Origin of the sequence: Actinokineospora cianjurensis (genome assembly GCF_003663795.1) — a bacterium.
GTDB lineage: Bacteria > Actinomycetota > Actinomycetes > Mycobacteriales > Pseudonocardiaceae > Actinokineospora > Actinokineospora terrae.
In genome coordinates this window covers 171,929-287,271 of the sequence record NZ_RCDD01000005.1, presented here as the reverse complement: position 1 = coordinate 287,271, position 115,343 = coordinate 171,929, and the positions used below count along the sequence as shown (strand labels likewise).

The 115,343-nt window shown below is 71.0% G+C and carries 98 protein-coding genes and 2 pseudogenes (2 of these 100 running past the window's edge); 60 read left to right on the top strand and 40 right to left on the bottom strand.

Going from position 1 to position 115,343, the window contains the following annotated elements:
• The 4 genes in view from CLV68_RS26610 to CLV68_RS26595 are tightly spaced (at most 31 nt apart) and all read left to right on the top strand, a layout consistent with a single transcriptional unit that may run on beyond the window.
• Positions 1–509: the 3' portion of a methyltransferase gene (locus CLV68_RS26610; RefSeq protein ID WP_121393627.1), read on the top strand. It extends 508 nt beyond the left edge of the window; 509 of the gene's 1,017 nt are visible here — the last part of the coding sequence; the start codon falls outside the window, past its left edge; it ends in the stop codon at positions 507–509.
• Positions 510–536: 27 nt separating this feature from the next.
• A complete protein-coding gene (locus CLV68_RS26605) occupies positions 537–1,565 on the top strand; it encodes a methyltransferase (protein WP_121393626.1) in 1,029 nt (342 codons plus the stop codon).
• Positions 1,566–1,596: 31 nt separating this feature from the next.
• Entirely contained in the window at positions 1,597–2,790 is a 1,194-nt protein-coding gene (metK, locus tag CLV68_RS26600) for a methionine adenosyltransferase (RefSeq protein WP_170224597.1), read from the top strand.
• Between the two features lie 4 nt (positions 2,791–2,794).
• The gene (locus CLV68_RS26595) at positions 2,795–3,679 is read left to right on the top strand and encodes a methylenetetrahydrofolate reductase (protein WP_121393625.1); all 885 of its coding nucleotides are present in this window, start codon (positions 2,795–2,797) and stop codon (positions 3,677–3,679) included.
• Positions 3,680–4,284: 605 nt separating this feature from the next.
• Here the strand turns inward: CLV68_RS26595 and CLV68_RS26590 are convergent.
• From CLV68_RS26590 to CLV68_RS26580, 3 genes are all read right to left on the bottom strand, one after another.
• Complete coding sequence (locus CLV68_RS26590) at positions 4,285–5,688, bottom strand: FAD-binding oxidoreductase (protein ID WP_211346775.1); 1,404 nt, start codon at positions 5,686–5,688, stop codon at positions 4,285–4,287.
• An 87-nt stretch (positions 5,689–5,775) separates the two neighbouring features.
• On the bottom strand, positions 5,776–6,306 hold the full coding sequence (locus CLV68_RS26585) for a flavin reductase family protein (RefSeq protein WP_211346774.1): 531 nt from the start codon (positions 6,304–6,306) through the stop codon (positions 5,776–5,778).
• A 9-nt stretch (positions 6,307–6,315) separates the two neighbouring features.
• A complete protein-coding gene (locus CLV68_RS26580; RefSeq protein ID WP_121393624.1) occupies positions 6,316–7,542 on the bottom strand; it encodes a styrene monooxygenase/indole monooxygenase family protein in 1,227 nt (408 codons plus the stop codon).
• A 235-nt stretch (positions 7,543–7,777) separates the two neighbouring features.
• Here CLV68_RS26580 and CLV68_RS26575 point away from each other — a divergent pair, with 235 nt between their 5' ends.
• Entirely contained in the window at positions 7,778–8,413 is a 636-nt protein-coding gene (locus tag CLV68_RS26575) for a TetR/AcrR family transcriptional regulator (protein ID WP_121393749.1), read from the top strand.
• A gap of 50 nt (positions 8,414–8,463) precedes the next feature.
• Here the strand turns inward: CLV68_RS26575 and CLV68_RS26570 are convergent, their stop codons facing one another.
• Both CLV68_RS26570 and CLV68_RS26565 read right to left on the bottom strand, forming a co-directional pair.
• Entirely contained in the window at positions 8,464–8,724 is a 261-nt protein-coding gene (locus CLV68_RS26570; protein WP_147460177.1) for a hypothetical protein, read from the bottom strand.
• A gap of 671 nt (positions 8,725–9,395) precedes the next feature.
• Positions 9,396–10,337 carry a hypothetical protein gene (locus CLV68_RS26565; RefSeq protein WP_121393622.1) on the bottom strand — a complete coding sequence of 314 codons (942 nt, stop codon included), beginning with the start codon at positions 10,335–10,337 and terminating at the stop codon, positions 9,396–9,398.
• 212 nt (positions 10,338–10,549) lie between these two features.
• On the opposite strand from CLV68_RS26565, the gene CLV68_RS26560 reads away from it, so the two are divergent.
• From CLV68_RS26560 to CLV68_RS26545, 4 genes are all read left to right on the top strand, one after another.
• Entirely contained in the window at positions 10,550–11,524 is a 975-nt protein-coding gene (locus CLV68_RS26560; protein ID WP_425454882.1) for an aldo/keto reductase, read from the top strand.
• Between the two features lie 512 nt (positions 11,525–12,036).
• Positions 12,037–14,535 (top strand): FtsX-like permease family protein, encoded by a 2,499-nt coding sequence (locus CLV68_RS26555; RefSeq protein ID WP_121393748.1) that lies wholly within the window; start codon positions 12,037–12,039, stop codon positions 14,533–14,535.
• 41 nt (positions 14,536–14,576) lie between these two features.
• Positions 14,577–14,939, top strand: coding sequence for an RNA-binding S4 domain-containing protein (locus tag CLV68_RS26550; protein WP_211346773.1), 363 nt, complete (start codon positions 14,577–14,579; stop codon positions 14,937–14,939).
• 167 nt (positions 14,940–15,106) lie between these two features.
• Complete coding sequence (locus tag CLV68_RS26545) at positions 15,107–15,832, top strand: dienelactone hydrolase family protein (protein WP_121393619.1); 726 nt, start codon at positions 15,107–15,109, stop codon at positions 15,830–15,832.
• A 105-nt stretch (positions 15,833–15,937) separates the two neighbouring features.
• Here the strand turns inward: CLV68_RS26545 and CLV68_RS26540 are convergent, their stop codons facing one another.
• From CLV68_RS26540 to CLV68_RS26530, 3 genes are all read right to left on the bottom strand, one after another.
• The gene (locus CLV68_RS26540) at positions 15,938–16,384 is read right to left on the bottom strand and encodes a GNAT family N-acetyltransferase (protein WP_121393747.1); all 447 of its coding nucleotides are present in this window, start codon (positions 16,382–16,384) and stop codon (positions 15,938–15,940) included.
• Positions 16,385–16,529: 145 nt separating this feature from the next.
• Complete coding sequence (locus tag CLV68_RS26535; protein WP_121393618.1) at positions 16,530–17,282, bottom strand: SDR family oxidoreductase; 753 nt, start codon at positions 17,280–17,282, stop codon at positions 16,530–16,532.
• 25 nt (positions 17,283–17,307) lie between these two features.
• Positions 17,308–18,198 carry a helix-turn-helix transcriptional regulator gene (locus CLV68_RS26530; protein ID WP_121393617.1) on the bottom strand — a complete coding sequence of 297 codons (891 nt, stop codon included), beginning with the start codon at positions 18,196–18,198 and terminating at the stop codon, positions 17,308–17,310.
• A gap of 322 nt (positions 18,199–18,520) precedes the next feature.
• On the opposite strand from CLV68_RS26530, the gene CLV68_RS26525 reads away from it, so the two are divergent.
• Both CLV68_RS26525 and CLV68_RS26520 read left to right on the top strand, forming a co-directional pair.
• On the top strand, positions 18,521–19,243 hold the full coding sequence (locus CLV68_RS26525; protein ID WP_121393616.1) for a S1 family peptidase: 723 nt from the start codon (positions 18,521–18,523) through the stop codon (positions 19,241–19,243).
• A 77-nt stretch (positions 19,244–19,320) separates the two neighbouring features.
• Entirely contained in the window at positions 19,321–22,179 is a 2,859-nt protein-coding gene (locus CLV68_RS26520) for a helix-turn-helix transcriptional regulator (protein WP_121393615.1), read from the top strand.
• Between the two features lie 46 nt (positions 22,180–22,225).
• Here CLV68_RS26520 and CLV68_RS26515 read toward each other — a convergent pair whose 3' ends face one another.
• The 4 genes from CLV68_RS26515 to CLV68_RS26500 all read right to left on the bottom strand — a co-directional run bounded on the left by CLV68_RS26515 (position 22,226) and on the right by CLV68_RS26500 (position 31,129).
• Complete coding sequence (locus tag CLV68_RS26515) at positions 22,226–23,806, bottom strand: M20/M25/M40 family metallo-hydrolase (protein WP_246010123.1); 1,581 nt, start codon at positions 23,804–23,806, stop codon at positions 22,226–22,228.
• A gap of 253 nt (positions 23,807–24,059) precedes the next feature.
• Positions 24,060–26,444 (bottom strand): Xaa-Pro dipeptidyl-peptidase, encoded by a 2,385-nt coding sequence (locus CLV68_RS26510; RefSeq protein WP_170224596.1) that lies wholly within the window; start codon positions 26,442–26,444, stop codon positions 24,060–24,062.
• A 168-nt stretch (positions 26,445–26,612) separates the two neighbouring features.
• Positions 26,613–29,447 (bottom strand): ATP-binding protein, encoded by a 2,835-nt coding sequence (locus CLV68_RS26505; protein WP_170224595.1) that lies wholly within the window; start codon positions 29,445–29,447, stop codon positions 26,613–26,615.
• Between the two features lie 203 nt (positions 29,448–29,650).
• On the bottom strand, positions 29,651–31,129 hold the full coding sequence (locus CLV68_RS26500) for a trypsin-like serine protease (RefSeq protein WP_121393613.1): 1,479 nt from the start codon (positions 31,127–31,129) through the stop codon (positions 29,651–29,653).
• Between the two features lie 246 nt (positions 31,130–31,375).
• Here CLV68_RS26500 and CLV68_RS26495 point away from each other — a divergent pair, with 246 nt between their 5' ends.
• Entirely contained in the window at positions 31,376–32,269 is an 894-nt protein-coding gene (locus CLV68_RS26495; RefSeq protein WP_121393612.1) for an XRE family transcriptional regulator, read from the top strand.
• Between the two features lie 238 nt (positions 32,270–32,507).
• Positions 32,508–34,670 carry a M6 family metallopeptidase gene (locus CLV68_RS26490; protein ID WP_121393611.1) on the top strand — a complete coding sequence of 721 codons (2,163 nt, stop codon included), beginning with the start codon at positions 32,508–32,510 and terminating at the stop codon, positions 34,668–34,670.
• A gap of 617 nt (positions 34,671–35,287) precedes the next feature.
• On the opposite strand, the gene CLV68_RS34825 is transcribed toward CLV68_RS26490, so the two are convergent.
• The 3 genes and pseudogenes from CLV68_RS34825 to CLV68_RS26480 form a co-directional block, all read right to left on the bottom strand.
• Positions 35,288–35,539: an RNA polymerase-binding protein RbpA gene (locus tag CLV68_RS34825; protein WP_211346772.1), complete on the bottom strand. Its 252-nt coding sequence runs from the start codon at positions 35,537–35,539 to the stop codon at positions 35,288–35,290.
• A 32-nt stretch (positions 35,540–35,571) separates the two neighbouring features.
• A pseudogene (locus CLV68_RS34820) lies at positions 35,572–35,736 on the bottom strand (FAD-dependent oxidoreductase); the annotation flags it as partial.
• Positions 35,736–36,269, bottom strand: a complete 534-nt coding sequence (locus CLV68_RS26480; RefSeq protein ID WP_121393609.1) for a TetR/AcrR family transcriptional regulator — start codon at positions 36,267–36,269, stop codon at positions 35,736–35,738. The gene CLV68_RS26480 and the pseudogene CLV68_RS34820, both read right to left, overlap by 1 nt.
• Before the next feature lie 155 nt (positions 36,270–36,424).
• Here CLV68_RS26480 and CLV68_RS26475 point away from each other — a divergent pair, with 155 nt between their 5' ends.
• The 3 genes from CLV68_RS26475 to CLV68_RS26465 all read left to right on the top strand — a co-directional run bounded on the left by CLV68_RS26475 (position 36,425) and on the right by CLV68_RS26465 (position 39,774).
• A complete protein-coding gene (locus CLV68_RS26475; protein WP_121393608.1) occupies positions 36,425–37,141 on the top strand; it encodes a type VII secretion target in 717 nt (238 codons plus the stop codon).
• Between the two features lie 181 nt (positions 37,142–37,322).
• Entirely contained in the window at positions 37,323–38,846 is a 1,524-nt protein-coding gene (locus CLV68_RS26470) for a sensor histidine kinase (RefSeq protein WP_121393607.1), read from the top strand.
• A 100-nt stretch (positions 38,847–38,946) separates the two neighbouring features.
• Positions 38,947–39,774: a GNAT family N-acetyltransferase gene (locus tag CLV68_RS26465; RefSeq protein WP_246010122.1), complete on the top strand. Its 828-nt coding sequence runs from the start codon at positions 38,947–38,949 to the stop codon at positions 39,772–39,774.
• On the opposite strand, the gene CLV68_RS26460 is transcribed toward CLV68_RS26465, so the two are convergent.
• Genes CLV68_RS26460 through CLV68_RS26445 form a run of 4 tightly spaced genes read right to left on the bottom strand, consistent with a single transcriptional unit; the run spans position 39,733 to position 45,602 of the window.
• The gene (locus CLV68_RS26460; RefSeq protein WP_121393606.1) at positions 39,733–42,804 is read right to left on the bottom strand and encodes an ATP-binding protein; all 3,072 of its coding nucleotides are present in this window, start codon (positions 42,802–42,804) and stop codon (positions 39,733–39,735) included. The two genes, CLV68_RS26465 and CLV68_RS26460, sit on opposite strands and share 42 nt — an antisense overlap.
• Entirely contained in the window at positions 42,801–43,427 is a 627-nt protein-coding gene (locus tag CLV68_RS26455) for a hypothetical protein (protein WP_246010121.1), read from the bottom strand. The genes CLV68_RS26460 and CLV68_RS26455 overlap by 4 nt, the downstream gene beginning before the upstream one ends.
• Positions 43,428–43,443: 16 nt before the next feature.
• Positions 43,444–45,027 carry a tyrosine-protein kinase family protein gene (locus CLV68_RS26450; protein WP_121393605.1) on the bottom strand — a complete coding sequence of 528 codons (1,584 nt, stop codon included), beginning with the start codon at positions 45,025–45,027 and terminating at the stop codon, positions 43,444–43,446.
• Positions 45,012–45,602, bottom strand: coding sequence for a toll/interleukin-1 receptor domain-containing protein (locus tag CLV68_RS26445; protein WP_121393604.1), 591 nt, complete (start codon positions 45,600–45,602; stop codon positions 45,012–45,014). The genes CLV68_RS26450 and CLV68_RS26445 overlap by 16 nt, the downstream gene beginning before the upstream one ends.
• Before the next feature lie 258 nt (positions 45,603–45,860).
• Between CLV68_RS26445 and CLV68_RS26440 the strand changes: the two genes are divergently transcribed.
• Entirely contained in the window at positions 45,861–46,811 is a 951-nt protein-coding gene (locus CLV68_RS26440; protein ID WP_170224594.1) for an SEFIR domain-containing protein, read from the top strand.
• A 3-nt stretch (positions 46,812–46,814) separates the two neighbouring features.
• Here the strand turns inward: CLV68_RS26440 and CLV68_RS26435 are convergent, their stop codons facing one another.
• Positions 46,815–47,411, bottom strand: a complete 597-nt coding sequence (locus CLV68_RS26435) for a dihydrofolate reductase family protein (protein ID WP_121393602.1) — start codon at positions 47,409–47,411, stop codon at positions 46,815–46,817.
• Positions 47,412–47,609: 198 nt separating this feature from the next.
• Here CLV68_RS26435 and CLV68_RS26430 point away from each other — a divergent pair, with 198 nt between their 5' ends.
• The gene (locus CLV68_RS26430) at positions 47,610–48,452 is read left to right on the top strand and encodes a DMT family protein (protein ID WP_121393601.1); all 843 of its coding nucleotides are present in this window, start codon (positions 47,610–47,612) and stop codon (positions 48,450–48,452) included.
• Here the strand turns inward: CLV68_RS26430 and CLV68_RS34815 are convergent.
• Positions 48,449–49,207, bottom strand: coding sequence for a tlde1 domain-containing protein (locus CLV68_RS34815; RefSeq protein ID WP_211346771.1), 759 nt, complete (start codon positions 49,205–49,207; stop codon positions 48,449–48,451). The genes CLV68_RS26430 and CLV68_RS34815 overlap by 4 nt on opposite strands.
• Before the next feature lie 361 nt (positions 49,208–49,568).
• On the opposite strand from CLV68_RS34815, the gene CLV68_RS26420 reads away from it, so the two are divergent.
• The 3 genes from CLV68_RS26420 (at position 49,569) to CLV68_RS26410 (ending at position 52,929) form a co-directional block, all read left to right on the top strand.
• Entirely contained in the window at positions 49,569–50,711 is a 1,143-nt protein-coding gene (locus CLV68_RS26420; RefSeq protein WP_170224593.1) for an ATP-grasp domain-containing protein, read from the top strand.
• Positions 50,708–51,997 (top strand): MDR family MFS transporter, encoded by a 1,290-nt coding sequence (locus CLV68_RS26415; protein WP_121393599.1) that lies wholly within the window; start codon positions 50,708–50,710, stop codon positions 51,995–51,997. The genes CLV68_RS26420 and CLV68_RS26415 overlap by 4 nt, the downstream gene beginning before the upstream one ends.
• A gap of 422 nt (positions 51,998–52,419) precedes the next feature.
• Positions 52,420–52,929, top strand: a complete 510-nt coding sequence (locus CLV68_RS26410) for a methylated-DNA--[protein]-cysteine S-methyltransferase (RefSeq protein ID WP_121393742.1) — start codon at positions 52,420–52,422, stop codon at positions 52,927–52,929.
• 3 nt (positions 52,930–52,932) lie between these two features.
• Here the strand turns inward: CLV68_RS26410 and CLV68_RS26405 are convergent, their stop codons facing one another.
• A complete protein-coding gene (locus CLV68_RS26405) occupies positions 52,933–53,730 on the bottom strand; it encodes a 2OG-Fe(II) oxygenase (protein WP_246010120.1) in 798 nt (265 codons plus the stop codon).
• A 371-nt stretch (positions 53,731–54,101) separates the two neighbouring features.
• On the opposite strand from CLV68_RS26405, the gene CLV68_RS26400 reads away from it, so the two are divergent.
• From CLV68_RS26400 to CLV68_RS26370, 7 genes are all read left to right on the top strand, one after another.
• Positions 54,102–55,235 carry a class I SAM-dependent methyltransferase gene (locus CLV68_RS26400; RefSeq protein ID WP_121393597.1) on the top strand — a complete coding sequence of 378 codons (1,134 nt, stop codon included), beginning with the start codon at positions 54,102–54,104 and terminating at the stop codon, positions 55,233–55,235.
• A complete protein-coding gene (locus CLV68_RS26395; RefSeq protein WP_121393596.1) occupies positions 55,236–56,654 on the top strand; it encodes an iron-containing redox enzyme family protein in 1,419 nt (472 codons plus the stop codon).
• Positions 56,642–56,989 carry a Rieske (2Fe-2S) protein gene (locus CLV68_RS26390; protein WP_121393595.1) on the top strand — a complete coding sequence of 116 codons (348 nt, stop codon included), beginning with the start codon at positions 56,642–56,644 and terminating at the stop codon, positions 56,987–56,989. The genes CLV68_RS26395 and CLV68_RS26390 overlap by 13 nt, the downstream gene beginning before the upstream one ends.
• 126 nt (positions 56,990–57,115) lie before the next feature.
• Complete coding sequence (locus tag CLV68_RS26385) at positions 57,116–58,102, top strand: alpha/beta hydrolase (protein ID WP_121393594.1); 987 nt, start codon at positions 57,116–57,118, stop codon at positions 58,100–58,102.
• The gene (locus tag CLV68_RS26380; RefSeq protein ID WP_121393593.1) at positions 58,095–59,366 is read left to right on the top strand and encodes an ATP-grasp domain-containing protein; all 1,272 of its coding nucleotides are present in this window, start codon (positions 58,095–58,097) and stop codon (positions 59,364–59,366) included. Before CLV68_RS26385 ends, CLV68_RS26380 begins: the two co-directional genes overlap by 8 nt.
• An 8-nt stretch (positions 59,367–59,374) precedes the next feature.
• Entirely contained in the window at positions 59,375–59,986 is a 612-nt protein-coding gene (locus CLV68_RS26375; protein WP_121393592.1) for a LysE family translocator, read from the top strand.
• 449 nt (positions 59,987–60,435) lie between these two features.
• Complete coding sequence (locus CLV68_RS26370; protein WP_121393591.1) at positions 60,436–60,894, top strand: carboxymuconolactone decarboxylase family protein; 459 nt, start codon at positions 60,436–60,438, stop codon at positions 60,892–60,894.
• 60 nt (positions 60,895–60,954) lie between these two features.
• On the opposite strand, the gene CLV68_RS26365 is transcribed toward CLV68_RS26370, so the two are convergent.
• Positions 60,955–61,584 (bottom strand): helix-turn-helix transcriptional regulator, encoded by a 630-nt coding sequence (locus CLV68_RS26365; protein ID WP_147460175.1) that lies wholly within the window; start codon positions 61,582–61,584, stop codon positions 60,955–60,957.
• A 451-nt stretch (positions 61,585–62,035) separates the two neighbouring features.
• Between CLV68_RS26365 and CLV68_RS26360 the strand changes: the two genes are divergently transcribed.
• Positions 62,036–62,650, top strand: coding sequence for a DUF4230 domain-containing protein (locus tag CLV68_RS26360; RefSeq protein ID WP_121393589.1), 615 nt, complete (start codon positions 62,036–62,038; stop codon positions 62,648–62,650).
• A 60-nt stretch (positions 62,651–62,710) separates the two neighbouring features.
• Here CLV68_RS26360 and CLV68_RS26355 read toward each other — a convergent pair whose 3' ends face one another.
• The gene (locus CLV68_RS26355; protein WP_121393588.1) at positions 62,711–63,910 is read right to left on the bottom strand and encodes an esterase-like activity of phytase family protein; all 1,200 of its coding nucleotides are present in this window, start codon (positions 63,908–63,910) and stop codon (positions 62,711–62,713) included.
• A gap of 98 nt (positions 63,911–64,008) precedes the next feature.
• A complete protein-coding gene (locus CLV68_RS26350; RefSeq protein ID WP_121393587.1) occupies positions 64,009–64,758 on the bottom strand; it encodes an SDR family NAD(P)-dependent oxidoreductase in 750 nt (249 codons plus the stop codon).
• Between the two features lie 102 nt (positions 64,759–64,860).
• Here CLV68_RS26350 and CLV68_RS26345 point away from each other — a divergent pair, with 102 nt between their 5' ends.
• The 10 genes from CLV68_RS26345 (at position 64,861) to CLV68_RS26300 (ending at position 76,196) form a co-directional block, all read left to right on the top strand.
• Positions 64,861–65,451 (top strand): TetR/AcrR family transcriptional regulator, encoded by a 591-nt coding sequence (locus CLV68_RS26345; protein WP_121393586.1) that lies wholly within the window; start codon positions 64,861–64,863, stop codon positions 65,449–65,451.
• A gap of 267 nt (positions 65,452–65,718) precedes the next feature.
• Positions 65,719–67,302 carry an ABC transporter substrate-binding protein gene (locus CLV68_RS26340; protein ID WP_121393741.1) on the top strand — a complete coding sequence of 528 codons (1,584 nt, stop codon included), beginning with the start codon at positions 65,719–65,721 and terminating at the stop codon, positions 67,300–67,302.
• Positions 67,299–68,261 carry an ABC transporter permease gene (locus tag CLV68_RS26335; protein ID WP_121393585.1) on the top strand — a complete coding sequence of 321 codons (963 nt, stop codon included), beginning with the start codon at positions 67,299–67,301 and terminating at the stop codon, positions 68,259–68,261. The genes CLV68_RS26340 and CLV68_RS26335 overlap by 4 nt, the downstream gene beginning before the upstream one ends.
• Entirely contained in the window at positions 68,254–69,102 is an 849-nt protein-coding gene (locus tag CLV68_RS26330) for an ABC transporter permease (RefSeq protein ID WP_170224592.1), read from the top strand. The genes CLV68_RS26335 and CLV68_RS26330 overlap by 8 nt, the downstream gene beginning before the upstream one ends.
• Entirely contained in the window at positions 69,099–70,694 is a 1,596-nt protein-coding gene (locus tag CLV68_RS26325; RefSeq protein WP_121393583.1) for a dipeptide ABC transporter ATP-binding protein, read from the top strand. Before CLV68_RS26330 ends, CLV68_RS26325 begins: the two co-directional genes overlap by 4 nt.
• Positions 70,695–70,749: 55 nt before the next feature.
• Positions 70,750–72,051 carry a hypothetical protein gene (locus CLV68_RS26320; protein ID WP_147460174.1) on the top strand — a complete coding sequence of 434 codons (1,302 nt, stop codon included), beginning with the start codon at positions 70,750–70,752 and terminating at the stop codon, positions 72,049–72,051.
• Positions 72,051–73,100, top strand: a complete 1,050-nt coding sequence (locus CLV68_RS26315; protein ID WP_121393581.1) for a transporter substrate-binding domain-containing protein — start codon at positions 72,051–72,053, stop codon at positions 73,098–73,100. Before CLV68_RS26320 ends, CLV68_RS26315 begins: the two co-directional genes overlap by 1 nt.
• A gap of 36 nt (positions 73,101–73,136) precedes the next feature.
• Positions 73,137–74,387, top strand: a complete 1,251-nt coding sequence (locus CLV68_RS26310) for a hypothetical protein (protein ID WP_121393580.1) — start codon at positions 73,137–73,139, stop codon at positions 74,385–74,387.
• A 245-nt stretch (positions 74,388–74,632) separates the two neighbouring features.
• A complete protein-coding gene (locus tag CLV68_RS26305) occupies positions 74,633–75,433 on the top strand; it encodes a transporter substrate-binding domain-containing protein (protein ID WP_170224591.1) in 801 nt (266 codons plus the stop codon).
• Positions 75,434–75,452: 19 nt separating this feature from the next.
• Positions 75,453–76,196, top strand: coding sequence for a GNAT family N-acetyltransferase (locus CLV68_RS26300; protein ID WP_211346770.1), 744 nt, complete (start codon positions 75,453–75,455; stop codon positions 76,194–76,196).
• A gap of 192 nt (positions 76,197–76,388) precedes the next feature.
• On the opposite strand, the gene CLV68_RS26295 is transcribed toward CLV68_RS26300, so the two are convergent.
• Complete coding sequence (locus tag CLV68_RS26295) at positions 76,389–77,369, bottom strand: AraC family transcriptional regulator (protein ID WP_121393578.1); 981 nt, start codon at positions 77,367–77,369, stop codon at positions 76,389–76,391.
• Between the two features lie 140 nt (positions 77,370–77,509).
• Between CLV68_RS26295 and CLV68_RS26290 the strand changes: the two genes are divergently transcribed.
• A complete protein-coding gene (locus tag CLV68_RS26290) occupies positions 77,510–78,313 on the top strand; it encodes an NmrA family NAD(P)-binding protein (RefSeq protein WP_121393577.1) in 804 nt (267 codons plus the stop codon).
• Entirely contained in the window at positions 78,310–78,693 is a 384-nt protein-coding gene (locus CLV68_RS26285; protein WP_170224590.1) for a DUF4345 family protein, read from the top strand. Before CLV68_RS26290 ends, CLV68_RS26285 begins: the two co-directional genes overlap by 4 nt.
• Before the next feature lie 77 nt (positions 78,694–78,770).
• Here CLV68_RS26285 and CLV68_RS26280 read toward each other — a convergent pair whose 3' ends face one another.
• Positions 78,771–80,402: a methyl-accepting chemotaxis protein gene (locus CLV68_RS26280; RefSeq protein ID WP_121393575.1), complete on the bottom strand. Its 1,632-nt coding sequence runs from the start codon at positions 80,400–80,402 to the stop codon at positions 78,771–78,773.
• Between the two features lie 288 nt (positions 80,403–80,690).
• On the opposite strand from CLV68_RS26280, the gene CLV68_RS26275 reads away from it, so the two are divergent.
• Positions 80,691–82,118, top strand: a complete 1,428-nt coding sequence (locus CLV68_RS26275) for a M20/M25/M40 family metallo-hydrolase (protein ID WP_121393574.1) — start codon at positions 80,691–80,693, stop codon at positions 82,116–82,118.
• On the opposite strand, the gene CLV68_RS26270 is transcribed toward CLV68_RS26275, so the two are convergent.
• The 3 genes from CLV68_RS26270 to CLV68_RS26260 form a co-directional block, all read right to left on the bottom strand.
• Positions 82,111–83,289 (bottom strand): MFS transporter, encoded by a 1,179-nt coding sequence (locus CLV68_RS26270; protein ID WP_121393573.1) that lies wholly within the window; start codon positions 83,287–83,289, stop codon positions 82,111–82,113. The genes CLV68_RS26275 and CLV68_RS26270 overlap by 8 nt on opposite strands.
• Before the next feature lie 156 nt (positions 83,290–83,445).
• The gene (locus tag CLV68_RS26265; RefSeq protein WP_121393739.1) at positions 83,446–83,709 is read right to left on the bottom strand and encodes a hypothetical protein; all 264 of its coding nucleotides are present in this window, start codon (positions 83,707–83,709) and stop codon (positions 83,446–83,448) included.
• Positions 83,710–83,847: 138 nt separating this feature from the next.
• Positions 83,848–84,633, bottom strand: a complete 786-nt coding sequence (locus CLV68_RS26260) for an META domain-containing protein (RefSeq protein WP_121393572.1) — start codon at positions 84,631–84,633, stop codon at positions 83,848–83,850.
• Positions 84,634–84,752: 119 nt separating this feature from the next.
• Here CLV68_RS26260 and CLV68_RS26255 point away from each other — a divergent pair, with 119 nt between their 5' ends.
• On the top strand, positions 84,753–85,388 hold the full coding sequence (locus CLV68_RS26255) for a DinB family protein (protein WP_121393571.1): 636 nt from the start codon (positions 84,753–84,755) through the stop codon (positions 85,386–85,388).
• 105 nt (positions 85,389–85,493) lie between these two features.
• The gene (locus CLV68_RS26250) at positions 85,494–86,492 is read left to right on the top strand and encodes an Acg family FMN-binding oxidoreductase (protein WP_246010118.1); all 999 of its coding nucleotides are present in this window, start codon (positions 85,494–85,496) and stop codon (positions 86,490–86,492) included.
• Between the two features lie 61 nt (positions 86,493–86,553).
• Here CLV68_RS26250 and CLV68_RS26245 read toward each other — a convergent pair whose 3' ends face one another.
• On the bottom strand, positions 86,554–87,417 hold the full coding sequence (locus tag CLV68_RS26245; protein WP_121393738.1) for a universal stress protein: 864 nt from the start codon (positions 87,415–87,417) through the stop codon (positions 86,554–86,556).
• A 185-nt stretch (positions 87,418–87,602) separates the two neighbouring features.
• On the opposite strand from CLV68_RS26245, the gene CLV68_RS26240 reads away from it, so the two are divergent.
• Complete coding sequence (locus CLV68_RS26240; protein WP_121393569.1) at positions 87,603–88,268, top strand: M15 family metallopeptidase; 666 nt, start codon at positions 87,603–87,605, stop codon at positions 88,266–88,268.
• 7 nt (positions 88,269–88,275) lie between these two features.
• On the opposite strand, the gene CLV68_RS26235 is transcribed toward CLV68_RS26240, so the two are convergent.
• The gene (locus tag CLV68_RS26235) at positions 88,276–88,572 is read right to left on the bottom strand and encodes a DUF6191 domain-containing protein (protein WP_211346769.1); all 297 of its coding nucleotides are present in this window, start codon (positions 88,570–88,572) and stop codon (positions 88,276–88,278) included.
• Between the two features lie 123 nt (positions 88,573–88,695).
• On the opposite strand from CLV68_RS26235, the pseudogene CLV68_RS36050 reads away from it, so the two are divergent.
• A pseudogene (locus tag CLV68_RS36050) lies at positions 88,696–88,956 on the top strand (helix-turn-helix domain-containing protein); the annotation flags it as partial.
• Positions 88,957–89,217: 261 nt separating this feature from the next.
• Here the strand turns inward: CLV68_RS36050 and CLV68_RS35440 are convergent.
• Both CLV68_RS35440 and CLV68_RS26220 read right to left on the bottom strand, forming a co-directional pair.
• A complete protein-coding gene (locus tag CLV68_RS35440) occupies positions 89,218–89,874 on the bottom strand; it encodes a hypothetical protein (protein WP_246010117.1) in 657 nt (218 codons plus the stop codon).
• A 177-nt stretch (positions 89,875–90,051) separates the two neighbouring features.
• Positions 90,052–91,698: an MFS transporter gene (locus CLV68_RS26220; protein ID WP_121393737.1), complete on the bottom strand. Its 1,647-nt coding sequence runs from the start codon at positions 91,696–91,698 to the stop codon at positions 90,052–90,054.
• Positions 91,699–92,141: 443 nt separating this feature from the next.
• Here CLV68_RS26220 and CLV68_RS26215 point away from each other — a divergent pair, with 443 nt between their 5' ends.
• Entirely contained in the window at positions 92,142–94,973 is a 2,832-nt protein-coding gene (locus tag CLV68_RS26215) for an ATP-binding protein (protein ID WP_170224588.1), read from the top strand.
• A gap of 959 nt (positions 94,974–95,932) precedes the next feature.
• On the opposite strand, the gene CLV68_RS26210 is transcribed toward CLV68_RS26215, so the two are convergent.
• Positions 95,933–96,436, bottom strand: coding sequence for a helix-turn-helix domain-containing protein (locus tag CLV68_RS26210; protein WP_246010116.1), 504 nt, complete (start codon positions 96,434–96,436; stop codon positions 95,933–95,935).
• 265 nt (positions 96,437–96,701) lie between these two features.
• Between CLV68_RS26210 and CLV68_RS26205 the strand changes: the two genes are divergently transcribed.
• The 3 genes from CLV68_RS26205 to CLV68_RS26195 are packed head-to-tail and all read left to right on the top strand — an operon-like array spanning position 96,702 to position 100,321.
• On the top strand, positions 96,702–98,390 hold the full coding sequence (locus CLV68_RS26205) for an NAD(P)/FAD-dependent oxidoreductase (protein WP_121393565.1): 1,689 nt from the start codon (positions 96,702–96,704) through the stop codon (positions 98,388–98,390).
• Complete coding sequence (locus CLV68_RS26200) at positions 98,387–99,793, top strand: ATP-binding protein (protein ID WP_121393564.1); 1,407 nt, start codon at positions 98,387–98,389, stop codon at positions 99,791–99,793. Before CLV68_RS26205 ends, CLV68_RS26200 begins: the two co-directional genes overlap by 4 nt.
• Before the next feature lie 39 nt (positions 99,794–99,832).
• Positions 99,833–100,321 (top strand): MarR family winged helix-turn-helix transcriptional regulator, encoded by a 489-nt coding sequence (locus CLV68_RS26195; RefSeq protein WP_121393563.1) that lies wholly within the window; start codon positions 99,833–99,835, stop codon positions 100,319–100,321.
• 107 nt (positions 100,322–100,428) lie between these two features.
• On the opposite strand, the gene CLV68_RS26190 is transcribed toward CLV68_RS26195, so the two are convergent.
• Both CLV68_RS26190 and CLV68_RS26185 read right to left on the bottom strand, forming a co-directional pair.
• Positions 100,429–101,427: an acetamidase/formamidase family protein gene (locus CLV68_RS26190; protein ID WP_121393562.1), complete on the bottom strand. Its 999-nt coding sequence runs from the start codon at positions 101,425–101,427 to the stop codon at positions 100,429–100,431.
• The gene (locus CLV68_RS26185; RefSeq protein WP_246010115.1) at positions 101,424–102,830 is read right to left on the bottom strand and encodes an APC family permease; all 1,407 of its coding nucleotides are present in this window, start codon (positions 102,828–102,830) and stop codon (positions 101,424–101,426) included. The genes CLV68_RS26190 and CLV68_RS26185 overlap by 4 nt, the downstream gene beginning before the upstream one ends.
• A 205-nt stretch (positions 102,831–103,035) precedes the next feature.
• On the opposite strand from CLV68_RS26185, the gene CLV68_RS35785 reads away from it, so the two are divergent.
• A complete protein-coding gene (locus CLV68_RS35785) occupies positions 103,036–103,158 on the top strand; it encodes a hypothetical protein (RefSeq protein WP_281245023.1) in 123 nt (40 codons plus the stop codon).
• A 44-nt stretch (positions 103,159–103,202) separates the two neighbouring features.
• On the opposite strand, the gene CLV68_RS26180 is transcribed toward CLV68_RS35785, so the two are convergent.
• Entirely contained in the window at positions 103,203–103,631 is a 429-nt protein-coding gene (locus CLV68_RS26180) for a MarR family winged helix-turn-helix transcriptional regulator (protein WP_121393560.1), read from the bottom strand.
• A 47-nt stretch (positions 103,632–103,678) separates the two neighbouring features.
• Between CLV68_RS26180 and CLV68_RS26175 the strand changes: the two genes are divergently transcribed.
• On the top strand, positions 103,679–104,800 hold the full coding sequence (locus tag CLV68_RS26175) for an ABC transporter substrate-binding protein (RefSeq protein ID WP_121393559.1): 1,122 nt from the start codon (positions 103,679–103,681) through the stop codon (positions 104,798–104,800).
• 929 nt (positions 104,801–105,729) lie between these two features.
• Here CLV68_RS26175 and CLV68_RS35780 read toward each other — a convergent pair.
• Complete coding sequence (locus CLV68_RS35780; protein WP_121393558.1) at positions 105,730–106,419, bottom strand: Clp protease N-terminal domain-containing protein; 690 nt, start codon at positions 106,417–106,419, stop codon at positions 105,730–105,732.
• 183 nt (positions 106,420–106,602) lie between these two features.
• Between CLV68_RS35780 and CLV68_RS26165 the strand changes: the two genes are divergently transcribed.
• The 8 genes from CLV68_RS26165 (at position 106,603) to CLV68_RS26130 (ending at position 113,669) form a co-directional block, all read left to right on the top strand.
• Positions 106,603–107,136 carry a DUF11 domain-containing protein gene (locus CLV68_RS26165; RefSeq protein WP_121393557.1) on the top strand — a complete coding sequence of 178 codons (534 nt, stop codon included), beginning with the start codon at positions 106,603–106,605 and terminating at the stop codon, positions 107,134–107,136.
• Positions 107,137–107,513: 377 nt separating this feature from the next.
• Positions 107,514–108,329: a glycosyltransferase family 2 protein gene (locus CLV68_RS26160; RefSeq protein ID WP_121393556.1), complete on the top strand. Its 816-nt coding sequence runs from the start codon at positions 107,514–107,516 to the stop codon at positions 108,327–108,329.
• A gap of 273 nt (positions 108,330–108,602) precedes the next feature.
• A complete protein-coding gene (locus CLV68_RS26155; protein ID WP_121393555.1) occupies positions 108,603–109,337 on the top strand; it encodes a hypothetical protein in 735 nt (244 codons plus the stop codon).
• Positions 109,338–109,946 carry a DUF4859 domain-containing protein gene (locus CLV68_RS26150; protein WP_147460173.1) on the top strand — a complete coding sequence of 203 codons (609 nt, stop codon included), beginning with the start codon at positions 109,338–109,340 and terminating at the stop codon, positions 109,944–109,946.
• A gap of 118 nt (positions 109,947–110,064) precedes the next feature.
• Complete coding sequence (locus CLV68_RS26145) at positions 110,065–110,877, top strand: ArsR/SmtB family transcription factor (RefSeq protein ID WP_246010114.1); 813 nt, start codon at positions 110,065–110,067, stop codon at positions 110,875–110,877.
• A 449-nt stretch (positions 110,878–111,326) separates the two neighbouring features.
• Positions 111,327–111,980: a hypothetical protein gene (locus tag CLV68_RS26140; RefSeq protein WP_121393552.1), complete on the top strand. Its 654-nt coding sequence runs from the start codon at positions 111,327–111,329 to the stop codon at positions 111,978–111,980.
• A gap of 4 nt (positions 111,981–111,984) precedes the next feature.
• Positions 111,985–112,839, top strand: coding sequence for a S24/S26 family peptidase (locus CLV68_RS26135; RefSeq protein ID WP_121393551.1), 855 nt, complete (start codon positions 111,985–111,987; stop codon positions 112,837–112,839).
• Complete coding sequence (locus tag CLV68_RS26130; RefSeq protein WP_121393550.1) at positions 112,836–113,669, top strand: LamG-like jellyroll fold domain-containing protein; 834 nt, start codon at positions 112,836–112,838, stop codon at positions 113,667–113,669. Before CLV68_RS26135 ends, CLV68_RS26130 begins: the two co-directional genes overlap by 4 nt.
• A gap of 608 nt (positions 113,670–114,277) precedes the next feature.
• Here the strand turns inward: CLV68_RS26130 and CLV68_RS26125 are convergent.
• Positions 114,278–115,343: the 3' portion of a dipeptide ABC transporter ATP-binding protein gene (locus CLV68_RS26125; protein ID WP_121393549.1), read on the bottom strand. Its footprint extends 518 nt past the window's final position; 1,066 of the gene's 1,584 nt are visible here — the last part of the coding sequence; the start codon falls outside the window, past its right edge — the gene reads right to left on this strand; the stop codon is at positions 114,278–114,280.

The window sequence follows — 115,343 nt, the reverse complement described above, 5'->3', positions numbered from 1 at the left end:
GCGGGGTCCGGCGGCTGGTCGACGTCGGCGGCGGCAAGGGGCACCTGGTCGCGTCGATCCTCACGCGGTACCCCGAGATGACCGCGGTGCTCTACGACCTGCCGCGCGTCGTCCCCGCCGCCGAGGAGGTGCTGCGCGAGGCCGGTGTCGCCGACCGGGCGCGGTGCGTCGGCGGTGACTTCCTGGAGTGGGTGCCCGAGGGCGGCGACCTCTACGTCGTGTCCTGGACGCTGCACGACTGGGACGACAAGGACTCCGTGGCGCTGCTGAGCAACATCCGCCGGGTGCTGCCCGCCGACGGCACGCTGATCGTCATCGACGAGGTCCCGCCGCCGGGGGACGCGCCGCACTTCGGCAAGTTCGAGGACATCGTGATGCTGGCGCTGCTGACCGGGCACATCCGCACCGAGGCCGAGCTGGTGCCGCTGTTCGAGGCGGCGGACCTGCGGATCACCGAGATCAGGGCGACGTCGTCGCCGACCAGCGTGATCGTGGCCGTTCCCGCCTGACCCACCCCGCGAAGGAAAGGACCACCGATGGCCACGACCGACTCCCCCTCGCCGTTGCCGCTGATGGCGCTGGCCACCAGCTTCTGGCAGTTCAAGACCCTCGCCTCGGCCTATGAGCTCGGCCTGTTCACCCTGCTGTCGGGCACCGAGGGCGTCACCGCGGCCGAACTCGCCGAGGAACTCGGTACCCAGGAGCGCCCTGCGGAGATCCTGCTGACCGGCTGCGCGGCGCTGGACCTGCTCGAGAAGCGCGACGGCCGCTACCGCAACAGCGCGCTGAGCGAGGAGTTCCTGGTGCCGGGCAAGGCATCGCACCTCGGCGGCCTGATCACCATGTTCGACCAGCGGCTCTACGCGGGCTGGGACAAGCTGACCACCGCGGTGCGCACCAACCGTCCGACCACTTGGGACCCGGACAAGGAGCGGTCGCTGTTCGAGAGCGCCGACCCCCGCATGCTGGAGGTCTTCTGGGAGGCGATGCACGCCATGTCCACCCAGACCGCGCGGACCCTCGGTGAGCACGTCGACCTGAGCCGCTACAAGGCATTGCTCGACGTGGGTGGCGGTTCGGCGGCGTTCGACATCGAGCTGACCCGGGTCTACCCGCAGCTGCGCGCGAACGTCTACGAGCTCGCCTTCGTCGCCGAGATCGCCGCGCACAACATCAAGGCGGCCGGGGCGGCCGAGCGCGTCGGCACGATCGACGGGGACTTCTTCACCGACCCGGCCTTCCCCGGCGGGCACGACCTGCACCTGTTCTCCATGGTGATGCACGACTGGGACGAGACCCGCAACCGGGTGCTGCTGCGCAAGTCGTTCGAGGCGCTGGAGCCGGGCGGGTCGGTCGTGCTGTGCGAACTGCTCGTCAACGACGAGAAGACCGGGCCGCTGCCCGCGGCGATGATGAGCCTGAACAAGCTGATCGAGACCGAGGGCCGCAACTACACCGTCGCCGAGTACGCGACCTGGCTGACCGACGCCGGGTTCGCCGACCCGGAGGTCATCGCCTTCGACGCGGTGGGCGCCAACGGGGTCGTCATCGCGCACAAGCGCTAGGGGCGGGCACACGAACTTCCAAGGGAGCGACATGTCGTCGAGGCTGTTTTCCAGCGAGTCGGTGACCGAGGGCCACCCGGACAAGCTCTGCGACGCGATCAGCGACTCGGTGCTCGACGCGCTGCTGCGCGTGGACCCGAGGTCGCGGGTGGCGGTGGAGACCCTGGTGACCACCGGGCAGGTGCACGTGGTCGGGGAGGTGACGACGCAGGCGTACGCCGACATCCCGGCCATCGTGCGCGAGGTGGTGCTCGACGTCGGCTACGACTCCTCGGCCAAGGGGTTCGACGGGAACTCGTGCGGGGTGAACGTGGCGATCGGCGCGCAGTCGCCGGACATCGCCCAGGGCGTCGACACCGCCTACGAGTCCAGAGTGGAGTCCGCGGACGACGAGATCGACCGGCAGGGCGCGGGCGACCAGGGCCTGATGTTCGGCTACGCCAGCACCGACACCCCCGAGCTGATGCCGCTGCCGATCGCGCTGGCGCACCGGCTTTCCCGGCGGCTGACCGCGGTGCGCAAGGACGGGACGCTGCCGTACCTGCGCCCGGACGGCAAGACCCAGGTGACCGTGGAGTACGCGGGCGACCAGCCGGTGCGGCTGGACACCGTGGTGGTCTCCAGCCAGCACGCCGACGGGGTGGACCTGGAACGGATGCTGGCCAAGGACATCCGCGAGCAGGTCGTGGCGCCGGAGGTGGCCGCGCTCGGGTTGGACGCCTCGGACACCCGGCTGCTGGTGAACCCGACCGGCCGGTTCGTCATCGGCGGCCCGATGGGTGACGCCGGGCTGACCGGCCGCAAGATCATCGTCGACACCTACGGCGGCATGGCCCGGCACGGTGGCGGCGCGTTCTCCGGCAAGGACCCGTCCAAAGTGGACCGCTCGGCGGCGTACGCGTTGCGCTGGGTGGCCAAGAACGTGGTGGCAGCGGGGTTGGCTTCGCGGGCTGAGGTACAGGTTGCTTACGCCATCGGCAAAGCAGCGCCGGTCGGGTTGTTCCTGGAGACCTTCGGCACCGAGACGCTGGATCCGCTGAAGATCCAGCAGGCCATCCGCGAGGTGTTCGACCTGCGGCCCGCGGCGATCATCCGCGACCTGGACCTGCTGCGCCCGATCTACGCGCAGACCGCGGCGTACGGCCACTTCGGACGGACTGACATCGACCTGCCGTGGGAGCGCACGGACCGGGTCGACGCGCTGCGCCAGGTCGTCGGGGCTTGAGGCCATGACCACGGTGCTGGAGCGGTTGCGCGGCGCCGACCCGGTGTTCTCGGTGGAGTTCTTCCCGCCCCGCAACGACGACGAGGAACGGTTGCTGTGGCGCACGATCCGCGAACTGGAGCCACTCGACCCGGCCTACGTGTCGGTGACCTACGGCGCGGGCGGCTCGCGGCGGGACCGCACGATCCGCACCACGGGCAGGGTGGCCACCGAGACCACCCTGCTCCCCGTGGCGCACCTGACCGCGGTCGACCACTCCATCGCCGAGCTGCGCAACGTCATCGGGTGGTACGCCTCGGTGGGGGTGCGCAACATCCTCGCCATCCGCGGAGATCCTCCCGGGGATGTCAATGGTGAGTGGGTTCCACACCCGCTAGGACTGTCCTATGCGGAGGAACTGGTCCGACTGGTTCGTGAATTGGGCGACTTTTGTGTTGGGGTGGCAGCTTCTCCTTACGGCCACCCTCGCTCTACGGATCTGGCAACCGACACCGAGCACTTGGTACGGAAGCTGCGCGCGGGGGCGGACTACGCCATCGCCCAACTCTTCTTCGACGCCGACGACTTCCTGCGGTTGCGCGATCGGGTGGCGGCGCGCGGGTGCGACGCGTTGCTGGTGCCGGGGGTGATGCCGCTGACGACGATCCGGACGTTCACCAAGGCGGTGGAACTCGCCGGTGTGCCCGCGCCCACCCGGGTGGTGTCCCGACTCCTGCGCTGGGAGCACGACGCGCCCTCGTTCCGCAAAGCGGGAATCGACCTGGCAACGGAGCTGTGCGCCGACCTGCTGGCCGAGTCCGTGCCCAGCCTGCACTTCTACACCCTGAACCGCTCGAAGGCGACCCGGGAGGTCGTGTCCAGACTGGGGTTGGTCCGCGCGAGGGTGTGAGACGGCCGTGGGCCCGCTTGTCGGGCTCACGGCCTCACCCTTTTCGAACGACTCGCCCGCTCTGCTGCTGCCGTCACCCGGTCCACTTCTCTGGCCTGGCCTTTCCCACTACGGACCGCCTGGGTGTTCACCCGGTTCAGGGACAGAAGTTGTCCACATGTGGATCTTCGGCGGCCTGTTTCAAGATCTTCTGTCGGGGGGTGCCGGTAGGCTGGGACCTGGGACGCCCCCCGGAGAGGGTGGGGGCTGGGGCAGGACTGGCGTGCGCGCGCGAAGCCGGTTGCGGTGGGGGTAGCGGCGGGCGGTAGAGGTGCCGAGACGCGGTGGGGATGCCAGGGCGCGGTGGGGGTAAGCGGCTAGCGATAGGGCAACCGGGGGGCGGTGAGGGCTACCGAGCACGGTAAGGCCCGGGTGGGCTGTGGCAGCGGCGGACGTGTGGTGAAGGCAAAGACGGTGAGGGTGAGTGGGGGTGCCAGAGCGGCGGGAGGGGTGAGGTTGCCGGCAGTAGGACGTTGGCGGGCTGCTGGTGTGGGTGCGGAAAGGCCCGTGGGCCGGGTGGGGGTCGCTCCCCGCCGGGCCCACGGGCCTTCATGTGAACATCCCCTCTAGGCGGGAGGGATGTTGTGGTTGACCCGGAAGAGGTTTGTGGGGTCGTACTGGCGCTTGACCTCGCGGAGGCGTTGGTACACCGCTGGTTCGTAGGCGGCGCGGACCGTGGCCTCGTCGGTCTCGTGGCTGCCGATGAAGCAGAGGTAGGGGCCGCCGGTGGTCCAAGGGGACATTGTGGACAGGACGGTGGTCTGGTAGTCGACCGCTTCCGTTACCTTGTCCGGGGTGGGGACGCTGGCGAGGAAGAGGCTGAAGGCGGCGTCGCGGAAGCTGATGGCGTTGGGGGTGGCTGGTTCGCGGGTGAAGGCGCCGCCGAGTTGGCGGACTTCCACGGCCAGCAGGGGGCTGTTGGCGTCCGGGCCGATCAGGTCGATCAGCGTGTCGAGCGCGGCGTCGTCGAGGGAGCGCAGCAGGGTCGAGCGCTCGTAGTACGGGCCGGGTTCGGTGGGGTCGTTGTTGATGGTGCCGATCTCGGTGTAGGGCAGGTCCGCCAGGGTGTCGATCAGGCGGGTGCCGATGGCGCGCAGTGGGGTGACCAGCCGCTCGCCGTCCTCGGCCGAGCCGAAGTAGAACACCCGGATGTGCGCGATGTACTTGCCGCGCAACGGTTCCGGGAACACGTCCAGGTCCGGGAAGCGGATGAAGGCGATGGACGACGCCAGCTCCTCCGGGGTGGTCGTGGTCCAGTCGCGGTAGGTCCGCAGGATCTCGGCGGCGTTGTCGCCCTCGAAGAACAGGCCGCCGCCGTAGAGGCGGGTGACCGGGAACAGGCCGATCTCCATGGCCGTGATCACGCCGAAGTTGCCCTTGCCGCCGCGCAGCGCCCAGAACAGGTCCGGTTCGGACGTCGCGGACGCGGTGAGCGCCACGCCATCGGCGGTGACCACGTCGAACGAGCGCACGTGGTCCGCGGCGTACCCGTTGGCCCTGCCCAACGGGCCGACGCCACCGCCGATGGCGTAGCCGATGGCGCCGACGAGCGGGGACGACCCGTTCGGCGGCGCCAAGCCCTCCTTGGCCGCCGCGGCGACGACCTTGCCCCACCGCGCCCCCGCCTCGACCCGCGCGGTCCGAGCGGCGGCGTCGATGGTGACGCCGTCGAGACCGCGGGTGACGATCAGCAGCCCGTCGTCCGCGGTGGTGGACGGGCCGTGCCCGGTGGCCTGCACGGCAACCGGCAGCGCGTGCGCCGCGGCGAACGCCACCGCGTCCCGCACGTCGCCCGCGTCAGCGGCCACGACGGCGACCGCGACCCGGTGCGGCGCGGTCTGGTTGTGCGCGGCGATCGCCTCGGCGTACCCAGGGGTGTCGGGCAACAGCACGTCACCGCGCAACCGGCTGTCGAGGTCGAACGCGGCCTCCCGGAGTGCCGGTGTGCCTGCCACGGACGAGGTGTTCACCAAGGGTCCTTTCTCGAGCGGGAATGTCTCCGGCGGGGACCGGTGGGAGCGCGGGGATTGCTCAGCGACTGACGACGTCGTCGACGTTCAGTAGCTGAAGAAGTCCTCGGTGATCGTCGTGTGCAACACCCGGTAGCCGCCCGTGTAGAAGACCAGGGGGTCGCCGTCCTGGTAGTCCAGGTGTTCCACCTCGCCGATGTGCAGGATGTGGTCGCCCGCCTCGTGCACGTCGACGACGCGGCAGGCGATGCGGGCCAGGGAGCCGACCAGCAGCGGGACCCCGGCGACCGTCTCGAACTCGGGTTCCAGGGCGGCGACGGGGCGGCCCGCGAAGTGTCGGGAGTGGACTTCCTGGTGGTCGGCCAGGATGCTGACGCCGTAGCGGCCGGACTGGGCGAGCAGTGGCCGCATCCTGGTCTTGCGGTCCAGCGACACCAGCACGAGCGGTGGGTCGAGCGAGACGGACAGGAAACCGTTGGCGGTCATGCCGTGCACCTCGCCCTCCCACTCGGTGGTGATCACGGTGATCCCGGTGGTGAACCGACCCATGGCCCGGCGGAACGTGGTCGAGTCGAAGCGGGCCCGGTCCTGGTCGCGCTGCGGCGTTCGCGCTGTCATCGCCGACGCCTAGGCCGCGAAGGAGGCCAGGTAGGCGCGGGTGCGCTCGGGGGTGGACATGATGTCCCACTGCCGCTCGGGGAAGTTGAAGTTGTCCACCACGTCGCGGCAGACGCGGTCGTCTTCGTTCATCCGCGCGAACAGCTCCAGCAGGTGCGGCGCGGGCTCGCGGCGGACCATGAAGTTCGCCCAGTCGGCGGCCGACATCAGGTGACCGGCGCGGCGATTGGCGATGCGCAGGCAGAGCCGCTCGTCGAAGCCCAGGTCCTCGACGATCGCGGCGCCGACGGTGAACGCCGAGAACGATGCCGTGTTGGCGCCCTGGCCGATCATCGGGTCGACGGTCATGTGCGCGTCGCCGAGGGCGATGGCGTACTTCCCGTTGGGCAGCCGGGTGTAGTCCTCCCGCACGACCGGCGTCACGCCGCCCTGCAGCACGTCCTGCGGCCGGGTGACGCCGAACAGGTTCGGGTCGACGCGCTCGAACACGCCGGGGAAGTGCTGCTGCAGCTTGGCGAGCACCAGTTTCTCGAACGCCGACGGGTCCTCGTCGTAGCGGGTGTCGCGCAGCTCGTTGAGGTCGCTGGCGCCCGGGATGGCCTCGAACAGCAGGCCGGTGACGTGGCCCTCGTGCGAGTACATCGGGATCTCCAGCAGCTCCCCGTGCCCCGGGGACACGCTCAGCGACAGGCCCTTGGGGTCGTTGTAGGTGACCCCGTGGTAGAGCCCGACGGCGAGGTTGCGCTGCGGGGAGTCGTAGGGCGACTTGTCCGCGCGGCGGCCGAACATCGCGCCGAGCCCGGCCCGGCCGGTGGAGATCACCATGACGTCGTGCTGCTCGGAGAGCTCGACGATGTTGTTCGGCGTCACCGGGCGCACCGCGAGGGTGCCGCCGCGCTCCTCGAAGTCCTCGGCGAGGCGCGGCAGGTAGACGCGGTAGTCCAGGGCGCGCGACGGGGTCGGGAAGTCGCCGCGGAAGTACATCGGGGCGGGGCCGCCGATGTAGTGGTGGTTGCAGAAGTAGCCGTACTCCTGCAGGTCCCAGTGGTCGACACCGAGCTCGGCCTCGCGGTCGAGGGTGGTGCGGTGGTGGGCGACGGTGTTGAGCAGCCGCCCCTCGGCGAGCTGCGCGGCGGTCTTGTCGCTGTAGATGGTGACCGGGATGTCGTGCTTGCGCAGGTAAAGACCGAGGTGCAGTCCTGCTATGCCACTGCCGACGATTCCGATGTTGGGCACGGTGGTGACTCCTTGGCGATCGGGGGCCGCGCGGTGCTGCCTGCGCGGGACTGGGCTGGGATCCGGTAAGCGGAACCGCCTCCTCTTAATCCGAGGCTATACGCGGCGCGGTCGATCCGCAACAGTAAGTGGAGGAAGTTCCGTTAATCTCGACCCGACGGTGCACGGGTCCGGCCCCGGCCGCGTAACCTGCGGTGTCTAACGCTGTCGTCGGCGAGTGCAGGAGGGATCCGAGGTGGCGAGCGAGCCTGTTGAGCTGCCGGTGAACGGCCTGGTCGGGCTGCCTGTGGTCGGCTTGCCCCCGACCGAGCGGGCCGACGCGGCGCGCAACCGCAGGAAGATCCTGGACGCCGCGGCGCACATCGTGGCCACGGCGGGCGTGGACGGCCTGTCGATGGAGGAGGTCGCCCAGCGCGCCGGGGTCGGCATCGGCACGGTGTACCGCCGCTTCGGCGACCGCGCGGGTCTGGCGTACGCGCTGCTCGACGAGCGGGAACGCGAGTTGCAGACGGCGTTCCTGAGCGGCCCTCCCCCGCTCGGCCCCGGCGCCGAGCCGGTCGAGCGGATCAAGGCGTTCCTGCACGCGCTGCACGACCGGGTGGAGGCCCAGCCGGACCTGCTGGTGGTGGCCGAGATGAACTCCACCCACGCCCGCTTCACCGGCGGCGCCTACGCCGTGCACCACACGCACCTGGTCACCCTGCTCAACCAGGCCCGCCCCGGCTGCGACGCGCACTACCTCGCCGACGCCCTGCTGGCCCCGCTGGCGGCCAGCACGATCACCTACCAGCGCCTGCGCGGGATGAGCGCCGAACGCATCAAGTCCGGTTTGGACGAACTGCTGGAAGGCATCACCAAACCCAGCACTTGAAGGGTCGTCCTGCGCGAACCGCTGGTGCGCAAACGCTTACGCAGGCGCCGTTAGCGGACCTGCACCAGCGAGACCCTGAACTCCTCCACCACGGCCAGGGTCGCCGTGCACGCCTGCACGCTCACCGCCGTGTCGAGCGCCGCGTCGCACTCGGCCGCGATCGATGCCGATCTGTCCTCCAGGTAGAAGAAGGTCAGGTTCGGCAGCTCGGCCTTCAGCCGGGCCGGTTCCCTTGCTACCGCAGGGTCGACGAGCACCCGGGCCGGGCCGCAGCGCGCGATGTCGCGCAGCAGCGGGAACGGGTCGGCCACTCCGCGAAGGTCCGCGCGTGGGCCGTTCTTGGCCGTGCCCAACCACGGGCCTGGCCAGGTCGAACCGCGACCGGTCGAGGTCGAGGTGCAGTGCGGCATAGCGCCTCGGCGGGAACGACGCCATGGACTCAAGATAGAGGGAGGTCAGCCGCAGCGCGTCGAAGTTGTCGTTGGCCTCGGTGTTCGCGTAGACCAGTCGCGGCTGGAATTGGTCTTTTCGGGCCGCGTCGATGCCGCGCAGGGCCTCGCCGAGCAACCACGGTTCCCAGTGGTCCACCTGACCGACGACGAAGAACTCGATCTCGCGGCTCGCGACCTTCCCGGTTCCCGGAGATCTGAGCCGGTCGAGCAGCACCGGGTCGACCGGCTTGAGGAGCTCCCACTCGTCGGCGGCGAGGACGGCGAAGCAGCCGCTCTTGTCCTCAAGGGACGGACGGGCCATCCGGGCGTCGACCGTGGGCCACCGGGTCGGCGAGCAGTCGTCGGGTTCGGCCGCGACAACGACACCTCCCGCCGCGATCAGCAGAATCGTGCCCACGCCCGCGAAAGCGAACCGAGTCGTTTTCCGTGCACGGCCTTCCGGGCGGTCGATCGCGGTGGCGATCAGGCGTTCCTGGAGGCGCACGTGCCCGAACTGGTAGTGGCCGCCTGTCCCCCTGAGCAGTCCGCGCTCACGGGCGTCGGCGAGGAACCGCACCGATCGCCACGGCAGCCGTCTGATCAGCGCCAAACCCGTTCGGACGACGAGGAAGCGCGGCCACATCCGCGTCGAGCCCGACGGTGAACGCCATCGCGGCGACCACGCCGAACAACCCGAACAGGCCGACGGTGGTGCCGAAGTCGGTCACGGGCGCGAGCACGGCGGTCACCACCGACGTCAGCACGAAGATCGCGCCCACGGTGCAGGCGAGCCCCATGCCGCGCCAGAAACCGATCGGCCGGACCCGTTGGCGCCCCGGCGTGGCCGCTGCCTGCTCCGGAGCCGCGCGGCCGAGTGCCAGCCACCCCGACACGGCACCCACCACCAGCAGGAACACGGCCTGGAGCGGCAGGTACGGGACCAGGTCCGCCAGCAGTCCGGAGGTCCGGAACGTGCGTCCCCAGTCGAAGGTCCCCGGTAGGGCCAGCACGAGCGCGCCGCCTGCGAGGAATCCCAGGACGGGGGCGACGAAGGCCGCCGCGTCCGACCGGTGCGCCAACTGGGCGGCGGACACCGACCGCTTCTGCTCGCGGTGGAGGTGTTCGGCGAGGTAAGTGAGCCAGCGGCGGGCCTGCCTGGTGTTCCAGCGGCGGGCGTACCAGGGGTCGTGCGAGGTGTCGGCGGGGTAGGCGGTGTCGGACAGGTAGGTGGCTATGTCGTCGACTGGGACGGGGAGGACTAGGTGGTTGGTGAGCAAGGTGGTGAGGGTGCGGGTGCGGTCGCCGTAGTAGAGGGCGGCCAGCTCGCGGACCAGCCTCTTACTGCCGGGAAGCTTGGTGAAGCCATCGGCCAGAGTCCTCGCTGCCTGGTCCGGGTTGCCGTCGACCCTGCCTTCGAGTTTGAGTCGGACGGCCACCACCGCGGCCACGGTGGCGGCCGCCGCACGCAGGCGTCTGCGCGAGTCGCGGGGCATGTGTGCCTGATCGACTCCGGTGCCGGAGTCGTTACCGTCAGTGGTCGGAAAATCGGGGGCGGTCGAGCCGGGGCGTCGTTATGCTCCGCGCGCCTGGTCCTGGCCCCGCCGTCCGGTGGTCGGCGTGGGGCCGGGGGTTGTCCGCGTCACCGCGGCGCGGGCGGGAGGAGATCCACGTGGTGTTCCGTGCCGCGAACGACAGGTACGACTCGATGGCATACCGGCGGTGCGGCCACAGTGGACTGCTGCTGCCCGCCGTCTCGCTCGGCCTGTGGCACAACTTCGGTGTCGGCGGTTCCTTCGACACCCAGCGCGCGATCCTGCACCGCGCGTTCGACCTCGGCGTCACGCACTTCGACCTGGCCAACAACTACGGTCGCCCCGAGTTCGGCTCCGCGGAGACCACGTTCGGGCGCGTGCTGGACACCAGCCTGCGCCCCTACCGCGACGAGCTGGTCATCTCCACGAAGGCGGGCTACGAGGCATGGCCGGGGCCGTACGGGAACCTCGGGTCGCGCAAGTATCTTTTGTCCTCTTTGGACCGTAGCCTGCGCAGGCTGAACACCGACCACGTCGACGTCTTCTACTCGCACCGCCCGGATCCCGACACGCCGATCAGCGAGACCATGGGAGCGCTGGCGAGCGCCGTCAAGCAGGGCAAGGCGTTGTACGCGGGCATCTCGAACTACGACCCGGAGCAGACCCGCGCCGCCGCGGCCGCCCTCGCCGAGCACGGCGTGCCGCTGCTGGTGCACCAGCAGGAGTACTCGATGTTCGAGCGCGGAGCCGAGGACGGCCTCCTCGACACCCTCACCGACTCCGGCACCGGCTGCGTCGCCTTCTCCCCCTTGGCCCAGGGCCTGCTCACCGACCGCTACCTCGACGGCACCGTTCCTGCGGACGCCCGCGCGGCCAACAGCATCTTCCTCAGCGCGGACAACATCACACCGGTCTACTTGGAACGCGCCCGCGCCCTCCGCGACATCGCCGCCGAGCGCGGGCAGACCCTTGCCCAGCTGGCCTTGTCCTGGGTCCTCCGCGACAGCCGGGTCGCCTCTGTGATCATCGGTGCGAGTTCGGTGGGCCAACTGGAGCAGAATGTCTTGGCCGCCCAGGCCGCACCGTTGACCGAGGCCGAACTGGCCGCCATCGAACCGCACGCCGTCCACGGGACTGGGTGGGACTAGCCACGGCTCGCCTTCGGCATTGCGGGTGGGAGACGGCTCGCCTGCGGCATTGCGGTGGGGCGCGAGAAAGCGAAGAGCTCGATGGGGCGAACTTGTTTTGCGCGGGGCCCCTACAACACCCGTGGCAGAACCGCAAAGCAGGGGCCGAAAAGCAGGCCCTGCCGCGTGAACGACGCTACGGCTGCTGTCCCCCCACACAAAACAAGTCCGCCCCATCGAGCCGGCTTGGCACCAGCGGATCCGAGGAGCGGCTGTCGGCCAACGTCTAGGAGGGGCACGTTGGGACAAGTGGCTGTGGCGGGCGGGCGTGGGCCAACGATCGTGAGGACCGGGTGGGGGCCACCGTTGTAGAGGGCACGTTCAGGGCCGGCGTCTGCACCTAGTCGAAGTGGAGTAGTGGTGGTAGTGCCTGCACTACCACCACTCCACCCGCGCACAGGATCGTGCGCCGCCCGCCTGCCGACCAGACTTTGCCCTGATCAGAAACATCTGGGGTGAGGGGCGTGGCGACGATGGTGGGACTGGCCTGGCAGACGATGCGGACCCGGTTGAGCGGGTTCGTCGGGGCGTTCTTGGCCGTCCTGTGTGGAACGGCGGTGGTGGCCGCGTGCGGGGTGTTGATCGAGTCGGGGTTGCGGGCGGGGGTGCCGCCGCAGCGGTATGCGGGTGCGGATGTGGTGGTCGGTGGTGAGCAGACCGTGCGGCCGGAGGGGGTTGATGTTCTCGGTGGGCTGCCTGTGGCGGAGCAGCCGACCATCGACGCGGGGGTGGTTGGTCGGATCGCCGCGATCGAGGGGGTGCGCGCCGCAGTAGCCGAAGTGGACTTCCCGGCGAGCGTGATCACCGATCGCGGGCCGGTGCCGTCGCGGGGGCACAACTGGGCGGCGGCGGTGTTGGCGCCGTTCACCCTCACCGCGGGCGAGGTGCCGGATGGGCCGGACGAGGTCGTGCTGGACGCCGGGTTGGCCCGGGGTGTGGCCGTCGGCGCGCTGGTGCGGGTCGAGACGCCCGCGAGCAGTCGGGAGTACCGGGTGGTCGGGGTGGCGTCGGCGCCCGGGGTGACCAGGCAGGCGGCCGTGTACTTCAGCGAGGAGCAGGCCACCGCGCTGTTCGGCAGGCCGGGACGGGTCCACGCCGTCGGGGTGCTGGGCGATGGCGGGCTCGGCGATGGCGTGGCCGAGCGGGTCGAGCAGGCGCTGGGTGCCGGCTTCGAGGTGACGACGGGGGCCGAGCGCGGCGCCGTGGAGTTCAGCGACGTCGGGCAGGCGCGGGCGTTGCTGACCGCCATCGCGGGGTCGTTCGGCGGGGTCGCGCTGCTGGTCATGGTGTTCGTGGTGAGCAGCACGTTGGCGTTGTCGGTGACGCAGCGGCGGCGGGAGTTCGCGTTGCTGCGGGCCGTCGCGGCGACCCCGAGGCAGGTCCGCGCGCTGATCGGCGGCGAGACGCTGGTGGTGGCCGGGGTGGCGGCGGTGCTGGGCGGGATCGGCGGTCTGCTGGTCGCGGGCTGGTTGCGGGACGCGTTTGCCGTGATCGGGATCGTGCCTGCGGACTTCGAACTGGCTCTAGGACCGATACCGGTCGTCGCGGCGGTAGCGCTAGGGGTCGGTGCGGCGAGGCTCGCGGCGTATGTGGCGGGGCGCAAGCCGTCCCGGATCTCCCCTGTCGAGGCACTCGGTGAGGCCGCGATCGAGCCTCAGGGCCTCGGTCGGGCGCGCACGGTGGCGGGGGTGCTGGTGACCGCGGCGGGGGTGGGGGCGGCGACCATCCCGCTGTTCCTGGACAGCCCGGTCGTGGCCGGGATCAGCGCGTTGTCGGCGCTGGTGATCGTGATCGGGGTCGGCCTGCTCGGCCCGCTGGTGGTCGGCGCGGCGATCCGGCTGGTCGCGGCCCCGCTGGGCAGGCTGTCGCGGGTCGGCGGCTACCTGGCGGCGGCCAACAGCCTGGCCAACACCCGCAGGCTCGCGGCGGCCATCACCCCGATCATGCTGGCGGTCGGCTTCGCGGTCGCGCAGTTCTTCAGCCAGACGACCCACACCGACGCGGTGCGGCAGCAGACCGAGGCGGCCACCATCGCCGACTACGCCATCGCGGGTCAGGGCCTGTCGCCGCGGGTGGCCGACGAGGCGAGGAGGGTCCCCGGTGTGGCGGCGGCGACGTCGGTGGTGCGCACGCGGGTGTTCACCACGACCACGATGGGCGAGAAGGTGGAACTGGAGCAGGGTGCGGCGCTCGGTGTCGACGGCGACCAGGTGCGCGGGGCGTTGGACCTGGGGACGGTCACCGGTGACCTCGCCGCGTTGACCGGGGACACTGTCGCCCTGAGCGAGAACCAGGCCGACTGGATGGACAAGCGCATCGGCGACCCCGTCCCGCTCTACTTCGGCGACGGTCAGCAGGCGACGCCGCGCCTGGTCGCCACGTACACGCACCACCTGGCGTTCGGCGACTTCGTCCTGCCCGCCGAGCTCGCCCGCGCCCACACGACGGACGCCGTGGACAGCTCGGTGCTGGTGCGGTTGGCGCCCTCGGCGGACGCGGGGGCGGTCTCCGCTGCCTTGCGCGCCCTCAGCCCCACCGTCACCGTGGGCGACACGGTCACGACCGCCGACCCGCCCCAGGCGTTCTGGGTCAACCTCGTCGCGTTCGCCGTCATCCTCGGCTACATCGTCATCGCGGTCGGGAACACCCTGGTCATGACCACGGCTCAGCGGGCCCGCGAGTTCGCCGTCCTGCGCATGGTCGGCACCACCCGGCGCCAGGTCCGGCAGATGATATGGCTGGAGGCGGGGCTGACCAGCGGCATCGCGGCGGTCATCGGCACGCTCATCCCGGCGGTCCCGCTCGTCCTGCTGGGGATCGGCCTGGCAGGCGACCCGATCCCAGCCGGGCCGGTGACCGTCTACCTGGCCGTCGTCGGCGCCGCCGTCCTCCTGGCCCTGGTGACCACGGCCATCCCCACCCGCGTGGCGCTGCGGACCAACCCGATGACCGCGATCAGCCTCCGGGACTGACCCGCTGTCGCGGGGGCGGGGTGGCCGGGCATGATGGCGGGGTGGAGTCGGTCCGAGTGGACTGCTGGTTGTGGGCGGTCCGGTTGATGAAGACCCGCCCGGACGCCGCGGACGCGTGCCGGGGCGGACACGTGCGGATCAACGGCAGGCCCGCGAAGGCGTCGACCATCGTGGTGCCGGGCGACGAGGTCCGGATCCGGATCGCGGCGACCACCCGGGTCGTCGAGGTCACCGTGACGATCCGCAAGCGGGTGAGCGCGGCGGTCGCGGCGACCTGCCTGATCGACCGCACGCCCAAGCCGCCGCCGGAGGCACTGGTCCCGGTCGCGCGCCGGGACCGGGGCACGGGTCGGCCGACGAAGCGCGAGCGGCGGGAGCTGGACCGGTTCCAACAGCAGGCGTGAAAACCGGTGGCGGGCGGGCAGCGGGTGCTGGTACTTTCCGCGCGGCCGTGCGAGAGACCTGAGGAGGTGGTACCCGTGAACGTATCGACATGGGTGCTCTCCTCTGGGGTCATGGTCGGGCGGTAGGTCGTCCGGGAGCGCCGTTGACACTCCCGAAAGGCACGACCATGCGCTTCACCGCCGAACAACGCCACGACGACGGCGTCCTCGAACGCTCGTTCACCCTCGGCGACATCCCCGGGATCCTGTGGACCCTCGCGTCCACCCCGGCCCCGCTGCTCCTGCTCGGCCACCCAGGCGGACTGCCCGCGATGTACCCGCGGCTCTCCGGCAGGGCCCGCCAGGCCGCCGCGGCGGGCTTCGCCTCGGCCACCATCGAACTCCCCGGCAGCGGTGACCGGCCCCGCTCCGCCACCGCCGACCAGGCCCGCGCCGACCTGCGCGGCGCCCTGGCGGCAGGCGAACCGGTCACCGACGACATCGTCGACCGGCTCGTCCTCCCCCTGGTCGACGCCGCGGTCCCGGAGTGGCAGGCCGCGCTGGACGCCCTCCTGCCCCTGCCCGAGATCGACGGCCCGGTCGGGTACGCGGGCGGGGTGATCTCCATCGGCGTCCGGCTCGCGGTGGTCGAACCGCGCGTCTCGGCCGCACTGCTGTTCGCCGGGAGCTTCGTGCCGCGAGCCATCTTCGACGAGGCCCGACAGGTCACCATCCCGCTGCTGGTCCTGCTCCAGTGGGACGACGAGGGCAACGACCGGCAGATGGCCCTGGACCTGTTCGACGCCCTCGGCTCCACCGAGAAGACGTTGCACGCCAACCTGGGCGGCCACACTGGGGTTCCCGCGTTCGAGGGTGACGACGGGAACCGGTTCTTCGCACGGCACCTGAAGTAGCGCGGTAGGACCGGTCCGGGCCTACCGCGACCGCTGACCCGCCCGCTCCGACGGCAGTGGCAGTACCGGCCGGGGCGGGCGGGACGCACATGTCGACCAGCGCTCTTACAGCGCCTGGGTGAAGCGGATCTTGTCGGCGGCGGTGGCGCCCAAGCGGCGGTAGAAGCGGATGGCGCCTTCGTTCCAGGTGGGGGTTTGCCATTGGACCTGGACCATGCCCAGGGTGCGGGCGCGGTGCAGGACGGCGTCCATGAGGAGTTGGCCGATGCCGTGGCCGCGGGCCTGGGGGCGCAGGTAGAGGCAGTCCATGTGCAGGTACTCCCAGCCGTCCCAGGTTGAGATCTCGGGGGAGCAGGTGGCGTAGCCGATGACCTCGTCGGCCTGTTCGGCGAGTAGGCAGTGCAGGCGGGCGGCGGGGCCGAAGAGCAGGGCGTCGAGGCGTTGGGCCAGGCCGGGGCCAGGGGCGGGGGCGCGTTCGTACTCGGCGTGCTCGACGATCAGTTCGAGGATGGTGGGCAGGTCGGCGCGCCCGGCGGCGCGGACGGCGGTCATCGGGGGGTCCCGCTCAGCGCGGCCAGCCACGCCGTGTGCCCGTCCACCACACCACCTCACCCCATCGGCCCACCCGTCACCCCCATGCTGCTCGCCCCGGCCCGTGGGTGGGCGGTCCACTCATCGGCGAAAGTCCGCAGTCCACTCAGCCCTCGCGCATCATCCGGTACCCGAGCCCCGGCGCGACCCGCATGATCGCGGCCAGCAGCGCCGTCGCCCCGACGTACACCCTGGCCCGGTCGCGGCGCACCCCGTCGAGCACCTCGGTGGCCGCCCGCGCCGGGCTGATCTTGCGGAACTTGCCCCTCCCCCGCGTCATGTCGGTGTCGACCAGCGGGAACACCGCGTCGAGCACCCGCACGTGCGGCGCGCCCCGGCGGCACTGGTAGTCCAGCGCCCTGGTGAAGGTGCGGACCGCGGCCTTGGTCGCGCAGTAGACCGGCGCCGATGCCTTCGGGGCGAGCGCGAGACCCGTGGTGACGTTGACGACCGCCGCCGACTCCTGGGCGCGCAGGTGCGGGAGCAGCGCCGCGCAGAGGGTGACGACCGCGTCGAGGTTGACCGCGATCTCGGCCCGCGCCGCCGCTCGGGTCGCCACCGGGTCGTCGGCCAGGAAGTCGCTGTGCGCCTGGACACCCGCGTTGTTGATCAGCACCGACAGGTCCGGGTGCAGCGCGACGAGCCGGTCCGCGAACGCCGCGGTGGCCACCGGGTCCGCCAGGTCGACGACGTGCGGGTGCACGCGCGAGCCGTGCTCGGCCGCCAACGCCTCCAGCCGCGCCCGGTCCCGACCGACCGCGACGACCGTGGCCCCCAGGTCGACCAGTTGCCTCGTGAGTTCCCGGCCGACGCCCCGCGCGCCGCCGGTGACCAGAACGGTTCTTCCAGTGAGTTCCATTGTTTTCGCCCAACTCGGAGAGTGATCAGCTGAAGGAGTGCCGATAAGCGGCCGGGGACATCGCGGTCCGCCTGGTGAACTCGCGGGTGAAATGCGGTTGATCGGCGTAACCGCAGGCGAACCCGATGGTGCTGAGCGGGTGGGTGCCCGCGAGCAGGAGCGCGGCAGCCGCCTCGGTCCTGGCCGCGCCGAGCAGGTCCTGGAACCCGCCCGCCGCCCGCAGCGCCCGTTGCAGGCTCCGCCCGGACGTCCCGACAGCCGCGGCGACCTCGGCCAGCGACCACCGCCTGCCCAGGTCGGACGCCAGCAGGCCGTGCACCCGGGTGACCACATCGGACCGTTCGGGCACCGGGACCGGCGACCGCGGAGTCGTGCCCGTCCACTCGAAACGCCACCACCCGGACCCGGCCACCGGCGGCGGCGCGACGAAGTCACCACCGGTGAACACGACGATCGCCGACGGTCCGACCGCGACGGTCAGCCCGCGCACGCCGATCACCCCGAGCAACGCCACCAGCACCCCGAGCACGACCGCGTCCTCCGCGGGTTCCGGCGGGATTCCCACCGGCCCCACGTGTTCTACAGTGATTTGACCACCGGTGCCGCCCCGCACCTCGACCCGGTGCCGCGAGTGCGTGAAGCGCTCCAACCGGCGCCACCGGTCGAGCAACTCGGCGGGCGTGGTGGCCAGCGACAGCGCCGAGACCGCTGGATCGGCGGCCAGTTCGCGCAGTACGCTCCCCGCTCGCGCCAGCGGCAGCAACCCGTGCGCGGCGGCGACCTCGGCGAGGTACCCCCGTTTGGCGTCGAGGGGGAGCAGGGCGCCCGCGGCCTGGGGCGCGGTCGTGTCGATCCCCGCCTCGGCGAGGCCGCGGCGCACCGCGGCCACCAGTCGCGCGCTGGCGTACTCGTCCACCCGACCTCCCGCTGTCCACTCCGGCCAGCGTAGGTCCGTGGTGCCCGCGGCGTCTTGAACGATCGCGCCACCGGCCGCCGACCCGAATTCCCGCGACCGCGGCGCGCACTCGGTTGAGGGGTACCGGCGGTGAATAGGGTGTTGTTGTTCAAAACTGTCAAACTACGTACGGGTTCTACAATTTATAAGTACCGGGTACGGATTGATCACGCTCCGCCATCGCCCGCACCATTGCGTCGTGTCCCCCCTGCGTGACCCGGAGTCCCACCGGGTCACTGGACTATCCGCGCTCCCTGTCCCGGCGCGGAGAAAGCGATGGCCCATGAAGCTCATCAAGTCCGTTCTCGCACTTGTCGCCACTGCCGCCGCTGTGGCCGCGGTCGCTCCGGCGGCCTCGGCCAAGCCCGCACCACCGGTCGACCCGGGCGCCACCGTCCAGATCATCGGCGGCAGCTACTACAACGGCAGCGCCACCTGGGCTGCCCGGCTGTTCTCCAACGGTCAGCAGAGCTGCACGGCCACCCTGATCGCATCCCGCTACATTCTCACCGCCCGGCACTGCGTCAGCGGCACCCTGTCCTTCCGGATCGGCAGCCTCGACCAGAACTCCGGCGGCACGGTCGCCAACGGCGTGCAGACCACCACGCACTCCGCGGCCGACCTGGCCATCGTCCGGCTCGACCGCGCCGTCGCAGGCCCGTACTCCCCGCTGGGCACCACCTCCGACGTCGCGGTCAACCAGTACGTCACGGTCATGGGTTGGGGCGCGACCTGCACCAACCAGGCCGAGATCAACTGCCAGTCCCGCTACCTCAAGCAGGCCACCGTCCGGGTCGACACCGTCAACGGGCGCGACTACGTCGGCGGCGTCGGGATCGGCGCCTACTGGTACAACGGCCTCACCGCCGGTGGCGACTCCGGTGGCCCGATGTGGGGCAACGGCCGCCAGATCGGCGTCGCCTCCACCAGCAACCGCTCGGACTACACCACCTACACCAACATCACCCGCTACCGCTCCTGGATCCAGTCCATCGCGGGCGTCTGATGTGGACTGATCACTGAACCGAACCGCGGGGCGGGGGGCAACGGCGCCTCCCGCCCCGCGGCCGCAGGGAGAGCCACATGCCGAGCCACGAACAGCACTGCGCCCTGATCGGCCGCGAGCACGAACTGGGCCTGCTCCAACTGCTGGTGCGGCGCAAGCCCGCGCTCGTGCAGGTGGAGGGCGAGGCGGGGGTCGGCAAGAGCAGACTGGTCCGCGAACTCCTCGACACCCTCGGTGGCGACGCGCCCACCGTGCTGATCGGCTACTGCCAGCAGCTGCGCGAGCCGTTCGTGCTCGGCGCGGTGCTGGAGGCGCTGCGCCGCGCCAGGGGGCGGTTGGCGCAGTGCGGCGAACTGAACCCGGTCACCTCGGCGCTGCGCACGGCGGTGCCGGAACTGGCCGACGTGCTGCCCGCCCCGGCCACCGGCGGCGCGGACCCGGAGTTCGACCGGCACCTGCTCTTCCGCGCCATCCGCGAGGTGCTCGCCGCGCTCGGACCGGTGCTGCTGGTGATCGAGGACCTGCACTGGGCCGACGACGGGACCCTGCAGCTGCTGCGGTTCCTGATGGCCGACCCGCCCCCGGAGCTGGCGGTCGTGGTGACCTACCGGCGCGAGGACGTCGCGGGCGGCATGCCGCTGGGCACCGCGTACCGACCGGGCGCGGGCGTCACCGCGGAGCTCGTCCAGCTGCAACCCCTCGGGGTGGCGCAGGTCCGGATGTTGGCCGCCGCGATACTGCGCACGGACTCCGTGAGCGCCGCTTTCGCCACCGAACTGCACGAGCACACCGCCGGGCTGCCGTTCGTGGTCGAGGAGGTGCTGCGCGCCATGAGCGACAAGATGATCGCCGAGAGCGGCGACGGCACGGTCCCGCGCAGGCTGTCCGAGCAGGGCGAGGTCCCGGTCCTGCTGCGCGAGTCGGTCGCCGAGCGGCTGGCCGCGCTGTCCGCGGAGGCGGGCAGGCTCGTGCGCGCCGCGGCCGTGTTCACCATCCCGGCCGCGGTGGAGCTGCTCGGTGAGGTCGCGCGGCTCTCGGGGGAACGGCTCGGCGCCGCCGTCGACGAGGCCCTGGCCTGCTCGATCCTGCACGACCCCGGCGACGGCACCTGCGCGTTCCGGCACACCCTCGCCCGCCAAGCGGTCTACAGCACGGTGAGCGCGATGGAACGCCGTGAACTGCACCAGCGCGCGGTGCGGCTGCTCTCCGCGCTCGACCCGCTGCCCCTGGTGCAGCTCGCCGAGCACAGCAGGTTGGCCAACCGGCGGGTCGACTGGCTCGCCTACGGCGAGGCGGCGGCCGACCAGGCGCTGGCCGTGTCCGACGCGACCACCGCGACGCCGCTGCTGCAACGGTTGCTGGCCGAACCGAACCTCACCGGTGCCGACGTCGACCGGCTCGGCGTGAAGCTGGGCGAGGCGTCGCTGCTCGGCCTCTACACCCGGGGGTCGGCGGTGCTGCTCAAGCGCCTGCTGGTGGACCCGCGGCTGTCGTCGTCGGCCCGCGGCGAGGTCCGCATGCAGCTGGGTCTGCTGCTGTCACGGCAGAGCGACGCGCTCGCCGAGGGGCGCGCGCAGCTCGAACTGGCCGCCGACGAGCTGGCCGGTCGGCCGGAACTGGCGGCCAAGTGCATGAGCGCGCTGGCCCAGCCGTTCACCGGCGACACCCCGCTGTCCCTCGTCGCACCGTGGATGCGCAAGGCGGACGCGTTCATCGACGAGTGCCACGACCCGGAGCTGCGGATCTTCCTGATGGCCAACGTCATCGGCTCCCTGGTGGCGATCGGCGACCACGACATGCACGACCGGCTCGCGACGGTGCCCACCCTCGCCAAGACCCTGGGCGAGCAGCGGCAGGTCGCGCGGGCGCACAGCAACCTCGCCGACTCGCTGACCACCATCGGCCGCTTCGACACCGCCCGCGACTTCCTGCGCTTCGGCACCCGCGCGGCGGAGGAGAGCGGGGCGCTGTACGTGCTGAGCACCGCCCGCAGCACCGCGATCCGGCTGGACTGGTTCACCGGCGCCTGGGACGGGCTGGCCGCGCGGGCCGAGTCGCTGCTGGTCGAGTACCGCGAGTTGATGGCGGTCGCCACGGAGTTGAACCTGGTGCTGGGGCTGCTCGCCCTGGCCAGGGGCGAGTGGGCGGCCGCGGCGGGATACCTGGCCGACACGGGGGTTCGCACGCCGCAGAACGCGATCACGCCGGTCGCGCTGGGCGGTAGCGCGGGATTGGTGCGGCTGGCCTTACGCAACGACGACACGGTGCTGGCCGTGGTCGAGGCCGACGCGGGCATGGCCCTGTTGCGGCGCAAGGAAGTCTGGGCGTGGGCGGGCGAGTTCGCCCCGGCCGCTGTGGACGCATACCTCGCCGCAGGCCGAGTCCACGACGCCCAGGACACCATGCGCTCCCTGGCCCAGGGCATCACCGGCGTCGTGGCTCCACTCGCCGCCGCTGCCCTGCACACCTGCCGCGGCGCCATCGCCGAGTACCTCGGCAACCCGGCCGAGGACCACCACACCGCCGCGGCCCGCGCCTACGACGACCTCTCCGCCCCGTACCTGGCCGCCACGGCCTGGGAACGCGCCGAGGCCCAACGCCTGGCCAAGGGCGACCCCACCGCCAGCGAGGCGTTCAGCCGCTGCGCCGAGCGCTACGAGGACTTGGGCGCCACCCATGACGCGGCCCGGTGCCGCCACTTGCTGCGGACACTGGGGATCGTCACACCGTCCCGGCAGGGGCGGCGGGGGTACGGGAACACGTTGTCGCCTCGGGAGCGGGAGGTGGCCCGGCTACTTGCCGCTGGGCACACCAACAACCAGATCGCGGAGATCCTGTTCTTGTCGCCGCGGACGGTGGAGCAGCACACTTCACGGGTGCTGCGAAAGCTGAAGGTAGTGTCCCGCCGCGACATCCGGGTCTCCGACCTGCCGTGACTGTCCGCAGGGGCGACCGGGTGGTCACCCCTGCGGACAGGCTGGGCTAGCGGACCGGGTTCTGCAGGTCCAGGGTCCAGCTGTCGATCTTGCCGACGTCGTTGGTCGCGGCGTCGCGGACGCGGAGGGTCCAGGTGCCTTGGGCGGATTCGGTGCGCAGGTCGAGGACGTAGGACTTGACGATGTTGTCCGCGCTGCCGCCGGTGCGGTTGTGGAGGGTGTAGGGGGTGCCGTCGGGGGCTAGGAGGGTGACCACGAGGTCGCCCTGGTAGGTGTGCTGGATGTTGACGTCGACCTTGCTGTTGGCCGAGGGGCTGGTGTTGCAGCCGGTGAGGGTGATCTTGCTTTCGACGGTGGTGTTGTCCGGGATGGCGACGTCGGTGCCGTTGGTGTAGCGGCAGCCGGTGGGGGCGTCGTTGCGGACGTTGAGGGTGTAGGTGGCGGTGCGGGTGCCGCCGGGGGCGGCTCCGGACACGACCACGGAGTACGACCCGACCGGGGACGAGGTCGCCACGGCGATGGTCAATGTGGACGATTGGCCGGAGGTCACCGTCTGCGGGCTGAAGGTCGCGGTGGCGTTGGCAGGCAGGCCGCTGGCCGACAGCGAGACCGACTGGGCCTGGCCCGCGATCGTCCTGGTGGCCACGGCGACGGTCAGGGTGTTGCCCGGCATGGCCTCACCGGCGGTCGGCGACAGCGACACCGCGAAGTCGTTGGCCGGGGTGTCGGACACGCCCGCGAGCTTCCACACGGTGTGCGCGATCGCGTTGGTGCTGTGGCCCATGGTGCGCGAGCCGACGTTGCTGATCGTGTCGCAGGCGGCGTGGTAGCACGGGTCTGTGCCGGAGCCGATGCCGCCGACGGTGATGTTGTACTTGGCGAACGAGGAGTGGTCGGAGCTGCCGTTCCAGCTGATGGGCGTGGTGGCGATGCCCTTGGCCTGGAAGTACTCCTTGAAGTGGTTGGCGATGGTGGCGTTGTGGTTGTAGACGCCCCAGGTGGTGACGTCCTTCTGGCCGACCATGTCGAAGTTGAGGTACGCGGTGATCTTGGCGCGCTCGGCGGCAGGCAGGTTGTCCGCGTAGTACTTCGAGCCGATCAGGCCCAACTCCTCGGCACCCCACCAGCCGAAGCGCAGCCGCTTCTCCGGGCGCAGGTTGTCCCGCGACACGGCGAGCGCGACCTCGAGCACCGCCGCGGTACCCGATCCGTTGTCGTTGATGCCGGGCCCGGCGGTCACGCTGTCGAGGTGCGCGCCCGCCATGACGACCTTGGTGGCGTCGCCGTGGGGCCACTCGGCGATGACGTTCCAGCCGGTGGCGCCGTTGTGGGTGAACGGTTGCAGGGTCGTGGTGTACCCGGCGGCGTCGAGCTTGCCCTTGACGTAGTCGGCCGACGCGCGGAACCCGGGCCTGCCGTGCGCGCGGTTGCCGCCGTTGTTGGTGGCGATGGTCTGCAGCTGGTTGAGGTGCGCCATGACGTTCTCGACCGGGATCTCCGGCGCTGCCGACACGAGCGCGGGGGCCTGCTGGGCGGGCGCGGGCGCGGAGTTCGCGATCCCCGCGGTGACGCCCAGCGCCAGCACCGCCGACACGACGGCGGTGAGGGCCGCTCTTGGTGACTTCACTTGCTCTCCTCCTCGGAGAAGGACGGGTGCGCGACACCCCGCCGGGTCAGCGACGGGGGCGCGCGGGAAGCGGGGTGGGGTCCACCGGTGGCGATGCCGCGCCACCCGCGGTGTCCGGACGGTACCCAGTGTCCGGTTCTCCCGACAAGGACGTCTCGTTGCCAGTGGAACCCGGAATCCATTACTGGGAAAGGGAAACCCCTCGTTCGTGCGCCTTCGGGCGGCGCCGGGGCGACCCGGCGCCGCCCCGGGCTCACCCGAGGGTGATGCCCCAACCCCGCACCGTGCCGGTGTCGTTGGTCGCGGCGTCGCGGACCTGGAGCTTCCAGGTGCCGTTCGGTGCCTCACCGGCGAGGTTCACCGTGTACGAGCGCACGATGTCGTCGGCGGAGCCACCGGTCCGGTTGTGCAGCACGTACGCGCTGCCGTCCGGCGCGATCAGCGAGACGACCAGGTCGCCCTGGTAGGTGTGCTGGATGTCGACGTCGACCTTGCTGGTCGCCGATGGCGTCGCCGCGCAGCCGGAGACGGTGACCGGACTCTCCACAGTGGAGTTGTCCCGGATGGCCACCGGTGTCGTGGTGCTCGCCTTGCAACCGCCACTGGGCCCGCTGACCACCAGTGAGTACGCCGCGGTCTTGCTCGTGGCGCCCTGCGCCTGGATGGTCACCGGATACGTGCCGGGCGGGGTGGTCGACGAGGTCGCGATCGTCAGCGTGGACGACGCGCCGGAGGTCACCGAGGTCGGGGCGAAGGTCGCCGTCGCACCGGCGGGGAGCCCGGTCGCCGACAGGGCAAGCGATTGCGCGCTGCCGCTGGTGGTCGCGGTGGCGACGGTCGCGGTGGTCGACCCGCCCGGCGCCACGGTGCCCGTGCCCGGCGACACCGCGACGGAGAAGTCGTTGCCCGGCTGGGAGATCCCGGTCAGCGGGACGGTCAGCGTGCTCTGGCCCGGCGCCAGCTTGAGCTGGGTACCGGCGGTGGGGCGCAGCGTGTAGTCGTAGTCGGTGGAGATCACGACGAGGCCGATGCGGTGGCCCGCGGCGAACACGTAGTCCTTGGGTTGCAGGGAGAACGACAGGTCGTACTCCTGGCCCTGGGTGATCGGCTGGCTGGTGCTGAGGCCGTCGCGGTTCTGCGGGTCGATCCAGCCGCGGGTGACGATCACCGGTGACGAGCCGCCGTAGTCGACGAGCAGCGCGGTGAGGTTGGCGGCCTTGCGGTTCTCGACCGACGCGCGCAGGGTCACCTTCGGCACGCCGGAGAGCTTGGCCTGCGTGGCGAGGGCGTCACCGCGGTAGACGAGCCTGCTGCCGTTCGCGCTGTCCGGGCTCGCGACGAGGGTGGTGGCCGTGCTGGTCCGTCCATTGTCGACGAACGCCTGCTTGACGTCGCCGCCCGCGCCGGTCAGCGACAGCGTGCCCGGCGCGGTCGCGGAGGTGGCGCCGAGGCGGAACACGGCGTTGCGCGCGGCCGGGTCCGGCCAGTCGGCGTACTGCTGCCAGGTCCCGTCGGTGAACTGCACGTCGGCCTTGGGCTCGTTCATGACGCCGTTGTCGATGCCCTTGAGGTGGTAGTCGAACCACTTGAGCACCGCGGCCTGGTAGTCCGAACGCGACGGTGCGCCGTGCCCGCCCCGGTGCAGCCAGATCTTGCGCGGGACGTTGTTGGCCTTCAGCGCGTCCCACCACTGGGCGTACTGCGACCCCTTGACGTTCCAGTCGGCCTGGCCGTGCATGACGAACACGCCCGCGGTGACCTTGTTGGCGTCGCGCAGGTAGTCGCGCTGCTGCCAGAAGTTCGTGAAGTCGCCGGTGACCCGGTCCTGGTCGCGGGTGATGTTCGCGATCTGCCCGGAACACCGGGAGGCGTTGCCCACCACGGCTTTGGCGAGCACGTCGGCGTCCTCGCCCTGGTACCCGCCGGGGGCGACGACCAGCCCGTTGGCCCGGTAGTAGTCGTACCACCGCGAGATCGCCGCGATCGGCACGATCGCCTTGAGCCCGGGGACCCCGGACGCGGCGGCGGCGTTGGGCAGGGTGCCGTTGTAGGAGATGCCGATCATGCCGACGTTGCCGGTGCTCCAGGTCGCCTTCACCTCGGTGCCGGAGGTGTTGTAGCCCTTGGTGCGGCCGTTGAGCCAGTCGATGACGGCCGTGGCGCCCAGGGTCTCGTTGCGGTCGCCGGTGGTCGGGCAGCCGTCGGAGTCACCGGTGCCGATGCTGTGCCCCATGACCACGGCGTACCCGCGCGGCACGAAGTAGTCGTCGTACCAGTCGGGCAGGTCGGGCGCGGGCCGCAGCGATTCGGCGAACGCGGCGGCGGACCCGGCGGTGACGCCCTCCTGCGGGAGCCGGTCCACATTGGGGTTGTAGTTGGCGGAGGTGTTCAGCCCCTTGACGTACGGGCTGTGCTCGAACACGACCGGCACCCGGGTGCTCCCGGACGGTCGCGAGATGTCGATGGCGACTCGGTCGAGCCGTCCGTTGCCGTCGGTGTCCACGGTCGTCTCGACGTAGACGCGTTCCTCGAGCATGGCCGCGGTGCTCTCTCGCGCGCTCGCCGCACTGGTGACCAGGGGGACACCACCAGCGACGACGAGCGCGGCAACCAGCACGGCACGGGGCAGGGGCCGCATGGGCGCTCCTTCACTTCTTGCAGGGACCACCAGCCAGCCCCACCCCACCCCCCGCCGTCAATCCGCCGTCCGGCACCCGCGCATAACAGTGATGAGCTGTCCGCTTTAACTGTGAACGCCCGACTTCAGGGCAGTTGAGGAAGCAGGCCATCTGGGAACGCGCGGGGGTCAACTCCCATGGCGTGAGACGTACGCGGCACGGGACAGGGCGCCGTGCTTGCGGAGGATGTTGGCGACGTGGTCCTCGACCGTGCGGCGGGACAGGAAGAGGGTCTCGGCGATCTCGCGGTTGGTGCGGCCGTCGGCGAGGAGGCGGGCGATCTCGGCCTCGCGCGGGGAAAGGGCGCGGCCGTAGCCGCGGCGGCCCCGGGTGGAGGGCATGGGGGTGCCCGCGCGGCGGGCGTGGTGGCGGCAGCGGGCGGCGGCGATGACGGCGCCGATCCCCTCGTAGGTCTTGGCCAGTTCCAGGAACGAGTGCGGGGCACCGAGGAGGGCGGCGCGTTCGGTGAGGGTCGCGGCGAGGTAGGGCAGGCCCAGTTCCTGGTGTTGGGCGGCCGCGGCGGTGTAGAGCGGGGCCACGACCTCCGGTGGGTTGGTGGCGGCGGCGAGGTGGGCGTAGGCGGCGGCCAGGGAAACACTCAGGTAGGGGCCGTCGAGGGTCGCGATGCCCGCGGCGGTCTGGTCCACCAACCTGCGGGCGTCGTCGAGCCGGTCGGCTGCGGCGTAGGCCGGCACCGCGGCCGGAACCAGGTCGCCCGACCAGGCCCAGACCCGTTGGCGGCGCAGGATCTCGGCACCGGAGTCGATGTGGGTGCAGGCGGTCCGGACATCGCCCCGGTCCAGGGCCACACTGGACAGTGCGGCGATGGCGGCGAGGACGACCGGTGTCACGGCGGACTCCGGGTCGGCCAACCCCGTGTCCCGCAGGCACGCCTCGGCCCGCGCGGTGTCGCCGGCGGCGAGAGCGAGCCACCCCTGGACCAGGCGCACCTCGCCGGTCACCGGCAGGGCGCCCGGGTTGGCCGCCACGATCGCCTCAGCACGATCGTCCAAACCGGACCAGCGTCCCGCCAACCAGTCGAGCCGGGCCTCGGTGCCCAGGCCGGTGCTGCGCACGTACGGCGCGGACTCGACCCCGCGCAGCCCGTCGGCGAGCAACGCCCTGGCGTGGTCGTAGTGGCCGAGCCAGGCGCACACGTCCGCGAGGTTGCACCGCGCGCGCCCCAACTGCCGCAGGTGTTCGGAGTCGTCCGGGTCGACCCGGGACGGCAGCAGGTCCTCCAGGTCGGCGATGCCCGCGTCGCCCAGGGTCAGCCGCGACTGCAAGGTGCTGGCCAGCAGGGTGGTGCGCTGCGGGCCGGGCGGCATCGCGTCGATCCGGTCGAACACCAGGCCCTGCCAGCGCCTGCACTCCTCCACCGACCGGTTGCCGAGGTAGGGCATGCCGAAGATGGCGACCCCGCGCAGGCTCCAGGTCCCGGCGACCCCGGTGGTGCGCACCGCGGTCCTGATCTTGAGGTCGGCCCTGGGCAGGTCGCCCGGCGCGCGCATGAGCAGCAGCCCGAGTCCGATCGCGACCTCGGCCCTGACCCGCTCGGAGAGCCGCTGGTCGGTGAACAGCCGCTCCAGCACCGGGATCAGCTCGCGGTGCCGGGCGCCGCGCAGGCCGTGTCCGCACAGGACGGTGACCAGCCGGGCGAGGTCGTCGGCTGGCAGGGCGGGCTCGGCGACCAGCTCGGTCAGCCATCCAACCGCGATGTCGTCGCGTCCCGCCGCCATCGCCTCTTCCGCCGCGCGCACGCCGTGGCGCAGCCACTCACTCAGCGCACCCGCTCCGCGCGCGTGCGTGGCCAACCGCCGCGCGGGCCACCGCTCCCCCAGCACCGCGAGCGCGCGTTCGTGCAGTCGCCGCCGCTCACCGCCGGGTAACGACTCGTACACAGCCTGTCGCGCCAACGGGTAGCGGAACGCGATGCCCGCGTCGGTCTCGACCAGCACGGCGCGCCGCACGAGCCGGGCGACCTCGACACCGTCCACTCCGGCCACCTCGCCCAGCACCGCCGGGGACGCGGGAGCGGCCACCACGGCCGCCGCGTGCACCAGTGACGCCGCCGCGCCCCACAGACCCCGCAGCTGGTCGGCCATCTCGTCGCGCACCGACCACGGCACGGGCACCCGGCCGAGCACGCGTTCCGCCGCGGCTTCGTCGGCGTGCCGCAACGCACCGGGATCGCGCACCGCGCCGACGAGTTCGGCCACCGCGAACGGCAGTCCGCCGGTCCGCCGCCACAACGCCGCGGCGACCGCGTCCGACACCGGGCCGACGACCTGCGCGGCGACCCGGCCGACCCCGTCGCGGCCCAGCGGCTCCACCACGACCCTGGTCCTGGTCATCCGGCCGGGCCGGGCGCCGAGCGGGCCGCCGGGTCCGACCTGCTCCGGCCGGTAGGTGAGCACCAGGGTCAGCCCCGCTGGCGGGTGGTCGACGACCGCGCGCAGCACCCGCAGGCTCCACCGGTCGACCCACTGCGCGTCCTCCACGACCAGCGTCACCCGCCCCAGCGCGCCGATCACCTCGCGGAACCCGGCGGCGACGACACCGCCGGACGGCCGGGCCGGGGACGGCGGGAGCCGGTCGGTCAACTCCGGCAGGTGCGCCCGCACGGCACCCGCGGCGGGCCCCAGCGGACCGAACGCGCGCGGGTAGGTGCTCAGCAGGTCGACCAGCACGCCGAACGGCGCGCGGTCGCGCGACGGGTCGCAGCGGCGGGTGGCCACCCAGTGCTCGACGCCCTGGCGGCGGGCCAGTTCGGCGACCAGCGCGCTCTTGCCGACCCCGGCGATGCCCTCGACCAGCACCAGCGACGGCGGCCACTTCGCCGCCTCGGTCACCGCGGCCAGTTCCCGGTCCCTGGCCACCGGTGCCGCGGTCCCCGGGCGCACCCACACCCGCCTGGCGGCGGCCGGACCACATTCCGGTCCCCGGCCGGCCAGGTAGCCCATGCGCCGAAGCATACCGAGACCGAATGGGCTCCGGTACTCATTCCCAGCCGCCATCGAATCCCATTTCCCCGGTACGTACTCAATCACCGAGTACCTACTGTTTCCACGGTTGTTCTCCACCACGGAAGTGGGGTGCGGAATGGGCGGTGCGGCCAGGGGTCACCCGACCGCACCGCCATTTCCTCCCGTTACCCTGCCGGGGCTCAGGTCACGGTGAGCACGAACTCGGTCTGACCGGTCTTGCCCGCCGTGTCGGTCGCGGTGATGACGATCTTGTAGGTGCCGGGCTGGAACGGCGCGAACAGCGACATCTGGCTGGTCCCGCCCGGGGTGACGCTGAACGGGAAGAACATCGGGGCGAAGGTCAGGCCGGTGGCGCTGAGCCTGCTCGCGCCGGTCCCGCCCGCCACCGTGACCGCGGCCTTGACGCTGCCGCCCCTGGCGACCGTGGCCGAGGACGGCGCGGCGGTCGGCCTCGGGCCGTCGGTCGACCCGCCGTCACCCACGGTCAGCGTGTAGGTCGCTGTCTTGCTGCCCGTGCTTCCCTTGGCACTCACCGTGATCGGGTAGCTGCCCTTGGCCGTGCTCGCCGCGACATCGAAGGTGACCTTGGCCGACTCGCCGGAGTTCACCGCCGCGGGCTGGAACTTCACCGACACCCCGGCGGGCTGGCCGGTCGCCGACAGCTCCAACCGCTCCGGCTGGTCACCGGCCGTGGTCGCCACCGTGGCCGAGATGTACTTGCCCGGGTCCGCCTTGCCGGAGGACGGGGTGACCGCGACGGTGAACTTGCCGTCGCCAGGGGGTGTGCCGCCACCGATCTCGGACCTCGCCCAGTCGCCCATCGCGTTGGTCAGCCGCGCCATGATGCTGTAGCGGTCGCAGCCGCTGGAACCCCAGGACACGACGCCGACGATGACACCGTCCACGGTGAACGGTCCGCCGCTGTCGCCGGTGCAGGTGGCGGTGCGGCCGTCGTCGTAGCCGACGCAGACCATCAGGTCCGGGTTGACCCTGGTGTTGAACACCTGGCAGCCCGACGCGTCGTTGACCGGCATCGTCGTCTTGTAGAGGACACCGGAGCCGCCGTTGGCCGAGGTGCGCCCGTAGCCGATGGCGGTGCCGTTCTTGCCGGGCTGGGTGAGCGCGGAGTCACCGGACCCGGCGACCTTGGCCCACTGGCCCTCCGGCACCGGGAGGTCGTCCTCGGTGGTGACGACCGCGACGTCGTAGCCGGTCTGCCAGCCGCCGGTCCCGGAGTAGCTCGGGTGGGCCTTGAACGAGACCACCTTGGTGCGGAAGCTCTCGTCACCGGTGGTGTTCAGGTCGTCGTCGCCGTAGAGGTAGTGCTTGGCGCCGGTGGCGTCGATCATGCAGTGCGCGGCGGTGATGATCTTGCGCTTGCCGACGACGGACGCGGTGCAGGACTGGCCCTGGGGTCCGCCGCCACCGGCCCGCATCCCGGCGATGACGAACGGGTTCTCCCGCACGGTGGTGCGCTGGCCGTTGACGACCTGGCCCCCACCGCCGCCGAGCACGAGCTGGTCGGTGGGGGTGGCCGCGGTGGCCGGGTGTTCAGCGGCGGGTTGTTCCGCGGCTGGTTGCGCGGCGTACGCCACGACGGGCACCGCTGCCACGGCCAGTGCCAGCGCGGCGGCGAGCAGGAACTTGCGCTCTCTCACGACGATGTCCTTCTGTCGCAGGGAATCGAACGGTCGGGGCCGGCGTGACCGGACCGCCTGCGGGGAACATCCGCAGGCGGCCAAGTGGACTATCGGGCCCGGTCACCGGCGAAACAACCGTGGTAATCGTGGGTAGCGGGTGCTGGACATGGCGGGCGCGGCGACAGATAGTGGTAGCCCGCGCGACCGGCACCGCGACGCCCCCTGCTCGTCGCCTGCCCGCCGCGCGACTCGAGGAGGCAGTCGATGGCGCGATCGATCCGGTCACCGGAGTTCGGTCGGGACCTGAGCCGGGTGCCGCGCACCGGCACGTTCGGCCAAGCGCTGGACGCGGCCATCACCGCGCGCGGGCTCACGCTCGACCGCGTCCGCTACCACCTCGCGGAGAAGGGCATCGACGTCAGCGTCGCCACCCTGAGCTACTGGCGGCGCGACCGCAGGCGCCCGGAGCGCGAGGAGTCGCTGCGCGCCGTGCGGGCGCTGGAGGCGCTGCTCGGGCTGCCCGCGACCTCGCTGTTGACGCTGCTCGGGCCGCCGAGGCCGCGTGGCAGGTGGCTGCGCCGGGAGACCGAGCTGCCGCTGATGGCGGAGTTCGACGACCCGGACGAGGGCGACTACACGATGGTCTCCGCGCACGACGTGTTCACCGTCGGGGTGGACGGCGACGAGCGCGGTGTCCGGTCACGCTTAGTGCTCAGGGGCGAGCGCGGACGGGTGACCCGGTGCCTGGTCAAGTACCAGGCCGACACCCCCGACTACCCGCCCGCGCTGACCACCGTGCGGTTCTGCCGCCGCGGCGAGGTGCGCCGGGACGACGCGACCGGCCTGGTGGTCGCCGAGCTGCTGCTCGACAAGCCGCTGCGCGCGGGCGACCACGCCGTCGTCGAGTACGAGATGGCCTCGGAACCGGGCCCGCGGGTGGAGTTCTACTACCGGCAGTTCCTCACCCCGGTCGCCGAGTACAGCCAGCAGGTGCAGTTCGAGGGCGCGCTGCCCAGCCGCTGCCACGGGTTCCGGCGCACCTCGCTGCACGGGCCGGAGCAGGTCGCCGAGGCGCTGACCGTCGGCCCGTCCGGGGCGAGCTGCCAGGTGGGGTTCAACGTCTCCCCCGGCATCATCGGCACCCGCTGGACCTGGTGAACGGGTTCTTCACAGTTTAACTGTCGAGGAGCGGGAGCCCCCGCGTCGATTTCACAGATTTACCGGCCACCGGACTTGTTAGACCGCCGAGATTGCTTCCTTACCGTGACTGCGGTCATTCTATCGGGCGTCACCCTGCGAAGTGACGACAGTTTCAGTCGTCCGAAAGGCACCCCGTATGCACCGCAAAATCGGGACAATCCCCCTGTCCGTTTCCGTCGCCGTTTCGGCCGCTGTCGTGGCCGGAACCGTATTCGCTGTATCCGGTTCGGCGGGTGCCGCCGACACCGCGGCGGCCAAGCCCGGCCCGGCCTGCTCGCTGTCCACGGCAGGCGAGCACTCCGAGAAGCCCGACAGCTGCGTCTCCGCCGACGTGTCCCTCGACCGGCTGCCCGCGGTCGGCGAGTCGGCGACCGTGACGGTCAAGGTCGGCTCCCAGGTCGACGTCGCCAAGGCCCGGCTCGCGGTCACGCTGCCGGACACCCTCAGGCTCGACCCGCGCTCGAGTGGACTGTCCACCGCGCGCACCGTCGGCCTCGACCAGGTCGCCGACCAGCAGTTCGCCCTGTCCCCCAACGGTCGCACGGTCACCTTCGGGGTCACCGCCGTGGCCGCCGGTCCGGTCAACATCCAGGCCGACGTGTCCAGTGTGGACAGCCCGGCACCGGAGCGCTCCGCGCACGGGTCGGCCACGCTGACCGTCGCCGACGCCAAGGGCGCCTCCAAGCCGGGCATCGCGGCGGCGACGACCCAGGGCCGCACCCTGGTCGCGCCGAGCGCGAGCCTGGTCCCCGCCGCCGTGCCCGGCCAGATCTGCGCGACCGGCACGTTCAACTACAGCAACCCGGCGGGCACGTGGCAGCCGGGCCGCACCATCAAGGTCCAGGTGGCAGGCAAGACCACCTCCTCGGCCACCAGCGCGTACTACGCCACCGGGTACACCAGCAGCACCGGCACCTACTCGGTCTGCTTCACCACGCCGGTCACCACCATGTACCAGGTGTGGGTGGAGTTCCAGGCTGACTCGAACCTGTGGCGGGTCACCAACAACGCGGGCACGACCACCTACTCGGTGACCACCGCGGCCAAGACCAACGTCGCCAGCGGCTCCGACGCCGCGTTCGGCACCACCACGCCGACCTCGACCTACATGCGCGCCTGGCACGCCTTCGACACGGTGAACAAGCTGTGGGCGATCCACGGGACCAGCGCCTGCTGGACCACCAGGGAGAGCAGCAACTGCCGCAAGATCACCATCCACTGGCAGCCGGGCAGCACCGACGGCACCTACTTCCAGAACGGTGTCGCCGTCGCCAACCGCTACATCGCGCTCATGGACGCCGACCCCGACTCCGCGCACACCGTGCTGCACGAGTCCGGTCACGCGCTGATGGACATGCTCTACGGCGGCTGGTGGGCCACCAGCGACTGCCCGTCGCCGCACTACCTGCACCTGCGCACCGGCGCCAACTGCGCGTGGACCGAGGGCTTCGCCAACGCCATCGCGGGCTACGTGATGGGTGACGGCCGCTACTACTGGTCCGACGGCAGCTGGCTCGACCTGATGCAGACCAACTGGTTCAACTCGAGCCAGGCCGCGGGCCGCACCAACCCCAACGACGGCGACACCGTGGAGCTGCGCGTCGCGGGCGCGCTGATCGACCTCTGGCGCAACGTCGACAGTGGACCCGGTGGGACCTTCGACCTGATGGTGGGCAACACCTCCAGCAGCTTCCGGGAGTACGTGGTCACCGACCGGCCGACCAAGGGCCTGAGCACCTCGACGGCCACGATGAACCTCATCTACACCCACACCATCGACTACCGCAGCAGTGGCACGACGACCACCAGGCCGCCGACCACGACCACCACCCCGCCCACGACCACCACCACCCCGCCGACCACGACGACCCCGCCCACGACGACGACCAACCCGAACCCGGGCACCAACCTCGTCACCAACGGCGGCTTCGAGAGCGGCACCACCGGCTGGACCGTCACCGGCGGCTCGGTCGGCAACTGGACCTACTACGCGGCCCAGGCGGGTAGCTACTACGCGTGGCTCGGCGGCAACGGTCAGGTCAACACCGACACCGTGAGCCAGAACATCACCATCCCGGCCACGGCTGGTTCGGCGACGCTGAAGTTCTACCTGCGGATCGCCACGGCGGAGTCGGGCACCACCGCCTACGACGTCCTGCGGGTGCAGGCCATCAGCGGCTCCACCACGACCAACCTCAAGACCTACAGCAACGCCAACGCCAACAGCGGCTACGCGTTGCAGACGGTCGACCTCTCCGCCTACAAGGGGAAGACGATCACGTTGCGGTTCTACGGCACCGAGGACAGCAACCTGCAGACAGACTTCCTCGTCGACACGGTGTCGGTCACCACGAGCTGACCCACCGTCGTCCCTCCGGGCCGGTCGAGCGCACACCCCCGCGCTCGGCCGGCCCGGCCGCTTTCACGCCCCCGCCAGGCGCGCGATGAGAGCGGCTCTCGGTCTCGCCTGCGGCGTCGACGGGTGGACGGCTCGCCTTCGGCATTGCGGTGGGGGCGCGAGAAAGCGACGAGCTCGATGGGGCGAACTTGTTTTGCGCGGGGCCCCTACGACACCCGGGCAGAACCACAAAGCAGGGGCCTAAAAGCAGGCCCTGCCACGGTGAGCGACGCTACGGGTGCCGTCCCCCCACACAAAACAAGTCCGCCCCATCGAGCCGGCCTGGCACCAGCGGATCCGAGGAGCGGTTGCGGGCCAACGTCTGAGAGGTGCGGTTGCGGGCCAACGTTGTTGGGGGGCGTGGTGGGACCAACGCCTGGGAGGGGCGCGTGGGGGCCAACGTCTGAGAGGGCCGGGTGGGGACCAACGTTGCAGAGGGGCATGTTGGGACCAACGCCTGGGAGGGGTCTCTGTGGGCAGCCCGAGCAGCCCCACCACAGCAAACAGCCCCGCATCCACCAGGACACGGGGCCATCGGCACTACCCACCACACCGTCTCGCCCCGAAGGGCGTCAAGCTCAGCCCTCGCGCCTCGCGCGCAGCTTCGCCAGCGCCTCCGCAAGAATCGCCTCACCATCAGCGTCGGAGCGGCGCTCCTTCACGTAGGCGAGATGGGTCTTGTACGGCTCGTTGCGAGGCGCCTTCGGTGGCGCCTGCTCGTCCAGGCCCGCTGGAAGGCCACAGCGCGGGCAGTCCCAGGATTCCGGCTTCTCGGCCTCCAGCGCGAAGGACGGCCGCGACTCGTGGCCGTTGGCGCACCAGTAGGACACCCGCTGCCAAGGCGCGGACTCCCCGCGCTCGGCATGGGACCAACGGCGTCGTAGCCGGGGCCGAAGAAGTCGATCAAGTAGCCCTGGGGTCGGGGGTCGGGCGCACGTTCGAGTAGCACGACCCCGATCCCGTTGGCCGCCAACCGGTTCGCGAGCGCCAGCCCCGCGATGCCCGCGCCGCAGACCACGACCCGCATCACGCCACCAGCCTTCGCACCACGGCGGCGGACGTGCTCGCGCCGAGGCCCCGGTGCAGCAGCAGTCCGTCGAGCACCGCGAGCACCGCGGCGGCCGTGTCCTGCGGCGCGTCGACGCCGTGCTCGGCCAGCCAGGCGCCGAGGCGCTGCCGCAGTCCGGTGACGATCTCGGCGATGTCCCGGCGCAGGGCCTCGTCCCGCGTCGCCGCGAGGTACGCCTCGACGAACAGCAGCGAGGTCGGATCGGTGCCGGTGTGCCGGTCCACCGACGCCACCATCGCCTCGACGGCCGCGACCGGGGACTCGGCCGTGGCCAGCACGTCGTCCAACTCGGCGGCGACGGCGCGCATGGCGGCCACGACCGCTTCCGCGAGCAACGCCCGCACGGAGGCGAAGTGGTAGTGCACGACGCTCGGGGTGACCCCGGCGCGGTCGGCGAGGACCCGGGTGCTCACCGCCGTCCAGCCCCGCTCGGGGACCAGCGCCACCGCCGCGGCCAGCAGTCGGCGCCTGACCTCGTCACCTCGTGTCATCCGTCCTCCCTCGTAGGGCGATCGCCCTGTGCAGTTGTACAGGACGATCGCCCTGATGTCAGCACCGATCGCGTCCGCACACGTTTTCCGGGTTCGTCGGACCGCGGGCGGGCGGTGGGCCAGAATCGGGGCACAGGGCGACGACAGGGGTGGGGATGAGCGGGTTCGACATCAACCTGGGCGAGGTGCGGGCGCACGCGGGCACCGTGGCGACGATCTCGAACGAGGTGAACGGGGCGCTGAAGATCGCGCAGGCCACCGTGAGCGGGAACGCCTACGGGGCGATCGGCTCGTTCTTCGCCGCCGCGATCGCGCTGGCCAGTGCCGACGTGCGCGAGGCGATCACCAAGACCGCCAAGGCGTACTCGGACGTGCAGGACGGGCTGCGCGCGGTGGTCGCCGACTACCAGGAGATCGACGACGCCCACGCGCGCGTGTTCGGCGGCGGCGATGGCACCGTCCAGCCCGCGCAGGCCACCCCCGGGCAGCAGCCGTACTCGCCCTTGCAGCGCCAGAAGGCGATCGAGGTGCTGGAGCGGGTCTCGGCGCAGCACCCGATCAGCGTCGCCACGGTCGCGTTGCCGCCGGTGAAGGCGCTGAAGTGGGGGATCGGGGAGACCGCCTCGGGCAGCATCGGCGACCACTACGAGAAGGACGTGGCGCACGTGCTGGCCAAGCCGCCGACCGACGCCAACCTCAGGGAACTGGCGGTGACCGAGACCAAGTTCTGGAACTCCGAGCGCGGCAACTGGGCGGGCTCGATGCTGACCGCGGAGAACCGGTACGACCTGCTGGTCCTGAGCCGCCACGTCTGGTTGGCCGAGATGCCGATGGTCCTGCGCGCGCACGTCCGCCAGCAACTGGGCCTCTGAGACCACCCGGGACCCCGGCCTGCTCGACGGCCGGGGTCCCGCGCTGTCTAGGATCTGCGGCCGACACGGACGGTTGAGCGAACAGCCGCCACCACCTCGTGGGGACGGTCGGGGTGTCGATGGCAGGCGGCCGCCCGCTGTCGGCGGCACCTGGGCGCCCACCCAGCGAAAGCCGCGTGCGATGAGCCAAGACCAGGTAGTCCGTCCGTCCGCGCGCTGGTCGCTGCGCCGGTGGTGGGTGGCGTCCTCGGTGCTGCTGGTGCTGGTGCTGCTGGGGTCGATGATCGGCGTCGGCTGGGCGATCGCGGACCTCGACCGGTCGCGGACCCGGCTGCTGGACGCCATCGGACCCGCGGTGGTCAGCACCCAGCAGCTGGGCACGGCGCTGATCAACCAGGAGACCGGGGTCCGCGGGTACACGCTCAGCGGGCTCGAGGAGTTCCTCACCCCGTACTCCACCGGTGTCGACGACGCGGCCAGGGCCAGGGCGGTCGTGGCGGCGGCCCAGTCCGAGCTGCCGTGGCTGGCCGCCGAGCTGGGGTCGGTGGACCGGGCGGTCGAGACGTGGCGCGGGGTGTACGCCGAGCCGGTGATCGCCGCGACCAAGGCGGGGGCGCCGCCGCCGACGGTCGAGGCGGGCAAGCAGGAGTTCGACGCGGTCCGCTCGGCGCTGAGCACGTTGCAGTCGCGGCTGGAGACCGACCGCGGCGCGGCGCGGGCCGCGCTCAACAACGCGGCCTCCCGGCTGGCCACCACCTGCGTGATCACCCTGGGCGGGCTGCTGCTGGTCGTGCTGGTCGGGGTCGGGATGATGACGATCTCGGTGGTGCGGCCGCTGAGCAGGCTCGCCGACGAGGTCCGGCAGGTGGCCGACGGCGACTTCGCGCACCCGGTGACCGTGCGGGGGCCGCGGGAGATCGCCTCGCTCGGGCACGACGTGGAGACGATGCGCGTCCGGATCGTCGCCGAACTGGACCGGGCGCAGGCGGCGGGGCGGGACCTGGCCCGCTCGAACGCGGAACTGGAGCAGTTCGCCTACGTCGCCTCGCACGACCTGCAGGAGCCGCTGCGCAAGGTCGCGAGCTTCTGCCAGCTGCTGGAACGGCGCTACGGCGACCAGCTCGACGAGAAGGCGGGCCAGTACATCGGGTTCGCGGTCGACGGCGCGCGCCGGATGCAGGTGCTGATCAACGACCTGCTGTCGTTCAGCCGCGTCGGCCGCCACACCGGCAAGCACGCCGACCACGACGCCACCGCGCTGGCCGAACAGGCCACCCGCAACCTCACCGAGGCCATCACCGCCGCCGGGGCCACCGTCACCATCGACCCCCTGCCCACCGTGCACGGCGAGGCCCCGCTGCTGACCTCGGTCTTCCAGAACCTCATCGGCAACGGCATCAAGTTCCGCGGCTCGGCACCCCCGACCGTCACCATCACCGCCGACCGCGACGACACCACCTGGACCTTCTCGGTCACCGACAACGGAATCGGCATCGAACCCCAGTTCGCCGACCGCGTCTTCGTCATCTTCCAACGCCTGCACGCCAAGGACACCTACCCCGGCACCGGCATCGGCCTGGCCATGTGCCGCAAGATCATCGAATTCCACGGCGGCACCATCCGGGTCGACACCGAACACACCGGCGGCACCAGGATCCTGTTCTCCCTCCCCGCGGTCGACCAGCCACCCACCGACGCCGCCTGATCGCGGCGGTCCCGGTGTGACACCTCCGGGTGGACTCGGGGCGCGCGGCGGGATCGGGGTCGGCGGCTGTGCCAGGGTGGCGGCGGAAAAGGAGGTGCGGGTGGGGTTCGAGATCGCGGCCGCGAGTGTCGGGGACGTGCGGTTGATGGGCGAGTGGGCGCTGCGGGAGGGGTGGAATCCCGGGCTGTCGGATCCGGTGGCGTTCGGAGTGGCGGATCCGGGTGGGTTCCTGGTGGGCAGGCTCGACGGGGAGCCGGTGGCCTGTGTGTCGGCGGTCCGCTACGGGGCTGGGTTCGGGTTTGTCGGGTTCTACATCGCCCAGCCGGAGGTGCGCGGGCAGGGGTATGGGATCCAGCTGTGGCGCGCGGGGATGAGCAGGCTGGCTGGGCGGTTGGTGGGGCTCGACGGGGTGGTGGACCAGCAGGCGAACTACCGGAAGTCCGGCTTCGCTCGTGCGTGGAACAACATCCGGTACGAGGGCGTGCTGTCCTCTGTAGACAGCACAGTCGATTTGGTCGACGCCAGGGCGGTGCCGTTCGAGGAGATCGCCGCGTATGACCGCGGGTTCTTCCCCGAGCCTCGCGACGCGTTCCTGTCGAACTGGCTGTCACTGCCGGACCACACCGCCCTGGCCGCCGTGCTCGACAACACCATCATCGGCCTGGCCGTCCGCCGCGCCGCGCAAGGTCCCGACCGGATCGGCCCCCTCTACGCCGACTCGCCCCGCACGGCCACCGCACTGCTCGCCGCCCTGTCCGCGGGCGATCCGGTCGTCATCGACGTCCCGGACGCGAACCCGGCGGCGGTGCGGTTGGTGGAGGATGCCGGGTTCAAGCCGACTTTCGAGGCCGCCCGCATGTACACCGGTCCCGCGCCGGACATCGAGCTATCCGGTCTGTTCGGGATCACCTCCCTCGAACTCGGTTGACCGGGCCCGTTCGATGACTTCCTCCGGGCTCAGCGGGCTCGCCGGGTGGTGGGACAGGCACAGCGGGGTGGTCACCTGCTGGAACCCGAACGCCTCGCTGGAGACGTAGAACTGGGCACGTTCCAACCGGGAAATGTCGGCGACCCGGCTGCCCTTGGCCCTGGCCATGTCGTTGGCGGCGGCGATCTGGGCGGGACTGTTGAGCCTGCCGAAGAACTGGGTGGTCGCGTTGCCGACGATCTGGTTGTGCAGCCCCTTCGGGGCCTGGGTGGCGAACAGCAGCCCCAGTCCGTACTTGCGGGCCTGCGAGGCCAGCACGATGGTGCCGCGGGTGCTCGCGGTCAGCGTCCCGGACGCCGCAAGGGTTTGCGCCTCGTCCATCACGAACAGTGCCCCGAGTGGGCGGTCACCGGCGGGGTTGCGCTTGGCCCAGGCGAACAGCTCCATCTGGAGCTGGTTGACGAAGTTCTGCCGCTGGCCGTCGGCAGGCAGCCCGATGAAGCTGATCACCGACACCCTGGCGCGCTTGCCGCCGCGGGGCGTGAGGAGTTCGCCGGGGTCGACGCCCACGCCGGCACCCGCGAACAGTGGGTCGTTCACCATCGCCGCCTTGAGGGCCTCTGCCAGCTCCGCCGCGATCTTCTTGCCGCCGTTGAGCGTGCTGACACCATCGGGCAGGTCTTCCAGCACGACGATCAACCCCGGCAGGCTGCGCGAACCGGACCGCGCGTGGTGGATGACCGCCTCGCGCAGCACCGCCAGCCCCTTGTTGGCCCGCACCGTCGTCCCCGTCAGCCGGACCAGCGGGGCGAGACTGGCCACCGCCACCTCGACCGCCGCGGTGAACTCGTCCTCGTCGTCGAGCACCCCGGCGAAGTCCGGCAGCGGCTGGAACGACAACGGCCGCCCGTTCGCCCGCCCCGGCGTCCACACCACGACCTCCGTGTCGGCGAGGTACCGCGCCGCCAACGCCGCGTCGTCCGCCCCCCACGCCTGCGGCGGTTCCGGCCACGCGTCGCCCAACCGCGCCAGGTCGTTGTTCGGGTCCAGCACGATCGCCGAGACCCCTTGCAGCGCACACTCCTCGACGATCCGTCTCAGTAGGACGGTCTTGCCGGATCCGGACCCCGCGAACACGACCGCGTGCTTGCGCAACGCCGCCAACTCGATCCGCAACGACTCCCCAGCACCGGTCACACCCAGCCCGACACCCTCCCGATCCGGCGGTGGGTGCGTGTCCCCGCCAGGCTGCCGGTACTCGGACAGCAGCGCACCGAGGAACTCCGACCGGGTCGCCGGTCTGCGGTCGACGAGCCAACGGTGCAGGCCCGGCACGTTGTCGGTCCGCAACCGGTCGAGCGCCCAGAAGGTTCGGGCGTCTTCCTGGGACAACCGCATCCGGATGCCGCCTGCGGCTTCGAACGCCTCGATCTCCGCCCGGGTCTTCACACCGTTGGACCACTCACCGTTGCGGATGATGACCAGCTTGCGGTCCGCGCCCTGGCTGAGCCCGACCACGGCCTTGCGCGCCTTGCGGAATCGGCTGAGCACCGCGTTGGGCTGGATGTGGCTGATCGCCCGGAACGCCCAGTGGACCTCCATGTCGGCCTGTTCGTCCAGCGTGCAGGTGATCCAGGCGTGCAGGTCACCACTCGCGTCGGGCGACTTCCAGGCTATGTCGTCGTTGCCCCCTTCGATGATCCAGGAGCGCAAGGCGGCCGAGAGCAGTCTCGGCATGAGACTGTCGCCACCGGTTTGGTCGTACAGGGCCTCGAGATCGGCCTCGGCCCTGGTCCGTTCGAACAACTCGTCCAACCCGTTGTCGCGGAGCGGCTCCGCCACCAGCGCGGCGGGCGGCGGTTCTTCACCGGTGAAGGAGGTCAGCTCGCGGATCTCGTTGGTGCGCAGGCAGGTGTCGATGTGGGCACCGATGCGCTTGAGCAGTTCACGCGGGGTGAGATCGTCCCAGCCCTGTTCGAACGCCGATGGCGCGACCGGCCAGGTGGGATGCGGTGGAGTGAAACCCATGTCGGCGTACGCGACCCCGAGTCGCTTCTCCACCAAGGCACGACCGGTTGCGCCATCGGGGATCCGACCGAGGGTGCGTTGCTCGCGGAACCGGTCCGGCACGGTGTCCGCCGCCTTGGACTTGATCTGCTGCCAGGTGTTGGGCAGGCAGGCCAGGACCGTCGCGGTCCGGCGGGTGATCTCCCGCAGCCGCATCAGCCCGTCGCTGACCTGGGCCAGCAGCAGACCGTCCGCGGTGCCGGGCCTGGTCGCCCGCTCGGACCTGGCGACCAGGGTGTCGAGCTGGTCGACGCAGATGGCGATCGGGCCGGTCAACGCCAACAGCCAGGTGATGTCGCGCACCAGGTCCATCGGCGACCTGGGCAGCCGCCGGACACCCCACCGGAGCCGGTCCTCGTGGTCGAGCAGTTCCAGGTAGTCCTCGGCGATGTCGTTGGTCTCGTCGGATTCCGTGGCGTACAGGACGAGCACTCGCGCGGCGTCCGAGCACTCCCGCCCGACAGTCCGGTCGAGCAACCGCACGCCTGCGACGAACACGTCGAGGTGCTCCTTGGTCAACCCGCGCCCGGCGAGAACCACCTTGGTGGTGTCCTCCGGCACGACGCCGCGCTGGCAGACCCGCCGCAGGAAGGTCGTCAGCTGCGTTTCCCCGGACTCGTCGACCTGGCCAAGCCCGAACCGGAGGGCTTGGACCGCGGTCTCCCAGAAGGCGTCACCGGTGGAGATGTTGTCCAGGAAGAAGTACCCGCCGACCGCGTGGAACTGGCGGCGCACCATGCCGAGCAGATGGGTCTTGCCGACGCCCTTGACGCCCTTGAGCACGAGGCCGAGCGGGCTCGGCCCCTCGCTGGCCACCGCGTCCCGGGCACTGGTGTGGACCGCCACCGCCACATCCGGGTGCAGACCGTCCACGTGGAACGGGGAGTCGACCCAGACGTGGTCGGGGGTGTCGGCCCAGTCGAAGCGCAGGGTGGCCAGGGCCGCGTCCTCCTCGACGGTCACGGCGCCTCGATGGAGATCAGGTGGTTGTCCTCGCCGCCGACCTTGACGGCGGCGGCGCGGTCGGTGTCGGTGAGGGTCTTGCGGTTGGACTCCGGGGCGAGGTCGATCGCGCGGCGCCTGCTCAGGTCCTTGAGCACCTCGTCGACGGCGGAGCGGTCGACCCCGACCAGCAGCGACCGCAGCTCGGCCAGGCCCGCCCACTCGCCGGGGTCGGCCAGTGTCGCGTAGGCGGCGCGGATCCGGCCCTCGACCTCGTCCGGGGTCAGGTCGACCTCGACGCCGAAGACGTCGGTGACGGCCAGCTTCTGCCGCCGCAGGTACTGGTCGAGCCCGGCCAGGACCACGTACAGCGCCGGGCCGAACGTGCTGCGCGGCGCGGGCCGCGGCGGCACACCTGCGGCGAACTCCTCGCGGCACCAGTCCAGGCCCGCCTTGGTGAGCGCGTGCACGTAGGGCCTGCGCTGGGTGTCGGTCTCGACCAGGTCGCGGTCGTTGAGCCCTCGGCGGTCGACACCGTCGAGGGTGAGCCCGTACGCCTTCAGGTCGGTGTTCGTGGCCGCCCGCCCCAACACCATCATGGTGAGCATCACCGCGGTCTGGTTGTGCCCCAACCGGTCTGCCATGGGAACCCCTCTCGTCCTAGTCCGTGCTCGTGAACCTGCTCCGCAGTACGCGTGTGGTGTAGTCGATCGCGGCCCGGGTGTCGGTGGGCACCGGGACCCGGTAGCCGTGCGACCTGGTCCTGCTCAACACGTCGAGGTCGGCGGTGAGCTCGCGCACCCGCACGTCGTCGCCGTCGCCCGCGGCCGCGTTCAGGTCCTGCACGAGGTCCCTGACCACCTGCCACAGTCCCAGCCGCATGGTGGCCTTGCTCGCCCGCGCCAGCACTCCGATCGGGTCAACCTCGTTGTCCACCAAGGGGAACACCCTGTGCAGCTGGTCGTGCAGGTCCTGCGCGACCTCGACGGCGCCGCGCGTCGAGCCGAGCAGCAGGTGGCGCAGGTTAGCCAGGTAGCCGGGCAGGTCGGCGGCGTTCGTCCCGGCCGTGAGCACGAGGAACACCCGCCGGTCCTGGCCGATCGTGTGGCGCAGGAACAGCTCGGCCTCGGCGGCCTGCCACCGCGTCGGCCCGCCGTCGACGAGCAGGCACAGGTGCTCGGCGGCATCGCTCGCCCGGTCCAGCATCGCCCGGTCGCCGGAGAGCGCCCGTTCGGCCGAGAGCCCCAGTTCGGTGAGCGCGATGACCACCTCGTCGGCCAGGTCCCTTGCCTGCCAAGGAGAACTCACGCGCACCGTGTGGTCGTACGCGCGGTTGCGGTCGCGGATGGCGGCGACGAAGGAGTCCCGGTTGTCGGCCAGCAACGCCGTGCGGTCGAGGTCGTGGGCCAGCACCGCGGCGACGGTCTCCAGCGCGTAGCTGATCTGGTCGGCGGACGGGGTGGTCTCCCGCTCCACGGCCAACCGCTCGCCGAGCGCCCAGTACGAGACGTAGGGGATGACCAGGTGCGACGCCATCACCTTCGTCGGGACCCTGGCGTCGAGCCAGTTGGCGAACAGCCCGGCGGTCTCCCGCAGGCAGGTGTCGCGCCACGCCTCGGCCTCGGCGTACTCGTCGCGGGTGTCGAACCTGGACAGCACCGGGACGACGGCGAGCCGGGGTCGGTCCAGCGGCATCGCGTCCCGCTCGGCGTCGGCCTTCCTGGCGACCCGCACCGCGCCCTGGATGCTCTGCAGGTTCGCGTTGACCACGAGCACCAACCGGTCCGGCAGGTGCGAGGTGCAGATCCCGCCGGTGTCCGAGACCCCGGTCCTGCTGTCGACAAGGACGAAGTCGTACCGCTCGGTCCACCGCGCCCGGCACTGCTCCAGGTACTCGCCGAAACCCTGGTCGTAGAGCCGTTCCCAGTCGATGACCTGCATCCGGCCGAAGTAGTCGTCGCCGACCCCGCCTGCCGGGATGAGGTCGAGGGTGTCGTCGAGCCGGATGGCGCGGTCGACGAGCAGACCGGCCTTGAAGTCGTCGACGAGGTCGACCACGCCCGCCTCGGGGGGTACGGGGATCTTGTCGGCGAAGTAGTGGTGCAGGCCGGGCGCTTCCAGGTCCCAGTCGACGCACAGCACCCGGAAACCCCACCGCGCCAACAGGACGGCGATGTTGGACAGGGCGAAGCTGCGCCCGACCCCGCCCTTGAAGGAGTAGAAGGTGATCACCTGACCGGCCACGCGCCCCGCCCGGGCAATCGCATCGTCGGCAGGACACCCGGCACCGGGCGCAGGAGGGGCCAGTCCGGTTGCCACGGCGGCGGTTCGAGCAAGCCGTGGACCATGTCCTCGGCGAGCCTGCCCACCTGCTTGCGGAAGTCGAAGTAGGCCGGGCTGTCCTGGTAGTGCGCCCGCGGCTCGTTCCAGTCCCGCAGGTCGACCGGGTTCCGCCGCAGCACCGAGTCCGGGAAGCTGTAGGAGTCGCTGTAGATCACCGGGAAGATCAACCCGGTGCCGTGCAGGCCCATGTGCTCCTCGCGACCGGCCATGGAGTGCCACTCGGCCAGGCACCACTCGTTGTAGAAGTACTTCGGGGAGCACACCGCGACGAGGACCTTGGTGCGCTGCAGCGCGTGGTGGAGCGCTTCCGGGAACTTCGTCCCGCCGCCGACGTCCTGGTCGAAGAACACGCGCACTTTGTCGACCAGGTTGTCGTCGAGCAGTTCCCGCAGCCGGGGGTGGAAGTGGTGGCGCACCCACGGGCTCACCGTCTCGCTCTCCCGGTCGTAGCTGATGTACACGTCGTGCTCGTACACATCGCTCCTTCGCGGATCGCCTGCGGGCTGGTCGATCTTAAAGGCGCCCGGCGCGGTCCAGACAGGGGCGAAAAGCTGACAGAAATGAGACAGAACATGGACACCGCCGATTTACCGACAGGAAGACGACAAGTGGGTGACAGATCTCGACCGGGACCGCGCGGTCACCGAGAATGCATGTCGCTGGAAAGGCGTAATGGGCCGGGGGAAAGTCACAGGGGAGTGTCGATGTCGAAATCTTCCGCGCCGCGGGTTTTCGTGACCTATTCACATGACACGGTCGCGCACAAGCGGGTGGTGCGCGAGTTCGCCGAGTACCTGCAGGGGCGGATCGGCCTGGAGGTCCACCTCGACCAGTGGGCGGACGGGCCGCGGCGGGACTGGTCGCTGTGGGCGGTGGCGAACCTGCGGGACGCGGACTTCGTCCTGGTGATCGCCTCCCCCGCGTACAAGCGGCGGGCCGAGGGGCTGGCGCCGCCGGACGAGGGGCGGGGCGCGCAGTTCGAGGCGGCGATCCTGCGCGACCACCTGACGAGGAACCTGGCGGCGGGCACCGAGCGCGTGCTGCCGGTCGTGCTGCCCGGTGGGTCCGTCGAGGACATCCCGATGTTCCTCACCCCGTACTCCACGACCCGCTACGAGATCGCCGAGTTCACCGAGCGGGAGGTCGCGTACTTGATCTCCGCCATCACCGGCGAGTCCGCGCACACCGCCCCGGAGCGCGCGCCGTGGCGGGGCGGGTTGGAAAGCGCGGCGAGCGAGCGCCCGCGGCTGCTGCTCGCCCACCAGGAGCGCTGGCTCGACAGCAGCGACGACTTCGCCACCGGCACGGCCCGCATCGAGGGCGTCCCGTACGAGCACAGCCTGCTGCTGCGGCCCGCGGCCACCCCGGTCGAGCACAGCTTCGTCGAGTTCGACCTCGGCTTCGGCACCTACCAGGAGCTGATCGCCACCGCGGGGATCCTCGACGACGCGGCCGAGCGGTTCCAGACCGGCCGGATCGAGGTGGCGTTGGACGGCCGCCTGCGGCTGGTGGAGACCCTCAGCTGGGGCAGGCCGGTGCGCGTCCGGCTCGACCTGGCCGAGGCCAGGCGGCTGCGGCTGGCGATGTACCGGCCCGCGCCCGCCGCCACCCCGTTCGGTGGCGGCGCGGGCGGGCTGTCGGGCAAGCCGCCGGAGCTGGCCTGGGGCGACCCGGTGCTGCGGTGACGCTCAGGAGCCGATCGTGTACCTGATGTGGGTGGCGAGGGCGGTGTGGCGTACCTCGACCGGGGTGAGGCCGAACTGGCCGACGTCGGTGAACAGGCGTTCGCCCCGGCCGAGGACGAACGGGACGACGTGCAGCCGCAGTTCGTCGATCAGCCCAGCCGCGAGGTACTGGTTGACGGTGGCCGCGCCGCCCGCGATGGCGACCGGGCGGTCACCCGCGGCGGCCCTGGCGCGCTCGAGCGCCTCGGTGATGCCGCCGGTGACGAAGTGGAACGTGGTGCCACCTTCGAGCTCCAGGTCGGCGCGCTCGTGGTGGGTGAGCACGAACACCGGCGCGTGGTACGGCGGTTCCGCGCCCCACCAGCCGGTCCACTCGAGATCCCAGTCGCCGCGGGCGGGGTCGAACATGTTGCGGCCCATGATGAACGCGCCCGCCTGGACGATCCGGGCGCGCTCGACGGCGTTCTCCTCGGCGGCCTCGAGCATCCACCGGGTCAGCGTGCCGGTCGCGCCGTCACCGAACGGGGCGTCCATGCGCTGGTTCGGGCCTGCCGTGAACCCGTCGAGTGAGGCGGTGATATCGCAGAAAACCGTGCTCATGGTGTCCTCCTGGTGGTCGTGACCTGGTGTCGGAACCCGGGCCGGGCGCTCGACACCGCAGCGCTGTGAGGCCGGTCACCGACGTGTGACTTCGGCCGAAACGGCTCAGGTCGGGCCGCCCGCGGACTATTCTGGCGGGTGCGCGCGCCGACGCCGGGTTGTGCCCGCTCGGTTTGGGAACCGAGGGGGAATCGAGCGGTGAGTGACCTGGCGATCACCATTCTGCTGTGCGTGGCGGTGTCGATCATCTACGCCGCCGCCGCGCTGATCCAGGCTCGGCTGGGGCACCTGTCGGTGCGCGAGCTGACCAGGGTTCCGGTGTGGTGGGTCGCGCAACTGCTGAACGTGGGCGGCGCGGCGCTGCACGTGGTGTCGCTCGGGTTCGGCCCGCTGTCGCTGATCCAGCCGCTCGGGGTGCTGACGCTGGTCATCGCGGTGCCGTTCGCGGCGGTCGCGGCCAAGCGGCGGGTCACCGGGCTGGAGCTGAGCGGGATGGCCTGCACGGTGGTCGGCCTCGCCGGGCTCACGATGATCATCGCCACCTCGGGCCGCTCGGAGGCGTTGAGCTCCGGTGAGCTGGCCCTGCTGCTGGCCGTGGCCGCGGCTGTCGTGACCGTGCTCGGGCTGCGCGGTCGCCGCCAGGGCGCGTCAACGGTGTGGGAGGCGGCGGCGGGCGGTCTGGCGTTCGCGGTGTGCTCGGCCCTGTGCCAGACGGCGGTCGTCAACTTCGGCGCAACCGGACTGAGCTTCCTGTTGTGGCCCGCGACGATCTTCACCATCCTCGCCATCGGCACCTTCGCCATCGCCGCGACCGTGCTGACCCAGCGTTCTTACCGCAACGGACTCGGCGCACCGCTTGCCGTGACCAACCTGGTGAACCCGCTGAGCGCCACCTTGATCGGCATCCTGTTCTTGGACGAGGACCTGGGCGCGTCACCGGTCGAGCTGACCCTGGCGGTCTTGTGCGGGGTTGTCGCCGCTCTTGGCGTCACCCAGCTCGCGCGCGCCCGCGAGTCCGACCCGGTAGCTCTGACTGTCTAGGGATAGCGGACGGTTAGCTTCACCTTGGTGTTGAGCGGGACAGTGCTGAGCGCCCTCGCGAACGCACTCGCACTGGACGTCAGGTCTACGCAACCGGCGCTGCCCGGGGTCGACCCGCCGTGGATGAAGAACCCACCGCGACCGAACGTGTGCGTGGTATCGAACGGGTGCACCGTGATCCGGTGCGTCCCCCACGGCCCCTCATAGCGGGATGCGTAGAACCACCGGCTGCTGAGATCCACCATTTGCGACGGGTCCACCCAGTACACACCCGCGGGGATGGGCCCCACGCCCTCCAGCCGTTGCCTGGCGGGCGAGTAGTCGAACGCCCCCGCCGCGTCGGGATGCCCGGACACCGCGACCCACGACTGGGTCCCCAACGTCAACGTCGCCCCGTCGAACACCATCTCGACCGCCGCGTCCGCCAACCCCGAGTTCCCCCGCTCGGCCAGCAGCAGGTCCAGCCGCTCGATCCCCCGCTGGTACGCCGCGAACTGCGCCATGTCCTTCGCGTGCGCGTCCCGCTCCCGCAGCAACCGCGCCCGCTCCGCCACCAACTCGGCGGTCGTCCCGTTCCCCGCCCTGATCGCAGGCCCACCAGCCGTCACGGGCGCCGTCTGCCGCTGCACCCGGACCTGCCCCAACAGCCCAGCCACCGCGGCGTTCCCGGCCCCGCGCAACCCGCGCACCGGCACCTGCCGGGTCGGGCCCCGCTCGACCACAGCCCGCTCGTGCCCACCCTGGCAGTGCCGCACCCGCCTCACCTCCCACCCAGCACCGTAGCCACTCCCGTACACCCCACGGTAGAGCCGGGCGACCATCCCTCCCTGCCCTTCCGGCCCAGCCATCTCGGTGGCGGCGCCGGGCTCAGGTGGTCCGCCGGAGGTTCACCGGACGTCGGGGTGGTGACAGGGGGTGCAGGGGTGCAACGGGTGGGTGAGGGGTGGTGTTCTCACGGGGTGAGAGCTGTTGGGTCTAGTGGTGGGTGAGGAGTGGCCCGGGATGGTTGCGGACCTCGAGGTCGGGCAGAGACCGTTGTTGTTGCTCGTCGGGAGCAGTGCGCGGCGGGGGCGGGAGTTCATTCTCAGGGCGGTGGCGCCGCGGTATCGGTTGTGGTTGTTGCAGCCGGCGGGGGTCAGCTGGGAAGAGCCGTACGTCGTGGGGAACACGGTGGTGGACAACACCGACCACGAGGCATTGATCGCCGCTGCCCGTGCGGTCGCGGCTGAGCACGAGGTGGCTGGGGTTTTCTGCTACGACGAGGGCTTGGTGTGGCCCGCGGCGTCGGTGAGCGCGGCGTTGGGGTTGCCGGGGAACTCGCCGGGGGCCATCGCGGCCTGTCGGGACAAGAACGCGACGCGGGTGGCGTTGGCGGAGGCCGGGGTGCCGCAGCCGGTGTCGGTCGGGGTGTACGACCTGGACGGGGCGTTGGCCGCGGCCGAGCAGGTCGGGTACCCGGTCGTGGTCAAGCCGCGCGGGTTGGCCGGGAGCATGGGGGTCAAGCTCGCCAGGGACCCCAGCGAGGTGGCGGACGCGTACGCCGCGGCCACCGCGATCACCTACCCGGGTGTGCCGGTGTTCGACATGTCGGTGCTGGTCGAGGAGTACGTCGACGGGCCGGAGATCAGCGTGGACGCGGTGTTCCACGACGGGCGGTTCGTGCCGTTGGCGTTGGCGCGCAAGCAGGTCGGGTTCGACCCGTTCTTCGAGGAGACCGGGCACGTCGTCGACGCGGGCGACCCGCTGCTGGCCGACCCTGAACTGCTGGAGGCCCTGGAGCGCGCGCACAAGGCGCTCGGGTTCCACACCGGGGTGACGCACACCGAGTTCCGCCTCGGCTCGCGCGGTCCCCGCCTGCTGGAGGTCAACGCCCGCCTCGGCGGCGACTCGATCCCCTACCTCGGTTACCTGGCCACCGGTGTCGACATCGCGCTCGCCGCCGCCGACGTCGCCGCGGGCGTGGTCCCGGACACCACGCCCAAGCACCGCCGGGTCGCCGCCGTCGCGTTCCTCTACCCCGAGCGCGACACCCGGGTCGACCAGGTCACCGTGCACGAGGACAACCTCGGCCCGCACATCCACGAGGCGATCGCGATGGCCGACCCCGGCGCCACCCTCAAGCTCCCGCCGCGCGGCTACATCGCCCGCTACGGCCGGATCATCGCCGTGGCCGACACCGTCGACGAGGTCACCGCGGCGCTCAAGGACCCGACGACGCTCGTGGAGCTGACCGGGACGCCGGTCGAGGTGACCGCGTGAACCAGAACGACCACCCCTCGGTGGTGCAGACGCTCCGGCAGATCTCCCGGCCGGTGTGGCTGCTGCTGGTCGGCATGCTGGTCAACCGGCTGGGCAACTTCCTGCAGATCTACCTCGTGCTCTACCTGACCCAGAAGGGTTTCAGCGAGCCCGCCGCGGGTATCGCGCTCGGCGCCTACGGCATCGGCTCGGTCGTCGGCGTCCTGCTCGGTGGCACTATCTCCGACCGGTTCGGCTACCGGTGGACGATTGTGGTGTCCATGGCGGGCGCCGGTGCGCTGACCGCGGTGTTGGTGCACCTGTCCGCGCTGTGGCTGGTGCTCGTGGTCGCGGCCGCCACCGGGTTGCTCGCGCAGGCGTACCGGCCCGCGTCGTCGGCGATGCTGGTGGAGCTGACGCCGGAGAAGCAGCACGTCATGGTGTTCGCGGTGTACCGGTTGGCGTTCAACCTGGGCACCACGGCGGGCCCGCTGCTCGGCGCGCTGCTGATCGCGTACTCCTACGACCTGATGTTCTACGTCGACGCCATCACCTCGGTGGTGTTCGCCCTGTTCGCGCTCCGGCTGCCGCACGCGGTCGCCGCCGCGAAGGACTCCGCCGAGGCGACGCAGCGCAAGTCGTACCTGGCCGTGCTGTCGGACCGCGGGTTCACGCTGTTCATGCTGGCGCTGTTCCTCAACGCGGTCGTCTACATCCAGCACATCGCCGTGCTGCCGCTGCAGATCACCGCCGACGGGCACACGCCCGGGGTGTACGCGGCGCTGCTGTCGCTCAACGCCGTCGTGGTGATCGCGCTGGAGTTGCCGTTCACCAAGTTCGTGCAGCGGCTGCCTGCCAAGCTCGCGGTCGCGCTCGGGGTCGGCCTGGTCGGTGTGGGGATGAACCTCTACATAGCGGGACCGGCCATCGCGATGTTCGTGGTCGCGACCCTGGTCTGGACCCTCGGCGAGATCATCGGCACCCCGACCGCGTCGGCCTACCCCGGCCAGGTGGCACCTCCTGGGCTGCGCGGCCGCTACATCGCCGCCGCCGCGTTCCCGATGCAGATCGGCTACGCCGTCGGCCCCGCGCTCGGCGTGGCCCTGTGGACCGTCTGGCCCGCGGGCGTGTGGTGGGGCTCGTCGATCATCACCGTCGTCGCCGTCATCGCCGCCCTGGCAGGCATGCGCCAGCCACCGTCCGAAGAGGACACCAAGCCCGAGCCCACCCCCGGCGCGGACACCCTGCCACTGGACGAGGCCCACGCGGCCTCGACCACCTCGGGCGAGGCCCGCGACCCGGCCTGAGGCCCTTCCCCCAGCGGTGGTGGGCCCACTCCCCCGGACCCACCACCGCCCCACTTCCGGGGCGTGGACCAAGATCGAACGTGCTGAGCAGCCCCCGAGATACAGCCTACCGAGGGGCGGCGCGGCACTGGGAGGTCTGCGTGCCGCCCTGTGGACAACCCTGTGCGGGGTCACGGATAGCGGTGGCGCGCGAACAGCGTTCTCGCTCGGTGCGGGGTGTCCGCGAGCAGTGGCCCACCAGGGCCGCCCGGTGCCGACTTGGCGCCGCAGGCGACCTGTCCACAAGCCCGGACCCTGTCCACAGGCCGAAGTACGACCGCCTAGGGCGCAACCGTCGCCCGGTAGGCTGTGTCTCGGGGGCTGCTCGGTGCGGTTCGATCTTGAGGGTCCCGTTGCACACGACAAACCCGGTGGTGATCCCGATGAGTGTGACCGTCCGGTCGACCGTGACCGAGTTCGGTGAGTTGTCCGTCGCGGCCAAGGACGGCGCTGTCGTCGGGTGTCAGTTCATGCCCGCCGACCACCTGGCCCAGCGCTTCGGCGGTACGCGGGAGGACGAGGCAGAGCTGGCCGACCGGGCGATCGCCGAGGTCACGACCTACCTGGCGGGCGGGACCAGGGAGTTCGCCACCCCCGTGCGCCTGGGCGTCTCCGAGTTCGACAACCGCGTCCTGGCCGCGCTCACCGAGCGCGTCCCCTACGGCAAGACCGTCAGCTACGGCTGGTTGGCGCGCGAACTCGACCTGCCCGTCGCCGCGTCGCGCGCGGTCGGCAAGGCGCTGGCGGGCAACCCGGTGCTGGTGTTCGTCCCCTGCCACCGGGTGGTCGGCTCCTCCGGCGCGCTGACCGGGTACGCGGGCGGGCTCCAGGTCAAGCGCGGCCTGCTCGACCTGGAGTCCACACCGGACAGTGACGACCTGCGGTTGTTCTGAGCGTCAGGTGGCGTCGTGGAAGATGATGCCCAGGGTGTAGCGCAGTCCACTGTGGATCTCGCTGACCCCGTGCCGGAGCACGACCCGCCGCCAGCCCCTGGTCACCGAGGGCACCGGGCGGTCCCGCACGGTGAAGATCATGCCCTGGCCGATGCACGGCCTGGCGACCAGCGGCCGTGACTGCGCGCGCGGCCGCTGCTCGACGAACACGTTCTCGCCGCCGGTGAAGTCCTCGTCCGGCTGGCTCAGCATGACGGCCAGCTGCAACGGGAACACCACGTCGCCGTAGAGGTCCTGGTGCAGGCAGTTGTAGCCGCCCGCCTCGTACCGCAGCAGCAGCGGGGTCGGACGGTGCTGTCCGGCCCGCGCACACATCTCGTGCAGGCCAACGAGATCCGGCGGGAACTCCTCGGTGCCGAGCCTGCGCGCCCAGGTGTTGGCGATGTCGGCCAGCGGCGGGTAGAACTCGCCGCGCAGCCGGGTGACCGGATCGGCAAGCGGGTGGTCGAAGTACCGGTACACACCCTCGCCGAACTGGTGCCGCGCCATGACAACGGTGCTGCGGAAGCGCTTCGGCTCGTCGAACATCGCGCGCACCTCGGCGCACTCCCGCGGTGTGAGCAACGGTGGCGTCAACGCGAACCCGTTGCGGTCGAGCTCGGACCCGACCGCGGCCCAGTCCAACTCCGCCGCGGTGACCACCTCCGTGCCCACCGGCGCGGGCGTCGTGCGCACCGGCGTGTGGTCGGGTTCCTCGGACAGGCCAGGCATCGCCAGTTGGCCGTAACGCGAACTGCTCATGGGGAAGGCGCCTCGCTCGAATGGGGGTGCGACACGCAGCCTACCCACACCAGGGCCACCCCAGCCAGCAGCACACCAGGCCACATTCACCCGATCCACCTACGCGGCACGGGCCCGCCCGTGCCGGGGCGGCCCCCGGTCGCAGGCAGGTGCGCCGGATGGTCGATCCGGGCGACACGACCGCCCGGCGGGCTCCGCCGTGTGGGCGACACCCCTGCCACTCGAACGGCGCAATACCCCCGACCCCTATCGATGAATTCAATACAATTGCTCGACTCGGACGTCGTTGACGCCCCCAGGCAAACCTGTTTCACTACCCCCGACCTGCTCTGGATCTCGGGTAGTCAATCAATTAATGGCGGGGATGTCTGATGAATTCGCCTCCAGTCAGCCGATTACCAGAAGAAGGTGTCGGCACAACCCTCGAGAAACCCGCGAACGCGGTACAGGACCGTCCGGCGGCCGAACAGGACGTGAGCCGGGTGCTGGCCGCCGCGGCGGTCCGGGTGGCGCTCGACCAGGCCACCGAGTCGGTGACCACGGCGCGCACCCTGCTGCCGGGGACCCCCGCGAGCACCGAGGTCACCGAGGCGCTGCTCGGCGCGGCGATCCGGTCGGTGCCGCGCTGGCACTTCGCGATGCTCAACGACCTGGAGCGCAACGACGCGTTCGCCGTCGCGCTGGAGCGGGTCGTGCCGCCCGGCGCGCACGTGCTCGACATCGGCTCCGGCACCGGACTGCTGGCGATGATGGCGGTCAAGGCGGGCGCGGGCTCGGTCACCACCTGCGAGCAGAACCCGGTGCTCGCCGCGGTCGCCGAGCAGATCATCGCCGCGCACGGCCTGGCCGAGGTGATCACCGTGGTGCCCAAGCTGTCCACCGACCTGGTCGTCGGGGTCGACCTGCCGCGCCGGGCGGACGTGATCGTGTCCGAGATCGTCGACTGCGGCCTGGTCGGCGAGGGCGTGCTGCCGACCGTGCGGCACGCGCGCGAGCACCTCCTCGAGCCGGGCGGGGTGCTGCTCCCGGACTCCGCCGTGCTCCACGGCGCGCTGCTCGACAGCCAGGCCGTCGACGGCCTCAACCGCGTGCAGTCCGCCGCGGGGCTCGACGTGCGGCTGCTCAACGCCCTGTCCACCCGGGGCCACTTCCCGGTCCGGCTGCCCACCTGGCCGCACCGGCTGATCTCCGCCGAGACCGAGATCGCCCGGTTCGACTTCGCCGCGGACGCGCTGCTCGACGAGTCGGTCGAGGTGGGCTTCGACGTCGCCGACGCGGGCACCGCGCACGGCCTGGCGGTGTGGTTCGACCTGCGCCTCGGCGGCGGCATCGCGCTGCGCAACGCCCCGGACAACCTCGCCTCGCACTGGATGCAGGCGTTCGTGCCCTTCGCCGAACCCCGCCAGCACGCCGCCGGTGAGCGGGTCCGGATCGCTTTCTCCTGGACGGGCGGCAGGCTTTCCGCCCGACAACTCGACTTCGCGAGCGCGGTGGAAGGAATATAAGTGAACTTCGTCCCGAACCACACCCCTTTCGAGTTATCCGCCGAGCAGCTGACCGAGTTGACCCTGGACTACGCGAGCAACTCCATCTACCTCGACAACGAGGAATGGGAGAATTCCGACAACCCGTACCGCAGGCAGTTGCGGCCGCAGATCATCAAGCACCTGGACTTCGGCGAGCCGCTCGGCGTCGACCAGGTCCTGGAGTACTCGGCGCTGGCGGCGAACCGGCTGCTGGCCGCGATCTACGAGACGGACCTGGTGTTCCTGCCCAAGAAGGGGTTCACCGAGGAGTCCTACGCGGACTTCCGCAAGTACTACAGCGCCACCAACCGGGCCCGCGGCGAGATGATCCGCCCGTCGTTGGAGCGGCACGTGTTCGGCTTCCTGGACGACGAGGTCGAGGTCAGCGGTGCGTGGACGAAGGAGAGCCTGGCCGCGTACCTGGGCAAGCTGGCCGACGAGCCGCAGACCGCGTCGGCGAGCGAGCAGGCGATCCGCGAGTCCAGCGACCCCAAGCGGGCCGCCCGCAACTGGCTGATCCAGTTCGCGCCGGACTTCCTGTCCGAGGCGTCGCCGATGATCCGCAACGTGCTGGGCTACTACGGCCCGGTGCAGTCGGAGTGGTTCAAGGTGATCATCGACGAGTACGGCTACGGCGTGCACGAGACCAAGCACAGCACCCTGTTCGAGGACACCCTGACCTCGGTCGGCCTCGGCACGGACGTGCACCGCTACTGGCAGTACTACCTGACCAGCAGCCTGATGCTGAGCAACTACTTCCACTACCTCGGCAAGAACCACGAGCACTTCTTCCGCTACCTCGGCGCGCTGTACTACACCGAGACGACGCTGGTGCCGTGGTGCCAGCGGGCCGCCGACCTGCTGACCGAGGTGTTCGACGGCGAGGCCGACGTCCGGTACTTCACCGAGCACGTGCACATCGACACCCACCACGGCCGGATGGCGCTGGAGAAGCTGATCCTGCCCATCGTGGACTACTGCGGCGAGTCGGTGATCCCGGAGATCGTGCGCGGCTTCGAGGAGTTCCAGGTGGTCAACCGGATCGCCGACGAGGACTTCGCCGCGCAGGTCGCCTGGATGGACGCGGGCCCGCGCAACAAGGAGCTGCACGAGCCGGTGTGGGGCAAGGTCGAGGCGGGCGAGGTGACCGCGCCGGTCGCGCACATCGTGGAGCCGCACGGCGAGCTGTCCAACACCCACCAGCACGACGGCGACGAGCTGTGCCACATCGTCTCCGGCACGATGAGGTTCGTCAGCGGCTACGACTCGCACCAGATCCTGGAGGCTGGCCAGGGCACGGTGATCTGGCGCAACCGGCTGCACGGCGCGATCATCGAGTCCGACGAGTGCGTGTACGAGATCCACTCGGTGGGTGACTACCGCGCATGCTTGTCCTGACCTTCGCCGCCTCAGGGGTGGGCAACTGCGCCGAGGTCGGCGGCGTGCCCTACGTGTACGCGCGCACCGGCCGGGGCGCCTTCATCACGGCCGCGCGGTGTTCGCACCGGGGTGGCCCGCTGCACCTGGCCACCATCGACGCGAGCGGCAACCGGCTGCTGTGCCCGTGGCACGACCAACCGACGTCGATGACCAGGCTGCTGCGCAAGGGGATCCCCGCCGTCCGCAGCGGCAACCGGGTCACCGCCGTGTTCCCGGTGGCCGCCGACACCGAGGTCGGCACCAGCCACCGCCCGCTGTCCCCCGACCTGTGCGGCGCGCGCCGCGCGGGCTGACTGCAACACCGCGGGGCGGTCCGGTGTTCTCCACCGTGGGAGCACCGGGCCGACCCGGCCCACCAGGCATTACCCGCTCCACCGAGGCACCCGTTCCACCCCAGGTACAGCACGAGAGGCGCGGACATGTCGTACGCAGTGGGCATCAAGGAGTTCGTGGACACGGTGAACGCCGCGCTGCCCCCGGACTACTACACCTACCCGGTCGAGCGGCAGCGCGAGCTCTACGACTCGCTGACCGAGGCACTGCCGATCCCCGTCCCCGACTCCGTGACCTGGCGCGATGTCACCGCCGAGCACGAGGGTCGCAGTGTCCGGTTGCGCGTCTACGAGCCCGCCACGGCCTCCGGTCCGGGGGTCGTGTTCTACGTGCGCGGCGGCGGGTTCGTCATCGGCTCGCTGCACAGCCACCACAGCCTGGTCGCCGAGATCGCCGACCGCACCGGCCTGGTGACCATCGCCATCGACTTCGGGATGGCCCCGGAGAACCCGGCGCCCGGCCCGGTGGAGGACTGCTACGCCGGGGTCAGCGCGGTGCTGGCCGACCCGGCGGCGTTCGGGCTGTCCATCGACACCTCGGCGGCCGTGGTGGCCGGTGAGAGCTCCGGGGCGAACATGGCCGTGGTGCTGTCCATGCTGGCCCGCGACCGCGGCGGCCCCGTGCTGCGCGGGCAGGCGCTGATCAGCCCGGTGCTGGACTTCACCCGCTGGCGGCACGGCGGCGAGGACGCGCCGCTGCTGTCCGGCGGGGAGATGGAGTACTTCGTGGCCTGCTACTGCCCCGAGGTGGACCAGGCCGCCGACCAGTACGTCTCGCCGTTGCTCGGCGGGAGGTTCCACGGCCTGCCGCCCGCCTACGTGGTCGGCTGCGAGAAGGACTCGTTGCGGGTCGACGCCGAGAAGTACGTGGACCTGCTGGGGCAGAACGACACGCCCGTCCGGTACGTCCTGGAGGCGGGGATGGTGCACGCGCCGGTCCGCGCCAGGGGGGTCAGCGAGCCCGCCGCCGACATGGTCCGCCGGTTCTGCGCCGCCGTGGTGACCCTGGCCGGGGGCGAGGACATCACCATCACAGACAGCACCGTCGCCGACGCGGAGGCCGCCGGTGTCTGAGCCGACTGGACCGGCGGTCATCGTCGACCCGTACTCCTCGGGCGCCCTGTTCGCCGCCGCGCTGGCCGAGCGCGGGATCGAGGTCGTCGCGGTGCTCAGCTCCGAGCAGCCGCCGGAGGCGTACGCGTCCTCGTACCAACCAGCCGACTACACCGACCCGATCGTCTACCGCGGCGACCTCACCGAGGTGGCGGACCGGCTGCGCGCGCTGGACCCGCGGTGCGTGCTGGCCGGGTGCGAGTCCGGGGTGGAGCTGGCCGAACGGCTGGCGCCGCTGGTGGCGCCCGCGCGGTCGAACGTGCCCGGGCTGGCCGACGCGCGCCGGGACAAGTGGGCGATGGCCGCCGCGGTCGCCGCCGCCGGTCTGCCGACGATCCCGCAGATCTGCACCGCCGACGTCGACGAGGTGCGCGAGTGGCTGGTCCGCTCCGGGCTGGTCGGGGCGGACCTGGTGATCAAGCCGCCGAAGAGCGCGTCGACCGACGGCGTGGTGAAGGTGACCGGCGGGGTCGGGTGGGCCGGGGTGTTCGCGGCGAACCTGGGGCGGGTCAACCAGTTCGGCGAGGTGGACGACCGGTTGCTGGTGCAGCAGTACGTCACCGGCACCGAGTACGTCATCGACACGTTCAGCCAGGACGGGGTGCACGCGCTGGTCGACGTGTGCCGCTACCACAAGGTGGACAACGGGCCGTACATGGCGGTGTACGACACGATGCGCTGGCTGCCGGAGACCGACCCGGCGATCCCGGTGCTGCTGGCCTACGCCAGGGCGGTGCTCGACGCGGTCGGCGTCCGCTACGGCGCGGCGCACGTGGAGATCATGCACACCGCGGACGGCCCGCTGCTGATCGAGCTCGGCGCCCGCCCGCACGGCGGCGGGCAGCCCAGGTTCAACCGGGTGGCCACCGGCGACAGCCAGATCGACCGCACGGTCCGCAGCCTGGCCGGTGAACCGGTGTCGGCGGACTACCACCTGGTGCGGCACCAGACCTGCGTGTTCCACATCGCGCCCGCCTCCGGCGTGGTGCACGGGGTGTCGGCGCTGGCGAAGGTGCGGGACCTGGCCAGCCACCACTTCTCCACCCAGAACCTGACCGAGGGCGGCCCGGTGCAGGCGACCAGGAACCTGGTGGACAGCCTGGAGTTCGGCTTCGCGATCCTCTCGCACCCCGACGCCGCCCAGGTCGACGCCGACTACCGGGTGATCCGCGACCTCGAGCGCTCGCTGGTGATCACCGACGACCAGCCTGCCCCGATCGGCTGAGCGGGGCCGTGGTCAGCACGACGTTCGTGGTCAGCTCGCTGCTGGTGATCATGACCCCCGGCCCCGACCTGGCCCTGCTGACCCGGCTCCTGCTCACCCACCGCCGGCCCCACCCCGCGGTGGCCGCCGCACTCGGCATGGTCACCGCGGGGGCGGCCCACCTGGTGGTGGGCTCCCTCGGCCTCGCCGCCCTGCTGGCCACCAGACCCGGGCTGTACCGGGGTTTCTGCGTGGCGGGGGCGGTGGTCCTGCTGGTGATGGCGGCATTGGCACTGCGCTCGGCGTTGTCGCCAGCGGCTCCGGGCGGGGTCGTCGCGTCGCCTCCCGCTGGACGCGCGTACTTGCAGGGGTTCTTGTGCACGGGGACGAACCCGAAGGTGGGCTTGTTCCTGATGGCCTTCCTACCGCAGTTCATCCCCGCCGGGTCGGACCCGATCGCCGGGTTGACGCCGCTTGCCGTGGTCTACCTGGGGCTGGTCATGCTGTGGCTCTTGGTGTGGATCACCTTGGTGCGCAGGCTGTCGGCACTGCTGCACACGCCGCTCGCACTCCGGGTGACCGACGGCGTGGTGGCGGTGGTGTTCACGGTGTTCGCCGTGCGCACCTTGCTCACCACCTGATCGGGGTCGCTGCCACCCGGGTGGCGGGCAGGCGAACGCGGGGCGGCTCGACACCGCCGACCGTCGCGGCGGCTGGTCGGCGACATCGCGCCGGGCAGGCGGGCCGGGATCGAGCCGCACAGCGAGTCGGCTCGACGACAACCGCGTCCGCCGCCGCGCCTGATCGACATCGAGCCCGGTGGATGGCTGCCCGTTTCACGGGAGGTCGGGGTGTGGATCACCAGCTTCGCGCGAACAGGTGCCTGGTGGATCGACATCGGTTCGCCTGGGGCCGTGGAGGTCCGCCACCGGCGCGATGGTTCTTCGCTGCCACGCTCGCAGCGGTGAGGATCGTTCGACTCCCACTGGCGCGGTGTGTTGGAGCAGGCCGGTGTTGACCACCTGATCGGGGTCAATGCCACCCGGGTGGCGGGCAGGTTTCGGGGGTTGGGGTCCGGTAGGTTCCGGCCATGAGCGAGGGACGGGTCGACCTGGCGGCGGCGTGGCCGGAGGGGTATCGCGCGCTGCTGGGGCTGCACATGGCCGTCGTGGAGTCCGGGCTGGATCCGACGATCATCCAGCTGGTCTTCACGCGCGGGTCGCAGGTCAACGGGTGCGCGTTCTGCCTGGACATGCACTCCCTCGACGCGTTGGCCGCCGGGGAGACGACGCAGCGGTTGTTGTTGCTGGGTGCGTGGCGGGAGACCGGGCTCTACACCGAGCAGGAACGGGCCGCGCTCGCGTTGACCGAGGCGATCACCGATGTCATCGGCAGCCACGTGCCCGACGACGTCTACGCCGAGGCGGCCAGGGTGTTCGACGAGGCGACGCTGGCCAAGGTGGTGATGGCGGCGACCCTGATCAACACCTGGAACCGGCTCGGGATCACCCAGCGCAAGCACGCGGGCCACTACCAGCCCCGCGGCTGACCGGTCCGATGTAGACACTGTGGACACCCAAGGGGGTCCACATGCCCGGGTGGCAAGCCCTTACACGAGGCCGCGTTCACGGGCCAGGACGCCCGCCTGGAAGCGGGAGTCGGCGCCGAGGGTGCGCATGATGGTGGCCACGTGCCTGCGGTAGGTGCGCACCGAGACGCCCAGTTTGCGGGCGGCGGTGTCGTCGGTGTGGCCCCGGCCGAGCAGGGTCAGGATGTCGCGGTGGAGTTGGACGCAGGCCAGCGGGACCCGGCTCGCGGCGATGGCGGCCTGCCAGCCCGCGGTGAACAGTTCGCGCGCGGCGGAGACGACGCCGCTGTGGCGCAGCACCGCGGCGGGGGTGTCGTCGGTCAGGCCGGGCGGGAAGACCGCGACCCGGTGATCGACGATGATCGCGTCCGGCGTCCCCCTCGGCACGTACTGGACCTCGATGCCGCGCCGCGCCGCGTCGGCCAGTTCGGCGGCGGCGTAGGTGTTGTCCCTGGCGCACAGGACCTGGACCACCACCCCGCGGCAGGCGACCTCGGCCAGCAGCGCGACGGTGGCGCGCGGGGTCAGCGGGAGCACCCCGTCGCGCCAGACGACGGCGACGTGGTGGCGGGCGGCCCGGACCACGTCCTCGGCCCGCTCGCCCGCGGCGGGTAACCCGCCGAGTCGGCGCGACAACATCCCACTAGTCATCAATCCCCCAGTTGAAGACCCGTGCCGGAACCGCGGTGAAACGGATGTGCGCGCGATCGTGCGGACACCCCCCGAAACCCATGGTGGCACGGTCGCACACCGGGGGTCAACGACATCCGGGAATTGCCGAGAAGACCGCGGAAATCACCCATTCCCAGCAATTCACAACCCCCTGAACTGGGCAAACGCCACCCGCTGGACCGAGGACCGGACTTGGTCGCCCGCGTGGCGAACATCGCCGCAAAACCCCCGAACGGGCGTTGCCCGCCGTAACCGATCACTGCCCGCACACACCCGCACGCCGCGGATTTCCCGGCAGCCGCGAGTCCCGAGTGGCATCAGGGAAATACCGCCGCCGCCAAATCACCCGATCGGAGTAATATCGTCGCTGCTGGTTCAGCGGCGGCCCCAGGTGGCACTTGGTGGGTGATACCGAGTGGGGTGATGGCAGGTGCGCAAGAAGTGGATCGGCAGCGTTGCCGTGATCGTGCTGGTCGTGGCGGCGGGCGCGGTGGGCATCGGGGCGGCGGGCTGGTTCAAGCCCGGCACCGACACCGTGGACCGCAGCCAACCCGCCGTGCTGCAGGCCGTGCGCGACCTCAGCGAGTACCACGCGGCCGCCGGTGACTACCAGGTCGTGGTCGACATCGAGAAGGACGTCAAGTACGTCCCGGCCGAGATCGCGGGTGAACGCACGCTGTTTGTCGCGGCGGGCAGCGTCGACGCGTTCGTCGACTTCCGCGGTCTGGCCGACAACGCTCTTACCGTCGACCAGCAGGCCAAGACGGTGCAGTTGCGGCTACCGAAGGCGCAGCTCAGCAAGCCGAACCTGGACAACGAACGCAGCTACCTCTACCGCCAGGATCGCGGCCTGTTCGACCAACTCAGTGCGCTGGTGAGCGCTCCTCAGGACCAACGGGAGTTCTACGTCGCCGCGGAGCAGCGCATCAGCGAGGCCGCGCAGAAGTCAGGTCTGACGCAGCGCGCGGAGAAGAACACGCTCGCCATGCTGACCGGCATGTTCACCGCTTTGGGCTACCGGGTCGTCCAGGCCCAGCAGCCCTAGGCCGAGGCGCACGGCCCCCGGTAGTACCTGGCCGGGGGCCGTGCGCTTCGTGCGGTCGGGTCAGCGCAAGACCCGCGGGTCGGCGTTCAGGCGGTCGGTGAGCCGCACGGTGATGAACTCGTTGTTGTCCGGCTTGCCGGGGGTGCGCCCGGAGGAGAACGGGAAGTTGTTGTCGTTGAGCACGGCCAGCGTGCGGTCGTCGAGGATGACGACGTCCTCGATGGTCTGGAACGGGAAGGTGAACGGGTCGGCGAAGCCGCCGACGTGCCGGGGGTTGGCCAGGTTCAGCAGGTCGGCGACCAGGACCTTGTCGAGCTTGCCGTCGTGGTCGCGGTCGCGCTTGTCCAGCAGGTAGATCTTCTTGACCTTGGCGTCGACGCCCTGGCCGCCGTCGCGCTCGATGACCAGGAACCGGTCCCGGTCGACCGCGGTGAGGTCGCCGATGGCGTGGTTGGGCTGGTCGAGCTGGTAGACCCACCGCTTGCCGGTGTAGGCGCCGGAGGCGAGGTCGAACTCGTTGAGCCGCAACGTGCCCGCGGCGTCACCGGCGACGGTGCCCTCCAGCAGCCCGTAGAGGGTGCGCCGGTCCGGGGAGATCGCCAGGCCCTCGTAGCCCTTGCTGCCGCCCAGGTTGGGCGTCCCGGCGGGGTTCTCGGGGGCGAACACGCCGGGCAGCGGCACCGGCGCGGTCAGCAGCCGCCCCGCACGGTCGAAGTGCAGCAGGTACGGGCCGAACTCGTCGCCGATCCAGTACGTCCCGTCGGCGGCGCGCACGATCGACTCGACGTCGAAGTCGGAGCCGGTGAGCACCCGGTCTGGCCGGGTCAGCGGGAACGGCACCTTGCGGTTCGGGTCGGTCAGGTTGACCCCGCCGAGCACGTCCACCGCGCCCTGGCGGAGGTCGGGGGCGATCCGGTGGATCCGCAGCACGAAGTCGCCGCTGTTGGCCTTGTTGCCGTACCCGTTGTCCGACAACACCTCGAAGGTGCCGTCGCCGTTGCGCACGATCCCGCTGAAGCCCTGCACCGGCTGGTCGGCGAACGGCGGCACGATCCCGTTGACCGGGGTGGTGCCCAGCGCCGCGCCCGACGGGTCGCTGGCCGAGACGAAGGTCTCCGCCGGAAGTGCGGCGAACGCGGTGAGCGCCGCCTGGCCGAACCCGCGGCCGTGCTCCGGCGTCGCCGAGCTCGGCACGCCCGCGAGCACACCCGCGGCGAGCACGGTGGCACCGATCGCCCCGTACGCCACTGTTCTGCGCATAGCCCCTCCTTCTCCCGTGTCCCCGATCCGGGCAGAAAGCTATGCACCCCAGGTGAACGCCGCGTGGCCGTGGCGCTCACGGCGCGGAACGCCGCTGGTCAGGTGTTCTGACCGCCGTCGACGGTCAGCACGGTCCCGGTGATGTGCGCGCCACCGGGACCGGCCAGGTGGACCACGGTCGCGGCCACGTCGTCGGCGGTCCCGTAGTGCCCGAGCGCGCTGGTGCCGAGCTGGGCCGCGGCGCCGGGGCCGTCCGCCGGGTTCATGTCGGTGTCGGTCGACCCGGGCTGCACCAGGTTCGCGGTGATGCGCCGGGGGCCGAGGTCTCGGGCGAGGCCCCTGGTGAAGCCGACCAGCGCGGACTTGCTCATCGTGTAGAGCGCCAGGCCGGGGCTGGACACCCGGTCGGCGAGGTTGCTGCCGATGGTGATCACCCGGCCGCCGTCGCGCATCACCCCGAGCGCGGCGCGCGTGCCGGTGAACACGGCGCGGATGTTGACATCGATGATGTCGTCGACGTCCTCGTCACCGGTGTCGGCGACCGGGCCGTAGCGGGCGATGCCCGCGTTGTTGACCAGCACGTCCAGTCCGCCCAGCTCGGCGGCCGCCACGCGCACGGCGGCGTCCACCGCGCCGCGCTCGGTCGCGGGCGCCCGCACGGCGACCGAGCGCACCCCCAGCGCGGTCAGCTCGGCGACCACGTCGGTCGCCAGGTCGGCGGCGGTGTTGTACGTGATCGCGACATCGGCCCCGGCCCGGCCGAGGTGCCGCGCGATCGCCGCGCCGATCCCCCTGCTGCCGCCGGTCACCAGCGCGACCGCGCCCGCCAACTGCCCGTGCTCACCCATCGTCGTGCTCCCCCGTGGCCGTAATTCTGCATCGAACGTTGCACAATTACCCTGCCGCAGTAGCATCGGCGTTGTCAACCGCGAGCGGGTGAGGAGGCGGCGATGCCGGGACCGGGGCGACCGCGCGGGTTCGACCGGGCCGCGGCGCTGCGCACGGCGATGCGGCTGTTCTGGGAGCGCGGCTACGAGGCCGTGTCGATCGCCGACCTGACCGCGGCCATGGGCATCGGCACGCGCAGCCTCTACACCGCCTTCGGCGGCAAGGAACTGCTGTTCCGGGAGTCGGTCGAGCTCTACGACGGCCCGGACAGCCAGTTCGACCTCCGCGCCCAGCCAACGGGCTGCCAGGCCGTCGAGCGGCTGCTGCGCGCGCGGGCGGCCGCCTACGCCGACCCCGACACCCCACCCGGCTGCATGGTGGTGCTCGCGGCGACCAACACCAGTGCCGACAACGACCCGGTGCGCGCGCTGCTGGCCGACCTGCGGGCGCGGGACCGGGCGACCCTGGTGGCCAGGTTGACCGAGGCGCGGGCGGCCGGGGAGATCACCGCGGCGCCGGAAGCGGTCGCCGACTTCTACCTTTCAGTCCTTTATGGAATGTCGGTGCGGTCGCGCGACGACGCCTCCGCCGCCGAGCTGACGGCCGTGGTGGACGCGGCGATGGCGGCGTGGGACTCGGTCACCCGCAGGTAGCGGCACTGCCGATCACATGGTGGAATCACCGGTACCACGAGCTGGTACGACGCGGATCCGGGCCGCGGCAAGGGTTTTCCCGAGCACGCCGGTGAGCGCGCGGTCAAGGTCGTCGCATCGCCGCCCGCGATATGGGAGTGCCATTCAGTGGGTGGGACCGGGCCTGGGATCGCGGTTAGCGTGGCTGTGCTGATCCGCTTTTCCCCCGCTGGAGGCACACTCGTGTTCGGGAACCCCGTACGTCTCTTATCCGCCACCGGACTCGTCCTGGTTCTCGGACTGGCCGCCGCCTGCGGCACGACCAACGCCGCCGGTGGTGGCGGCGGGGGCGGTGACGCGGGGCCGCCGAAGCCGGGTGGCACGCTGCGGCTGGGCATCTCGTCCAACCCGGACTGCCTGGACCCGCAGCAGGTCGGCACGAACGCCGCGCTCAACGTGGGCCGCCAGTTGGTGGACTCGCTGACCGACCAGGACCCGACCAACGGCAAGATCACGCCGTGGCTGGCGGAGAAGTGGGAGGTCAACGCCGACTCCACCAGCTTCACCTTCACCCTGCGCAAGGGCGCCACCTTCTCCGACGGCACCCCGGTCGACGCCGCGGCGGTGAAGGGCAGCTTCGACGGCATCAAGGCGATCGGCCCGAAGGCGCAGCTGGGCAACGGGTACCTGGCCGCCTACAAGGGCGCGACGGTCGTCGACCCGAGCACCGTCCGCCTCGACTTCTCCGCCCCGAGCGCGCAGTTCCTCCAGGCCAGTTCCACGATGTCGCTCGGCGTGCTGGCGCCGTCGGCGTACCGGAAGTCGCCGGAGCAGCGCTGCCAGGGCGACGGCCTCCTCGGGTCGGGGCCGTTCGTGTTCGAGAGCTTCAAGTCCAACCAGCAGATCGTCATCACCAAGCGCAAGGGCTACGCGTGGGGTTCGCCGCTGTGGAAGCACACCGGTGAGGCGTACCTGGACAGGGTGGAGTTCCGGGTCGTGCCGGAGCCGGGTGTGCGCACCGGCAGCCTCGCCTCCGGGCAGCTCGACGCGATCACCGACGTGCAGCCGGTCGACGAGCCGCAGTTCGCGGGCAACGGGTTCACCGAGCCGGTGCGGGCCAACCCGGGCATCGTGTTCAACCTGCACGCCAACACCACCCGCGGCGTGCTGACCGACGTCAAGGTGCGCCAGGCCGTCCTCAAGGGCGTCAACCGCCGGGAGGTCACCGACACGGTGCTGACGAAGAACTACAAGCCCGCGTCCAGCATCCTCGGCTCGGCGACCCCGCTGCACCTGGACCTGTCCAAGGAGCTGGCCTACGACCCCGACGGCGCCAAGGAGCTGCTCGACGAGCAGGGCTGGGCGCCCGGTCCCGACGGCATCCGGGTCAAGGACGGCACGCGGCTGAGTGCGAGGATCGTGTTCTCGCTGGTGTTCAACCAGAACCAGAGCGTGCTCGAGCTGGTGCAGCAGCAGCTGCGCAAGATCGGGTTCGACCTGCGGATCGAGCAGCGCACGACCGCCGAGACCCAGCAGCTCACGCTGGCCGGTGACTACGACTACATCTGGTACAACACGACCCGCGCCGACGCGGACATCCTGCGGCAGCTGTACTCCACCAAGGCGGGCAACCGCAGCAAGCTCGCCGCGGGCAACCCGCTCGACGCCGCACTGGACAAGCAGGCGGCCACAGTGGACGAGGCCACCCGCAAGCCCGCGGTCGAGGAGGCGCAGCGGGTGATCATCGAGCAGGCGTACGCGGTGCCGGTGTTCGAGCTGACCCAGGTGTGGGGTCTCGGCCCCAAGACGCACGACGTGGCGTTCGAGGCGTCGTCGCGGATGCGGCTGTTCGACGCCTGGCTCGCCGGATGACGAACGGGATACCGCGCCGCCTGGCGCAGGCGGTGGTCGTGCTGTGGGCGGCGTTCACGCTGTCCTTCGTGATCCTCTACCTGCTGCCGGGCGACGCGGTCCTCGCCAAGCTCGGCGGGGGTGACGGCGGCTCGACGGTGACCGCGGCCGACGTCGCCGGCGAGCGCGCCGCCCTCGGGTTGGACGACCCGCTGGTGGTGCAGTACGGCAAGCGCCTGGTCGCCGCGGCGCGGGGCGACTTCGGGCGGTCCATCGCGACCGGCGAGGACGCGGCGACGCTGGTGCTCAACGCGTTGCCCTCCACGCTGTCGATCACCGGGCTGGGTCTGCTGTTCGCGGTCGTGTTCGGCGGCGCGATCGCGATCCTGGGCACGTACACGCGGTCGCGGTTGCTCAGCCAGTTCCTGGCGTCGTTGCCGCCGTTGGGCAACTCGTTGCCGTCGTTCTGGGTGGGGCTGGTGCTGATCCAGGTCTTCTCGTTCACCCTGGGCTGGGTGCCCGCGCTGGGCTCGGACGGGTTCTCCGCGCTGGTGCTGCCCGCGGTGACGCTGGCGCTGCCGACGGGGGCGATCATCGGTCAGGTGCTGGCCAAGAGCCTGCGCACCCAGCTCGACGAACCGTACGTGGAAGTGGTGCTGGCCAAGGGCGCGAGCCGGGCACGGGTCCACTTCGGACACGTGCTGCGCAACGCCGCGCTGCCCGCGCTGACCCTCGTCGGGGTCATCGCGGGGAACCTGCTGGCCGGGTCGGTGATCACCGAGTCGGTGTTCTCCCGCGACGGCATCGGGCGGGTCACCGCCTCGGCGGTCAGCGCGCAGGACATCCCCGTGGTGCAGGCGGTGATCGTGTTGGCCGCGCTGTTCTTCGTGGTGTTGAACCTCGCCGTCGACCTGCTCTACCCGGTGCTCGACCCCCGGCTCGCCGGTCGGGTCACGGCGAAGGCGGTGTCCAGTGCCTAGTCTCGCTCCCCCGAGAGCGCTCCGGCAGGAGTTGGGCTTCTACCTGCGGCGCCCCGGGTTGGTGCTGTCGGTCGCGGTGATCGTGTTCGTGTTGCTGTGCGCGGTGGCGCCGGAGTTGTTCACCTCGCAGGACCCGATCGCCGGTGTGCCCGCCGAGCGGTTGCGGGGCCCCTCGGCGGCACACCTGTTCGGCACCGACGAGACCGGGCGCGACGTGTTCGCCCGGGTCGCGCACGGCGCCGCTTTGTCCTTGCGGGCAACGGTCCTGTCCGTGCTGGTGTCGCTGATCGCGGGCGCCGCGTTGGGGTTGCTGGCGGGCAGCCGGGGCGGTTGGGTCGACTCGCTGGTGATGCGGGTGGTCGACGTGTTGCAGTCGGTGCCGTCGATCCTGCTGTCGCTGGCCCTGGTGACCGCGCTGGGTTTCGGTACCACCAACGTCGCGATCGCCGTGGGTGTCGCGAACCTGGCGACGTTCGCCCGGCTGATGCGCGCCGAGGTGCTGCGGGTGCGCACGGGTGTGTTCGTGGAGGCCGCGCGGGCGGCCGGGGTGCGCTGGAGCGGGGTGCTGGCCAGGCACATCCTGCCCAACTCGCTCGGGCCGGTGCTGGTGCTGGCGACGCTGACCTTCGGCACCGCGGTGCTGGAGGTGTCCGCGTTGAGCTTCCTCGGCTACGGCGCGACGCCGCCGACGCCGGAGTGGGGGTCGCTGGTGGCCGGTGGGCGCGGGTTCCTGGCCACCGCGTGGTGGATGACGACGTTCCCGGGGTTGACGGTCGCGGCCGTGGTGCTGGCCACGAACCGGGTGTCCCGGGCGCTCGACGGTGAACGGAGGCTGGGGTGAGCGCGCTGCTGGAGATCCGCGACCTGGTGGTGTCCTACCACACCCGCTCGGGGGTGGTGCCCGCCGTGCGCGGGGCCGACCTGACGGTGGCGCCGGGCGAGATCGTGGCCGTCGTCGGCGAGTCCGGGTCGGGCAAGAGCACCACCGCGCACGCCGCGATCGGGCTGTTGCCGCGCGGCGGGCGGGTCGAGTCGGGGTCGATCACCTTCGCCGGGCGGGACCTGACCGGGCTGACGGACAAGCAGTGGCAGCAGGTGCGCGGGTCCGACATCGCGTTGGTGCCGCAGGACCCGACGGTGTCGCTCGACCCGGTGCGGCGGGTCGGCGAGCAGGTCGCCGAGGTGCTGCTGGTGCACCGGTTGGCGCCGCGGCGGGCGGCGGCGGCCGAGGCGATCCGGTTGCTGCGCACGGCGGGCATCCCGGAGCCGGAGCGGCGGGCGCGGCAGTACCCGCACGAGTTGTCCGGCGGTCTGCGGCAGCGGGTGCTGATCGCGATCGCGCTGGCAGGCAGGCCGCGGCTGATCATCGCCGACGAGCCGACCAGCGCGCTGGACGTCACGGTGCAGCGCGAGATCCTGGACCACCTGGAGGGGTTGGCGGCGGAGTCGGGCACGGCGGTGCTGCTGATCACGCACGACCTGGGCATCGCGGCGGACCGCGCGGCCAGGGTCGTGGTGATGTCGCAGGGCGAGGTCGTGGAGACGGGCTCGACCAGGGAGATCCTCACCGTGCCCGCGCACGCCTACACCCGTGAGCTGTTGGCCGCGGCACCGAGCCTGTCGCGGGAACCGTTGCGGGCCAGGCTCGACGCGGGACCGGACGTGCTGCTGGCGGTCAACGGGGTCTCGAAGTCGTTCGACGGGCGCACCAGGGTGGTCGACGACGTGTCGTTCACCCTCACCCGCGGCCGGACCCTGGCGCTGGTGGGGGAATCGGGCTCCGGCAAGACGACCACGGCGCGGATGGTGGTGGGCCTGGAAACCCCCACCGACGGCACGGTGACCTTCGACGGCAACGACATCACCACCCTCGGCCGCGAGGAACTCCGACTGCTGCGCCGCCGCTTCCAGCTCGTCTACCAGAACCCTTACGCCTCACTGAACCCGCGGTTCAGCATCGAGGAGGTCGTCACCGAGCCGTTGCGCGCCTTCGGGGTCGGCTCTCCCGCCGAGCGGCGCACCAGGGCGGCGGAACTGCTCGACCAGGTGGCACTCCCGTCCTCGATGCTGGCGCGCAAGCCCGCGGAACTGTCCGGCGGTCAACGGCAACGGGCGGCGATCGCCCGGGCGCTCGCGCTGCACCCGGACCTGCTGGTGTGCGACGAACCGGTGTCGGCGCTGGACGTGTCGGTGCAGGCCCAGATCTTGCGCCTGCTCGTGCGTTTGCAAGAGGAGTTGGGGCTCACGTACTTGTTCATCACCCACGACCTGGCCGTGGTGCGCGAGATCGCCGACCACATCGCGGTGATGCGCGACGGTTCGGTGGTGGAACACGGCCCCGCGGACACGGTGCTGACCACCCCGAACGCCCAGTACACCAAGGATCTCCTGGCGGCGATCCCCGGCGCGGTGGCACCCGACCCGATCCGCTGACGTGCACCGCTCCGGCTCGCCGTAACGCGGGCGGGGCGGTGAGCGACGACCAGTGGTGATCGGCAGGGCGCGATCGGCCGCGGGCGTCGGCAACCGGAGGGGCTGGGCCGCTGCTCGGGCGGGCGCCCTCCGGTGGTTCGAGCGGACCGAGCGGCGGTTGGTTGCCGCGAGCGCGGTGCTGGCGGGTGTCGCCGTGCTGCTCGGGGTCTTGGGTGAGGCCGCCGTCCGGGAACGCGGGGCGCTGCTGGACGACGCGGTGGCGCGGCGGGGTGCGTCGACGGCGGCGGCGCTGGACGTGTACCGGGCGCTGGCGGACGCGGACGCGACCTCGCTCAACGCCGTGGTGGTCGAGGCGTACCGGGTCGGTGACGAGCGCGAGCGGTACCGGGAGGACCTGTTCGACGCCACGGACGCGTTGCGGGCGACCGCCTCGCTGGCGCCGGAGGAGAGTTCGGCGCGGCGGGTCCGCAAGCTGCTGGACCACCTCCCCGAGTACTCCCGGCTGGTCGAGGCGGGTTGGGGCAACAGCGCGCTCAACCAGCCGGTGGGGACGTCTTACCTGGGTCAAGCGTCATCGCTCGCCCGTGACGTTCTGTTGGGGGAAGCGCAAGAGCTGCACCGCGAGCAAGCGACCGCGTTGTCGAACGCGCAGCTCGCGGCCGGGCGGCATCCGTGGGAGGTGTACGCGGTTGGTGCCGTTCTCCTTGTCCTGCTGGTGTTGGCGCAGATCTACCTGGCTCGGCGGACGCGTCGTCAGCTCAACCGGGGCTTGTTGCTATCGACCGCGTTGGTGCTCACGGCGCTGATCGCGCTAGGTGTCAGCGTCAACCTTGCCGCCGGGCATGCAGCGGACAGCGTTGACGAGTTCAACGGTGTCATCGCACCGCTGGCCAAGGCGCGCAACCTGGCCAGGATCGCGGACGGGGACGAGGTGCGGATCCTGGTGTTCCCGAAGGTCGGTGACGTGGGCAGGCTGCGCGACGGCCTGGACGCGCTCGACGGCGAGATCACCGCGGCCAGGACGAGTGGCGGCGACCGGCAGCGCGTCGACAAGGCGGCCACGGCGCTGGTGTCGTGGCGCACCGCGGTGGCGCCGCTGCTCGGGAACCAGAACCCGCCGCTGACCTACCCGGAGATGTCCGGCCTGGTCATCGGCACCGCCCAGGCCGCGCACGCCCAGCGGTTCGACGAGGCGCTCACCGACGCCATCGCCTGGCACACCGCCGACGCCGCCGCGAGCACGGCGGCGGCCAAGGGGTCGCTGGCCGACACGGACCTGGTGTTCGCGGTGTGCGTCGCGCTGGCCCTGGTATCGCTGGGGTGGGGCATGTGGCCGAGGATCAGGGAGTACTACTGATGCGCGTTGTGCTGGCGGCGCTCGCCGCGGTGCTGGTCATGACCGGGTGCAGCGCTCCGGAACCGGTCGCGCAGGAGCCAAGGTCGGCGCCGGACGTTCTCCCTAACGGCTACATGTCCCCTGCCGTGCACTCGCCGCCGGTAGCCCCGTGCCCTGACCCCGGGCGCAGCCTCAACCCGGCAGGGCTGACGCGCGCGCAGACACCGACGGTGAACCGGATCCGCAACGAGGACAAGCGGCTGATGGTGGGGCTGAGCCAGACCGCGCCGCTGTTCAGCCGCCGCGACCTGGCCACCGGCGAACACACCGGGTTCGAGGTCGACATCGTGCGGCGGATAGCGCAAGAGCTGTTCGGCGAGCCTCTAAGTACTAGCGATCCACGCCTGCGGCTGGTGACCATGCCCACCGGTAGTCGCCTGTTCGCTCTCGACACGGCCAAGAACAGGGCGGTTCGCGAACGGCGACCCGAGCTGCGGGAGGTCCCTGTCGTCGACCTGGTCATCGCCGATGTCAGCATCACCTGCGAGCGGGTGGAGACCTACGGGCTGCGCTACTCCGCGCCCTACCTGACCGCCAACACCGGCCTCATGGTCCGCCGCGGCGACGAGGGCGTCCGCTCCCCCGACGACCTGGGCGGCCGCGAGGTGTGCTCCGGCGCCCAAACGACCAACAGCGACCAGATGATCGAGATCCGCGACCGGCAGCGCGCCGAGGGCAAGCCCGCGGTCATCCCGGTCGCGGTGTCCGACACCAGCGAGTGCCTGATGCTCCTGCAACGCGGCCTGGTCGACGCCATCTACACCGACATCCTCATCCTGGAGGGCTTCCGCCAGCAGGACCCGACCGCGGTCCTGCTGGACTACCGCTCTCCCAGCGCGGGCGAGGTGGGCATCGCCATCAGCGACGAGGACCAGGACCTGATCCGCTTCGTCAACGGCGTCCTGGACCGGATGCGCGCCGACGGCAGCCTCGCCGCCCTGAACGCCAAGTGGTTCGGGTCCGTCCCCAATCGCGAACCCATCCCGGCGTCGAGGTACGTGGATCCGTAGCCTGATGGCCTTGATCGACTGCCGGTGGGGAGCCGCGTGCCAGTCCTGACGAGCTGGACCGGGCGTTTCGAACGACGCCTGATCGCCGTGGCCGCCATCGTCGTGGGCGCGACCGTGCTCACGGCCGTGGCGGTGGCGCTGGGCCTCATGGGCCAGTCCGCAGTGCGCGACCGGACGGGCTTGCTCGACGACGCGGTCGGCCGCCGAATCGCCCTCACCGGCGCCGCGTCGGACGTCTACCGGGCCTTGGCGGACGCGGACGCGACCTCGCTCAACGCCGTGGTGGTCGGGCCGGACGGTGTCATGGCCGAGCGGGAACGCTTCCGCAAGGACTTGTTCGACGCGACGGACGCGTTGCGGGTGGCCACATCCCTGGCGCCAGAGGGCGCGTCGGACGACCTTGTGCGCGACCTGACGGACTTGTTGCCCGAGTACTCCCGGCTGGTCGAGACGGGATGGGTCAATGCCGCGACTGACCAACCAGTCGGCACTACCTACCTGGCGCAGGCTTCTTACCTCGCGCGTGTGACCTTGCTGCCTTTGGCTGGTCGGTTGCACGGGAGGGAGATGGCGGCGTTGTACGACGCGCAGTCGTCCGCGGGTGAGCCGCCGTGGGATGTGTTCGCGGTTGGCGCTGTCTTGCTCGGCTTGCTCGTTGCCGCGCAGCGCTACCTGGCTCGCACTACGCGACAGAGGGTCAATGGCGGATTGGCGTTGTCGACCGCGTTGGTGCTCACCGCACTGGTCACGTTAGGCGTCGCTGTTGGCCTTGCCGCTGGGCATGCCGAGGACAGCGTCAACGAGTTCGAGGGCGTGGTCGGCCCGCTGACCGAGGCACGCAACCTCGGCAGGTCCGCCGACGGCGACGAGGTGCGGATCCTCGTGTTCCCCAAGGTCGGCGACATCGCGAACCTCCGCGACGGGCTGATCAAGATCGAGGACCGGATCGCCTCGGCCAAGGCGGGTGGCGGCGACGGCGAACGCCTGGACAACGCGGCCACCGCGGTGCGGGCGTGGCGGGCCTCGGTGGTCCACCTGCTTGAGCCGAGGAACCCGCCGTCTACCTACCAGGACCGGGCCACGCTCATCCTCCGCACCGAGCACCCCCAGCGGCTCGACGAGGTGCTCACCGAGGCCATCACCTGGCACACCACCCGGGCCACCACCAACACGGCCGCGGCCGCACGAGCGCTGGCAGGGGTCGACACCGTGTTCCTGGTGTGCGTGTTCGGCGCGGTGCTGTCGCTGGGCTGGGGCATGTGGCCGCCGATCCGGGAGCAGTACTGATGCGGGGTTTCCTGGTGGTTCTTGTCGCCGTGCTGACGCTGAGCGGCTGCGGTGCCGTCGTGCCGACACCTCGGCCGCCTCGCGAGAGGCCGGTAGTCCTACCTGAGGGCTATATCGATCCCGCCACGACATTTCCTCCGGCGCCCGATTGCCCTACCCCTGATCTCAGCCTGAATCCGGCTTGGCTGGCCGCAGGGTCGAAACTCGCGCTGAACCGGATCCGCCACGGGAATGAGCGACTTGTGGTGGGTGTCAGCCAGACCGCGAGCCTGTTCAGCAGCCGCAGCCTCGGCACCGGCGAACTCAGCGGTTTCGAGGTCGACATCGCGCGTCGGATAGCAAGCGAGTTGTTCGGTGAACCGATCCGGTCCGATGATCCCCGCCTGCGCTTGGTGGACATGCCCACCGGCGGCAGGCTGTACTCCCTCAACACAACCCAGAACGACGCCGCTCGTGAACATCGACCCGAACTCGACGAGATCCCGACCGTCGACCTGGTCATCTCCAACGTCAAGATCTCCTGCACACGCGCTTCCTCTTATGGGCTGCTGTTCTCGGCGCCCTACCTGAGCACCAACGCGGGCCTGCTGGTGCGCAGGGGTGACCAGGGAGCGCTGTCCCCCGGCGGCCTCGGTGGGCGCAAGGTCTGCTCCGGCACGGGGACCACCGACAGCAGTGAGATGATCGAGATCCGCGACCAGCAGAGCGGCGCGGGCAAGCCCCCCGTCATCCCGGTGTCCGTCGCCGATACCAGCGACTGCCTGATGCTGCTGCAACGCGGCGTGGTCGACGCGATCTACAGCGACATCCTCGTCCTGGAGGGATTCCGGCTCCAGGACCCCACCACGGTCCTACTCCCCTACCGCTCCCCCGGAACCAGCGAGACGGGCATCGCGATGAGCGACAGAGACTCCGACCTTGTCCGGTTCGTGAACGGTGTCCTGGACGAGATGCGCGCGGACGGCAGCCTCGCCGCGGCGTACGACAGGTGGTTCGCCACCGTCCCCGACCGGCTACCGATCCCGGTCGCCAGGTACTCGGACTAGCGGCCTGCATGATGGACGTGTGCCCCCAACGCCGCTGACCGCCGTCGCCGAACTGCCCGCCGACCCGTTGCTGCTGTGGAGCGCCCAGGGGATGCGGGCCGGGGTGCGGGCGTGGCGGGATGGGGACGCGGTGGTGGTGGCCTGCCCGGACCTGTTCCGGCGGCACCGGTTGGCGGTGCGCGGGGAGGGCGGCCGGGTGCTGGGGTTGGTGCGGCACGCGCTCGGGGTGGTGGGGCCCGAGTTCCGGCCGCTGGGGGACGCGGAGGTGGTCACGGCGGTGGTGGCCGAGTTCCCCGAGTACGCCCTGCTCGACCGGTTCTGGTGGATGGACACCAGCGGCCCCACCGGGATCCGCGGCGGCGCGCGCTGGCTGGACGACCGGGCGGTGCCGGAGGTGCGGGCGTTGATCGACACCGAGTACCCCGGCTCCTACGCCCGCCCCGGCGGCACCGGCATCCGCCGCTGGGCCGGGGTCCGCGACGACCACGGCACCCTCGTCGCGGCCGCCGCCGACGCCTGGTCCGCCCCCGAGGTCGGCTTCCTCGCGGGCGTCGTCACCGCCCCCACCGCCCGCGGCCAGGGCCACGCCACCGCCGTCTGCGCACTGGTCATCGACACCCTGGTCACCACAACCGGCCACGCCGCCCTCATGGTCGACTCCTGGAACGACCCCGCCATCACCCTCTACACCAAACTCGGCCTCACCCCCCGCCCCATCGCCGCGGCCGCCCACCGGTCCTATGTGGACAACCCACTGCACTGACCCCCATCACCGCGTCCCCCGAGAGCGCAGCACCACCACCCCACACGCCAACCCCAACACGACCTCCGTCACCAACGCCCCCTTACGGTGACGCTTCCCTGCTCAGCCCTGTCCGCACCTGTGGATCGCGTCGGGCACGCGCTCGCGGGGCTGAAGCGGACTCGCGAGACTGGCCGGGCTGTGTCGAGGGTCTTACAGACACGCTGCCTGGGGTACTGGCAGGGCCTGGCGGGCGTGGTGGCGGGCGGCGCCGGGGGCGGTGCCGAACTCGCGTTTGAAGGCCCGGCAGAAGGCGGCTTCCGAGGCGTAGCCGAAGCGGCGGGCGACGGCGTGCAGGGGTTCGTCCGACTCGCCCAGGTGCAGGCGGGCCAGGCCGAGGCGCCAGGAGGCCAGGTAGCGCATCACCGGTTCGCCGACGAGTTCGGTGAACCGGGCCGAGAACGCCGAGCGCGACATCCCGACCGACGTCGCGAGGGAACCCACCGTCCACGCCTGCTCGGGGGCCCGGTGCACGGCCAGCAGCGCGCGCCCGATGTGCTCGTCGCGCAGGGCCGCCAGCCAGCCGCGCCTGGCCTCTGAGGCGGTGTCGAGCCAGGCCCGGATGGACTGGATCACCAGGACGTCGGCGAGCCTGGTCAGCACCGTCTCGCCGCCGGGTCGGGGCGCGGCGGCCTCGCGGGTGATCAGGTTGAGCGTGCTGTGCACCCAGTCGTCGTCGAGGGAGCGCAGGTGCAGCACCGGCGGCATCTGGGCGCGCAGCCGGTGCGCGGCGACGTGGTCGAAGCACATGACCGCGTAGGTGACCTGGCTCGGCTCACCCCCGCCGCCGTGGGTCATCGTCTCGAAGCGGTCGCTGACCTTGGTCACGGCCAGGTCGAACAGCGGCTCCACCCCGGCGTCCGGCGCGCTGCGCAGCCGGTGCGCCGACCCGTGCGGCAGCAGCGTCAGGCTGCCCCGCGGCAAGCGCACCTGCTCGCCGCCCTCGACCTGCAGCCACGCCTCACCCGCGGTCACGACCTGCAGGATCATGTACTCATTGAGCTCCGGCACGTCCACGCCCCACGGCGCGGTCAGTTCCGCGCGGCAGTAGAGCGTGCCGGTCAGCCGCAGCAGGTGCAGCGCCTCGCCGAGCAGGTCGGTGTTGCCGGGGATGGCGCGGGTGGGGCTCTGCATGGGTCCAGGATGCCGGGCGCCTGTGCCGGACGTCCAGCTTTCGTGGACGATCGGCACAGAACGTCGGACTTGAAGTCATTGAACGTCCAGCCGGCCGCCCAGAGACTGGACGTACCTTCAAGTGCGAGGAGCACCCCGGAATGTCCACTCTCGTCATCGGTTCCACCGGCAAGACCGGCCTGCGCGTCCTGCGCGGCCTGCGAGACCGCGGCGTCACCGCCACCGGGGTCGCCCGCGGCACCACCCCCCGGTTCGACTGGGCCGAGCCCGACACCTGGCGGCCCGCGCTCGTGGGCGCCCGGACCGTCTACCTCACCTACGCCCCCGACCTCGCCGCCAAGAGCGCCCCCGCCGCGATCGAGCGGTTCGTCGAGCTCGCGACGGCCGAGGGCGTCGAGCGGCTGGTGCTGCTGTCCGGGCGCGGCGAGCACAACGCGGGGGTGTGCGAGGAGATCGTCCGTGCGTCCACACTGGACACGACGATCGTGCGGGCCAGTTGGTTCGCGCAGAACTTCAGCGAGGGCGCCCTGGCCCCCTCGGTGCTCGAAGGCGTGTTCGCGCTCCCCGCGGGGGACGTTCCCGAGCCGCTGATCGACATCGACGACATCGCCGACGTCGTGGTCGCCGCGCTCACCGAGGACGGGCACGCGGGCAAGGTCTACGAGGTCACCGGCCCCCGGCTGCTGACCTTCACCGAGGTCGCCGCGCAGATCAGCGCCGCGTCCGGCCAGCAGGTCCAGTACCTGCCGGTGACCCTGGAGCAGTTCCACGCCGCCGTGGTCGATGCGGCAGGCCCGGAGTACGCCGAGATCATCACCGCCCTGTGCGCGGAGGTCTTCGACGGCCGCAACGCCTCGGTCACCCACGGCGTCCGCGAGGCCCTCGGCCGTGAACCCCGCGACTTCACCCAGTTTTGCGCGGCCGCGTTCGGCGACCGCCCGTGATAGCCCGGATCACCCTGACCGTCGCGGGCCTCGCCGCGCTGGTGGTCGGTGCCGCGCAACTGCTCGCGCCAGTGGGGTTCCACGAACTCAGCGGCCTGCCCGCCGTCACCGACCCCGGCTCCCTCAGCGAGGCCCGGGCGGTCGGCGCCGGGATCGTGGCGGCGGGCGCGGGGATCCTCGCCGGTGCGCTCCGGCCCGCGTTGACCAGGGTCTCGGCCATGGTGGGTGCGGGGTTCTATTTGGCGTTTGGTGTGGGGCGTGTGGTTGGTGTCGCGGTGGATGGGGTGCCGCCGGGTGGGTTGGTGGGGGCGTTGGTGACGGAGGTCGTGTTGGGGTTGGCGTGTGGGGTGGTGGTGCTGCGCTCTCGGGGGACGCGGTGATGTCGGGCCGGGAAAAGCCAAGTGGCCGGACCCCCGGGTGGGGGTCCGGCCGCTCAGGCTGGGAGGGCGCGCCCAGTTCAGAGGTGGAAGCGGCTGACCTGGCTCTGCAGTTCGGCCGACAGGCGGGACAGGTCGTCGAGGACCTCGGTGGTCTTGGTGACGGTCCCGGTGGTGTTGCCCGCGCTCTCCGCGACGCCACCGATGTTGGCGGCGATCTCGGAGACACCGGCGGACGCCTCGCCGACGTTGCGGTTCATCTCCGTGGTGGTCGCGGTCTGCTCCTCCACCGCCGAGGCGATGGTCAGCTGGAAGTCGTTGATCCGACCGATGATCTCGGAGATCTCGTCGATGGCGTTGACCGCGTTGGCGGTGTCGGCCTGGATCATCTCGACCCGGCGCGAGATGTCCTCGGTCGCCTTTGCGGTCTCCTGAGCCAGGTCCTTGACCTCGTTGGCGACCACGGCGAAGCCCTTACCGGCGTCGCCTGCGCGGGCCGCCTCGATGGTGGCGTTGAGGGCCAGCAGGTTGGTCTGCTCCGCGATCGAGGTGATGACCTTGACGACGTTGCCGATCTCCATCGACGACTCGCCCAGCTTCGCGACCGTGCTGTTGGTGGCGGCGGCCACCGACACAGCCTGACCGGCGACACCAGCGGCCTCGTTGGCCGACTGCGCGATCTCCCTGATGGACGCCGACATCTCGTCCGCACCGGTGGCGACCGTCTGCACGTTGAGGGCGACCTGGTCCGCGGCGGCGGTGACGACACCGGCCTGGGCGGAGGTCTCCTCGGCGGAGGCGGTCACCTGGCTCGACATCTCGGCCATCTGCTGGGTGGACGCCTTCAGCGAGCCGACACCGCGGGAGATGGTGCCGACGATGGCGCGGGTGCCGTCGGTGGCCTTGTTGAGCGCGGCGGCCATCCGGCCGACCTCGTCCTTGGAGCTGACCTCGACGCGCTGGGTGAGGTCACCGTCGGCGACGGCCTCGAGGGCGGCGGACAGGCCGCGCATCGGCTTGGTGATCGAGCGGGTGATCAGCACGCCGACGCCGAAGGAGATGACCAGGCCGACGCTGAGCAGCACGACGGCCAGGGTGATGCTGCGGTCGCGCTCGGCGCTGACCGACTCGATCTCGGTCAGGGTGCGCTTGCGCTCGGACTCCAGCATGCGGGCGGAGACCTCGTTGAACTTGACCAGCAGCGGCAGCGCGTCGGTGTTGAAGGCGTCGACGCCGGTCTTGGCGTCACCGCTCATCGCGGCGGGCATGACCTTCTCGCCGAGGACCTTGCCGAACGCGGCGCTCGCGGCGTTCCACTCGTCGATGAGGCCCTGGTCGAAGGTGCCGCGCGCCTGGTAGCTCTTGTAGGCCGCGAACGACACGTCGATCTTGGCGTTGGCCTCGGCGAGGATCTTCTGCGCCTCGGCCGGGTTCCCGACGGCGGTGGCCAGCAGCATGTAGAGGGTGCCGCCGGAGCCCGCCGCGTTCAGCGTGTTGAGGTCGTTGAGCGCGGCGACGTTGTTGTCGATGCGCTTGGTCGCGTCCGCGGCGGAGTTCAGCGCGAACACGCCGACCAGGCCGACGGCGATGGTGACCAACGTGGAGAACACGACCACGGAGAGGATCTTGGCGCTGAGCGAGCGGTTGGCGAACACCCCGCGCAGGCCGCCTCGGCCCGCGACGGCGGGTTCTGCGGTGGTGGTCTGGGTCATGGTCCTAGGCGCCCTTCGTCGAGTCCTGCCGCGGGCGCCGTCGGACGGGCGCGACGACCGCGCCGACCCTGGCCAACCCGCGTTGGGTCCAGCTTCAACGCCACAACTCATCGACGCCCCCGGTGGTCAACTGACCAAATCAGGCCACTCGTTCGAGTGAGAGGCCGGTCGCGCCCGGCGGGTCGCCTGATCAGGTCACAGCGGTTTCGGGTATCCGCCGCGCGTGCTGTGGTGAGGGGTGCGGGTCGCCAGGGCCCGCCGACGCCACCTCGGCGAGAGGAGCCCCCCATGCGCCACGAGTCCCCGATGACGATGGTGCTGCCCGAGCAGCAGGTCAGGGACCGGGTGCACCGGCTGGTGCCCGAGCTGTGGCACGCGCTGGGCGACCTGGTGCGGCACCGCTCGGTGGCGACCACCCCCGACCCGCCGCTGGCGGTCACCGCAGAGGCGATCGCGGAGATGTTCCGCGCGGCGGGCCTGAGCACGGCCACCGTGGAGACGATCACGCACGGCACGCGGAAGTCGGCGCCCATGGTGTTGGCCGACGAGGTCGCGCACGCCGGTGTCACCACTGTGCTGCTGTACGCGCACTACGACGTGCAGCCTGCCGATGAGTCCAAGTGGACGACCAAGCCGTTCGAGCCAACGGAGCGGATGGACGAGAACCACGACATGCGCCTCTATGGACGGGGTGCCGCTGACAACAAGTCCGGCGTGATGATGCACCTAGGCGCGATCAAGGCCCTCTATGGCGACCGGGGTGCGCTGCCGCTCAACATCAAGCTCGTCATCGAGGGCGAGGAGGAGAGCGGCACCAGCGTGCTGGAGTCCTACCTCGCCGATAACCCTGACGACCCGCGGTTCAAGGCGGACCTGGTGATCGTCGCCGACGCCGGGAACATCGAGCGCGGGGCGCCGACGTTGACCGAGACCCTGCGCGGCATCGTCGCCGCGGACGTGACGGTCGAGACGATGGCCGGGAAGGTCCACAGCGGCACGTACGGCGGCCCGGTGCCGGACGCGTTCATGGCGCTGGTGCAGATCCTCGCCACGCTGCAGGACCGCAAGACCGGTGACGTGGCGATCGAGGGCCTCACCCAGTACGAGCACGCCTGGCCGACGGTGCCCGAGGCCGACTACCGGCGCGACGCCGGGGTGCTGCCCATGACGAGCCTGATCGGCAGCGGGACCATCGCCAAGCTGCTCTACGGCAAGCCGTCGGTGACGGTGACCGGGTTGAACGGGTTGCCGCTGGTCAGCGGGGCGGCGAACGTGCTGTGCGCGAAGGCGAGGGCCAGGGTGAGCCTGCGGCTGGCGCCCAACCAGGACCCGGACGAGGCGTACGCGGCGATGGCGGCGCACATCATGGCGGCGGCGCCGTGGGGCCTGAAGCCGGTGGTGAAGCAGATCGCGTCCGGCGCCGGGTTCATCGCCTCGGCCGGGGAGCACCAGCAGCAGATCGAGCGGGCGCTGATGGAGGCGTACCACGCCTCGTCGGTGGCCAGGGCCGGGCAGGGCGGGTCGATCCCGCTGGTCAACGCGCTGCGGGCGGCGAACCCGGAGGCGGACGTGGTGCTGTGGGGCTGCGAGGAGCCGAGCAGCCACGCGCACGGCGCCGACGAGAGCGTCAGCCAGTCCGAACTGGAGCACATGACGCTGGCCGAGGCGCTGCTGCTGCGGTCGGTGATGAGCCCGATCCCGATCCAGGCTAGCTGAGCAGCGCGGCGAACATCGGCCCGAAAGCGCCGCCGAGCTGGAAGAACAGCGAGTAGAGGCCCACCGCGACCGGGCGGTGGGCCTCGCTCAGCCGCTCGGTACCGGTGATCATCAGGACCGCCTGCGCGGACACCATGGCCAGCACGGCGACGCCGAGGCCGAGCACGGGCAGCAGCGGGTCGGCACCGACCAGGAGCCCCAGCACCTGCGCGGCGGCGGCCAGCACGACCATGCCCACGACGACGCGGTGCCGCCCGAAGCGGTCCGAGTTGGCCGCGAAGACCAACGACAGGAACGACCCGGCGAGCAGGAGCACCAGCTGGGCGAGTCCGATGTGGCCGGAGTCCCAGCCCGCCGCGCGCAGCACCGCGGGGACGCGGTAGAGCAGGAAGAAGTAGCCGGTGGCCAGCACGAGGATGAGTCCACATGCCAGCAGATAGGGCCTAGAGCGCACCAAGGCGATGGGGACGAAACCCTCCGGGCGGGCCCGGACCCACAGCACAAGGGGCACGACAGCTGCGACGGCGACCACGGCCGCGGCGGAGAACCTCGTGCTTAGCACTAGAGCCAACACGAGAGCGATGAACAACCCTGCCCCGGTCACGTCGAACCTCGTGGCCCCCGGCGCAGCGTCCGGCAACCTCGACGCCAGCGCCGGGACCGTCAGCAACGTGACCGCGCCCAGCCCCAACGCCACGTGCCACGACGTCGCCGAGGTCACCACCAGCCCGACGATCGGCCCGAGCGCGCCCCCGACCCCCGCCCCGGCCGTCACCAACCCCGCGCGCCCGGCCGTCCCAGCCGCGTTGATGGCGACGACCATCATCCCGCTGCCCCCGAACGCCTGCACCGCCCGCCCCGCCACCACCACCCCGAACGACGGCGCGGCCACCAGCAAGATCGTCCCCACCAGCACGAAAGCCGCGCTGACCAGCAGCGCCACCCGCGCCCCCCGCCCCCGGATCAGGTGCCCCGCCAACGGCGTCCCCACCGCCAGCCCCAACCCGAACGCCGTCACCACCCAAGCCGTCGTCGCGCCCGAGGTCCCCAGGTCCTCCCCCATGACCCCCAACACCAACCCCGGCGAGTTGTTCGCCATGGCCACCGGCGCCGCCAACAACGGCAACCACACCGCCCCCACCGGCCGCGCCCGCACCACCGTGGCCGTCATCGGTCTCCATTCCCAGCGCCCGCACCCCTCGGTGCCAACACCGGGAATCGACCACCAACTCCCGCCGACCCACCCCCAACGCCTGTGACCTCACCCACCGTCCACTTAGCCCTGACGGGCCACCGGGCCTGCGCGACCCGGTGGCCCACACCGAGGTCAGACCAGGTCGTCCTTCGCGGCCAGGATGGTGGCCCGCGGGATGACGACCAACCGCTCGTCGGACCCGACGCTGACGCCGTCGGGCAACCGCGCCGTGTAGTGCTCGGTCAGGTCCCGGCCGATGACCACCACGTCACCGTTGTCCAACTCCCAGACATCCGGGCAGGACGGGTTGTTGTCCGACAGCCCGAGCTCCGCCGCCGACTTGCCCAACCGCCTGCCGAACCCCGCCTCGCGATCCGCTTCCCACCGCTGTGCCATCGCGCCCACTCCTGTCACCCGATGATCAGTTCCACCTCGACCGTACGGCGCCAGCAGTGCCGCGGGAACCGGCCGGACGACGGCAAACGCGCACCGGACACGAGTCGTCTGGTGCGCGTTTGCCGAGCGGGTCTTGGCCTAGCTGGAAGCGCGCAGGACCAGGCCCTTGTCGCCGTTGGTGAGGGTGAGGGATTGGGCTTCGATGGTGTAGGTGGTGGCTTGGCCGAGGGCGGCGATGATGGCGTTCTCGACCTCGGAGGAGCCGTCGGCGCAGGCCATCTTGGTCAGGAGTGGGGGGTCGAACCTGAGGGTCTTGCCCTGGACCGTGTAGTTGGCGGTGCCCGAGTTGCAGCCGGTCTCGATGGCGACCGTGGTGGCGGTGAAGGTGAGCGACGCCGTCGAGGTGTTGGGGGTGGAGGTGGCGGTCTCCGCGGCCAGGAGGGACTCGACGGTCCACTTGGGGCCTGCGAGGTCGGCCTTCTTGGGTACTGCCAACGCCAGCTCCGTCTCCGCCGACCTGAGGGTCAGCTTGTCGCCGTCGAGGCGCCAGGTGGGCTTGGCCTGCAGGAAGGCGGCCAGCCACTTGTCCTGGTCGTGCAGCGGGGCGTCGCAGGCCATCTCGGTGATGCTCAGCTCGCCCGGTTGCAGTGTGCCACCGGAGAAGGACACCGTTCCCCCGATGGAGTTACAGCCCGCGGTCGCGGTCAGCCGGTTGTCCTCGAAGGAGAGACTCACGGTGGAACCGGGGACCAGCGCGTGCGGGGTGCCCTTGTCCATCGCGGAGTTCGCGGTGAACGTCTTGCCCGCGGGGGTGGGCCCGTCGGCTGGCGGGGGCGCCTGGCCGGCCGGGGTCGTCCCGCCCTGGGCGCATCCCGCGAGGGCGAGCAGGGCGACCAGCGTCGGTGTCAGCAGTCGTGTGCGCATGCCCTCTGGACGGAACGCGGCGCCACCCGGGTTGTCCGGATCGCGCTGATTCACGATCCCAGTTGCCGGCCCGTCAAAATCGGACGACTCCAGCGCGTGACCGTGGTTAGTCTGCGTCGATGCCTAACACACACCCGGGGCCTCTTACGCCCACCGACGTCGATGACGCTGTCCGGTTCGCTATCTCGGTCTTCGGCAAGGTGCCCGTTGAGCAGTGGGACAACCAGGCCGGGTCCTTGGAGTGGACATGCTGGGAGACCGTCGAGCACATCGCCGACTGCCTCTTCTACTACGCGGGTCAACTGGCCACGCGCGTTCCCCCGACCACCGCGGTCGCCTTCGACTGGGCGCCGAGGCGCGAGGGTGGCCCTGCCAACATCATCTTCGCCGAACGAGCCGCGGGCACCGATGGGTTGATGCAGGTCCTAGAGGCGTGCGGGACCATCTTGTCCTCGATCACCACGACCGCGAACCCGACCGCGTTGGCGCACCACACCTACGGCGAGTCGGACGCCGAGGGGTTCGCCGGGATGGGGGTCGTGGAGACGATCGTGCACGGCTCCGACATCGCCGAGGGCCTCGGGCTGGCCTGGGACCCGCCGGACGACCTGTGCGACCGGGTGCTGGCGCGGCTGTTCCGGTACGCGCCGCACGAGGTGGGCGGGTGGCGGGCGCTGCAGTGGTGCACCGGGCGGATCGAGCTGCCGGGACGGCCGAGGCTCACCGCGTGGAAGTGGAACGGAAACCCGCTCTGACCTGCCGATCCACTGAATCGCAGCACCCGTAGGTCCCTCCTGGGTCGGGACCTCCCGCTCTGGGGCGGGTACCCCGCCGTGCCGAAGGCTGGAGTCCTGCCGACGGTGAGGACGGGGCGCGATGACAGCGGGCGGGACGCGATGACGGCGGGGCGGACGGGCTTCCCGGACCGGGACACCGTGCTGACGGCGGTGCGGCTGGCGTGCTGCGCGCCGTCGGTGCACAACACGCAGCCGTGGCGGTGGCGGGTCGGGCGCTCGTCGATCCACCTGTTCGCCGACCCCGAGCGCCGGTTGCCCGCCACCGACCCCGATGGCCGTGACCTGGTCATCAGCTGCGGCGCGGCGTTGCACCACCTGGTCGTGGCGCTGGCCGGGTTCGGGTGGTCCGCGCGGGTTCACCGGCTGCCCAGCCCCGGTACCCCTGAGCACCTGGCGGCGGTCGAGGTAGTGCCGACTGTGCCTGGCCAGGCTGACCTTGTCCTTGCCGCGGCGATCACTCAGCGTCGTAGTGACCGTCGAGCGTATGCGCCCGAGGAAGTCAGTGAGCCCTACCTTGCGCAGTTGGCGGAGGCGGCGGGCAGCGTCAGAGTGAAGGCATTGCGGCCGTCGGATCTTGCGGCTTACGTCGCGGAAGCCAATGCGACACAACTGGCGGATAGCGCCTACCTGAGCGAGTTGGCGCTGTGGACCGGCAGATTCGCCTCTCCTGACGGTGTTCCAGCCGCGAACAGTCCTACCGAGACGCGTTTCGGCGACCTCATCACGCGACGCTTCACCGTCCCCCGGCTGGCTCAGACCTCGCCCAACGGTGGCGCTGGAACGCTTCTGGTGCTGGGAACCCCTTGTGACGACCGGCTGTCCTGGCTCCAGACCGGCGAGGCAACGTCAGCGGTGACTCTTACCGCTACCTCGCTACGACTTGTGTCTTGCCCGGTAAGCCAACCGATCGAGGTACGCCACACTCGCGGCCTCCTTCAACGCCAGATCCTAGGCGGCGAACTGGCCCCCCAGTTGATCCTCCGCGTCGGCCTCCCTATCCCGGGCAGCACTCCTGTCCCCCGAACACCTCGCCGACTCCTATCGGACGTCGTCGACTGGTAGACGCAAGTGTGCCCGGCCAGGTCATCCCGGCCGGGCACACCGCATCACCCACTAAGACCCGTCAGACACGGACAATGGCCACCGGGCTGGCCGAGTGCCGCACCAGCACCTGACTCGTCGACCCGAGCACCAGTCCCGCGAACCCACCGCGCCCCCGCGACCCGACCACGACCAGGTCGGCCTCGGCGGACCGGTCCAGCAGCGCGCGAGCGGGCCGATCCCGGACCACCACCGCCTCGACCTCGACATCGGGGAACTTGGCCCGCCACGGCGCCACCCGCTCAGCGACCAGGGCATCGGCGGCCTCGGCCACCAGCGTCCAGTCAAGAGCAGCGAACCCGACAGCGTCCGCGATCCCACTCCCCCACGCGTGCACTACGACCACCGTCTCGCCCGTGGTGCCCGCGCGCTCGTAGGCAAACCCCAGCGCGGCGTCATCGGTATCCCCACCGTCGATCCCTACCAGGATCCGCCCGTGCGGCCCGTTGTCCTCACCCCGCACGACGACGGTAGGGCAATGCCCGTGCGCCACTAACGCGACCGCGGTCGACCCCAGGAGCAGTCCGGAAAACCCACCGAGCCCCCGCGACCCCAACACCAGAACGGCGGCGTCCTCGCTCGCCACCCGCAAACACCCGACAACGTCCCCCTCCAGCGCACTCACCCGCACCTCGACCCCCGGCGCGATCTCAGCAGCGACCGCAACAGCCTCGTCGAGGTTCGCCACCGCCTGCGCGCGCAACCCGTCACGGAGGTCGTGCTGGACGACGAGCGCCTCGGGATAACCGGTCAGCGGCCACGGATAGACCGAGACCACTCTCAACGCCACCCCACGGCGCGCGGCCTCCCCAGCGGCCCACCGCAACGCGGCAAGAGCGGACTGGGAGCCGTCGACCACGGCCAGCACGGGAAGGGGGGTGCTCATGGTCGGCATCTCCTGTTCACGGTGGACTACGACACCCACGCTATGGACGGGAGCAGCGCAGCACAGCCACCCGAGGTCCCGCGGTGACCGGGACCTTCGGTGCGGGACAAGAGGCCATCGGACCCACTTGTGTCCTCTAAGGACATTGCGCGACCCACTAGACTCGTTGCCGGAGGTGGGAAGCGATGCGCGTTCTGCTGGCAGCACTTCTACTCGTGGGCAGCACTATCAGTGGCACCAGCCAGGCAGCTGCAACTCCCGCAGTTGGCCCTACCGCGGGCCTGCCGTACGTCGCGGTGATCTGGCCGGTGACGGAGAAGCGGCTGGGTAAGAGTTGGCGTCCGGGTTGCCCGGTGGGGCCGGAAGGGTTGCGACTGATCACCCTTACCGTCGTCGGGCTCGATGGGCGGGTGCACCTGGGTGAACTGGTTGTGGCCAAGGAGGTCGCCGGTGAGGTGGCGAAGGTGTTCGGTGAGCTTTACCGCGCCAAGTACCCCATAGAGCGGATGGTGACGGTGGAGAAGTACGACGCCGATGACGACAAGTCGATGGCCGCGAACAACACCTCGGCGTTCAACTGCCGCCCCATCACCGGCGGCACGGAGTGGTCGAATCACTCTTATGGCAGGGCGATCGACATCAACCCCGTCCTCAACCCTTACATCTCCGGCTCCGGGGCCGTCTACCCGCCCAACGGCGCCCCTTACGTCGATCGGACCCGCACCGACCCGGGCCTGATCCACGCAGGTGACGCCACCGTGCGCGCCTTCGAACGGCGCGGCTGGGACTGGGGCGGCTACTGGACGACACCCATCGACTTCCAGCACTTCGAGAAGCCCGCGGCGGGCTGAGGTCGGGTCAGGACTTCGGGGGTAAGACCACCCGGACGCCGAAGCCGTCGAGGTCGACGGTGGTTCGGGGTGGGGCGCCGTCGTCGGAGTCGTCGCGGAGCATGAGTTCGGTTTTGCGGTATTCGACCTCGTCGCGCTTGGCGCCGGAGAAGGCGGCGCCGAGTTCGTCGAAACCGGCGGCGGAGATGGGGGTGCCGGTGCGGGAGCGGCGCCAGGGCAGCCAGCTCCGTTCGTGGGCCCAGAGGCCGAACCGCTCGAGGGCGGCCAGGACGACCAGCAGCACGACGACACCCGGGAGGCTCATCGCCCACAACCAGCCCATGCCGTCCCAACGCCCCGGGGCCCGGGGTGGTTCCCGACAAATCCGGTAATTGGCATCGCCCCCGCCGCGGCCCACGAGCCTTGTCCGGCGCCACGCGGACCCACCATGCTGGTCGGACCCTCGGGCGGGCGTACGGAGCGAGGAGGACGGGGCATGTCGCGGCGACTGCAGCCCGCGGGGTCTTTGCGTGCCTATTTCGGCTGGCGGTTGCGCCACTGGCGGCGCGCGCGGGGGATGTCCCAGACCGAGCTCGGTGCTCGGCTCGGCTACGGGGACTCCCACCTGAGCAAGGTCGAGAGCGGCGACCGGTGGCCCCCACCGGACCTGCCCGACCGGGCGGACCGCGTGCTCGACACCGGCGGGGAGCTGGCCGCGCTCTGGCCGTTGGTCGAGCGTGAACGTCAAGAGGGCCCTAGACAAACCGAGCCGGTAGCGCCATCAACACCGTCGAGCCCGACAGCGCCAGAGGCGATGGAAGCCCTCTTAGGCGCGTATCACGCGGTCGGCTCTCAACTGGGCGGCCGAGACCTAGTGGTACCGCTGGAGCACTACACGCGCACGGTCGTGCAATGGCAGGCAGCGTCAACGGCTCCCGGCCTACCCCGCCTGGCGGCCCGGTTCGCGCAACTAGCGGGGTGGGCGCGGTTCGACGGCGCGGACTACCCGACGGCCCAGTTCTGGTACACGTGCGGCCTGCACTGGGCCACGCAGGCCGACGACCGCGACCTGATGAGCAGGCTGTTGGCCAGGCAGAGCTCCGTTGTTGGCCCTGACTTCCTCAGGTGAGTAACCGCGCCAGTAGCGGTCGACCTTGAAGCCGAGGCCGCGAGTCGCTTCCGCCGTACGCGCCGAGGACTTGTGCAGGGTCACGACAGCGGTGTCACCGTCGATCGACATCGCAGCGAAGCCCTTGCGGCCGTGTCGGGTGAAGTCGCTGTCGCCCGCGCGCGCCGCACCGGCGGTGGGGTCACCGTGGTAGGTGTGGACCTCGCGCCCGGTCGGGTCGGCGACGGTCACGAAGTCACCGCCCGCCAGTCGCAGCGATTCGAAGTGGACCTTGATGTAGCTCGCTCCCGGCTGCTTGATCTCCTGCCGGTCGGTGCCCGCGTAGGCGACGGTGCTGCCGAGGACGGTCTCCTCGCCGACCTTCATCGCGCCGGACGCGGGTGCGGCGGGGGCTTGCGCCGCGGTCGCCTGGGGTTCGGACGAGACCCACGCAGGGCCGAACATCGCACCGCCTGCCGCGAGGGCAAGGGCGAGCACAACGATCGGGGTTCGGGCCACGTTCTCCTCCTATCAGTGGATGCGCTAACCGTGATTAGCGGGACATATCGCTCCCGGTATACGCGGCCGCCGACATCACCCGATAGGCGTCGAACCTTGACCAACCCCCTGTCAACCGCTCGACCGTCACACCATCGGCCCCCGCGACGATGGACTCCCTTGGTGCTCCACAGTGGACTACCCGACCCGCTCCCCCGCCGCCGCGGCCAGCCCGACACCGACCGGCTCGGCGCGCGCCACCGACCCGCACAACCACGACGCGACCGCCCCGACCAGGCACAACGCGATAGCGCTACCGAAGGCGATCGCGAGACCGGTGGAGAACGGCCCGGAGATGAGGCTCGGGAAGAACCCGCGGCCGGTCAGGTACGCGGCCTGGTCCGGCGGCAGGCTCGTGAGCTGGTCGCCTAGGAGCTGCCGGATCGGGTTGTAACCGAGGAAGGCCGCGAACAGCACCGCCACGGCGGGAAGCGACGCGACCTGGTCGGCGGAGGCAGCGGACACGCCGTGCGCCTGCAAGCCGGTGCGTAGTGCCTCCGGCAGGCTGCCCGCGAAACCGACGACGATCAGGCTGAAGAAGAAGCCGATGGACAGGACCATCGCGGTGTTCTGGAAGGTCGTCATCATCCCCGAGCCAGAGCCCCGGGTGTGTGCGGGCAGGCTGTTCATGACCTCAGCGCGGTTAGGCGAAGAGAACATGCCCATCCCCACGCCGTTGAGTACGAGAACGGCCGCGAACGCCAGGTACGGGAAGTCGACCGGTAGCGCTATCAGCAGCCCGAACGACAACGCGGTGAGCAGCATCCCGGTCGTCGCGAGCATCCTGCTGCCGACGCGGTCGGACAAGATGCCGGACGCGGGCGCCGAGAGCAGGAAGCCCACGGTCATCGGGACCATGTAGATGCCCGCCCACAGCGGGGTCTGCTCGTAGCTGTACCCGTGCTGCGGCAGCCAGATGCCCTGCAACCACACGATCAGCACGAACTGCAGCCCGCCGCGCCCCAGCGACGCCGCGAAGTTGGCGACGTTGCCCCAGGCGAACGACCGCGACCGGAACAGCGACAGGTCGAACAGCGGGCTGGCGACCCGGCGCTCCACCAGCACGAACACCCCGAGCACCGCGACCCCGCCGAGCAGGCACGAGAGCACGAACGGGCTGCCCCAGCCGGTCTGCGAGTGGCCGTAGGGCTGGATGCCGTAGGTGATGCCGACCAGGACCGCGACCAGGCCGACGGCGAAGGTGAGGTTGCCCCACCAGTCCATCGGCGCGTGCCCGCGCACCCCCGTGTCGTGCAGCCGCAGGTACGCCCACACGGTGCCGACCAGCCCGAACGGGACCGACACCAGGAACACCAGGTTCCAGTTCACCGGCGCGAGCACCCCGCCGACGACCAGGCCGAGGAACGAGCCGGAGATCGCCGCCGCCCCGTTGATGCCCAGGGCCATGCCGCGCTGGTGCGCCGGGAAGGCGTCGGTGAGGATCGCCGAGGAGTTGGCCATCAGGAACGCGCCGCCGACGCCCTGCACGACCCGCCAGCCGATGAGCCAGAGCGCGGCGGCGTCCCCGGTGAACCAGGTGAGGGCGAGCAGGACCGAAGAGACGGTGAACACCGCGAAGCCCAGCGTGTACATCCTGGCCCGGCCGAACATGTCGCCGAGGCGGCCGAAACCGACCACCAGCACGGCGGTGACCACCAGGAAGCCCATGATCATCCACAGCAGGTAGCCGGTGTTGGCCGGGTCGAGCGGGTCGATGCCGATCCCGGCGAAGATGTCCGGCAGCGCGATCAGCACGATCGAGGAGTTGATGGTGGCGATCAGCATCCCCAGCGTCGTGTTCGACAGCGCGATCCACTTGTAGCGCGGCCCCGCCGCGCGCTCGGTCCGTGTCACTTAGCCATGCTAAGCAAAACGGTTGCCCCACGGCAATGACCTGTCCGTCACACCGGCCGGAATGACCGGTTCGACCGCTTGCCAACCCGGGGCGATGTCGGCAAACCCAGCGTTGGCCCGCCCGATCCGGTGTTTCACGTTTCCCGCCGAACGCGGGTGCCAAAAGCCGGACAGCGCGGAACCAACGGAGTAGACCGAATGTTGGAAGCGCGGTCCGCTTTCCGCACAATCGCTGCACCATGCGGCTGACAACGGCGAGAATGGCGCTGCGGAACGGGTTCGCCACTCACTACACTCGATTCCCGAACCAACGCACAATCGACCCGCGCGCGGGCGGCGCCGGATCCGGGGAAATCCAGGGCGGGGGTGGGGTGGTGGAGGCGGCGTTCGGGGTGCTCGGTTCGACGGCGCTGCGGCTCGACGGGGAGTTGGACGCGCGGTGGGCGCCTGCCAAACCGAGGGCGATGCTGGCCGCGTTGCTGGTGGCACCCGGCGGGGCGCTCGCGGCCGCGGCCCTGGCGCGCTGGGTGTGGGGCGACGAGCAGCGCAGGCCGAGCAACACCGCCGCGACCCTCGACGTCTACGCGACCCGGATCCGCAGGCTGCTCAAGCAGTTGCCGGTGCCGGCGAGCCTGCGCGGCGACCGAGGTACCTACCGGCTCGACACCGACCGCTCCGCCATCGACTACTTCCAGTTCCGCGAACTGGCCACGACCGCGCGGGAGCACGCCGTGCGGGGCGACCACGCGGGGGCCGCGCGGCTGTCCGACCGGGCGCTGCGGCTGAGCCGGGGAAAGCCGCTGGAGGACTTGCGATCGCCGGACGCGATGGCCTGGCGGGCCCGGTTCGAGCGCGAGGAACTGATCCCCGCGCACAGCACCCACCTGCGCGCCCTGGTGGACCTCGGTCGGGGTGACGAGGCGTTGGCGCTGTTGGACGTCCTGCTGCCCGAGCACCGCGACAGCCTCGCGTTGCACACACTGCGACTGGTGGTCCTGCACGCGCTGCGCCGGGTCGAGGAAGCGGGTGAGTACTGCCTGGCCGTACGCGGTTCACTGCGCGCCGACGGCGATGACCAGGCCGCCGAGCACCTGCTGCGCCACCACGAGTCACTGGTCGCGGGCGGCCCGTCGGCACCGCCGCACCACAAGCCGAGGCAGCTGCCCCGCGACGTGACCGACTTCGTCGGCAGGACAACAGAACTGGCGGCGCTCGACGCGGCGGTGCAGGCCGGGCGGGGAGTCGTCGTGCTCGAGGGGATGCCCGGTGTCGGCAAGACCGCGCTGGCCGTCCACTGGGGACACCGGGTCCGCGCCCACTTCCCCGACGGCGGCCTGTTCGTCGACCTGGCGGGCCATTCCGGGCAGCCACCCGCTTCCCCCGCCGCGGTCGTCGACGAACTGCTGGCCGGTCTCGGCGAGAAACCGGACAGTTCCGCGACTCCCCCGGTCCGCGCCGCGGCGCTGCGCCGGGTGCTGGCGAGCAGGCACCCGCTCGTCGTGCTCGACAACGCCCGCGACGCCGAGCAGGTGCGTCCCCTGGTGCCGTTGCTTGCCGAGTGCCTGGTGGTGGTGACCAGCCGCACCGCGCTGACCGCGCTCGACGCGCGGCGCGTCCAGGTCGGGCCGCTGTCGCCCGCGGAGTCGACGACCCTGCTCGGCACCCGCCTCGGGCGCGACGACGCCGGGCTGCGCGCCGAGGTGGTCCGGCTGTGCGGCGGCCTGCCGCTGGTGATCGCCGTGGTCGGCGGGCACGTCGCCGAGTACCGGCTGCGGCGCGGCTCGGTCCCGCCCCGGCGCCTGCTGCTGGAACTGGGCATCGACGCTGATGGCGACACCTCACCGCAGACCTTGTTCACGTGGTCCTACCGCGCGCTCCCGCCGCCCGCGCGCGACCTCTTCCGCGCGCTCGGCGCTCATCCCGGCAGCGAGTTCAGCGCGTCCGCGGCACGGGCCTGCTGGGGCGGGGGCGATCCGAGCGGTGCACTGTCCACTTTGGTCGAGGCAAACCTGTTGGAGTGCAACGGAGATCGGTTCAGATTCCACGACCTCATCCGGGAGTGCGCCCACCGCATCGCACACTCCGACGATCCACCTGCCCACCGTCGCGCCGTGGAACGCCGGATCTTGGCTTACTACTTGGGATCCGCAATCGCCGCCCACGACATCCTCTACCCCGGACACTCCACCGGCCCGCCGCTGCCGCCCGAGCCCTTGGTGCTGCCGAGCCGGTTCGCCGACGCGGAGTCCGCACGTGAGTGGTTCGCGGCCGAGCAGGTGAACCTCATGGCCGCCATGGTGTTCGCCGCCCACGCGGGCCACCACGGGTACGCCTGGCGGTTGCCGCACGCGGCCAGCCGGTACCTGCAACGCAACGGCCACCACGAGGAGTGCGGGCTGGCCAGGGAGATCGCGGTCGAATCCGCGCGGCGAGACGGGAACGCCGAGGCGGAGGCGTCCTCGCTGGCGGACCTCGGGCTCGCCTACCTCACGCTGGGTCGGTTCGCGGACGCCGAACGCGCCCTGCTGCGCGCACGGGAGTTCGCCGACGCGACCGGGAACGTGCGCGGCCAGGGCGTGATCCGGTTCCACCTGGGCAGGCTCGCACTGCACCTCGGCGACGCCGCTCGCGCCATCGGGTTGCTCAACGAGAGCCTCGGATTCGCCGAACGCGGCCACGACGGTCAAGGCAAGCGGTGGACGCTGCACGCGCTGGGCGACGCACTGCTGGCCGCGGGCAGGCACGGCCACGCGCTGACCGCGCTGCGCGAGGCGGAACGACTCGCGGTGGCGGGCGGCGACGAGTCGGCAAGGGCGAGTGTGCTGGCCGGGATCTGCGCGGTGTGGCGCGCCCGCGGCCGCTTCCCGGAGGCCGCGGCGTACGGCGAGGCGGCGCTGCGCACGGCCGAGGAAGCCAGGGACTCGGTGATCGTCGTCGCCACGCTGGTCGCCCTGACCGAGGTCGAACACGCCAGGGGCGCCCCCGCCGCGGCCGAGACACTGGCAAGACGCGCGATCAACCTGGCCGACCGAGTGCACGACCTGCCAACCCACGCCAGAGCACTCGACCTCCTCGGCGACGTCCTGGTCGGGCAGGGCCGAACCCCACAGGCTCACACGGCCTGGCGAGACTCGGCGGCCCTGTACGACCTGATGGGCAACGCGGCCCACCACCAAGCGGTACTGGCCAAGATCCCCCGCCCCTGACCTTCCCCGTTCAGCGCAACATCGCCCACGCCGCCGCTCCCCGAACCGGCCGTCGCGCACCGTTGAACAGCACGTCCATGCGGTGGGGCAACAGCCCGGGACGCCATCGGCATAGCCCGGCAGTGACCAACGCCAGCCGCGGAGCTCCTGCAGTTCCCTCTATCCACAACCCTTCGAACCATCCACAACCTCTACCGGCCCCCTATTGACAAACCACCAGCTTCGATACGTTCAGGAATGGGCCCCCGGCCCCCGGGAGGGCGGGCCCCGGCCGCGGAGTTGATCTTGGATGGGTGACGGGGTGCCGTGGGGGCAACCCGGGGTCCATCGACGCCCTTGGTGCTGCCGCGGAGTGCCTGCGCTCCACCTTCATCCACAACCCTTCCAACCATCCACAACCTCGGCCAGACCTCTATTGACAAACCACCAGGTCCGATACGTTCAGGAATGGGCCCCGGCCCCCGGGAGGGCGGGCCCCGGCCGCAGAGTTGATCATGAGCGGTAGCCGGATGCCGTGGGGGCAAACCAGGGTCTACCGACGCCCTTGGCGCTGCCGCGGAGTGCCTGTGCTCCGCCTTCATCCACAACCCTTCAAGCCATCCACAGCCTCGGCCTGCCCCCTATTGACAAGCGACCAGGTTCGATACTTTCAGGAATGGGCCCCCGGCCCCCGGGAGGGTGGGCCCCGGCCGCGGAGTTGATCTTGGGTGGGTGGTGGGCGTCGGGGGAGGCAACGGAGGGTTTTTTGTTGCCTGGGGGAGTTGACTTCACTCGAACGGGTGGACCAAGATGGCGGGTAAGGATCTTCGTCTGGCGCGTCGCGTGGCTGGGTGCTGCTGCTGAGCGCTATCTCCGAGGGGTCATTCGCCTGTGCGCAAGAAGTTTGCCGTGATGGTGTTCGTCGTGTTCACGCTGATCGTCGTCAACGCCCAGCCCGCGCTCGCGTGGTGGGACTACCACTAGCGGGGTTCCGCCGCCTCGGTGGCCAGGGCGGTGAGGCGCTCGAAGAGGTCCACATGGGTCAGTCCGCAGAAGACGGCCAGTTCGGCGACCGCCTTGGGTTCCAAGTGGACGACGCCGTCGTCGCCGGGGTCGGTGTTCAGGCGGTGGTGCGCCCAGCGGCGCACGGGTTGCAGTTCCGGCGCCCGGTCGGCGGCGAGCGCGCGCAGGTCCACCGAGCAGACCAGCAGGTGCGGCTGGACCTCGGCCTGCCGCAGCGCGGTCGCCAGCACCTCCGGCGCCGGGATGCCGAGTGCCTCGCAGATCGAGACGAACCGGGCCAGCGTGCACTGGCGGATGCCCAGTTCGTACGTCGCGATCGTCTGCGAGTGGACCTCCAGGTCGAGCCGGGCGACCAGTTGCGCCCGCGTCCACCCGCGATCCTCGCGCGCGGTGCGCAACTCGTGCCCGATCGCCCGCAGCAGCCTCGGATTCGACAACACCCGTTCGCGGCGGTCGCTCACGCCACCCCCCAGAACTCGCCCGGATTCCCCAAGCGACAATCGCGGACCGGAACGCCCGCGTTACCCGCGGCACCCGAATCCCCGCGTTTCCGCCGCTGTGCGGATCCGATTTTCCCCGACAGCCGGGAATCCTTCACCGGTCGCTCAGGGTGCGTCAACCGCCGCGCCTCGTGGCCCGAGGTCGGGATATCGCCATTCACACAATGTGAAGGGGCGTTCGGGTCGTGGCTTCCGCGCACCTCCGGCCTGGTGCTTGACTGGGGGCATGACCACTGCTGACGCGACCGCGCGGGCACCGCGGGCCTCGATCATCACCGTCGACGACGACCCCGGGGTGTCCAGGTCGATCGCGCGGGACCTGCGCGCCCAGTACGGCGCGGCGTTGCGGATCGTGCGGGCCGAGTCGGGCGAGCAGGCGCTGGAAGCGGTGCGGGAGATCAAGTTGCGCGGCGAGGAGGTCGCGGTGCTGCTCGCGGACTACCGGATGCCGGGAATGTCCGGGATCGAGTTCCTGGAGCAGGCCATGGCGGTGTTCCCGTTGGCCCGCAGGGTGCTGCTGACCGCTTACGCCGACACCGACGCCGCGATCCGGGCGATCAACGTCGTCGACCTGGACCACTACCTGCTCAAACCGTGGGACCCGCCTGCGCAGAAGCTGTACCCGGTGCTCGACGAGCAGTTGGCGGCGTGGACGGCGGCGGCGCGGCAGCCCGCGCGGCAGGTGCGGGTGGTGGGGCACCGCTGGTCGAGCCGGTCCTATGAGGTGCGCGACTTCCTGGCCCGCAACTCGGTGCCGTTCCGCTGGCTCGCGCTCGGTGAGGACGCCGAGGGCGAGCGGCTGCTGGCGGCGGCCGGGCAGGACGGGACGCGGCTGCCGGTGGTGGTCACCGAGGACGGCGCGGCGCTGGTGGAGCCCACCGACGCGCAACTGGCCGCCACGGTCGGCCTGAGCACGGTGCCCGCGACCGACTTCTACGACCTGATCGTGGTCGGCGGCGGCCCGGCCGGGCTCGGCGCGGCGGTCTACGGCGGGTCCGAGGGTCTGCGCACGGTGCTGGTGGAGCGGATGGCCACCGGCGGGCAGGCGGGCACCAGCAGCCGGATCGAGAACTACCTCGGGTTCCCGGACGGGGTGTCGGGCGAGCAGCTGACCGAGCGGGCGCGCAGGCAGGCGGCCAAGTTCGAGGTGGAGATGCTGACCACGCGCCAGGTGGTGGCGCTGGAACCGCGCGGCGCGGCGCGGGTCGTGCGCTTCGACGACGGCACGGAACTGGCCGCGCACACGGTGATCCTGGCGACCGGCGTGTCGTACCGGATGCTGGCGGCGCCCGGCCTCGACGACCTGTCCGGCCGGGGCGTGTTCTACGGCGCGGCGACCACCGAGGGGCCGGGGTGCGCGGGTCAGGACGTCTACATCGTCGGCGGCGCGAACTCTGCGGGCCAGGCGGCGATGTACTTCGCCAGGCACGCCAAGCGCGTGGTGCTGGTGGTGCGCGGCGACTCACTGGACCGGTCGATGTCGCGGTACCTGATCGACCAGATCGCCGACGTGCCGTGCATCGAGGTGTTGACCTGCACCGAGGTCGTCGGCGGCACCGGCGGTGACCACCTGGAGAGCCTGACGCTGCGGGACAGCACGACTGGTGAGTCGACGACCGTTGACGCGTCCTGGCTGTTCGCGTTCATCGGCGCCGCGCCGCGCACGGACTGGTTGGAGGGTACTGTTTCCCGTGACCGCAACGGGTTCGTGCTGGCGGGCCCGGACCTGGTGACCGATGGCGCCCGACCACCCGGCTGGGACCTCGACCGCGACCCGTACCACCTGGAGACCAGCCTGCCCGGGGTGTTCGTCGCCGGTGACGTGCGGGCGGAGTCGGTCAAGCGGGTCGCCTCCGCGGTCGGCGAGGGCGCGATGGCGGTCTCGCTCGTGCACAGGTACCTGGAGAAGGCATGACACCCGAGGAGATCCGCGGCCTGTTCCTGTTCGAGAGCCTCGACGACGAGCAGTTGGCGTGGCTGGCCGAGCACGGCGTGGTGGAGACCGACCTGGCGGGCACCGAGATCCTGAGCGAGGGCGCGGAGGCCACGTGCTTCTACGTCCTGCTGGAGGGCACGGTGTCGTTGCTGCGGACCATCGGCGGTGAGCGCGCGGAGATCTCCCGCACCGACCACCGCGGCTCGTACTTCGGCGCCACGCAGGCATACCTGCAGGACGACGTGACCTCGCGGCGGATCTACCTGATGACCGTCGTCGCGGTCACCGACGTCCGGATGCTGCAGCTGCCCGCCGCCGAGTTCGGCCCGGCCGTGCGGTCGTGGTTCCCGATGGGCATCCACCTGCTGGAGGGCCTGTTCTGGGGCATGCAGGCCACCCAGGCGATCGTCGGCCAGCGGGAACGGCTGCTGGCGCTGGGTTCGCTGACCGCGGGGCTGACCCACGAGCTGAACAACCCGGCCGCCGCCGCGGTCCGGGCGACCGCGGCCCTGCGGGAGCGGGTCGCGGGCATGCGGCACAAGCTGTCGCTGCTCGCCTCCGGCGCGCTCGACGCGGCGACGCTGCCCGCCATGGTCCGGCTCCAGGAGGAGGCCGTGGAGCGCGTCGCCAAGGCTCCGCGACTGTCCCCGATGGACTCCAGCGACCGCGAGGACGAACTGGCGGACTGGCTGGAGTCCCAGGGCATCTCCGGCGGCTGGGACCTTGCGCCCACGCTGGTGGCCGGTGGCCTGGACGTGCAGTGGCTGGCCAAGGCCGTCGGCGGTTGCCCGGCGGGCGCGGCGGAGCCCGCGGTGCGCTGGCTGGCCTACACGGTTGGGACCGAGGCGCTGATGGACGAGATCGAGGACGCCACCACCCGGATGTCGACCCTGCTCGGCGCGGCCAAGCAGTACTCCCAGCTCGACCGGGCGCCGTTCCAGGTGGTCGACGTGCACGACCTGCTCGACGCCACCCTGGTCATGCTGGGCGGCAAGGTCGGCGCGGTCACCGTCCACAAGGAATACGACCGGTCGGTGCCGCCGCTGCCCGGGTACGCAGGCGAGCTGAACCAGGTGTGGACGAACCTCATCGACAACGCGCTGGCCGCGATGGGCGGCGCCGGAACGCTGACGATCCGGACATCGCACCACGACGGCCGACTCCTGGTCGAGGTCGTCGACACCGGCGCCGGGATCCCGCCCGAGGTGGTGGGGCGGGTCTTCGAGCCGTTCTTCACCACCAAGCCGGTCGGCGAGGGCACCGGGCTCGGCCTGGACATCTCGTGGCGGATCGTGGTCGCCAAGCACCACGGCGACATCCGGGTCGACTCGGAGCCGGGCAACACCCGCTTCCAGGTGTGGTTGCCGCTGACCCAGCCCTGATCGCTGGCGGCGGCGCGGCGGGCGTCCTATTCTCGGCCCATGCACGAGGTCGGCCACGGGCCGCTGGGGTTGTTCCTGGCGCAGACCGCGAAAGTGGTCGGCAGGGCCATGGACGAGGCGATGTCGGCCGTGGGCGGCAGCGTGCCGGTGTGGCAGGTGCTGCTGACGGTGAAGACCAGGGACATCGGCACCCAGCGGGAACTGGCGTCGGCCGTGGGCATCCAGTGCGCGACGCTCACCCACCACCTCAACACCATGGAGGACGACGGGCTGCTGACCCGGCGGCGGGCACCGGGCAACCGGCGGACGCACGAGGTGGTGCTCACCCAGCGCGGGGAAGAGCTGTTCACCCGGCTGCGCGAGGTGGTCAGCGGGTTCGAGGGGCGGCTCGGCGACGGGCTGAGCGCCGGGGAGACCGCGGTCCTGGTGGGACTGCTCGGCCGGTTGCGGGCCAACGTCTCCACGGCCGCCGTCTTCCCCGCGGCCGTGTCCGCTGTGGACATGTCTGCTGTGGATGATTCGCTGTGAACTGAGGCGTTTGTCCGATGTGGCCGGTCTGTCGCGCGCCTGGTCGGCGGGTGTGCGTGGTGCCACCCTGCGCGGGACGCCGCGCACACCCGCCCGCCAGGTGGCCACTAGCGTTCGGCGAGGTATCTCGCCGCTGTCGCGCGTAGCCGGTCGTGCACGCCGTCGAACGCTGGGACGCCGACGACGTCCTTGGCGATCTTGGCGAGCATCGTGTAGTTCGTGTCGACGACGTTGCCCGCTGGGGCGAGGCCGGTCTGGCTGACCAGCTGGTACGCGTCGAGGGTGTCGAGCCCCAGCAGGTGGCCGGTCCAGCCGACCAGGTCGTGCTGGCTGATCCGGAACGCGTCCTCCAGCGGGCGGGCGGTGCCGGTGGACATCAGGTACCGGTCGTCCTCCAGCCTGGGCCACGGGCAGGCCGCGCCCTTGACCAGGTCCACGACGACCACAGTGGACATCGCGGCTTCGACGGCCGTCCCGCAGACCTCGCCCTCGCCCTGGCGGCAGTGGCCGTCGCCGAGGGAGATCAGCGCGCCGTCGACGTTGACGCCGAAGTACGCCGTGGTGCCCGCGCGCATCTCGGGGGTGTCCATGTTGCCGCCGTGCGCGCCCGGGGTGATGCTCATGATCACCTCGTGCGCGGCGGGGGCGACGCCGACGGTGCCGTGCATGGGGTCCAGGGGTAGGTCGATGCTGAAGTCGCTGCCGCGGGCGTGGAAGCGGCAGGTCCAGCGGTCGACGTCGACCTCGTAGCGCCAGACCAGTTCCGGCAGCGGGTCGTGCAGCATGGCGGTGGTGTGGGTGGCGGTCAGCGCGCCGAAGTGCGGGAACGTGGTGGACACCGCCCAGTCCCGGCGGGGCCGGATGTCGACGAAGTGCACCGCGACGGTGTCGCCCGGCTCGGCGCCCTCGACCGCGATCGGGCCGGTGACCGGGTTGAGGTACGGGAACTGGCACACCCGGCTTGGCAGGTCGTCCACGCCGCGCACCGCGCCGCCGAAACAGTCCTCAGTGGAGAGTTCGACGACTGTCCCCGGTGGGACCGTCAGCGCGGGTTCCCTCGGCCCGAAGGAGTACGCGGGCTCGGATTCCAGGCGTTCGACCCTCACTTGTCGTCCCCCTCGATGCCCGCGAGCGCCGGTCGTCGCCCGGTGGCGAGCAGCCCGACGAGGATCACCGCGCCGATGCCGAGCCAGACGAACCCGAGCGCCTGCGCGGCGACCTTGGCGTTGATCACGACGTAGGCCAGGATGGCGAACCCGATGGCCGGGGCGATGAGGTGCTTGCACCAGTCGCGGCTGCGGGAGCGGACGACGTAGTGCACGACGACCGACACGTGCAGCACCAGGAACGCGGTCATGGCGCCGAAGTTGACCAGGGAGCTCAGCAGCGTGATGCCGTCGTCGCGGGTCTGCATGTAGAGGCCCAGCGCCAGCGAGACGCCTGCCACCAGCAGGGTCGCGTTGACCGGGACCTTGCGGGTCGGGTGGACCTTGGCCAGGAACCTGGGCAGTTGCCGGTCGCGGGCCATCGCGTAGAGCAGGCGGGACGTGGCGGCTTGGGCGACCAGCGAGTTCGCGAAACCCCAGGACACGGCGGTCGCGGCGGCGGTCAGGACGGCGAGCCAGCCACCACCGGCGACCCTGGCCGCGTCGTAGAACGAGGTGCCCGCGGCGTCACCGTTGGCGATCAGCCCGGCCGGGTCGGGCACGAGCAGCGCGGCGACCCAGGTCTGGACGATGAACAGCACGCCGGTGACCAGCAGCGCGGCGATCATCGACCGGCCGATCGCCCTGGCCGAGTCGCGGTTCTCCTCGGCGAGGGTGGAGATGCCGTCGAAGCCGAGGAAGCTGAGCACCGCGATGGAGACCGCGCCGAACACCAGCGTCCAGGAGAAGTTCCCGCCGTCGAACAACGGCGCGAAGCTGAAGCCGCGGCCCTTGCCCTGGGTCAGCGCGACGACCCCGATGACGATGAAGATCGCCAGGATGGCCAGTTGCGCGACCAGCATGACCCGGTTGACCTTGGCGGTCATCTCGATGCCGAGGAAGTTGACCGCGGTGTTGAGCACCACGAACGCGACCAGCCACAGCCAGACCGGGATGGCGGGCAGCAGGGAGTTCATCGCGATGCCCGCGATCAAGTACAGCAGGCTGGGCACCAGCACGTAGTCGAGCAGGATCATCCAGCCGGACAGGAACCCGACCGGGGAGGCGATCCCGCGCCCGGCGTAGGTGTAGACCGACCCCGCCATCGGGAACGCCTTGGCCATCTGGGCGTAGGAGTTCGCGGTGAACAGCATGGCGAGCATGCCGATCGCGTACGCCAGCGCGATCATGCCCCCGGACCCGGCGAACACGCTGCCGAAGATCCCGAACGGCGCGATCGGCACCATGAAGATCAGCCCGTAGACCAGCAGGTCCCGGAACCCCAACGTCCGCCGCAACTCCTGGGTGTAGCCGTACCGGCCGAGCCCACCGTCCTCGCCCATCCGCTCCTCCAACCCGAGCACCCCCCGACCACCCGGCCGCGGTGGGCGAAGCGTAGAGCCATTACTTCCATTTGAAAATAGTTCGACCGGGTCGGGTTGCGCTCGCCGCGGCGGGCGGCCATCCGGGTGAGCGGGGCCACATCGCCACCCGTTCGGTGTAGGTGGCGGCGGGTGGGGGTATCTGAAGCGGAGAACGGACCGACCGGAAACCAGAGGGGAACTTCCCATGTGGATCGCGCTCGCCATGCCGTTCGTCCTGATGCTCGGCGCAGTCGGCATGCAGCGGCTCGAGCCGCCCGTACTGGCCCCGGCCACCACCGACGACCCGTTGCAGCGCACCGACATCTGAGCGTGCGCACTGTCCCTTGTGGATCACCCAAGGGTCGCCCTGGACTAGAGGCGCAGGTCCCGCAGTAGCGCCGACAGCGCTGTGACGGTGTCCTCGCTGAGGCGGTCGACCAGGCTCTTCTCGTGGGTGGTGGCGAGGGCTTCGAGGCGGTCGAGCTTGGTGCGGCCGAGTTCGGAGATGTGGACCGAGACGCGGCGGCGGTCTTCTGGTGACTGGGTGCGGTAGAGGTAGGCGGAGTCGACGAGGGCGTCCACCAGGCGGGTCAGGGTGGGGTGGGGGATCTCGACGGTGACCGCGAGTTCGCCCATGGAGCGGCCGTCGGGGGCGGCGGCGAGGGCGCGCAGCACCCGCCACTGGTCGACGGTGGTCGACTCCTCCTCCAGGACGGCGCCCAGGTCGCGGGCGAGCGCGCGTTGCGCCCTGGTCAGCAGATCGACCAGGTCGGGCACCTGCGTGCCGCGCTGACCAGCCATGACGTGCCCTTCGCCGTAAGACCTCCCGGCGAGCATACTGTCCGGTCATGGACTCCACCTCGGTCGTGCGCGCGGTCGTGCGGGACCGGGTGGAGGTCGCGCTCACCGGACCGGACCCGTCGGCGCTGCGGCTGGGCCTGCTGCTGCCGCTGTCCGGGGCCCTCGGGTTGACCGGGCCGTCCGGGTTGATGGCGTCGGCGCTCGCGGCCACCGAGCTGAACACCGCCGGTGGCGTCGTCGGCCGCCAGGTGCAGTTGGTGCTGGTGGACGCGGGTCAGGCGCCGGAGGTGGTGGCGGCGGACGCGCTCTCGCTGGCCGGGTTGGTCGACGCGTTCGTCGGGTTCCACACCAGTGACGTGCACCGGGCGCTGGAGGTCGCGCTGGGTGGGCGGGTGCCGTACATCTTCACTCCCCCGCACGAGGGGGGTCACCGGCGCGCCGGGGTCGTGCTGCTCGGGGACAGCCCGACGCGGCAACTGGCGCCCGCCGTGCGGTGGTTGGTCGCGCGGCGCGGCGCTCGGCGGTGGGCGCTGGTGGGCAGCGACTACATCTGGCCGCGGGCGGTGCACCGGGCCGCGGGCGGGATCGTGCGCGCGCTGGGGGCGGAGGTCGTGGCGGAGCGGCTGGTGCCGTTCCCCGGTAGCGGGATCGACGCCGAGGCGATCGTGACCGGTTTGGCGCGGGTCCGGGTGGACGCGATCTTGCTCAGCCTCGTGGGCCGCGACCTGGCCCAGTTCAACCGGGTCTTCGCGGGCTCGCGGCTCGCCTCGCGGGTGGTCCGGCTCTCCGGTTCCCTCGAGGAGAACGGCCTGCTGGCGGCGGGCGGCGACGACACCGGCGAGCTGTACGCCGCGATGCGCTCCTTCGCGGGCCAGGGCGACGACCGCCGCATGTCCCTCGCCGAACGCCACCTCGCCCTCTTCGGCGGCACCGCCCCGGTCCTCGACGCCTACGCCGAAGCCTGCTACGACGGCGTCCACCTGGCCGCCGCCCTCGCGGCCATCTCCGCGCTGACCCCCGCCCGAGCCCAACAGGCCACGGTGTCCCTCCTGACCTCGGGCGACCGCGGCCCCTGGTCGGCGGCCCCCCTCGGCCCACCCCGCGCGGGTGGATTCCTGGCCCGGGCCACCGGCCTCGACCTGACGGTCATCACCCCACTCTCCCGCTGACCCGGGCGCCTTTGTCCCGCTGGCCCTCCTGCGCCACTGACGTGTGCCTGGCCGACTATTTCCTGGTCCACTTGCCATGCCGCCGACCTGCTACTTCTTCGCCGTCGTGCGGCCCACCGGTGTCGCCTCGGGCCGCTGGAGTTCACCCGGTTCAGGGACAGAAGTTATCCACATGTGGATCTTCGGCGGCCTGTTTCAAGATCCTCTGTCGGGGGGTGCCGATAGACTGGCACAGGGACGCCCCCCGGAGTGGGTGGGGGCTGGGCAGGGTCGGGACCGCGCGCGCGAGGAGCCTGCTAGGGGTGGGGCGGCGGTAAGCGGTGGGGGCGGCCTAAGAGGTGTCGTGGGGTGCAAGAGGTCGGGTGAGGGTGAGGGGGCGGTAAGCAGCGAGGGTGGCGGTAAGCAGCGAGGGTGGCGGCGGGAACGGCCGAGGGCGGCGGTGAGGAGCGGGGACCGCCTTAGAGGCGTCGTGGGGTGCGAGAGGTCGGGTGAGGGCGAGGGTGGCGGCAAGCGGTAGGGGTGGCGGGGTGCGGCCGGGAGCGGCGGTAAGCGGTGAGGGTGGCGGCAAGCGGCCGGGGGCGGCGGTGAGGAGTGGGGACTGTCTAAGAGGGCGTCGTGGGGTGCAAGAGGTCGGGCAAGGGTGGCGGTAAGCGGCGGGGGCGGTGGTAGGGCGTGGGGACTGCCTTAGGGACGTCGTGGGGTGCACGAGGTCAGGTGGGGATAGAGGCGGCGCGCAAGGTCAAGTGCTTGGGCTAGGAGGGGCCGAGGGAGCGCGGCGGAAATGGATAGGGGTGTCGGACCAACCCTGGCTCGACTGCGGTCGACCCCGGCTCGGCTGGGGTCAACCCTGGCTCGCCCTCACCTGGCCCGGGCTCGGCTGCGGTCGGCCGTGCTGCCCAGTCACGCCGGCAAGGTCCCCATCCGACGCGTCAGGGTGGGGTTAGGCCGGTGTGGTGTTCGAGGTGGGTGAGGCGGCTGAGGATGGGGGCCAGTTCGGTGCGGAGGGCGGCCGTTAACGCTGCCGTGGGGTCTGGGGTGGTGGCGCGGAGGTGGGTGTAGCCCGCGAGGGCGGCCAGGACCGTGGCGCGGGTGGGTTTCAGGTCGATGCCGTGGTCGTGGAGGGTTTGGGCGGCGGCGGTGGCGGGGTCGGCGAGGATGCCCAGGAGCAGGTGTTCGCAGCCGACGTAGTTGTGGCCGTGGGTGAGGGACTCGGTGACGGCCAGTTCCAGGGCCGTGGCGGCGGTGGGGCCGAAGCGGTCGGCTGGGGTGTCGCCTGTGGACAGTGCGGGGGTCAGGGCGGCCGGGTCGGCGCCCGCGAGGCGGAGGACGTGGAGGGCGAGGTTGGCGCCCTCGGCGAGGATGCCGTGCAGCAGGTGTTCGGCGCCGACCTCGGGGACGCCGTCGGCGCGGGCGCGGGCGACGGCCAGGCGGACGGCGGTCTTGGCGCGGTCGGTGAACTGGGTGAGGGCGTCGAGGTCGTCGAGGGTGGCGGACCGGATAGCGGCGACCCGGCGGACCGACAGTTCCAGCGCGCGTTGGCAGATCGCCGAGAGCGGCAGGCCGGACTCGCGGACGGCATCGGCCAGGTCGTCCGGCAGGTACACATTCACCTTGGGCATACCCCCATATATAACCCCACTACGGGTTAGCGTCAAGGCGCGCATTCCCACCGGCAGTTCGCCACACGATCGGGTGGCAGGAAAGGGCGATTTCCCCGGTCATCCGTAGGGTGGGTCCGCACCGCGTGGGAATGCCGCGGCAATGCCGCAGGCACGCGTGGGAAATCCAGCCGAGGAGCCGCCGTGATCGCGACCGCAGTACTGTCCGCCGTTCTGCTGGCCGCGCTCCCCGCCCCCGCCGAGGGGCAGCCGCGGTTGAGCATCTCGGTGGACAACACCGCGGCGGCGATCACCGGGGAGCGCCTCACCTACACCGTGGTCCTGCGCAACCTGGGCACCGCGGCGGTCGACGGCCTCGCGCTCACCCAGAGCGTGCCGTCCGGGCTGCGCTTCGACGCCGCCGAGCCGAGCGGCACCGCGGACGCGGCCGCCGTCGAGTGGTCGGTCGACCTCGCCGCCGGGGGCGAGGCGGTGTTCCGCTCGACCATGACCGTGGTCGGCGACGAGCGGGCCAGGGTCGCCACCATCGCCTGCGCGCGCACCGTGCAGGACGGGCCGCCGCTGGTCTGCGCGTCGCACTCGGCGCGGGTGGTCGCCGCGGCCGCCGACTCGTGGGTGACCCGCAACCGCTGGTACGTCGCCGCCGGGCTGCTCGCCGCGGCCGGGGTCGCGCTGTTCGCCCGCAGGCGGCAGTCCGCGCGCGAGGAAAACGACTGACCGTACGGTGTCCTCGCCCGTTTCCTACTGTCCGGAATAGACCGGTCGGCGGCCGCAGTCGCCAATGTCACACTGGGACTTCCGGTGTGCAACAAAGAGAACGTCGAGCCAACCGTGGGTAACCGGTCCGCCCGCGCCAGGACCCGGCTAGAGCAGTGTCACGACCACTGCCTGCACATTCGGTGAACAGCACCGGCCAGTTCGTACTTTGATGACCGAAATGTCGGGTGACTATTCCCCACGAACGGCCCAACACCTTCCCCCGGGCGGGATCGGCAACCTCGGTCGACAACCGGAGAATCCAGTAACGGCAACCGGTCCACCGCGACTCCGTAGGTGTTGTCGTGATCATCGGGGGATGGCCGAGGGGGAAAGACATGGATGTCGTTGTGCCCGCGCACAACGAGGAGTTCGGCATCACCGCGTGCCTCGACAGACTCGCCGAGTCGATCGAGGTGAACCGCGTCGTCGTGGTCGCGAACGGATGTGTCGACCGGACCGCCGAACTCGCGCGCGCCCATCCCAGCGCGCCGTTGGTGGTCGAGGTCCCCGAACCCGGAAAAGCGGCCGCGTTGAATGCGGGCGACGCGCTGTGTGTCGATTTCCCGCGAGCGTATCTGGATGCCGATATAGAACTGCGGGGCGCTGACCTGGACGCACTCGCCGCGGCCACCAGGGAGCCGGGGGTCGCGGCGGCGATGCCCGCGGCGCGGCTGGACCTGACCGGGGCGTCGTGGGCGGTGCGCCGGTACTACGCGGTGTGGCAGCGACTGCCGTCGGTGCACCGGGCGGCCTCCGGGCGGGGCGTCTACGTGCTGACCCGCGACGCGCACGAGCGGTTGTTCCCGCTGCCGCCGGACCTGATCAGCGACGACGGGCACGTGTCGAGCACGGTGCCGGACCGGGCGGTCGTGCCGAGCGCGGTGGTCACGGTCGCCGCGCCGAGGGACCTGCGCAGCCTGGTCCGCAGGCGCCAGCGGGTGCACCGCGGCAACGCGCACATCCAGCAGAGCAGCGCGGCGGGCACCGGGTTGGCCACGATGGTCACGCTGGTGCGCACCCGCCAGGCATACGTGGTCGACGTCGCGGTGTTCGTCGCTGTGACGCTGCTCGCCCGGGTACTGGTGAGCACCAGGGGCGAACAGGTCGGTTGGGGCACCGACCAGTCAAGCAGAGCCCCAGTAAGAACCTGAGTCACTCTCCCCCGCCACCCACCCCCTCGTCCCCACCCGGCATCGTTCCCGACCTGGCACCGTCTCTCACCGGCGGAATCAACCCACAAAGAGTCCATTGAGGAATAAGGGCGCGCGGGCACCGACAAGGGTCCGCGCGCCCTTTACCATTGAATGGGATGCACCCAATCGGCGCTGACCGGCGTCGGAGTGTGCTGCTAGCTTGGGTTTCGGAAGGGCTCTGGGGCAGATCAACCTACCGAAACCCGCGCGCCACCGGCATTTCACCGTTGAATGCCGGTCGCTTTCGCGCGGGACGACATCGCGCACAACGGCATCGCGCACGACAAGCAGCAGCTCACACTCGGGAGGACAGCTGTGTCTCCGAAAGGCAGGCTCGCCGCGCTCGTGGTCGGCATCGGTCTCGCGGCCGGGATCGGCATCGCCGCGCCCGCGCTCGCCGCGCCGAACGCACCCCGGGCCGCACCGGCCGGGGTGACCTCGACGACCTACACCTACGGTTTCGAAGGCGGCGACTGGGAAGGCTGGTCACCGGAGGACGGTGGCAACACCAGGGGGTGGTGGATCGACCACACCACCGCGCGGGCGCACGGCGGCAGCCAGTCGCTGAACTACCAGCTCGACGGCACCTGGGACAACGGGACCATCTGGATCGAGAAGGCGTTCACCACCACCGCGAGCACCGCGCTGCCGGTCACGGTGACGTACTGGGGCTGGTCGCCCGCCTCCGGTGGCCCCGGTTCCGGCTACTGGCTGACCACGGCGTCCATCAAGGGCACCGACCACGACCTCGGCGCCACCGCGTCGAACCCGCCCTGGGACAACCTGGGCACCTGGGACATCACGCCGGAGCAGTACTACGGCGGCTGGCACCAGTACACGAAGTCCGCCACCGTCAACACCGTCGCCTCGGGCAACACGGTGTACGTGGCCATCGCGTTGCACGCGAACTTCGAGACCACAAGGGACTACCTGCACTTCGACGACGTGTCCGTCACCATCGGCTGAGTGGGGGAAACGATGCTGTCCAGGAAGCTCACCGCCATCGCGGCCGCTGTCGTCACCGCGGGCGCCGCGCTGTTCGCCGGGGACGCCGCCGCGACTCCGGCCAGGACAACGGCGGTCACGTACACCTACGACTTCGACAACCTCGACGACGTGGTCCAGCACGACGACGGCGGCACATCCGGCTACTGGGTGGACAAGAACGGCACTGTGGTGCGCAGCGGGTCCACCGCGGCCCGGTTCCGGATCCGCTCGTTCAACTCCGCGGGCAAGCCGTGGATCCAGTGGTACTACTCAAATCCGCAGCAGTCGTCGGCGCTCCCGGTCGAGATCAGCTTCTACGTGCGTTCGTCCTCCGGCGGCTCCGCCAACGCGTGGAACGCCGCGGCGTACGCGGGAACCGCCAACCCGCACAGCGACTCGGGTTCGCCCAGCGCGGGCTGGCAGTACCAGAGCATCACGCACACCGCGAACACGTGGGCGAAGTACACCTTCACCACGACGGTCAACACGCTCTCGCAGTCGGAGCTCGACGTGGCTGTCGGGATCGCGGCGACCTGGCCCGCGACCCGCACGTACTACGTCGACGACGTGGTCGTGAAGGTCGGCTGAGTCCCGGAGCCGAGGTGGCCCAGTCCGAGCCAGGACTGGGCCACCCGCTTTACAGGCAACCGCGCGGCTGCCTATGCTGGACGGGCAACCACAAGGTTGCCTGTCTCCAGGAGCGGCCGTGGACCCCAGCGACCAGGTCTTCCGGGCGCTGGCCGACCCCAGTCGCCGCGACCTGCTCGACCGGCTCAACGAGCACGACGGGTTGAGCCTGCGCGAGCTGTGCGCGGGCCTGGCGATGAGCAGGCAGGCGGTGAGCAAGCACCTGGCCGTGCTCGAGGCGGCGAACCTGGTCACCACCGCGTGGCGGGGCCGGGAGAAGCTGCACCACCTCAACGCCGAGCCGGTCAACGCCATCGCCGACCGCTGGATCAGGCAGTACGACCGGGGGCGGGTGCGCGCGCTCGCCGACCTGAAACGAGCACTGGAGCACCCGATGAGCACCGCAGAGGGCCCGACCGAGTTCGTCTACACCTCCTACATCGACACGACGCCGGAGCGGCTGTGGCAGGCGCTCACCGAGCCCGCGTTCACCAGCAGGTACTGGGGCGTGGAGCTGACCAGCGAGTGGGTCACCGGGGCGCCGATGACCTGGAAGGAGAACGGGGTCACCATCACCGACCCCGAGCAGGTCGTGCTGCTCGCCGACCCGCCGCGGCGGCTGTCCTACACCTGGCACACGCTCAGCGACGAGTGGCGCGACTCGCACGGGTTCGACCCGGCCGAGATCGCGGTGCTGGCCGCGCAGCGCCGGTCCAAGGTCACCTTCGACATCGAGCCGCTGGCGGGGCGGGTGCGGCTGACGGTGACCCACGACGGGTTCGAGCCGGGCAGCGAGCTCGTGGCGGGGGTCAGCCACGGGTGGCCGGAGATCGTCTCCAGCCTCAAGACCCTCTTGGAGACGGGGGACCCGCTCCCGGCCATCGCACGGTAGCCTGCGCACCCCAAGCGCTCCCCCGGGGCAACCGAGACGCTCGGATCCGGCTGGTTTTCTGACACCACGTCACGAAAAGGCGCCCGGAACGTGTGGCTTGGACCACTCGATCCGGCATTCCGTGATCCACACAAGCATGTTCACCCGTTTTAGCTACTAAAGCGACTCAAGTCGGCATTTTTGCCACACAGCGTGTAGTTCGCCCGTCTTCTCGGCCGTCGGCCTGACGGAAGGCGGGGCCGCGGTAGCCCTCGATGACACGCAGCGTCTGCATCGGACTGTCCACAGTCGTCTGAGCAAACCACCCGCTCCGTCACGCTGGGCACACTCGTTCGTGTCACTCCTAAGAACCAGCTCATAGTCCGCGATGGACTGTTTGGTGCACACGAGCAGGATCCGCGTCCCCGCCCTACCGGCACCACCCACGCCGGACCGAGAAGAGGTTGGCCATGACCACGTCCCCGGAGTACGTGCCGTCCCCACGCAAGCGCGGCACCCGTGCACGTGACCGCCGGTCCGCCCTCATCGTGATCCTGGGTGGTCTCATCGGCACCGTGCTGTTGGCGCTGTCGCTGACCGGAACGCTGTCCGCCTTCACCGCCGCGATCACCAACACCACCGACACCGTGTCCACCGGCTCGCTGGTCATGCAGGAGACCGACGGCACCAACACCTGCACCAGCAGCAGCTCGTCGACCAACTCGGTGAACTGCGCGACCATCAACAAGTACACCGGCAACACGCTGATGCCCGGTGGCTCCGCGACCAAGACGGTGACCCTGTCCAACCAGGGCAGCATCACCCCCGCGACCTTCACCCTGACCCCGGCCACGTGCAGCCAGTCCGGCTCGGTCAGCGGCATCACCCCGGCGTCGGACTTCTGCACCCAGGTGACGCTGAAGATCTACGCCGCCGCCACCGCGACCGGCCCGACCTCGTACAACGGCACCCTGACCGCGTTCACCACGCCGCTGTCGCTGACCGCGCTCGCCCCCGCCGCCTCGCAGGCGTACACCTTCGTCGTCAGCCTGCCCGCCGGTCTGGGCAACAGCTACATGGGCCTCACCGCCTCGCAGCAGCTGACCTGGACGTTCAGCTCCTGATGCGATGACCGACGAGCGGCAGCGACGAGAGCGGCGCGGTGGCAGACACCGCGCCGCTCCGTCGCGTGCCGCGGTCCGCGCGTTGGCCGCGGTGGGCGCGGTGCTGATCGCCGGTCTCGTGCTGGTGCTGGGCTGGCGGGCGACCGGCGGGCGGTGGCTGTCGGTCGACTCGCCGTCGATGGGGCAGGCGGCCCCGGTCGGCACGCTCGTGCTCACCCGCCCGATCGCGCTGGACCAGGTGCGGGTCGGCGACATCATCTCGTTCGACCCGGTCGAGGGCGGGGTCACCCACACCCACCGGGTCGTGCGGATCACCGACGGCGCGGTGTTCACCAAGGGCGACATCAACGGCGCCGAGGACCCGCGGCCGGTGGCGGCCGACCACCTGGTCGGCGCGGTCGTCGCCCGACTGTGGGGCGTGGCGTACGTGATCAAGGCGCTGCCGATCCTGCTGCCGGGCGCCGGGCTGGTGTGGTTGCTGACCCGCTGGTCGACGCCGCGCTGGCGGATGGCGACCCGGCTGGTCGGCTACTCGCTGGTGGTGTGCGCGGCCATCGTGGCGCTGCGGCCGCTGGTCAACGCCGCGGTGCTGACCACGCTCGGCGAGGCGGGCCTGACCACGGCGACCGTGGTGGCCACCGGGGTGCTGCCGGTGCGCGTGCGGGACCCGGACGGGGTGTTCGCCGACCTGCACTCCGGTCAGGTCGCCGAGTTGGTGAGCAAGGCGGCCAACTCCGACGGGCAGGTCCCGTTCGCCGTCGACGCGCACATGTCCGTTCTGTGGTGGACAGTGTGCTTGGCGCTGTGCTGCGTCCCCTTCGCGGTGTCGGTGTACCTGGGCAGGAGGACGGTGCGATGACCAAGCGCAGGCTGGCCGCGCTGGCCGGGGTGCTCGTGCTGATCACCTGGCTCGGCACCAGTTCGACGCTCAGCGCGTTCCTGGCGCGCGTGGTCAACACCACCAACCGGGTCAGCTCGGCGGTCCTCGACTGCACCCAGGTGCCCCTCGCCGACGGCGCCACCCGGCACTACCCGCTCAACGAGGGCGCGGGCGGCGTCATCGCCTACGACGCGTCCTCCACCGGCGCCGACGGCACCTACCAGGGCGGCCGCAACTCCAACGCCGCCAACCCGTACCCGTGCGCGCGGCCGGTGGACTGGTACGCGCGGGTCGACCAGACGCACTGGATCTCCACCCCCGGCACCATCGCCATCGCCCCCGGCACCAGCACCAGCCAGGAAGCCTGGTTCCGCACGGTCAACAGCCAGGGCGTCATCTGCGGCTTCGGCAGCACCCAGACCGGCGCGTCGACGAACAAGACCAACCTGCTGACCATCACCAGCACGGGCCGGGTGGCGTTCCTGGTCAAGGGCACGTCCAACTACGAACTGACGACCTCGTACTCACTCAACGACGGCGCCTGGCACCACGTCGTCGGCGTCCACAACGCCTCGACCGGCCTCTTCCTCTACGTGGACGGCGTCCTGCGCGCCTCCAACTCCAGCGGCCACCCGTCCGCCCTGACCGCGTACTTCCGCATCGGCTACGAGAACACCAACGGCTTCACCAACGGCTTCGGCTCCGACCAGGACCTCGCCCACTTCTGGGACTACCTGGCCTTCATCTCCTTCTACCCGTTCGCCATGACCTCCACCCAGGTGAGCCAGCACTACAGCCTGGCAGCCTGATTCACTTCTGGGCGCGGACGAGCCACACGCCGAACTCCGTAGACCCCGAACTTCACGATGCCCGCGAGGAACATCCGCAATCCCCCCTCAGACGTTGGCCCCACCACACCCCTCCACACACACAACGTTGGCCACCACGCGCCCCCAAACAAGGTTGGCCACCACGCGCCCCTAGACAACGTTGGCCACCACGCGCCCCCAAGCAACGTTGGCCACCACGCGCCCCTAAATAACGTTGGCCGACAACCGCTCCTCGGATCCGCTGGTGCCAGGCCGGCTCGATGGGGTGGACTTGTTTTGTGTGGGGGGACGATGCCCGTAGCGTCGCTCACCGTGGCAGGGCCTGCTTTTGGGCCCCTGCTTTGTGGTTCTGCCCGGGTGTCGTAGGGGCCCCGCGCAAAACAAGTTCGCCCCATCGAGCTCTTGCTTTCTCGCGCCCAGGCCAATGCCGAAGGCGAGGCGTTGATCGTCGACGCCGCAGGCGAGCACGAGAGCCGGAACAGCCCCAGCTCAAGATCAACCGCCCAACGCAGCCCCCGATACACAGCTTACCGAGCTGCACCGACAGAACGCCCCAAGCGAGCCAACAGCCTGTGGACAACCCACCCTCACCCCACCGAGGCGACCTGCCCCTCCCGCCGCACCCGCTGCTCCACCGGATCCGGCACCGGCACAGCAGCCACCAACCTCCGCGTGTACTCAGCAGCAGGAGTCCGCAGAACCTCATGATGCGGCCCCTCCTCAACCACCCTCCCCCGATGCAGCACCGAAACCCGATGCGCCAAGCTGTCCACCACAGCCAAGTCGTGGCTGATGAAGAGGCAAGCGAACTCCAAGTCCCGCTGAAGGTCCGTGAGAAGCTCAAGCACCGTAGCCTGAACAGACACATCCAGCGCACTAGTGGGTTCGTCGGCGATCAAGAGCGACGGCCCCAGAGCCAACGCCCGCGCGATACCGACACGCTGGCGTTGACCCCCGGAAAGTTCGCGAGGACGACGCCCAGCAAATGCAGCGGGAAGTCGGACAGACTCCAGCAGCGCGGCCACTCGGGCGCGGTAGTCCGCACCGCGGGCGACCTTGTGGACGCGCAGGGGTTCGCCGACACAATCCTCAATGGACATTCGGGGATTCAGAGAACCACCAGGGTCTTGAAAAACGAAGCCGATGTGACGGCGAGCAGTGGTGGGGTCGCCGCCGAGGACTGTGACTGTGCCGGAGGATGGGGGCAGTAGACCTGCGGCGACCTTGCCGATGGTTGACTTGCCCGAGCCCGACTCCCCCACCAGACCGACGACCTCGCCCTGGCCGACCCGCAGGTCGACGCCGTCCACGGCGACGAAGTCCTTGTACCGCACCACGACCTGGTTCAGCTCCAGCGCCGGGTCGGCCGCCGGGACTGCGGACGGCGCCCTCTGCCCCAACCGGGGGACCGCGGCCAGGAGTTCTTGGGTGTAGGCGCGCGTCGGTCGGGCGAACAGGTCCTCGACCGGGGCCTGTTCGACGAGCGTGCCCCGGTGCATCACCGCCACCCGGTCCGCGAGGTCGGCCACCACACCCATGTTGTGCGTGATCAGCAGGATCGCGGTGCCCAGCCGGTCGCGCAGGTCCCGGAGCAGGTCGAGGATCTCCGCCTGGACCGTCACGTCGAGCGCGGTGGTCGGCTCGTCGGCGATG

Coding starts and splice junctions, on each gene's coding strand:
- CLV68_RS26605 (WP_121393626.1), top strand. CDS start 537: ATGGCCACGACCGACTCCCCCTCGCCGTTGCCGCTGATGGCGCTGGCC.
- metK (WP_170224597.1), top strand. CDS start 1,597: ATGTCGTCGAGGCTGTTTTCCAGCGAGTCGGTGACCGAGGGCCACCCG.
- CLV68_RS26595 (WP_121393625.1), top strand. CDS start 2,795: ATGACCACGGTGCTGGAGCGGTTGCGCGGCGCCGACCCGGTGTTCTCG.
- CLV68_RS26585 (WP_211346774.1), bottom strand. CDS start 6,306: ATGACAGCGCGAACGCCGCAGCGCGACCAGGACCGGGCCCGCTTCGAC.
- CLV68_RS26565 (WP_121393622.1), bottom strand. CDS start 10,337: ATGCCCCGCGACTCGCGCAGACGCCTGCGTGCGGCGGCCGCCACCGTG.
- CLV68_RS26560 (WP_425454882.1), top strand. CDS start 10,550: ATGGCATACCGGCGGTGCGGCCACAGTGGACTGCTGCTGCCCGCCGTC.
- CLV68_RS26555 (WP_121393748.1), top strand. CDS start 12,037: ATGGTGGGACTGGCCTGGCAGACGATGCGGACCCGGTTGAGCGGGTTC.
- CLV68_RS26545 (WP_121393619.1), top strand. CDS start 15,107: ATGCGCTTCACCGCCGAACAACGCCACGACGACGGCGTCCTCGAACGC.
- CLV68_RS26540 (WP_121393747.1), bottom strand. CDS start 16,384: ATGACCGCCGTCCGCGCCGCCGGGCGCGCCGACCTGCCCACCATCCTC.
- CLV68_RS26535 (WP_121393618.1), bottom strand. CDS start 17,282: ATGGAACTCACTGGAAGAACCGTTCTGGTCACCGGCGGCGCGCGGGGC.
- CLV68_RS26525 (WP_121393616.1), top strand. CDS start 18,521: ATGAAGCTCATCAAGTCCGTTCTCGCACTTGTCGCCACTGCCGCCGCT.
- CLV68_RS26520 (WP_121393615.1), top strand. CDS start 19,321: ATGCCGAGCCACGAACAGCACTGCGCCCTGATCGGCCGCGAGCACGAA.
- CLV68_RS26510 (WP_170224596.1), bottom strand. CDS start 26,444: ATGCGGCCCCTGCCCCGTGCCGTGCTGGTTGCCGCGCTCGTCGTCGCT.
- CLV68_RS26505 (WP_170224595.1), bottom strand. CDS start 29,447: ATGGGCTACCTGGCCGGCCGGGGACCGGAATGTGGTCCGGCCGCCGCC.
- CLV68_RS26495 (WP_121393612.1), top strand. CDS start 31,376: ATGGCGCGATCGATCCGGTCACCGGAGTTCGGTCGGGACCTGAGCCGG.
- CLV68_RS26480 (WP_121393609.1), bottom strand. CDS start 36,269: ATGACACGAGGTGACGAGGTCAGGCGCCGACTGCTGGCCGCGGCGGTG.
- CLV68_RS26475 (WP_121393608.1), top strand. CDS start 36,425: ATGAGCGGGTTCGACATCAACCTGGGCGAGGTGCGGGCGCACGCGGGC.
- CLV68_RS26470 (WP_121393607.1), top strand. CDS start 37,323: ATGAGCCAAGACCAGGTAGTCCGTCCGTCCGCGCGCTGGTCGCTGCGC.
- CLV68_RS26455 (WP_246010121.1), bottom strand. CDS start 43,427: ATGGCAGACCGGTTGGGGCACAACCAGACCGCGGTGATGCTCACCATG.
- CLV68_RS26435 (WP_121393602.1), bottom strand. CDS start 47,411: ATGAGCACGGTTTTCTGCGATATCACCGCCTCACTCGACGGGTTCACG.
- CLV68_RS26410 (WP_121393742.1), top strand. CDS start 52,420: ATGAGTGTGACCGTCCGGTCGACCGTGACCGAGTTCGGTGAGTTGTCC.
- CLV68_RS26405 (WP_246010120.1), bottom strand. CDS start 53,730: ATGAGCAGTTCGCGTTACGGCCAACTGGCGATGCCTGGCCTGTCCGAG.
- CLV68_RS26400 (WP_121393597.1), top strand. CDS start 54,102: ATGAATTCGCCTCCAGTCAGCCGATTACCAGAAGAAGGTGTCGGCACA.
- CLV68_RS26390 (WP_121393595.1), top strand. CDS start 56,642: ATGCTTGTCCTGACCTTCGCCGCCTCAGGGGTGGGCAACTGCGCCGAG.
- CLV68_RS26385 (WP_121393594.1), top strand. CDS start 57,116: ATGTCGTACGCAGTGGGCATCAAGGAGTTCGTGGACACGGTGAACGCC.
- CLV68_RS26370 (WP_121393591.1), top strand. CDS start 60,436: ATGAGCGAGGGACGGGTCGACCTGGCGGCGGCGTGGCCGGAGGGGTAT.
- CLV68_RS26365 (WP_147460175.1), bottom strand. CDS start 61,584: ATGACTAGTGGGATGTTGTCGCGCCGACTCGGCGGGTTACCCGCCGCG.
- CLV68_RS26355 (WP_121393588.1), bottom strand. CDS start 63,910: ATGCGCAGAACAGTGGCGTACGGGGCGATCGGTGCCACCGTGCTCGCC.
- CLV68_RS26350 (WP_121393587.1), bottom strand. CDS start 64,758: ATGGGTGAGCACGGGCAGTTGGCGGGCGCGGTCGCGCTGGTGACCGGC.
- CLV68_RS26345 (WP_121393586.1), top strand. CDS start 64,861: ATGCCGGGACCGGGGCGACCGCGCGGGTTCGACCGGGCCGCGGCGCTG.
- CLV68_RS26335 (WP_121393585.1), top strand. CDS start 67,299: ATGACGAACGGGATACCGCGCCGCCTGGCGCAGGCGGTGGTCGTGCTG.
- CLV68_RS26315 (WP_121393581.1), top strand. CDS start 72,051: ATGCGCGTTGTGCTGGCGGCGCTCGCCGCGGTGCTGGTCATGACCGGG.
- CLV68_RS26295 (WP_121393578.1), bottom strand. CDS start 77,369: ATGCAGAGCCCCACCCGCGCCATCCCCGGCAACACCGACCTGCTCGGC.
- CLV68_RS26290 (WP_121393577.1), top strand. CDS start 77,510: ATGTCCACTCTCGTCATCGGTTCCACCGGCAAGACCGGCCTGCGCGTC.
- CLV68_RS26280 (WP_121393575.1), bottom strand. CDS start 80,402: ATGACCCAGACCACCACCGCAGAACCCGCCGTCGCGGGCCGAGGCGGC.
- CLV68_RS26275 (WP_121393574.1), top strand. CDS start 80,691: ATGCGCCACGAGTCCCCGATGACGATGGTGCTGCCCGAGCAGCAGGTC.
- CLV68_RS26270 (WP_121393573.1), bottom strand. CDS start 83,289: ATGACGGCCACGGTGGTGCGGGCGCGGCCGGTGGGGGCGGTGTGGTTG.
- CLV68_RS26265 (WP_121393739.1), bottom strand. CDS start 83,709: ATGGCACAGCGGTGGGAAGCGGATCGCGAGGCGGGGTTCGGCAGGCGG.
- CLV68_RS26260 (WP_121393572.1), bottom strand. CDS start 84,633: ATGCGCACACGACTGCTGACACCGACGCTGGTCGCCCTGCTCGCCCTC.
- CLV68_RS26255 (WP_121393571.1), top strand. CDS start 84,753: ATGCCTAACACACACCCGGGGCCTCTTACGCCCACCGACGTCGATGAC.
- CLV68_RS26245 (WP_121393738.1), bottom strand. CDS start 87,417: ATGAGCACCCCCCTTCCCGTGCTGGCCGTGGTCGACGGCTCCCAGTCC.
- CLV68_RS26240 (WP_121393569.1), top strand. CDS start 87,603: ATGCGCGTTCTGCTGGCAGCACTTCTACTCGTGGGCAGCACTATCAGT.
- CLV68_RS26235 (WP_211346769.1), bottom strand. CDS start 88,572: ATGAGCCTCCCGGGTGTCGTCGTGCTGCTGGTCGTCCTGGCCGCCCTC.
- CLV68_RS26220 (WP_121393737.1), bottom strand. CDS start 91,698: ATGCTGATCGCCACCATCAACTCCTCGATCGTGCTGATCGCGCTGCCG.
- CLV68_RS26205 (WP_121393565.1), top strand. CDS start 96,702: ATGACCACTGCTGACGCGACCGCGCGGGCACCGCGGGCCTCGATCATC.
- CLV68_RS26200 (WP_121393564.1), top strand. CDS start 98,387: ATGACACCCGAGGAGATCCGCGGCCTGTTCCTGTTCGAGAGCCTCGAC.
- CLV68_RS26195 (WP_121393563.1), top strand. CDS start 99,833: ATGCACGAGGTCGGCCACGGGCCGCTGGGGTTGTTCCTGGCGCAGACC.
- CLV68_RS35785 (WP_281245023.1), top strand. CDS start 103,036: ATGTGGATCGCGCTCGCCATGCCGTTCGTCCTGATGCTCGGCGCAGTC.
- CLV68_RS26180 (WP_121393560.1), bottom strand. CDS start 103,631: ATGGCTGGTCAGCGCGGCACGCAGGTGCCCGACCTGGTCGATCTGCTG.
- CLV68_RS26175 (WP_121393559.1), top strand. CDS start 103,679: ATGGACTCCACCTCGGTCGTGCGCGCGGTCGTGCGGGACCGGGTGGAG.
- CLV68_RS35780 (WP_121393558.1), bottom strand. CDS start 106,419: ATGCCCAAGGTGAATGTGTACCTGCCGGACGACCTGGCCGATGCCGTC.
- CLV68_RS26160 (WP_121393556.1), top strand. CDS start 107,514: ATGGATGTCGTTGTGCCCGCGCACAACGAGGAGTTCGGCATCACCGCG.
- CLV68_RS26155 (WP_121393555.1), top strand. CDS start 108,603: ATGCCGGTCGCTTTCGCGCGGGACGACATCGCGCACAACGGCATCGCG.
- CLV68_RS26140 (WP_121393552.1), top strand. CDS start 111,327: ATGACCACGTCCCCGGAGTACGTGCCGTCCCCACGCAAGCGCGGCACC.
- CLV68_RS26135 (WP_121393551.1), top strand. CDS start 111,985: ATGACCGACGAGCGGCAGCGACGAGAGCGGCGCGGTGGCAGACACCGC.
- CLV68_RS26130 (WP_121393550.1), top strand. CDS start 112,836: ATGACCAAGCGCAGGCTGGCCGCGCTGGCCGGGGTGCTCGTGCTGATC.